The organism is Phycisphaerales bacterium (assembly GCA_029268515.1).
Taxonomy (GTDB): domain Bacteria; phylum Planctomycetota; class Phycisphaerae; order Phycisphaerales; family SM1A02; genus JAQWNP01.
The window spans coordinates 230,686-346,028 of the sequence record JAQWNP010000010.1; the positions used below are offsets into that span (position 1 = coordinate 230,686).

At 49.6% G+C, this 115,343-nt stretch carries 80 protein-coding genes and 1 tRNA gene (1 of these 81 running past the window's edge); 46 read left to right on the forward strand and 35 right to left on the reverse strand.

Features of this window, described 5'->3' with window-relative positions; genetic code table 11:
- The 5 genes from P8J86_07520 to P8J86_07540 all read left to right on the forward strand — a co-directional run.
- Nucleotides 1-1,592, forward strand: partial view of a permease prefix domain 1-containing protein gene (locus P8J86_07520; GenBank protein ID MDG2054540.1) — the 3' portion only. It extends 196 nt beyond the left edge of the window; the window shows 1,592 of its 1,788 coding nt (coding positions 197-1,788); the start codon falls outside the window, past its left edge; its stop codon occupies nt 1,590-1,592.
- Nucleotides 1,593-2,426 carry an arginine deiminase family protein gene (locus tag P8J86_07525; protein MDG2054541.1) on the forward strand — a complete coding sequence of 278 codons (834 nt, stop codon included), beginning with the start codon at nt 1,593-1,595 and terminating at the stop codon, nt 2,424-2,426.
- Nucleotides 2,427-2,587: 161 nt separating this feature from the next.
- Nucleotides 2,588-3,772, forward strand: coding sequence for an AI-2E family transporter (locus tag P8J86_07530; GenBank protein ID MDG2054542.1), 1,185 nt, complete (start codon nt 2,588-2,590; stop codon nt 3,770-3,772).
- Between the two features lie 304 nt (nt 3,773-4,076).
- Nucleotides 4,077-4,760: a hypothetical protein gene (locus P8J86_07535; protein ID MDG2054543.1), complete on the forward strand. Its 684-nt coding sequence runs from the start codon at nt 4,077-4,079 to the stop codon at nt 4,758-4,760.
- A gap of 123 nt (nt 4,761-4,883) precedes the next feature.
- Nucleotides 4,884-6,029 carry a M20/M25/M40 family metallo-hydrolase gene (locus tag P8J86_07540; GenBank protein MDG2054544.1) on the forward strand — a complete coding sequence of 382 codons (1,146 nt, stop codon included), beginning with the start codon at nt 4,884-4,886 and terminating at the stop codon, nt 6,027-6,029.
- 6 nt (nt 6,030-6,035) lie between these two features.
- Here the strand turns inward: P8J86_07540 and cphA are convergent, their stop codons facing one another.
- Together cphA and P8J86_07550 are read right to left on the reverse strand one after the other, a co-directional pair.
- Nucleotides 6,036-8,741, reverse strand: a complete 2,706-nt coding sequence (gene cphA / locus P8J86_07545; protein MDG2054545.1) for a cyanophycin synthetase — start codon at nt 8,739-8,741, stop codon at nt 6,036-6,038.
- A gap of 13 nt (nt 8,742-8,754) precedes the next feature.
- Nucleotides 8,755-9,657: a cyanophycinase gene (locus tag P8J86_07550; GenBank protein MDG2054546.1), complete on the reverse strand. Its 903-nt coding sequence runs from the start codon at nt 9,655-9,657 to the stop codon at nt 8,755-8,757.
- A 357-nt stretch (nt 9,658-10,014) separates the two neighbouring features.
- Between P8J86_07550 and P8J86_07555 the strand changes: the two genes are divergently transcribed.
- Nucleotides 10,015-10,662: a TetR/AcrR family transcriptional regulator gene (locus P8J86_07555; GenBank protein ID MDG2054547.1), complete on the forward strand. Its 648-nt coding sequence runs from the start codon at nt 10,015-10,017 to the stop codon at nt 10,660-10,662.
- A 33-nt stretch (nt 10,663-10,695) separates the two neighbouring features.
- Here the strand turns inward: P8J86_07555 and P8J86_07560 are convergent, their stop codons facing one another.
- The 3 genes from P8J86_07560 to P8J86_07570 all read right to left on the reverse strand — a co-directional run bounded on the left by P8J86_07560 (nt 10,696) and on the right by P8J86_07570 (nt 12,123).
- On the reverse strand, nt 10,696-10,986 hold the full coding sequence (locus P8J86_07560; protein ID MDG2054548.1) for a hypothetical protein: 291 nt from the start codon (nt 10,984-10,986) through the stop codon (nt 10,696-10,698).
- A gap of 61 nt (nt 10,987-11,047) precedes the next feature.
- Nucleotides 11,048-11,527, reverse strand: a complete 480-nt coding sequence (locus tag P8J86_07565) for a response regulator (GenBank protein ID MDG2054549.1) — start codon at nt 11,525-11,527, stop codon at nt 11,048-11,050.
- A gap of 203 nt (nt 11,528-11,730) precedes the next feature.
- Nucleotides 11,731-12,123, reverse strand: a complete 393-nt coding sequence (locus P8J86_07570; protein ID MDG2054550.1) for an NADH-quinone oxidoreductase subunit A — start codon at nt 12,121-12,123, stop codon at nt 11,731-11,733.
- A 96-nt stretch (nt 12,124-12,219) separates the two neighbouring features.
- Here P8J86_07570 and P8J86_07575 point away from each other — a divergent pair, with 96 nt between their 5' ends.
- Entirely contained in the window at nt 12,220-12,519 is a 300-nt protein-coding gene (locus P8J86_07575; GenBank protein MDG2054551.1) for a hypothetical protein, read from the forward strand.
- A gap of 64 nt (nt 12,520-12,583) precedes the next feature.
- Here the strand turns inward: P8J86_07575 and P8J86_07580 are convergent, their stop codons facing one another.
- Nucleotides 12,584-12,901, reverse strand: coding sequence for a hypothetical protein (locus tag P8J86_07580; protein ID MDG2054552.1), 318 nt, complete (start codon nt 12,899-12,901; stop codon nt 12,584-12,586).
- A gap of 131 nt (nt 12,902-13,032) precedes the next feature.
- On the opposite strand from P8J86_07580, the gene P8J86_07585 reads away from it, so the two are divergent.
- The 4 genes from P8J86_07585 to P8J86_07600 all read left to right on the forward strand — a co-directional run bounded on the left by P8J86_07585 (nt 13,033) and on the right by P8J86_07600 (nt 22,158).
- A tRNA-Pro gene (locus tag P8J86_07585) sits at nt 13,033-13,106 on the forward strand.
- A gap of 186 nt (nt 13,107-13,292) precedes the next feature.
- Nucleotides 13,293-16,877: a PSD1 and planctomycete cytochrome C domain-containing protein gene (locus P8J86_07590; protein ID MDG2054553.1), complete on the forward strand. Its 3,585-nt coding sequence runs from the start codon at nt 13,293-13,295 to the stop codon at nt 16,875-16,877.
- 10 nt (nt 16,878-16,887) lie between these two features.
- Nucleotides 16,888-18,402, forward strand: a complete 1,515-nt coding sequence (locus P8J86_07595; GenBank protein MDG2054554.1) for a DUF1501 domain-containing protein — start codon at nt 16,888-16,890, stop codon at nt 18,400-18,402.
- A gap of 18 nt (nt 18,403-18,420) precedes the next feature.
- A complete protein-coding gene (locus P8J86_07600) occupies nt 18,421-22,158 on the forward strand; it encodes a HEAT repeat domain-containing protein (GenBank protein MDG2054555.1) in 3,738 nt (1,245 codons plus the stop codon).
- A gap of 100 nt (nt 22,159-22,258) precedes the next feature.
- Here P8J86_07600 and P8J86_07605 read toward each other — a convergent pair whose 3' ends face one another.
- From P8J86_07605 to dcd, 5 genes are all read right to left on the reverse strand, one after another.
- On the reverse strand, nt 22,259-23,287 hold the full coding sequence (locus tag P8J86_07605) for a hypothetical protein (protein ID MDG2054556.1): 1,029 nt from the start codon (nt 23,285-23,287) through the stop codon (nt 22,259-22,261).
- Nucleotides 23,288-23,497: 210 nt separating this feature from the next.
- On the reverse strand, nt 23,498-24,709 hold the full coding sequence (locus P8J86_07610; GenBank protein MDG2054557.1) for a hypothetical protein: 1,212 nt from the start codon (nt 24,707-24,709) through the stop codon (nt 23,498-23,500).
- Between the two features lie 4 nt (nt 24,710-24,713).
- Nucleotides 24,714-26,570, reverse strand: a complete 1,857-nt coding sequence (locus tag P8J86_07615) for a metallophosphoesterase (protein MDG2054558.1) — start codon at nt 26,568-26,570, stop codon at nt 24,714-24,716.
- A gap of 470 nt (nt 26,571-27,040) precedes the next feature.
- Nucleotides 27,041-30,751 carry an adenosylcobalamin-dependent ribonucleoside-diphosphate reductase gene (locus P8J86_07620; GenBank protein ID MDG2054559.1) on the reverse strand — a complete coding sequence of 1,237 codons (3,711 nt, stop codon included), beginning with the start codon at nt 30,749-30,751 and terminating at the stop codon, nt 27,041-27,043.
- Nucleotides 30,752-30,836: 85 nt separating this feature from the next.
- Nucleotides 30,837-31,568 (reverse strand): dCTP deaminase, encoded by a 732-nt coding sequence (gene dcd, locus P8J86_07625; GenBank protein MDG2054560.1) that lies wholly within the window; start codon nt 31,566-31,568, stop codon nt 30,837-30,839.
- Between the two features lie 512 nt (nt 31,569-32,080).
- On the opposite strand from dcd, the gene P8J86_07630 reads away from it, so the two are divergent.
- Both P8J86_07630 and queG read left to right on the forward strand, forming a co-directional pair.
- Entirely contained in the window at nt 32,081-34,327 is a 2,247-nt protein-coding gene (locus tag P8J86_07630; protein ID MDG2054561.1) for a UvrD-helicase domain-containing protein, read from the forward strand.
- Nucleotides 34,328-34,360: 33 nt separating this feature from the next.
- Complete coding sequence (gene queG / locus P8J86_07635; GenBank protein ID MDG2054562.1) at nt 34,361-35,425, forward strand: tRNA epoxyqueuosine(34) reductase QueG; 1,065 nt, start codon at nt 34,361-34,363, stop codon at nt 35,423-35,425.
- 25 nt (nt 35,426-35,450) lie between these two features.
- On the opposite strand, the gene P8J86_07640 is transcribed toward queG, so the two are convergent.
- The 4 genes from P8J86_07640 to P8J86_07655 all read right to left on the reverse strand — a co-directional run bounded on the left by P8J86_07640 (nt 35,451) and on the right by P8J86_07655 (nt 43,853).
- Nucleotides 35,451-37,493 (reverse strand): hypothetical protein, encoded by a 2,043-nt coding sequence (locus P8J86_07640; protein MDG2054563.1) that lies wholly within the window; start codon nt 37,491-37,493, stop codon nt 35,451-35,453.
- Nucleotides 37,494-37,610: 117 nt separating this feature from the next.
- Nucleotides 37,611-39,014: a hypothetical protein gene (locus P8J86_07645; GenBank protein MDG2054564.1), complete on the reverse strand. Its 1,404-nt coding sequence runs from the start codon at nt 39,012-39,014 to the stop codon at nt 37,611-37,613.
- A gap of 8 nt (nt 39,015-39,022) precedes the next feature.
- Nucleotides 39,023-40,699 carry a mucoidy inhibitor MuiA family protein gene (locus P8J86_07650; protein MDG2054565.1) on the reverse strand — a complete coding sequence of 559 codons (1,677 nt, stop codon included), beginning with the start codon at nt 40,697-40,699 and terminating at the stop codon, nt 39,023-39,025.
- Between the two features lie 211 nt (nt 40,700-40,910).
- Nucleotides 40,911-43,853: an NAD-glutamate dehydrogenase gene (locus P8J86_07655; protein MDG2054566.1), complete on the reverse strand. Its 2,943-nt coding sequence runs from the start codon at nt 43,851-43,853 to the stop codon at nt 40,911-40,913.
- Nucleotides 43,854-43,993: 140 nt separating this feature from the next.
- On the opposite strand from P8J86_07655, the gene ribF reads away from it, so the two are divergent.
- Nucleotides 43,994-44,914: a riboflavin biosynthesis protein RibF gene (ribF, locus tag P8J86_07660; GenBank protein MDG2054567.1), complete on the forward strand. Its 921-nt coding sequence runs from the start codon at nt 43,994-43,996 to the stop codon at nt 44,912-44,914.
- Nucleotides 44,911-46,002, forward strand: a complete 1,092-nt coding sequence (locus P8J86_07665) for a DHH family phosphoesterase (protein MDG2054568.1) — start codon at nt 44,911-44,913, stop codon at nt 46,000-46,002. The genes ribF and P8J86_07665 overlap by 4 nt, the downstream gene beginning before the upstream one ends.
- On the opposite strand, the gene P8J86_07670 is transcribed toward P8J86_07665, so the two are convergent.
- Nucleotides 45,999-47,015, reverse strand: a complete 1,017-nt coding sequence (locus tag P8J86_07670) for a hypothetical protein (protein ID MDG2054569.1) — start codon at nt 47,013-47,015, stop codon at nt 45,999-46,001. The genes P8J86_07665 and P8J86_07670 overlap by 4 nt on opposite strands.
- 264 nt (nt 47,016-47,279) lie before the next feature.
- Between P8J86_07670 and P8J86_07675 the strand changes: the two genes are divergently transcribed.
- The 7 genes from P8J86_07675 (at nt 47,280) to P8J86_07705 (ending at nt 59,693) form a co-directional block, all read left to right on the forward strand.
- Nucleotides 47,280-49,049, forward strand: a complete 1,770-nt coding sequence (locus P8J86_07675) for a hypothetical protein (protein MDG2054570.1) — start codon at nt 47,280-47,282, stop codon at nt 49,047-49,049.
- Nucleotides 49,050-49,128: 79 nt separating this feature from the next.
- Entirely contained in the window at nt 49,129-50,124 is a 996-nt protein-coding gene (locus tag P8J86_07680; GenBank protein MDG2054571.1) for an extracellular solute-binding protein, read from the forward strand.
- Between the two features lie 4 nt (nt 50,125-50,128).
- On the forward strand, nt 50,129-52,768 hold the full coding sequence (locus tag P8J86_07685) for an SMP-30/gluconolactonase/LRE family protein (GenBank protein ID MDG2054572.1): 2,640 nt from the start codon (nt 50,129-50,131) through the stop codon (nt 52,766-52,768).
- Nucleotides 52,765-55,728 carry a VWA domain-containing protein gene (locus P8J86_07690; GenBank protein MDG2054573.1) on the forward strand — a complete coding sequence of 988 codons (2,964 nt, stop codon included), beginning with the start codon at nt 52,765-52,767 and terminating at the stop codon, nt 55,726-55,728. The genes P8J86_07685 and P8J86_07690 overlap by 4 nt, the downstream gene beginning before the upstream one ends.
- Nucleotides 55,725-56,777 (forward strand): MoxR family ATPase, encoded by a 1,053-nt coding sequence (locus P8J86_07695; protein MDG2054574.1) that lies wholly within the window; start codon nt 55,725-55,727, stop codon nt 56,775-56,777. The genes P8J86_07690 and P8J86_07695 overlap by 4 nt, the downstream gene beginning before the upstream one ends.
- Before the next feature lie 4 nt (nt 56,778-56,781).
- Nucleotides 56,782-57,717, forward strand: a complete 936-nt coding sequence (locus tag P8J86_07700) for a DUF58 domain-containing protein (protein ID MDG2054575.1) — start codon at nt 56,782-56,784, stop codon at nt 57,715-57,717.
- A complete protein-coding gene (locus P8J86_07705) occupies nt 57,714-59,693 on the forward strand; it encodes a VWA domain-containing protein (GenBank protein MDG2054576.1) in 1,980 nt (659 codons plus the stop codon). The genes P8J86_07700 and P8J86_07705 overlap by 4 nt, the downstream gene beginning before the upstream one ends.
- A 28-nt stretch (nt 59,694-59,721) precedes the next feature.
- Here the strand turns inward: P8J86_07705 and P8J86_07710 are convergent, their stop codons facing one another.
- Nucleotides 59,722-60,360 (reverse strand): Fe(2+)-trafficking protein, encoded by a 639-nt coding sequence (locus P8J86_07710; GenBank protein ID MDG2054577.1) that lies wholly within the window; start codon nt 60,358-60,360, stop codon nt 59,722-59,724.
- Between the two features lie 99 nt (nt 60,361-60,459).
- Here P8J86_07710 and P8J86_07715 point away from each other — a divergent pair, with 99 nt between their 5' ends.
- Complete coding sequence (locus P8J86_07715; protein MDG2054578.1) at nt 60,460-61,383, forward strand: dihydroorotate dehydrogenase; 924 nt, start codon at nt 60,460-60,462, stop codon at nt 61,381-61,383.
- Here P8J86_07715 and murD read toward each other — a convergent pair.
- Nucleotides 61,344-62,660: a UDP-N-acetylmuramoyl-L-alanine--D-glutamate ligase gene (gene murD, locus P8J86_07720; protein MDG2054579.1), complete on the reverse strand. Its 1,317-nt coding sequence runs from the start codon at nt 62,658-62,660 to the stop codon at nt 61,344-61,346. The two genes, P8J86_07715 and murD, sit on opposite strands and share 40 nt — an antisense overlap.
- A 115-nt stretch (nt 62,661-62,775) precedes the next feature.
- Here murD and P8J86_07725 point away from each other — a divergent pair, with 115 nt between their 5' ends.
- The 5 genes from P8J86_07725 (at nt 62,776) to P8J86_07745 (ending at nt 67,333) form a co-directional block, all read left to right on the forward strand.
- The gene (locus P8J86_07725; protein ID MDG2054580.1) at nt 62,776-63,486 is read left to right on the forward strand and encodes a DUF4190 domain-containing protein; all 711 of its coding nucleotides are present in this window, start codon (nt 62,776-62,778) and stop codon (nt 63,484-63,486) included.
- Nucleotides 63,479-64,162 (forward strand): DUF4190 domain-containing protein, encoded by a 684-nt coding sequence (locus P8J86_07730; protein ID MDG2054581.1) that lies wholly within the window; start codon nt 63,479-63,481, stop codon nt 64,160-64,162. The genes P8J86_07725 and P8J86_07730 overlap by 8 nt, the downstream gene beginning before the upstream one ends.
- Nucleotides 64,152-65,042 (forward strand): ABC transporter ATP-binding protein, encoded by an 891-nt coding sequence (locus tag P8J86_07735; protein ID MDG2054582.1) that lies wholly within the window; start codon nt 64,152-64,154, stop codon nt 65,040-65,042. Before P8J86_07730 ends, P8J86_07735 begins: the two co-directional genes overlap by 11 nt.
- A 144-nt stretch (nt 65,043-65,186) precedes the next feature.
- Nucleotides 65,187-66,467, forward strand: a complete 1,281-nt coding sequence (locus tag P8J86_07740; protein MDG2054583.1) for a hypothetical protein — start codon at nt 65,187-65,189, stop codon at nt 66,465-66,467.
- Between the two features lie 146 nt (nt 66,468-66,613).
- Entirely contained in the window at nt 66,614-67,333 is a 720-nt protein-coding gene (locus P8J86_07745; GenBank protein ID MDG2054584.1) for an RNA methyltransferase, read from the forward strand.
- Here P8J86_07745 and murA read toward each other — a convergent pair.
- Nucleotides 67,320-68,735 carry a UDP-N-acetylglucosamine 1-carboxyvinyltransferase gene (gene murA, locus P8J86_07750; GenBank protein ID MDG2054585.1) on the reverse strand — a complete coding sequence of 472 codons (1,416 nt, stop codon included), beginning with the start codon at nt 68,733-68,735 and terminating at the stop codon, nt 67,320-67,322. The two genes, P8J86_07745 and murA, sit on opposite strands and share 14 nt — an antisense overlap.
- 308 nt (nt 68,736-69,043) lie before the next feature.
- Here murA and P8J86_07755 point away from each other — a divergent pair, with 308 nt between their 5' ends.
- The 7 genes from P8J86_07755 to P8J86_07785 all read left to right on the forward strand — a co-directional run bounded on the left by P8J86_07755 (nt 69,044) and on the right by P8J86_07785 (nt 75,639).
- The gene (locus tag P8J86_07755) at nt 69,044-69,958 is read left to right on the forward strand and encodes a fibro-slime domain-containing protein (GenBank protein MDG2054586.1); all 915 of its coding nucleotides are present in this window, start codon (nt 69,044-69,046) and stop codon (nt 69,956-69,958) included.
- Nucleotides 69,959-70,142: 184 nt separating this feature from the next.
- Nucleotides 70,143-71,150, forward strand: a complete 1,008-nt coding sequence (locus P8J86_07760; GenBank protein ID MDG2054587.1) for a hypothetical protein — start codon at nt 70,143-70,145, stop codon at nt 71,148-71,150.
- A gap of 421 nt (nt 71,151-71,571) precedes the next feature.
- Complete coding sequence (locus P8J86_07765) at nt 71,572-72,339, forward strand: hypothetical protein (GenBank protein ID MDG2054588.1); 768 nt, start codon at nt 71,572-71,574, stop codon at nt 72,337-72,339.
- Nucleotides 72,340-72,465: 126 nt separating this feature from the next.
- Nucleotides 72,466-73,164: a phosphoglycolate phosphatase gene (locus P8J86_07770; protein MDG2054589.1), complete on the forward strand. Its 699-nt coding sequence runs from the start codon at nt 72,466-72,468 to the stop codon at nt 73,162-73,164.
- Between the two features lie 160 nt (nt 73,165-73,324).
- Entirely contained in the window at nt 73,325-73,960 is a 636-nt protein-coding gene (locus P8J86_07775) for a hypothetical protein (protein MDG2054590.1), read from the forward strand.
- A gap of 353 nt (nt 73,961-74,313) precedes the next feature.
- Complete coding sequence (locus P8J86_07780) at nt 74,314-75,087, forward strand: hypothetical protein (GenBank protein MDG2054591.1); 774 nt, start codon at nt 74,314-74,316, stop codon at nt 75,085-75,087.
- A gap of 225 nt (nt 75,088-75,312) precedes the next feature.
- A complete protein-coding gene (locus P8J86_07785) occupies nt 75,313-75,639 on the forward strand; it encodes a hypothetical protein (protein MDG2054592.1) in 327 nt (108 codons plus the stop codon).
- Here the strand turns inward: P8J86_07785 and otsB are convergent.
- The 3 genes from otsB to P8J86_07800 all read right to left on the reverse strand — a co-directional run bounded on the left by otsB (nt 75,636) and on the right by P8J86_07800 (nt 81,265).
- Nucleotides 75,636-78,182 (reverse strand): trehalose-phosphatase, encoded by a 2,547-nt coding sequence (gene otsB, locus P8J86_07790; protein ID MDG2054593.1) that lies wholly within the window; start codon nt 78,180-78,182, stop codon nt 75,636-75,638. The genes P8J86_07785 and otsB overlap by 4 nt on opposite strands.
- Nucleotides 78,179-79,537, reverse strand: a complete 1,359-nt coding sequence (locus tag P8J86_07795; protein MDG2054594.1) for a trehalose-6-phosphate synthase — start codon at nt 79,535-79,537, stop codon at nt 78,179-78,181. Before P8J86_07795 ends, otsB begins: the two co-directional genes overlap by 4 nt.
- A 114-nt stretch (nt 79,538-79,651) precedes the next feature.
- On the reverse strand, nt 79,652-81,265 hold the full coding sequence (locus P8J86_07800; protein MDG2054595.1) for a TlpA disulfide reductase family protein: 1,614 nt from the start codon (nt 81,263-81,265) through the stop codon (nt 79,652-79,654).
- Nucleotides 81,266-81,477: 212 nt separating this feature from the next.
- Here P8J86_07800 and P8J86_07805 point away from each other — a divergent pair, with 212 nt between their 5' ends.
- Nucleotides 81,478-82,167: a DVUA0089 family protein gene (locus tag P8J86_07805; protein ID MDG2054596.1), complete on the forward strand. Its 690-nt coding sequence runs from the start codon at nt 81,478-81,480 to the stop codon at nt 82,165-82,167.
- On the opposite strand, the gene P8J86_07810 is transcribed toward P8J86_07805, so the two are convergent.
- Together P8J86_07810 and P8J86_07815 are read right to left on the reverse strand one after the other, a co-directional pair.
- On the reverse strand, nt 82,141-84,378 hold the full coding sequence (locus P8J86_07810; protein ID MDG2054597.1) for a serine/threonine-protein kinase: 2,238 nt from the start codon (nt 84,376-84,378) through the stop codon (nt 82,141-82,143). The genes P8J86_07805 and P8J86_07810 overlap by 27 nt on opposite strands.
- Before the next feature lie 18 nt (nt 84,379-84,396).
- Nucleotides 84,397-84,933 carry an ECF-type sigma factor gene (locus P8J86_07815; GenBank protein MDG2054598.1) on the reverse strand — a complete coding sequence of 179 codons (537 nt, stop codon included), beginning with the start codon at nt 84,931-84,933 and terminating at the stop codon, nt 84,397-84,399.
- A gap of 253 nt (nt 84,934-85,186) precedes the next feature.
- On the opposite strand from P8J86_07815, the gene P8J86_07820 reads away from it, so the two are divergent.
- Nucleotides 85,187-85,900, forward strand: coding sequence for a hypothetical protein (locus P8J86_07820; protein ID MDG2054599.1), 714 nt, complete (start codon nt 85,187-85,189; stop codon nt 85,898-85,900).
- A 244-nt stretch (nt 85,901-86,144) separates the two neighbouring features.
- Nucleotides 86,145-86,630: a hypothetical protein gene (locus P8J86_07825; GenBank protein ID MDG2054600.1), complete on the forward strand. Its 486-nt coding sequence runs from the start codon at nt 86,145-86,147 to the stop codon at nt 86,628-86,630.
- Nucleotides 86,631-86,646: 16 nt separating this feature from the next.
- Here P8J86_07825 and P8J86_07830 read toward each other — a convergent pair whose 3' ends face one another.
- The 5 genes from P8J86_07830 to P8J86_07850 all read right to left on the reverse strand — a co-directional run bounded on the left by P8J86_07830 (nt 86,647) and on the right by P8J86_07850 (nt 95,844).
- Nucleotides 86,647-88,188 (reverse strand): hypothetical protein, encoded by a 1,542-nt coding sequence (locus P8J86_07830; GenBank protein MDG2054601.1) that lies wholly within the window; start codon nt 88,186-88,188, stop codon nt 86,647-86,649.
- A gap of 195 nt (nt 88,189-88,383) precedes the next feature.
- Nucleotides 88,384-89,889 (reverse strand): hypothetical protein, encoded by a 1,506-nt coding sequence (locus tag P8J86_07835; protein MDG2054602.1) that lies wholly within the window; start codon nt 89,887-89,889, stop codon nt 88,384-88,386.
- 154 nt (nt 89,890-90,043) lie between these two features.
- Nucleotides 90,044-91,513 (reverse strand): carbohydrate porin, encoded by a 1,470-nt coding sequence (locus P8J86_07840; protein MDG2054603.1) that lies wholly within the window; start codon nt 91,511-91,513, stop codon nt 90,044-90,046.
- Nucleotides 91,510-94,671, reverse strand: a complete 3,162-nt coding sequence (locus P8J86_07845; protein MDG2054604.1) for a multidrug efflux RND transporter permease subunit — start codon at nt 94,669-94,671, stop codon at nt 91,510-91,512. Before P8J86_07845 ends, P8J86_07840 begins: the two co-directional genes overlap by 4 nt.
- A 36-nt stretch (nt 94,672-94,707) precedes the next feature.
- The gene (locus P8J86_07850) at nt 94,708-95,844 is read right to left on the reverse strand and encodes an efflux RND transporter periplasmic adaptor subunit (GenBank protein ID MDG2054605.1); all 1,137 of its coding nucleotides are present in this window, start codon (nt 95,842-95,844) and stop codon (nt 94,708-94,710) included.
- Between the two features lie 234 nt (nt 95,845-96,078).
- Between P8J86_07850 and P8J86_07855 the strand changes: the two genes are divergently transcribed.
- Nucleotides 96,079-96,882 (forward strand): hypothetical protein, encoded by an 804-nt coding sequence (locus P8J86_07855; GenBank protein ID MDG2054606.1) that lies wholly within the window; start codon nt 96,079-96,081, stop codon nt 96,880-96,882.
- Between the two features lie 26 nt (nt 96,883-96,908).
- Entirely contained in the window at nt 96,909-97,562 is a 654-nt protein-coding gene (locus P8J86_07860) for a DUF1579 family protein (GenBank protein MDG2054607.1), read from the forward strand.
- 7 nt (nt 97,563-97,569) lie between these two features.
- Here P8J86_07860 and P8J86_07865 read toward each other — a convergent pair whose 3' ends face one another.
- On the reverse strand, nt 97,570-99,036 hold the full coding sequence (locus tag P8J86_07865; GenBank protein MDG2054608.1) for a sulfatase: 1,467 nt from the start codon (nt 99,034-99,036) through the stop codon (nt 97,570-97,572).
- 119 nt (nt 99,037-99,155) lie between these two features.
- Here P8J86_07865 and P8J86_07870 point away from each other — a divergent pair, with 119 nt between their 5' ends.
- The 3 genes from P8J86_07870 to P8J86_07880 are packed head-to-tail and all read left to right on the forward strand — an operon-like array spanning nt 99,156 to nt 104,457.
- Entirely contained in the window at nt 99,156-100,703 is a 1,548-nt protein-coding gene (locus P8J86_07870; protein ID MDG2054609.1) for a sulfatase, read from the forward strand.
- Nucleotides 100,700-103,072, forward strand: coding sequence for a DUF1592 domain-containing protein (locus tag P8J86_07875; GenBank protein MDG2054610.1), 2,373 nt, complete (start codon nt 100,700-100,702; stop codon nt 103,070-103,072). The genes P8J86_07870 and P8J86_07875 overlap by 4 nt, the downstream gene beginning before the upstream one ends.
- Nucleotides 103,069-104,457 carry a DUF1552 domain-containing protein gene (locus P8J86_07880; protein MDG2054611.1) on the forward strand — a complete coding sequence of 463 codons (1,389 nt, stop codon included), beginning with the start codon at nt 103,069-103,071 and terminating at the stop codon, nt 104,455-104,457. The genes P8J86_07875 and P8J86_07880 overlap by 4 nt, the downstream gene beginning before the upstream one ends.
- A gap of 28 nt (nt 104,458-104,485) precedes the next feature.
- Here the strand turns inward: P8J86_07880 and P8J86_07885 are convergent, their stop codons facing one another.
- On the reverse strand, nt 104,486-104,854 hold the full coding sequence (locus P8J86_07885; GenBank protein MDG2054612.1) for a cupin domain-containing protein: 369 nt from the start codon (nt 104,852-104,854) through the stop codon (nt 104,486-104,488).
- A gap of 151 nt (nt 104,855-105,005) precedes the next feature.
- Here P8J86_07885 and P8J86_07890 point away from each other — a divergent pair, with 151 nt between their 5' ends.
- On the forward strand, nt 105,006-107,534 hold the full coding sequence (locus tag P8J86_07890) for an ankyrin repeat domain-containing protein (protein MDG2054613.1): 2,529 nt from the start codon (nt 105,006-105,008) through the stop codon (nt 107,532-107,534).
- A gap of 3 nt (nt 107,535-107,537) precedes the next feature.
- Nucleotides 107,538-108,827 carry a hypothetical protein gene (locus tag P8J86_07895; protein ID MDG2054614.1) on the forward strand — a complete coding sequence of 430 codons (1,290 nt, stop codon included), beginning with the start codon at nt 107,538-107,540 and terminating at the stop codon, nt 108,825-108,827.
- A 6-nt stretch (nt 108,828-108,833) separates the two neighbouring features.
- On the opposite strand, the gene P8J86_07900 is transcribed toward P8J86_07895, so the two are convergent.
- The 3 genes from P8J86_07900 to P8J86_07910 form a co-directional block, all read right to left on the reverse strand.
- On the reverse strand, nt 108,834-110,495 hold the full coding sequence (locus tag P8J86_07900) for a hypothetical protein (GenBank protein ID MDG2054615.1): 1,662 nt from the start codon (nt 110,493-110,495) through the stop codon (nt 108,834-108,836).
- 297 nt (nt 110,496-110,792) lie between these two features.
- The gene (locus P8J86_07905) at nt 110,793-112,226 is read right to left on the reverse strand and encodes a hypothetical protein (GenBank protein ID MDG2054616.1); all 1,434 of its coding nucleotides are present in this window, start codon (nt 112,224-112,226) and stop codon (nt 110,793-110,795) included.
- An 885-nt stretch (nt 112,227-113,111) separates the two neighbouring features.
- Entirely contained in the window at nt 113,112-113,750 is a 639-nt protein-coding gene (locus P8J86_07910) for an RluA family pseudouridine synthase (GenBank protein MDG2054617.1), read from the reverse strand.
- A 144-nt stretch (nt 113,751-113,894) separates the two neighbouring features.
- Between P8J86_07910 and P8J86_07915 the strand changes: the two genes are divergently transcribed.
- Nucleotides 113,895-114,452 carry a hypothetical protein gene (locus P8J86_07915; protein MDG2054618.1) on the forward strand — a complete coding sequence of 186 codons (558 nt, stop codon included), beginning with the start codon at nt 113,895-113,897 and terminating at the stop codon, nt 114,450-114,452.
- A 146-nt stretch (nt 114,453-114,598) separates the two neighbouring features.
- On the opposite strand, the gene P8J86_07920 is transcribed toward P8J86_07915, so the two are convergent.
- Nucleotides 114,599-115,237: an HAD-IA family hydrolase gene (locus P8J86_07920; GenBank protein ID MDG2054619.1), complete on the reverse strand. Its 639-nt coding sequence runs from the start codon at nt 115,235-115,237 to the stop codon at nt 114,599-114,601.
- Nucleotides 115,238-115,343 lie beyond the last annotated feature (106 nt).

Sequence of the window (115,343 nt, forward strand, 5' to 3'; positions counted from 1 at the left end):
ACTGCTTACAACAGGCAAATCGTATGCCGTACAGGAGGATTGCTATGAATACACTGATCATCACTGGAACGGTGGGGGCGCTAACCGCTGCGGGTCTTTTTGTTGTTGATGAACCAATGGGTCCGTCGGACGGCATGTCAGGCGCCGTGGCGCCGGGTTTGAGCGAAAAAATAGAGGAGGATCTGGCTCGCAAGGAGATCGAGTTACCAGTAGATGGAACGGATTTGTTCAACATTGCCGAGTCACTAGCCAGATCAGAAGACCTGACACTTTTTATTCACCCCGACATTGGCGAAGACCGGCTCTATCAGCCTATTTTAGCGCTTCGTGAAGGCTCCGTCTCAGTGCAAGAGGTTGTTGATCGTGCAAGTCTTGACTTATATGGGTCTAGCGAGGTGATCATCTTGGTTGAAAATGAAGGTCGTCTTGAGTTGGGTACCCAAGAGGGGGTTGACCGTCGCTCAACAAGCTTGATTTGTTACTCGATTGACGACACTCTTAGAGGAATGGTTTTAGGTGAGGATGCGACAACGACCGTACATAGTCCTCAAGAGGCGGCGCAGAGCTTGACCAGACTGATTCAGGATTTGGTTTATCCAGATTTGTGGCACGGCAATGGTGGCCATATGGCTTCGATTCATGTGGCAAGCGGCGGGCGTATGTTCATTGATGCGCCGCAACGTGTTCATGATCGTCTCGCATGGGTCATTCGCATGCTGCCCTCGATGACACAGGAAGATGTTAACTTACGTTTGAAACGGGGTGGTCGTGGTTGGGGACACGGCGCCAACGGTGCTGACGGTGGCTTTGGTGGCCAGGGCGGTACTGGTGGCGTCGGCTTTGGTGGTCAGGGCGGCGCTGGCGGTGGCTTTGGTGGCGAGGGCGGCGCTGACGGTGGCTTTGGTGGCGAAGGCGGCGCTGGCGGTGGCTTTGGTGGCGAGGACGGCGCTGACGGTGGCTTTGGTGGCGAAGGCGGCGCTGGCGGTGGCTTTGGTGGGGGTGCCGGCGGAACGCTAAGGCCAGATGATCCGGATCAAGGTGACTGGCAGCGCCACGCAGGCTTGCTCGCCGGGGCTCTGGGTACCATTGAGCCCGAGGGAACCCATGAGGATTATGTGACGGACGAGGACCCGCATGCTCATCACGATGCGATGATTGATTCGCGCAACGCGGCGATAGATGCGAGGCAACGTGAGCTGGAAGAGCAGCTGCGCATGAAGATGGAGCAATTCGAACGTGAGGCTCGTGAGTATGAGAAACAACTTGAGCAGCGGAAGCAAGCGATTGAGAAATACGCGCAGAAGCAAAATGAGGCGATTGAGTTACGCAAAATGGAAGTAGAGCAAGCAATCGATCAACGACGCGGAGAAATAGAACGTTATATCGAAGGAAAGAAACAGCAAGTCGAAGAAATCATGTCTCAACATGAGCAAGCATTTAGAGCTACCGAACAAAAACTAAACGAACGTAGGCAAGAGTTAGAGCAATGGGCCGAGAGGCTTCGTTTACAGGAAGAGAACTTTAAAGAGCAGCGCGAGCCTACGTATGAAGAGCAACACAACTTCGAGAAAGAAGCACGGGGTGCTGAATAGGTGAACTCGATAGGGGGTTGTCAGACCCGTTCCGATGTTGATCTGGTTGCGATCATACGGCCAGTCAGTAACACTATTGATCAGTGCCAACTGACCCATCTTCGTCGTGATAAAATCGATCTTGCACGCGCTGAAAAACAGCACGCTGACTATGTCGAAGTTCTTCGGGCGTGTGGTTGTCACATTATTCAACTACCGCCGGAACATGAGTGCCCAGATGCAGTCTTTGTTGAAGATACAGCTATCGTAGTCAACGAAATTGCAGTCATGACTAGGCCAGGCGCGCCATCCAGAAGAGAAGAAGTAGCGAGTGTTCGAAAGGTACTGGTTGGCTACAGAGATATCCGATCCATTGATGATGGTGCAACGCTTGATGGGGGAGATGTGGTTCGGGCTGAAAACCGGCTTTGGGTCGGTGTCTCAACACGTACAACTGCGCGAGGCGCCGAATCACTGGGTCATTGCTTGTCATCTTTTGGCTATGAGGTGGCGCCAGTACAAGTACATAACTGTCTGCATCTTAAATCGGCGTGTTGTGCACTTGATCAAGAGACCTTGCTTTACAATCCGGCCTGGATTGATGCCAGCCATTTTCAAGATATGAGATGCATAGAGGTCGATCCAACAGAGCCAATGGCAGCGAATGTGGTGGGCGTTGGAGATCGATTGCTTGTTGCGGCGGCGCACCCACGCACCGCAGATCTACTTGATGTCGCTGGATATCAGATTGAGATAATTGAGGCTGATGAACTAGCCAAGGCAGAAGGTGCACTGACTTGCTGTAGTATTATCTTTAGGACACTCAATAGTGTTTCTAGCCAGATGGATTACTGAGATCCCAATCACGTATACTAGTGAGGGCTCGAGTGGCAACGGTTGTTTCTGATGAGCATTGTCGCTTTTACTATCTAACAACTATTTTTCTCATCGCCTGTTAATAGCCGACAATAGTTAGCGGTAGCCTAAGATCTTTATTATCCCAAGTGAGAAGCTCAATGGAATCCTCTACAAAAAGCCAAGCGAGCGTAGGTGTAAATGGGTGGCGTCTGATTATGGCATTGGCGGGGTTGGTGGTTATTGTCGCTGGTCTGCAGCTCGCGTCTAGTTTGCTTGTGCCAATAGCGGCCGCGGTCTTCTTTGCGGTCTTATGTATTCCACCTGTGAATTGGCTGCAGAAACGAAAAGTGCCCCAGTGGTTGGCAGTTATTATCGTTTTTGTGGTCGTCTTAGTCGCCTTTGTGTTTGTTGGTCTCATTGTGAACCAGTCAATCAGTAGCTTTCTGACGCGTCTTCCAGACTACCAAACAGCGCTCCAGGAAAGACTGAAGCCAATTGATCCCTTTATTGAAAAAATTGGACTCGGCGACTACGTCAATCCTTTACTAAGTAAAGCTGACGACACCGTTGATCCGACGACATCGAGCGTCATTGCAACAGATCAGATGGCTCAGGCAGACGAAGCAGAGACAGGTGGTATAGGTGATCCTTCTAATCTGCTTCCATTTATTACGCGTGCTTTAAGAGCACTGAGTAGCATCATGTCAAACACTGTGTTTGTCATGCTTATGGTTGTGTTCATACTGGCTGAAGCAGCAGGTTTGCCGCGGAAGTTCTGTGTGGCGGTAACAAACCCAGAAGCAGATCTTGAAGCGTTTTCAGGGATTGTTGGCGATCTTCAGACGTATATCAAAGTTAAGACCATACTGAGTTTGGCAACCGGCATTCTGGCTGGTGGATTGTGTTGGCTGGTCGGTACTGACTATCCAGTGCTCTGGGGCTTACTTGCATTTCTATTAAATTTCATTCCAACCTTTGGATCAATATTAGCGGCGATTCCACCAGTACTACTGACTTGGGTCATGCTGGATTGGCAATGGGCAGCAGTTATTTTGGCAGGCTACCTGGTTATTAATAACGTGCTTGGCAACATCATTGAGCCACGAATGATGGGTACTCGGTTAGGAATGTCAACACTTGTTGTATTCCTGTCAATGGTATTTTGGGGTTGGGTATGGGGGCCAGTTGGGATGATTCTCTCAGTGCCGCTGACCATGATTCTCAAGATCATGCTGCAGCACACCCCCGATCTTGCCTGGATTGCTGTTCTGCTTGCGTCAGACGCCGAGGTGCGCGATCGAGAAAAGGAAATGCGCAGCGAAAATCCCACGCAGTCATGCTAGCCGGTCATTTTTTCGTTCTGAAAAGGTCGTGCTCATTTTCGAGACCATTGCTCAAAACGATGTGAATTGACCCCGTCTGGCCCTCATTTATTGGGTGAGAGGGCCTGATTTCGACTCTGAGAGCTGGGAACTCATTTTTTCTAAGAAATGTTGCCCGTGTAGCGAAAACTCTACGCGTCTTTCATTGGAGCCAATGTCGTGAAGGCATTGGTCAAAAATCTCAACCGGTTTCCATGACAGGTGGGCTGAGAGTGGGGCGATGGCAACTCCACACACTTCGGTCTGAAACCATGGAGTTGCTTCGATGAAACGCTCAAACCGATTGATTGCTTTAGCTACGCTTTTCCTTTGTTCTGCCCCTGCTCTTTCTCAAACTCAAACCTATTTGGCACACAGTAACTACGACCAAGATCTCGATGGATGGAGAGTGAAGGATACGATCAACAATGTATCCAGCTACTACGCACCAACCTGGTTACCAAATGGTGGTGCACCAGACGGGCACATGGAGTTCCATGATGTGACACCTGGTGGCTATATATTTGAAGCGCCAGACAAATTCCACGGCGACTTTTCAGCAGCCGTAGGTAATGGAGGTGTGTTTTATGATTGGGGTGCAGATTGGATCATGGATGATCGGAGATCTTCAGTGACATTCTGGAGTGGCGACGTCCGTCTGTGGGCGAGTAGCAATCAGGGACTTGCCACGAATGTATGGCACCATTTTGATTATGCATTTGATATGGGTGTGGGCTGGAAAGTCGATTATGGCTTAGGTGCTCAGACAGCAACCATGGCTGATCTCTATACAGTCCTTTCAAATGTGACTGATATGAATATCTCAGGCGAAACGTGGACCGGTATTACTGAAACCACTTGGGTCGATAATCCAACAATTTATATGAACGTACCAGCTCCAGGGGCACTTGCTCTGTTCGGCCTTGCAGGGCTCGTAGGTAGACGTCGTCGATCGAGTCGTCGGGTGTAAAAACCGTAACCAATAGTTCTAATCACGAGTAAAGCGGTAGGTGGCTGGTATATCCAGCCACCTTTCGCTTTGCTTTCGAGTACAGTGCGGCGCCTATTAGAATTCTGCTATATCGGAGTGTGTATGTCAGATACAAATGCCCAGCACCTAAAGTGGCTTCGTGAAATAACAGCTCTGCCTACAGCCGCAGGTCGTGAACAAAGAGTCATTGCCTGGATTCGTGACTGGGTCAGTGAACGAAAAGATCTGGTGTTGGAAGAAGATGAAGCCGGAAATCTCATTATCCATCGTCAGGATATGGTTGATGACCAAGGCGAGCGACCACTCTATGTCACTGCACACTTAGATCATCCAGCATTTGTTGTTGAAGAACGTTTGGACGAAGGGCGAGTCAGGCTCTCCTTCCGCGGTACCGTTCGTGATCCCTACTTCACTGATGGGCGAATCAACCTCTTTCTTGATGATGGTCAGGTCATACCGGCCACCATCATATCGACGCAGAACATTGAGCCACTTCGTCAGTGTGAGGCTCGCCTTGATATGCCTTATGAGGTTCCATTGGGTACGGTTGGTACCTGGGATCTGCCTGACCAACATATTGATGGTGAAGGCGTCCTTCATACCAATGCGTGTGATGATTTGGCCGCAGTTGCAGCAGCACTTTGTGCAATGGACTCACTTCGTGAGCAGACCAAGGGGCAGGGGATTCATGTACTGCTGACCCGTGCGGAGGAAGTTGGTTTCATTGGGGCCACTGCAAGTTGCAAGTTAGGCTGGATCCCCAAAGGTGCGCAGATGCTCACGCTCGAAAACTCTCGGAGCTTTCCAGACTCACCACTTGGAGCAGGGCCGATTGTCCGAGTTGGAGACAAGGTCTCCACCTTTTCCCCAGAACTCACGGCTGCAGTGGCGCAGGTTGCTGCAGACCTGACGAAATCATGTCAGGGCTTTAAGTATCAAAGGAAACTCATGCCAGGGGGTACCTGTGAAGCAACCGTGTTCTTTTCGTATGGCTACGATGCGACCTGCGTCTGTCTACCGCTTGGAAACTATCACAATCAGGGTGACCTGACCCGAGTGGAATTAGAATCACCGCAGCAAGCAGCGGTGGGCTTGGAATATATTTCGATTGCTGACTTTAATAACTTAGTGAAGCTCTTGGTGAGATGCGGAGAGCATCTCAGTGAAGCTTCGCCATATATGAAGACGATCGAGATGTACTATGAGCAGGTTGGGTGGGTAGTTGAAAGGCCCGCCTTCGATTCATAGCGCACTTTACTTTGCAATTTCGTGCTCAGGCTCTGGTGTTGGTTGCAGCGGAGCTTCTCGCACTAGGTTGGGAATATCATCGCGGGTAATTTTGTTGGGTTCAGCATGTTCGCGGAACTTCTCGACCTCTTCTTGGCACATTGAAATATCATCGGCCATGATTGTGACCAAGTCACCAGGATCTGCCATACCAAGTACCTTCTGGACAGCTTCTCGCTCATTGACTTCAATTTCAACATTGGCGGCATCAAAGCCACTATCAATAATTGACTGTTTAAGTAAGTTGGCAATAGTTCCAGCCTCGCGACCACGTCGGTATTTTTCTGACTCACGAATCACAATATGAGTGAACATGCCTGAGGCGAGTTTACCCATCTCTTCAATATCAACATCGCGACGATCGCCTACAGCACTAATTGTGGCGATTTTTCGTTTTGCTGAAATTCTCTCAATGAGACTTCCAAGTGCTCTGTAGCCAGCAGGATTATGCGCAAAGTCGACAAGAATCTCGATGTCGTTTATCTGCATTCGGTTCAAGCGGCCAGGTGTCGTTGCAAAGCCAGGAACAAATGTACGCAGTGCATTTCGAATATCTGCCGGCTTTATTTTTCGTAGGAAAGCAGCCAGTGTCACCGCCAGTACATTCTGAATCATGAATGGAGCTCGGCCCTCCATCGTGAGTGGTACCTCTACAGCTTTGGCAACCCGGATCATCCAATGTCCATTAAGAATCGTAATAAATCCGCTTTCATAAATGCAGCTGACTTCGCCCTTTTGAGATTGCTCACGGATAATCTCGTTATCAGGATCCATGGAGAAGTAGGTGACACGCCCCTTGCTGTAGTCGGCCATCGCAGAAACATATGGATCATCCGCATTCAAAATGGCCCATCCTGAAGGTCTTACCACATCCACAATGACACGTTTGACGCGGGCTAGATCATCAAGCGTATGAATATCGTTCATGCCCAGATGATCTTCAGCCACATTCAGGACAATGCCAATATCACAAGAGTTAAAGCCAAGGCCGCGGCGAATCAGGCCTCCACGGGCACATTCCAGGACAGCAAACTCAACCATTGGATCTTTGAGCACTGCCTGCGCCGAGAATGGGCCAGTCATATCGCCGCTCATCACACATTGATTGTCGATATATACGCCGTCTGAAGTAGTGTAGCCCACGTGATATCCACGAGAGTGAATGACGTGTGACATAAGACGGGTTGTGGTTGTCTTTCCATTCGTACCGGTCAATGCAATGATTGGAATTCGGCCATCATTTCCATCAGGAAACAGCATGTCGATAACAGGCTCAGCGACGTTTCGACCAATGCCATCACTTGGAGCAAGATGCATTCGGAAGCCAGGCGCTGCATTCACTTCAATGACACCACCATTGATGCGATCCATTGGGCTCTCAAGATTGTCTGCAATGATGTCAATTCCGCAGATATCAAGATCAATAATTCGACTAATTCGTTCAAAGATCGCAACATTGTTGGGGTGCACGCGATCTGTAACATCAACGGCGGTTCCACCTGTTGAAAGATTCGCTGTCGATTTTAATACGATCATCTGATCAGGTTCAGGGACCGAATCAAGAGAGAGATCTTGATGAAGCAGAAGTCGCTCAGTCATCGCGTCTACGGTGAGTTCAGTCAGCACCTTTTCGTGACCAAATCCGCGACGTGGATCCTTATTCACTAAATCAACCAGTTCTTGAATGGTGTGCTTGCCGTCGCCAATAACGTGAGCTGGAACGCGTTGAGCTGCAGAGATGAATTGGTGATTAATGACCAAAGCACGGAAGTCGTGTCCCTCTAGTTTCTTCTCAACAATGATGTAGCGTGAATATTCTTTTGCAACATCGAAGGCTCGTTCAAGCGATTCGTCGTCGGTAATACCGATCGTGGCACCTTTGCCATGGTTGCCATTACTTGGTTTGACGACAACGGGGAAGCCAACCTCATGTGCCACAGAAAGAGCGCCGCGTAATGACTGTACTTCCTCGCCAATTGGAACCGGTACGCCAGAGTCACCAAGAAGCTGCTTAGTTGAGTCTTTGTCACAGGCGATTTCCACACCAATCATGGAAGTTTCGTTGGTGGTGGTTGCTTGGATACGTTTTTGCTGAGCACCATGCCCAAGCTGAACTAAAGAACGGTTGTTAAGTCGAATCCATGGGATTCCACGACGTACAGCTTCATCTACAAGACTTCGAGTCGAAGGTCCAAGTTGATATCGTTCACGTAACTCCTTGAGATGTTGTATTACTTCATCAATGTCAAACTCATCTTCACGAGAGTCGGCTAGAAGTTCGATGAGCTCAAACGCCTTTTCGCCGGCGTAGATGCCGCAGTTCTCTTCGATGTATCGGTAAACGACGTTATAGACGCCAGGCGTCTTTGTTTCTCGTGTTCTACCGAATCCTGCATCCATGGAAGCAAGCGTCTGGAGCTCAAGGGCAATGTGCTCCATGATGTGCCCCATCCATGTGCCTTCTTCAACGCGTTGAAGAAAACCGCCTCGCTCTCCAACGCTGCAGCGATGCTCAATGAGTGATGGGATGATCTTCTCAAGTCGATCACGGAATTTGGGCATGGTATCGCTCGGCCGTTGTTCCATATCTTCAAGATCAAGTCGCATGATGATGCATGGCTTGTTGTGATAGATGCTGGGGCCACGAAGTGCGTGAATGTCAAGGATTTTCATAGGGCTCGCTCCGTCAGTTGACTGGGCTTTCAGTTTCTTGCGAATTGGGCTTATTGTGTTTTGGTAGGACCACACGTTGATTGCGAATATTAATTCCCCACCCTTCGGCAAGGATATGTAGCTTGACCCCAGCAAAAGAGATGGGGTCGGATTCTCGGATTTCTGGGATGTTAGAGTGTATAAGATCTGAAGCATCGACTACGGTCAGTGTGCCTTTTCCGACAATATTGACATTGCCTTTTGGATCCACAATGAACGCGGTATTTTCATCAATACCGAATCCCAGCATGTAGGGATTTCTCAACACTGCCGCAATAAGGCGATTAAGTCGATGTCGCTCTTGGAAGTGCTGATCCACGATGACACGATGAAGTATTCCCAAACCAGGGGACAGGCGAACTGAAGAGAGTCGAGGGGTGCGGCTTGAAGTACCGCGAGCAATCATGACCGTGCTCATCGCTGAGGCGCCGGCGCTGGTTCCACCGATATGCGTGCCTAAGCGATGTTGCTCATGAAGAACACGCGTCCAAGCAGTACCACCTAATAGTGTGACAAGCTTGAGTTGATCGCCACCTGTGAAGTAGACGCCGGTTGCATTCTTTAGGATTTCCAGGCCCTTGGGATTTTCGGCATCCACGCGATGTTCGTGATAGACGAGTTCAAGGTCCTTGACACCAAGGGCTGTGAACGCGGAGCTGTACTCTTCAAGCAGCTCTTCAGGAACGGTAGATGCAGTTGCAACGACAGCAATACGTGCGTTGTCCCCACCCGAAGTCTGGACAAACCGATGCAGAATTCGTCGGCTATTTTCCCGATCTTCGGCGCCGCCGACGACAAACAAGGATCCATTACATGATTCACTCAAAGTGATAAGCCCGGCCTTCTTCCTACCAATAGAGCCGCATGTTGAATCCACAGGGATTCATCTCCATGGGGCAGTTTTGCATGTCGCAGTGTAATCCAGACTGACCAGTCAGTGGGGCGGGATAGCCAACTAGACTGGCATGAAGCTCCAGCGGCGTGGGCTGACACCAAAATCGACTCATCGAGTTGCCTATCTAGGTCGTTTAGCTCGCTAAAAACGTCGATATTGGAGTCTTTAGGGCGAGAAACGACAAGTTCGTTCTGGCTGAAGCGAACCCGTCCAAGGAGGCTCCGTATGGAGGGGAGTAATCCAGTCAGATGAAGGGGCCGCCATCATGTCCCCTCCAAACCAAACCGCTTTCAGTGCTGCGCCGCCTGAATCTCCTGTCCTCATATGTGGAGCTATTCAATGACCGCAGTACCGAACTACCGCCAAAAAGAGCATCCTGTAGAGCAGTCCACCAAGGATCGGCTGATCGGGGCCGCCATCGATCTGACCTCTGAGGGGCGGGACCGAAATATCTCAATTCGTGCCATTGCCCGAAAAGCGGGTGTGACCGAGGGGGCGATTTACCGGCATTTTCCTGGCAAAGATGATCTCCTTCAAGAGTCCTATGAGCGGATCGCAGCAAAATTGTTAGAGGAAAAGGCAGACCTTCTTGAACGCGGTGGTTCATTTGAGAGTCTGCTTCGTGGTTGGATACGAATCACGCTGAGCTTCTATGATCGAAACTCGGCGGCGTTTAGCTATTTACTGCTGCGCCCACCTTATCCATACGGTGATGGCACCGGAAACCTCGCAATTCAGCAAGACATGCTGGTCTTTGAACTGATTCGGCGCGGTCAGTGTCAGAGGGTGGTTCGGAATGAGTCGGCTCAGATTCAACGGGTCATGCTTGATGGGCTACTTGTCAACATTCCTCGTCAGATCCAGATGGGACAACTGAAAGGCAGTGCGATGCATTACTACGGTATCGTCGTTGATGCAGCAGAGCGGCTGTTGATGGTAAATAAAGGCAGTCAATCATTGGATGAGAGATACCCGTACCCATTTTAGTACTGATCAGATTCGTTCAGCAAACGAGTTGTCTTACTGATTGTAGGGCTGATTTCCATCGCGACTGTTTGTCATGATGGAGATGGTATTGACCGAACCATTGCTGGTGCAGAAATTACCGTTTTGATCTACAGGTAAGACGTAGAGTGGATTATCAGCTGTTGCGCCACTACCACTCGGCGCCATGCGTGATGCACCTAGTGCGGTCCCTAAAATCAACAAGGCGCCAAGCCCAACTACGCCAAATTTCAGCCGTTGATTACTTACCTTGAGTTGATCTACTTTGCACTCGAGTTGCGTGATTCGTTCGGTGATGTGATCCATTTAGAAGCTCCTCATGTCAGAGCAGTGAATGCTAGCAGACCAATTCACCATGCATGTGAATTTAGCGTTTTGAAGCCGCTCTTGAAACGATGGCTGCTAGCTTACTGAGATGGATCGGCTTGCGAACATAGTGATTACAACCTGCTGCCAGAATTGCCCTTCGCTCCTGATCTTGTGCGAGGCCAGTGAATGCAATGACAGGGATATCTCGCGTGTGTGCTCGACTCTTGAGAATATTGACGACATCAAACCCAGTCATATCACCGAGATTGATGTCGAGGATAATGACATGAATCGGATGCCGGTTGGCTAATTGCAGGCCATCTTCACCGTTGCTGGCCTGCAGCACCGAGTATCCAAGTGGATGGAGATAGTCGTTTATGAGTTGGCGGAGCAGTGGCTCATCATCAATGACAAGCACCTGCCGCCGCGGTGATTGGAATGGCTTATTCGGAGATTCCCGGGGTAGTTGAGGTGCCCGCGGTTGAGGTGAGTCTATATGACGGGAATCGCCCGCACGGCGGTTAGAAAGCTTCGACATGGGGCTGAGCTCCCTTGTTTCGATGCCAACCGCAAGATATGACGAGGGAGAGGGCGGTGTTGACATCTCTGCTAATGGGTACGTGACATTGAGCCAGTTAGCTTCAGGCCTTGTCAAAAGTCATTGTTATTAAAAGACCAAGGTGGTCTTAAGGCCGTGAAAAGCACGCTTCCAGCAGGAAATGCCTGATAGAGGAGAGCTGGCTATTCCCAGCGGAACACACCCTTACGCCATGCATAGATGTATGCAATGACTGACGTTGCGATGAAAAATAGAATTCGCCCCAAGAATAAAGAGGCTTCACCGCTTTGAGGATCGAGCTGGGTATAGCTCACGGCCCATGGGTAAAGGAAGATGATCTCAACATCGAAGACGAGAAAAGTCATCGCAAGAACATAAAAGCGGATATTGAAACGCTTTCGAGCCGTATCGATTGGCGTCATGCCGGACTCGTAGGCAGCTTCTTTCTCTTTTCCACGACGACTGGGACCAAGCAGGCTGGTTCCAATCAGGTTGATGACGGGAAATGCAACAGCCATCAAAAGCAAAATACCAACTGGTATATAGGCATTAATGTCGCTTGCGAGAAATAGCATTGGGGGTATCCGATCCACCAGTGGTGTCTTGATGCAGGGGCAGGGTACCTTTGACGGCCTCTTGTCTCAAGGCCAGCTAGGCACCATAATAGAGCGATGCCTTGTCTGGTCGCACTATTTGCCCTCTTTTTTCCACGCGTGATTCTCTTTATCGCGTGGTTGGTTAAGCCCGTTTGGGTGACAGGCCCATTTGAGAACCTTTTCTCGGGGCAGTTCTATTGGCTCTTGCCGATCCTAGGTTGGATCTTCCTCCCGCTGACGACACTGGCTTACTGCTGGGCATTCAGCTCATTAGAAAATCCTGGAACACCAGTTGGTGTGGTGGTGATCCTTATTGCGTTGCTGCTCGACCTTGGACTCTGGGGTGGCAGTGGCCGCTACGGCTATAGCCGATAGTCCAGCTGAAATCGGTGGCCCCTAACTAAGTGATTGGTTGTCTTGAACGTTGTACGCAACTTGTTCAGTTGACTGACCAGTTGCTTCGACGACTAGGATCCATCCAGATCGCTGCGTTTGTTGGTTGTAGTAGCTGCATGTTTCCAAACTGATCGAATAAAGCGATGGCTCGGGTGCTACCCTCGCGCGAGATTGGGGCTGCTGCGACAAGAAACGGAGTTCCGGCATTGGCGGCTGGTTTCTGGGGTTGGGCCTGCTGCTGATTTTGTTGGGCATGAGCTGCCGCTGGGCCTTGTCCAATCATGAAGCCAAGTGCTCCGATTGCAATACAGGCCACGATCCAGCCTAAATTCTGGGAAATATGGGAGATTTGCTTTGTCACGTGAGGAGCTCCTTTTTGGGGTTCTAATAGCATGCTTCTATCTTTGACAAGTGTGACCGGACTCATGGCAATGAGCAAGTTTTTTGACATCTAGTGGCTCAATACTGATCGCTTGTTAGAATCATCCGCCACGGGGCGTAGCTCAGCTTGGCAGAGCGCCTGCTTTGGGAGCAGGAGGCCGCAGGTTCAAATCCTGTCGCCCCGATTGGTCAAAAGCCCACTCAAAAGAGTGGGCTTTTTTTATCCAGATTTGATCGGTGAGGCATCTGGCTCATCGGCTCTCTCAAAAGAGGCCCTGACAACGTATTTTAGAGCCCGCCAGTGACACAAATGGGTGAAACTAGAAGTTTCTGGCCATCGTTGGGGGGCCCCCGCGCGATATGATCGACATATGAGTGTGTTGCTGTGGAGACGAGATCGACTTTGCGGATGGCTATTGCTTGTATTGCTGTCGGTAAGCAGTGCTGCAGAAAGCTCTACCGATCCCAATGAGGTTCTCTTTGGACGTGATGTCCGACCAATACTCTCGGATCGATGTTATCTCTGTCATGGACCAGATCGCGCCAATCAGCAGGCAGGTTTGAGACTTGACTCGTTTGAATCTGCAACAGCGCAAGGTAAGAACGGCGCGGCCATCGTTCCAGGTGACTCTAATGCATCGCTTATGTTTCACCGGATTCGTTCGAAGGATCCTAACTTCCAAATGCCGCCACAAGAAAGTGGCAAACATGCGCTCACCGACGCGCAGGTCGAGACAATTCGGAGTTGGATAGAACAAGGTGCCACCTATGAATCCCACTGGGCATTTTCACCACCCGAGCATTTGGATCCACCACAAGTAGTAGAACCAGAGTGGTGTTTAAATCCTATCGATCGTTTTATTATTGCGCGACTCGAAGCTCAGGGAATCAGACCCAATCCACCAGCGGATCAGGCAACTTTGATTCGACGTTTATATCTTGATCTAACAGGGCTTCCACCCACGCCTCGGGAAGTGGAGGCGTTCGAGCAGGATGATCGATCTGATGCCTATGAACGCCTTGTAGATCGACTCTTGAACGAAGAGCCTTATCGAAGCCGCTATGCGGAACGTATGGCAACGCCTTGGATGGATCAGGCACGCTATGCAGATACCAGTGGTATTCATATGGATGCAGGGCGATCGATCTGGCTCTGGCGAGACTGGGTACTTGAGGCCTATCGAGATAACCTGCCTTTTGATCAATTCGTCATCGAACAACTTGCGGGAGATCTGCTTCCTCGTGCAACACCATCTCAGAAAGTGGCCAGTGGTTTCAATCGAAATCATGTGACTAGTGATGAAGGGGGCGCCATTAATGAGGAATATCTGTTTGAGTATGCGATTGATCGAACGAACACAACGGGCGAGGTCTTTTTAGGATTGACGGTAGGTTGCGCGCAGTGTCATGATCACAAATTTGATCCAGTAACTTCAGAAGACTACTACGGTCTTCTCTCTTTCTTTAATAACAATGAAGAGCCAGGCGTTTATTCACAAGTGCCTGATCCATATCGAGCCTTAGAGCCGGCGATGACAATTGGTAGTGAGGAGTCTCGCCAGAAAATTTCTTCGATAGACGCGTCGCTTCTGCAGCTCCGACAAGAGCAAACGCAGCCAGTATCTGAAGAAGCAGACCGTATTGCCACCTTCATTGAAGAATTTAAAGATCAAGGCAATTGGAAGTGGCAACGACCTGGTGTTGTATCTGCCTTTAGTAAATCCGGTACCACACTTACCCCACAGTCAGATAGTTCTATTCTGTCTTCTGGCGTCAATCCTGACCAAGACCAGCATGAGATAATTATGCAGACTCAAGCCACAGGATTGCGCGCGATTATGTTGGAGGCAATGGGAGACAAGACATTGCCGCTTGGGCGCGTGGGGCGTGCTGCCAATGGCAACGTTGTCTTGACTGGACTCAGCGCAGAAGTTGTTTCACTGGCAGATCCCACCATGCGGCGTTCCATTGAATTGGCATGGGCATGGTCGGATATCTCACAGGGTAATGGAGACTACCCAGTTGTTAATGCATTGAGACCTGAAGATGGTCGAGGTTGGGCGGTTGCGGCTCACCAGATAGACGGAGGTCGTCAGGCGTTGTTCGTGGCAAGTGAGCCTTTCGGTTATGAGGGTGGTAGCTTGTTGGTAGTTCGTCTTAATTATGATTCAATTTATGCTCAACATAGTTTTGGTCGTGTTCGAATCTGGCTTGGAGAGTTAGATGAGTCAGCTTTAGGCGGACTTCCTGCGGCCAGCTCTAATTGGTACATCGTTGGTCCGTATGCAACAGAAAATGGTGCTACCTCTTACAGCACAGCCTTTGGTCCTGAAGAATCTGGGCCGCTGAACTTTGGGAAGAAGTACAACAAACAATCTTGGCGTTATGCACCTGGTGTGATTGATGAAAGTCTGGTGACTCTGGCGCAAGGGATTGGCGCTGAATATATTGGGCGAGAGATTTTTGTGGCGAGTGCTCGAACACTAAAGGTTTCATTAGGAAGTGATGATGGCCTTCAGGTGTATCTCAATGGCTCTTTGATTCATGAGAACCAGGTCAATCGTGGTGTCACTGCTGATCAAGATCAAGTCACGCTGAACTTGAAGCGAGGGCTTAACACGCTGGTACTTAAGGTCACCAATACTGGTGGCCCGCGTGGTATGTATTACCGCGCTTTGGATAATGAATCAGAAATTCCAGTAGAGATGGTGGCGCTCGCAATACCAGAACAACTTCTCACAGATGCCATGCGGGAAAAAATTGATCATGCTTGGCGATTGAGATACTCGCCCCGCTATAGAGCGTTATCTAAGCAGATAGTAGAATTAGAAAGCGAGAAGACGGGACTCACCAACGCTATTCCTCAGACAATGATTATGAAAGAGCGATCAATGCCACGTGACACCTATGTCATGAAGCGCGGGCGCTATGATGCGCCAGATGAGCAGCGAAAAGTGCAACGCAGTGTGCCTTCCTTTCTTGGATCTCTTGATCAGACCAAGCTGGCAACAAGAATTGATCTAGCGCAATGGCTGGTAGGTGACGAGAATCCACTGACTGCCCGTGTGGCCGTAAACAGATTTTGGGAAATGCTCTTTGGTACCGGCCTGGTTGAAACAACAGAAGACTTTGGTTTGCAAGGGGCATGGCCATCTCATCCTCAGTTACTCGACTATCTGGCGGTGGAGTTTCGCGGAGGAGGTTGGGATGTACGGTCTCTATTGAAGCTGATTGTGATGAGCGCCACTTATCGTCAGTCTTCTGCAAGCAATCAGCAAGCGAGAGCGATTGACCCTGACAACCGATTACTGGGTTGGTATCCCAGGCAGAGGTTATCTGCCGAGCAGATCAGAGATCAGGCACTTTATATTTCTGGGTTGCTGGTTGAGGAATTTGGTGGCCCGAGTGTAAAGCCATATCAACCCACGGGATTGTGGCAAGAAGTTGCCATGCCGCAATCCAATACCCGCACATTTGTACAAGACACTGGTGATGCACTATGGCGGCGATCTTTGTACACCTACTGGAAAAGAGCCTCGCCGCCTCCAACGATGCTCACTTTAGATGCCCCGACACGTGAATATTGTGTCACCCGGCGACTGACAACCAACACGCCTCTGCAGGCCTTAGTTCTTTGGAACGATATTCAATTCGTGGAAGCAGCGCGTGGTCTTGCAGCACGTGTCATAAGCGAGCAAGACCATGACGAGCAAAGACTAGGGTTGCTCTATCGTTGGATCACATCAGGTCAGCTCAGTCCAGAGCTTCAAGAGGTGCTTCAGTCAGCTTTGGATGAGTACCGTGATCGGTTTGCAAGGGCACCGGAAGACGCTGAATTATTGGTTTCAACTGGAGAATCTCCAGTTCCTGATAGCATTTCGCCTGTGGATCTTGCATCATGGACACTCATTGCTAATGCAATCATGTCGAGTGATGCTGCAATTGTTAAGGACTAACAACTAGATCATGTCTTCAAAGCAACGAATTCGACAAGCCTGTGCCGATCCTCTTGAGGAGTACCTTAGGAATATCACACGCCGTCGCTTCTTTGGAAAAGTTGCGTCCACTATGGGCGCCGGTATTGGAACACTGGCATTGGGGTCACTTCTTCCTCGAGCCTCCGCTCAAAGCCCATCGGTTGATCCGACCTCCGCGCCGGGGCAGTTGCTGGCAAATCTTCCACATTATGCGCCCAAAGCCAAGCGGGTTATTTATCTGCATATGGAAGGAGCGCCCAGTCAACTTGATTTGTTTGACTATAAACCGAATTTGCGAGATCAGTTTGATAGCGATTTGCCCGAGTCGATTCGAGATGGTCAGCGTATTACCACGATGACCAGTGGTCAGGACCGACTTCCCGTAGCACCCTCGATGTTTAAATTTAATCGCTACGAAAATAACCAAGATGGGGTGATGCTCTCTGAGCTCATTCCTCATACGGCAAGTATCGCGAAGGATCTTTGTTTTATTAAGTCAATGCACACGCAGGCTATTAATCATGAGCCTGGTATCACGTTCTTTCAGACTGGCGCTGAGCAAGTGGGGCGTCCCTGTTTTGGGTCATGGATGAGTTATGGCCTTGGGAGCATGAATGCTGATCTGCCAACTTTTGTGGTGATGATCACGCAGGGTAAGGGCAACATGCAAGCGCTGAGTGCTCGATTTTGGGGTAGCGGATTTCTTTCGAGTGAGCATCAGGGATGCAAGCTCCGAACTGGGCGCGACAGTGTGCTTTACCTGCGAGATCCTGATGGAGTTTCGAGGGATGATCGTCGACAAATGCTTGATTTGGTTGAACGCATTAATGAAGATGAGTTCCAACACAGCCTTGATCCGGATGTGCAAGCAAGGTTAGCTCAGTATGAGATGGCCTATCGAATGCAAATGTCTGTTCCAGAGTTGACTGATATTTCTAATGAGTCAGAAGCGACCCTTGAAATGTATGGTCCGGATGTCCGAACACCCGGTTCGTTTGCAGCCAACTGTTTACAGGCCAGGCGGCTCGCAGAACGCGGCGTGCGATTCGTTCAGCTTTACATGCGTGGATGGGATCAGCACGGTAACTTGCCGACAGAAATTCGTAGTCAGTGTAATGCGGTTGATCAGGCTCAAGCGGCACTCGTGAAGGATCTTAAGCAACGAGGCTTGCTCGATGACACCCTGGTACTCTGGGCTGGAGAGTTTGGGCGTACGGTTTATTGCCAAGGCGCCCTGTCTGAGACGAACTATGGTCGGGATCACCACCCACGTTGTTTTTCGATCTGGTTAGCAGGCGGTGGTATTAAGCCTGGCATCTCATATGGTAAGACAGACGACTACTCTTACAATATTATTGAGAATCCAGTTGATGTGCACGATCTTCATGCAACGATGCTTCATCTACTTGGGCTTGAACATAAGAAACTGACCTACCGTCATCAAGGACGTGACTATCGACTGACAGATGTTCATGGCAATATAGTGAAACCAATCTTATTGTAAGAATGTGAGGCAGTAGAAGTGTCTAAGAAAATGCTTGTGAGCGTTCTGCTTGTCGCCCTTAGCAATATGTATTCATTATCTGCGATCGGTCAAGAAGATCAGGTGGTAGAGCCGGCCATACAAACAGAATTGCCCCCAGAGCCACTTGCCGGTATTGAAGCGGTAGAAGGCGTGAGCGTTCGGATTTGGGCAAGTACGCCGATGGTGATGGATCCAGTTTCTTTCTGTATTGATGAGAAAGGCCGAGTCCTTGTTGCGGAGTCATTTCGTCAAGAGCACGGTGTTGAGGATAACCGGAGTCAACCATATTGGTTGCTCGACGATCTCGCATCTCAAACAGTTGAAGATCGGCTTGCAAAATATCACAAGTGGGCGCACAAGCGTGAAAACGGTATGAACTGGTATACCGAAAAAGAAGACCGAATTCGGATCGTCGAAGACACGAATCAAGATGGATTCGCAGACAAAGTAACCATCTTCGCGGATCGTTTTGATGAACCGCTGTCTGGGACTGGTGCTGGTTTAATCGCCCGTGATGGAAAGATCTGGTACGCCTGCATTCCTCACTTGTGGCAATTAGAAGATCAGGACAATGATGGTATTGCTGATCAGCGTACAACGGTCCATTCTGGATTTGGTGTTCGTGATGCACTTCGGGGGCATGACATGCATGGTCTGGTGTGGGGCCCCGATGGTCGCCTTTATTGGTCAATCGGTGATCGTGGATACAACGTGATTAGTAAAGAAGGGCGGCGGTTTGCTGACCCACGTGCAGGTGCTGTCTTTCGATGTGAACCAGATGGCTCTGAGTTAGAGGTCTTTTATTACGGACTACGTAACCCTCAAGAGTTGGCTTTTGATCGTTACGGCTATCTCTTCACAGGTGATAATAATTCAGACGCTGGTGACAAAGCGCGCATGACCTATATTGCTGAAGGGGGCCAGACTGGTTGGGAGATGAATTACCAATCAGTCGATGGGGAAAACGTTCGTGGGCCATGGGTTCAAGAGGGGCTATGGGAAACTGACCATCCAGAGCGACCTGCATGGTCACTTCCACCACTTAAGCATGTGAGCAGCGGACCATCTGGCCTGACTACGTATCCGGGGCAAGGTCTACCCGAGCGTTACAAAGACCATCTGTTTATGTGTGACTTTACTGGCAGTCCGACAAATAGCAGTGTGCTTGCGATGCAGATGGTTCCAGATGGGGCTGGATTTCGTGTTGAAGATGTGCATCCTTTTGTGTCAGGGATTCTCTGTACTGATGTTGACTTTAACTGGGATGGATCGATGGTCGTCTCAGATTGGGTTCAAGGTTGGGAGGGTTCGGAAACAGGTAGACTGATTGTCTTATCATCTGATGATCAAGCAGAAGCTCTGGAATTGCAGAAGACGGCTCAGTTAATTGCTCAAGGCATTAAGCACCGCGAGACCTCTGAACTGCTTTCTTTACTTAGTCACCCTGACATGCGCATCCGCCAGCGAGCTCAGTTTGTGCTGGCCGATCGAGGTGAAACCTCTATCCAGCCGCTGGCGGTGATTGCTCAGGATGCCAATGCAGAACAAATGGCGAGGATTCACAGTCTTTGGTGCCTTGGAATGATTGCCCGTTACGGCGATTACCAAGTTGGTGATGCATCCCATCCATTGGGCGCGGTCATGGAGGTCACTGAGGATCCAGATCCGGAAATTCGAAGTCAAGCAGCCCGAGTGTTGGGAGATGAAGCGTATCAGCCAGCCTATGAACAACTGATCAGTCTTATATTTGATGAGGAACCACGTGTGGTCTACCACGCGACAATGGGGCTTGGTCGGATCGGTGATCCACTTGCGGTTGATGCTATTTTGGAAATGCTTTGGGCCAATGACAATGAAGATCGCTGGTTGCGTCATGCAGGTGTCATGGCTCTCGTTCGTATAGACGATCGCGCCGGACTTGTTGAGCTACTCGGTGATCCCATGCCATCAGTTCGAATGGCCGCGCTTCTTGCCTTGCGGCGTCTGGAAGATCCCGCTGTCGCTCGACTGCTTCGAGATTCTGATCCGATGATTGCAGCCGAAGCTGCCAGGGCGATCAATGACAAACCCATTGCCAGTGCAGACATCGCCTTAGCAGATGTGCTTCCATCTTTGGTACGAACCTCGATAGATGCATCGCCGGTGTATGAACGCTCGTCGCAACAAGATCTATATACGGTTCAGCTTGAGCGTTTTGATAATGTGCCTTTTGCAACAAGTCATGAATTGGAAACACTTGTTGCCTTTGATCGTGAGCCTGATGAGATTCTGTCATTGCAGACATTTGTTGCACCTGACAATCAAAGTGATCAATTTGTCAGTCAGATGACCGGCCGATTCGTGGTTTCCGACGCGGGCGAGTACCGGTTTGCATTGTGTAGCGATGATAGCGCCGTATTGTCTATATGGCCTGAGGAACAACCGGATCAAAAGCAGTTCCTATCAAGGGTTGATGATTGGGTAGATAAAAACACGTGGGATCAACAACCCAATCAGATTTCTGAACCGATCGAATTGACCGAAGGCACCGCTTATATTCTTGAAGCTCGCCATTGTGATCGCAGCGGTAAGGATCATCTTGCCATTGCTTGGCAGAAACCAGACGGGCGTTGGCAGCGGCCTATCGGAAACAACATCAGCGACCCAACTGGGACTGCGACAAGAACGGAAATGGCGGTCACACGTCGAGCATTAGCAGCGACATTGCGAACAGGTGATGCCCATCGAATCAAAACGGTTGCGGCATTGGCGCTCGACCCTACCCAGCCAGCAGTGATTCGTCGCGAGGCGATTGATGTGCTCGCTCAATGGCCAAAGCCCAGGCCACGCGATCTTGTGCAAGGAAGATATCGGCCTGTTGTCACTGAGCGAAACACTGAGCAGTGGCGTGAAGCAATGACCCAGATCATGCCAGCGCTGACACAGTCGCATCCGGTGGTTGCAGTACCTGCCCAGCAGATTGCGGCTGCTCATAACATCGCTCTTGATACATCTGTGCTTCAGAAGGCACTGGAGGATACGCAAGCACCATTTGATCAACGTCAAACGATGCTTCGATTACTCTGCAGAGAGGCGAAAACAAGGCAACCGGCGATCGACACAGCCCTTCTAAGCAGTGATCCAAACCTAAAAGCAGAAGCAATACGATTACTTGCCCAATATGATCAAGAAGCAGCGCTGCCAATAGTGCTTGAAGCGATCAATGGTTCGCATTTACAGCAGAAGCGAGCCGCCATCGAAGCTCTTGGCCTGATTGAGAATATTGAAGCGGAGCAAGTGCTGTTGGAGCTGCTTCAGAATATTGAAACAAAACCAAGCTCTTTGCATCTGGACATTCTCATGGCCAGCCAACAAAAGGGTGGGGCAGCGATAGCGCCACACTTAACTCATTGGCAGAAAGTAATACCTTCAGGATTCGCGGCTACCTATGGCCTGGCCAGTGAAGGGGGTGATCCAGTTCGTGGTCGAGAGTTGGTGTTCTATCATGCGGGAGCAAGTTGCCTGCGATGTCATCTCGTTGAGGGTGTCGGCGGAGAATCTGGACCATCATTGGATGGCGTGGCAAGTAGATTGACTCGTGATCAGTTGCTCAGCTCACTACTGATGCCACAAGAGTTGATTGCTGATGGCTATGGCGCGTCGTCAGCGATGCCCGCCATGCACCAATATCTGTCTCCTATCGAGATGCGTGATGTGATGGCATATCTAATGACTTTAGAATCTAACGAAAACTGAGACGAAGATCGCTCAGTGCAGTTACTCATGCTCTCAATTGGTGTGGACTTCTGGAGAAATCTTCTTCGAGAACTAACTTGTTGAGGGAACACAGGCCTATCTAATTTTCGTTTGGCATCTTATGTTCTTCATAGGGCATCCAATCCGAACTCATTGCCGGATAGTGTGGACACGCAGCCTCTTGGGTTGCTGCGCGAGCTGATTCACCCATAAGCTCGACATCCATTCGATAGGTCTGGTCAAAAACAAGAATCGATAAGACCCGGTCGTTGACAACGCGACCGAGCAGCATCAGTAGATCATCCTCAGTGACATCGTTCAGAGCCTCTGCCATGATCAATCGATCATTGATGGCATCTCGTCCCATCATTTGAGCCATGATCTGGAAGTGGACGTTTTGTCTTCTCATCGCCCAGGCTGAGTTGACGACGGCATAAAGACGTGACCATTCTTCTTCACCCATCTCTGCTCGCCACTTCTTGACCACAGCTTCAAAGTGATCAACCTGTAGCTTGCCAGCCAAGGCAACAGTTTTCATGACAGTGGGGAGGAGGTCCCTCGCGTACTTCGAATAGTCTTCAGCAGTAAAGTGACCTTTTGCCAGAGCATTGTCCATAAACGCAATGCCACCCTTGAGAATCGTACGACAGTAGCTCTCAAATTCTGTAGGCATTCCAGCATTGTCTAAAGTCGCTAATGCTTCCTTCATAGATTGGTTGTAATCCGACAAATCTGCTCGCCAGTTTCCAGACTCAGAGTACTCAAAGTACGGTGAGACGATTTCAAAGATGCCGACCAATGTATGTGATACCGATTTGATTTGTTCATAGATCGCAGGTACTGGTTCAACGGCAACCTGCTTTCCATCGCGCCGTAAGATGTATTTGCCGCCATTACCGTTGAACATGGCAAGGATGACAGGTGATTGCATTTGGCCAACTGCATGTTGAGTTTTGGCGTAGTTTGCCTGCATAACCGAGTCGAGTTTGTACAAGCGATCCGAAGCTTCTGATGCTTGATCTACTTGCATTTGTTTGATGATTTGCTCTTGCGCTGGTGATGGCTGGAAAGCATTGGCGACTGATATGCTGAGCACCAAAGTCATCAACGATGACGTGATAAAAAACATGCTATTTATTTTCATTTTAATGCACCCCTCCGAGCATTTTGGTGTGTTGAAAGAAAACACAAATTGATGAAGTCTGTTGTTACCAAGTTCATCACCTATTCAGTATAAAACAATTATTACACCAGCACTAATGCTTTAGTAATGGGCCTATTCACTTAGTAGGTACATTGAAGTAGCGATTTGATGCGAGCGTAATCTCAATTGATGCGACTATTTACCAGCCTCTATTGGTGGTTTTGCAGTTCCCTTAAAGAGCTTGTAGCGAAGTAAACGGCATTCAACGCCACCGTTTTCAAAGGGCACACGGCGAGCTGTCTTAAGGCCGATTGTGCCAGCAAGATCATGCGAGGTAAATACAAATCCATCCCAGCCTGGGCAACTCTGTTTAAGGAAGTCGCCGACGCGTTTATAGACATCCTTGAGCTTCAGTAGATCTCCGAGTCGCTCTCCGTATTCGCCGTGCAAAATGATCGTTCCTGGCGTTTCTGGCATTGGTGTTTCTGCAAAGTCACAAACATGAAACTCAATAAGGTGCTCAACGCCGGCGGTGGCGGCATTTTTCTTGGCGGCCATAACAGCATGAGGATCGATGTCTGTTGCAATAATTGGAGCAGGTGCATTTTTGAGTGTGGCCTTGCGTGCATTGACTCGCTCTTGCTTCCATTGCATTTCATCGAAGGTTAGGAGATGTTGCATGCCAAAATTGCTTCGCAATAGACCTGGCGCCCGCTGCGTTGCCAGTAGTGCGCCCTCGATCGCAAGCGTGCCACTGCCACACATTGGAATGACCAGTGGGCGACTGCCGTCGTAGCCTGTTTCGAGTAAGACGGCAGCAGCAATAGTCTCACGCATTGGTGCAAGAAATGGAATTCGTCGGTAACCACGATCGGAGAGTTTTTGGCCGGCCAAGTCGAGGGAAATCCGTGCCTGGTCATCCTTCCAGTAAAGATGGATGACACTCTGTGTTCGATCAGACCCAGCATTGGGGCGTCGGCCATGGACCTCTTGAATTCGATCGACGATGGCATCTTTGAGTCTCATGTTCGGAAACATTGAGTTATCGATTGTGCTGTTTTGGACCGCCGAAATGACTGACACGTAGCCATCTGGCGAGATAATTCGTTCCCAAGGTAATCGAACCGATTCTTGGTAGAGCATTTCAGCATCAACCGCTTGAATATCAGCAAATCGTTGTAGCACGTGATAGGCCGTACGAAGACGTAGGCACATACGCATTGCATCGGTCCATGTGCCAGTGGTGGTGACGCCAGTGTGGTCGGTGCCAGAAACCTTCAAGCCAAGTGATTCAATTTCACGAGAGAGCCATGGAGAGAGTCCAGGTGCGCAGCTGACACGGTATATCCGTGATGGATCAGGTAATGGTGGGTTTCGTTTTCTTGGGTTTTGATCTGGTCGGGGCACTGGCTTATTCACTAATGGGCATCAGGGTGCGCCCATCCCTTTTGTCTAGGGTCATCACGTCAAAGAGCTGACCATTCTCATCTATTGCTTGAAATTCAAGGATGCCACCATGGATAGCCACATAGACGAGGTGATGTCGTTGTGCTTTTCGGTGCCCGAAAAAAGTATTCGCAGGGTCAAAGTTCTCAAGTGTGCCACCGCCACCGGCACAAGTGACGTAAATCACACCGCCTTCATCCCAGGGCACCACTGATTGTCCAGAAAGTGGGAAAGTACGTTCGTAATCATGAACATGTCCACTAAAGCAAATATCAACACCATATTGATCAAGTAATTTCGTGATGTTTCGCGCATTGAGATCACCACGGTTTGATGTGGTTTCAAAGGTGTCACCATAATCATCGCTGTCGCTGGTCCATGGTGGTTGGTGAAGGACAGCAAACTTCCACTGAGCATCGCTTTCGCGTAGTGCACGATTGAGCCATGCGAGTTGCTCAGATTGATCTGCAAGATCACGATTGCCGTCGATCATAAAGAAATCAGCGTCACCATATGAGAACGTGTACCAACGCTCTGGCTCTGGCAGGCTCATATAGTCGTAATAGTATTGAGCATCTTGTTCATGATTGCCAAGCACCGGCATCATAGGTACACGGGAAATCAGTGGCTGCATATTGGGGAAGAAGTGACCAGTCCAATGGCTCTTATCTGAACCCGTGGTCACAAGATCGCCCGCGTGAATCAGTAAGTTTGGACGGGTTTCATAGGCCAGATCTGAGACGCGCTTAACGACGTTTGGTTGGGCTTGAGTATCACCGATGGCTACAAATGTGAAGGCATCGCCTCTCTGCGCAGCAGTTCGAAAGCTCAATAGGGGACTTTCAATGGTCTGTGTTCCGTGCGCATCAGTCACGTCAGCATAGACCTGGTAGAAGTATTTACTGTGGGGTCTGAGGCCTTGAAGGCGGAACTCATGGAGTTCGGCAGGCTCTTCCTGCGTCATTTGTGACCACGAGCCATCTTCAGGTTTGAACTTCACCCACATCTTGGCAGGCCTGGTGGTCTCTGCGATCACGCTGACTGCGTCAGATGTTGGCCAGGTCAAAAACGGAGAGACCATCCAATCAAGCTTTGTGTCGACTTTGGGGGCAAGCTTGGTGAGCCTGGAGCTCTTTTTGAATTCGCGTTCGATCTGAACTTGGTTGAGGGCGGCGTCTTGTATTTGCACAGACTTGATTCTGCCATCAAGGCCCTGATCTTCATTGCGATCAAGATAGCCACCAATAGCCAATGGTGCTGTCGGGTCGTAAAGTACTGGGCCTGTTTGTTCTTTAGAAACACCAACTAATTGGCCATCCATATACAGACGCATTTCTTGGCCGTCATAGGTGCCGGCTACATGATGCCAACGCCCAATTTCAAATGGTCGATCAGATTTCAGATACGTCATTCTTCCATCACCATCATCAGTGCCTTCGCTGGCCAAACCAAAGGTAAAGGCTGTCTGGTCATACCCTAAGACCCATCCTTTTTCGGCATCGGCATTGTCTTGTACAGCGCCGATAAATCCGCCCCAGGTGGTTGGCATGTCAATAGAAACCCAGGCCTCAACAGTAAGAGCATCTGTCGGTAGGGGTGTGTCTAGGTCAGAGATCTGAGGAGCGATCAAAAAGGGCACAGATCGTCCTGGCAAGATGATTCCGTTTGGATCGGCTTCAACCTTGATGTCGCCTCTTCGTATGACCGAGGGCGTATCAGCAGTTGGTATGAGTTCGGTGCCACTGGCGTGCCAATGCCATTGGTCAATGAGAGTTGAGTGTAGGCAAGTAATCGATAGCAATGCAGTGAGAATTAATGACATGCCCTGTAGTGTAACTACATGGCGGCAAACGAGGCTTTTATAAAGAATCCCCCCGAAGCGGTGGTGGGACCACTTCGGGGGGGAGGGAAGAATGGAAGCTCAGGGTCCAAGCCGGGGTCGAAGGTCCGACGAGGTGAGCTTCCCCAGGTGCCATGGTCTTCCGGTGACCTTTGGCAACCGGAACAAGCGGTGAGATGTGGAGGATGCGAAGTATCCGCCGATCTTTCTCCACTGCCAAGAATGCAGCTTTGTAAGCACTTGAACCCCTCGTGTTAAATTAAGAGAGGATCAGAGAAGATTACGGGTTTCACGCGATTCCCTGTTTCACCCATCCCAACACAAGAGGACTCCTTCCTCTTGTATTGATTGTGCGGTTTCTCCTTCCATCATCCGCTCTCACCCTTGATCCATCTTCTTCGCCAACTCCCGGAGCGAACAGAGTCGACGAAGCTTATAAACAGTAGAAATTCTTAGCTGCAGCCCATTGAGTTGCCGCAGTTCATGCATTTGTAACAACTGCCATTTCTTACAGTGATTGAGCCGCAGCCGTCACATGCGGGTGCATCTCCCATCATTGATGCATTGGAATGATCAATCGCTCGCGAGGCAGGCAGTGTCTCTGCGTAGTCGCTTGTCTGTTCGATTGTTTCTGATCGAACAGCAATGGTCTCGTGTTTCACAACTGTGGTTAGTGACGCTGAGGCTCCGCCGGTCTTCACCTCGCCTGATGGCGTGCCGGATGGTCCAGTGTCGCCAGGAAGAGTCACTCGTGAAGTGGTCCCACCATCGGCGCTGGTCTGAGTCGATAGATTGCTCGGCGTCTGGTTTTCCAATCCAAGTCGATGTGCACCAGCTGTTGTCCCACTGGTCTGACCTGACTCGCTCTGGCATGGTGTGCCCTCCTTGGCATCTCTGGTCGTCATTTGATTTTCTTCTGCCCCTTTGACACCAATGGCTTCCTGCCGTGAGGTCTCAGAACGTGGGGTTTCTTTTTCTGTTCGTTGTGGTGCATTGGCTTCTCGATATCCAGCAATGAACTGCATACCCAGCCACCGGAAAATGTAATCAACCAAGCTTTTTGCAAAGGGAATGTCTCGGTTCGTGGTCATGCCCATTGGTTCAAATCGTTGGTGGGCAAATTTGGTGACCAGGCTTTCGACAGGCACACCATACTGAAGCGCGACACTGATGGCGGTTCCAAGTGAATCCATTAGTCCGCCGATAGTCGAACCTTCTTTAGACATCGTGATAAACAACTCGCCAGGAGATCCGTCTTCGTATTGTCCGACGGTGAGGTATCCCTCGTGTCCAGCCACGTTGAAGTGATGGGTGATGCTATGTCGCGTATCCGGTAAACGGCGACGCATGGGTCTTTCAATAATTCGTTCTACGATTCGTTCTACAAACGCAGGTGATTGAGCTTGATCTTTCGAGGCATCGGTATCATTTTCTTCTGTGATTGAAACCTGTGTGGCGGCCTCAATAACTTCAATGGCAACCTCATTGATGGCCTCGTTGACATCATCTTCGTCCTCTTCATCTTCGAGAGAGACATCGCTTTTGGTATTGAGTGGTTGGCTCAGTTTGCACCCGTCGCGATACAACGCATTTGCCTTGAGCCCGAGTTCCCAGCTCAGCCGATAGGCACTTGAGATGTCTTCGATGCTCGCGTCATTTGGAAGATTGATCGTCTTTGAAATTGCTCCAGAGATGAAAGGCTGAGCGGCAGCCATCATATGAATATGGCCAGTTGGAGCAATAAAGCGTTGCCCGATCTTGCCGCATTTATTAGCACAATCAAATACTGGTAGGTGTTCATCCTGGATATGTGGTGCACCTTCAATAGTCTGGGTGCCGCAGATGGTGACATTGAGTGATTCAATTTGCGCTGCGCTCAGACCAAGTGTCTTGAGGCCATCAAAGGTTGGATTATTTCGAGCATCTTCCAACGAAACATTAAGGTGTTCGAGAACATGGGCTGGCATTGACCAAGCTGAAAATGCGAAGCCAAGTTCAAAGACAGTGGGAAGTGCGTTTTCAACTTCAACGAGATCTTCAGATTTGTATCCAAACTCCAATAGATGCTCGCGAAGCGTCAGTTTAGTTTGTGGAATTGGTGTATCTAGGCTGAGTGTGCCCATTACATAGGTCAGCATTGCATCTACTTGATCAGGGGCATAGCCAAGTGTATTGAGTGCCGGTCGAAGTGACTGATTAGCAATCTTGAAGTAGCCACCGCCAGCAAGTTTCTTGAATTTTGTTAGGGCAAAGTCTGGTTCAACCCCAGTGGTATCGCAATCCATGAGTAGACCGATCGTACCAGTAGGTGCGATGACGGTTGTTTGTGCATTTCGGAATCCAAAACGTTTTCCAAGGGTCAGCGCATCATCCCATGCTTTTGTTGCTCGTACAGATAGCTGTGTTGCATTACCGAGACGACTTTGTTCGGTTGTAAGTAGTTCATGTTCGATTGGAACCGGCGTAATTGTAAGAGATTCATATGCATCTGAACTACGTGGTGTGCCATAAGCGGCACGGCGATGGTTACGCATCACTCTTAGCATCGACTCACGGTTCTCTTCGAAACCAGGGAAGGCGCCTTGTTCAGAAGCCATTGTGGCGCTTGTTGCATAAGAGCGGCCAGTCAGAATTGCTGAGAGAGCGCCGCAAATGGCCCGGCCTTCCTCAGAGTCATATGGAATTCCTGCTTGCATCAGCATGGCGCCAAGATTGGCATATCCCAGACCCAAAGTTCGGTAATGGTAGCTCTGAGAAGCAATAATCTCAGATGGATAAGCGGCCATGAGTACTGAGATCTCAAGGACTATTGTCCATAGGTTGACGGCGTGTTCGAAACCCTCTGTATCAAAGGTGCAGCCATTGATGTCAAAGAGCTGCATGAGGTTGATTGATGCGAGGTTGCATGCGGTGTCATCAAGGAACATGTATTCGCTGCACGGATTGGAAGCGTTGATGCGACCACTGTCAGGACAGGTGTGCCATGAATTAATGGTCGAATCGAACTGAATACCCGGATCAGCACACCGCCATGCTGCGGTGCAGATCTGATCCCATAATTCGATCGCCTCTAGTGTCTTGGTCACTTCGCCGTCAATGCGAGAGGTGAGCGACCAGTCTTTTGATTGATCAACAGCCTCGAAAAACTCATCGCTGATTCGAACAGAGTTATTCGAATTTTGGCCAGAGACAGTGAGATAGGCTTCGCCATTGAAGTCGTAGTCGAGCTGAAGGCCTAGTTTGTCGGCAAGTTCACGCTGATCTTCGGAAAGTACCCGCAGACCTTCAACCATGGCCGCAACTTTTATCTCTTCACGGACCTTCCAGTTTACGAATTCCTCAATATCAGGATGATCGACATCAAGACAGACCATCTTTGCAGCGCGACGTGTTGTTCCGCCAGACTTGATCGCACTTGCGGCACGATCTCCGATCTTGAGGAAACTCATCAATCCAGAGCTCTTGCCGCCTCCAGAGAGCGCTTCACCATCGCCACGAATTGTTGAAAAGTTGGTACCCGTACCAGATCCATACTTAAAAAGACGAGCCTCACGGGTCCAAAGATCCATGATGCCACCATCACCCACCAGATCATCACGAACAGACTGAATGAAACAGGCATGAGGTTGTGGATGTGTGTAAGCATCATTGGCTTGAGTGACTTCACCGGTATCAGGGTTCGGTACAAAGTGACCTTGCGCTGGCCCAGTAATGCCATAGGCCCAGTTCAGTCCGGTATTGAACCACTGGGGGGAGTTTGGAGCTGCAACTTGGTTTAGGAGCATCCAAGCGAGTTCGTCATAGAAGGCATCGGCATCTTCAGTGGTCTCGAAGTATCCATGGGTTTGTCCCCAGGCTCTCCAGCAGCCGCAGAGGCGGTGGACCACTTGTTTTACAGATCGCTCCGGGCCAGTGATCGCCTTGCCTTCACTGTCTGTTTTGGGTGTCCCCTCAGCAGTCATTTGTGGAACGCCTGCTTTTCGGAAGTACTTGCTGACCATGATATCAGTGGCCAGTTGACTCCAATTTGCAGGGACCTCAGCATCATTCATCTCAAAGACGAGTGATCCATCCGTATTACTAATTCGACTTGAGCGGTGGGTCCACTCCACTGTTGAAAAAACGTCCTGTCCCTTAGTCGTAAATCGTCTTTGAATTTTCATGCCAATGGACTCTTCGAGATGAGGTTTTTGATTGGTTGTGTCTTGCGTCTTTTTTTCGGCACGTCGTGCCGAAGCTGGTTGCGGATTAGGAACCATCGTCTCCGTCAACCATGGGCAGCGTTAGGCCTTTTTGGTCTTGATATTTACCACCTTTATCTGCATAGCTTGTTTCGCAGATAGAACTGGCCTTGAGGAAGATGAGTTGAGCAATTCCTTCGTTGGAATAGACTTTGGCTGGAAGTGGTGTCGTATTACTGATTTCTAGTGTGACACGACCTCGCCATTCGGGCTCAAGGGGCGTGACATTCACTATGAGACCACAACGAGCGTAGGTGCTCTTGCCAACGCAGATGGCCAATATGTCACGGGGGATAGAGAACCACTCGACCGTTTCAGCCAATGCAAAGCTATTGGGTGGAATCACAACATGATCACGTTTTGTTTCATCAGTATTGATGGTTATGAATAATTCATCATCGAATTTCTTTGGGTCCACAATGGTGGCACCGCCACAAGTCGCATTGGTAAAGATCTTGAAGCTTGTCCCAACACGAACGTCGTAGCCATAGCTGGAGACGCCCCATGAGACGCGTCCTGCACGGCGAGCTAAATTAGAAAATGGTTCGATCTCGATTTGTTCACGGATTTGTGTGTCACTCAATACGGTCATAGTTGTCTGACATTCCTTCCCGGTCGCCTGCGATACATCAATTCGGCACGCATTTGGTTCTTGGTTGGTGGTCTGGGCTGTACCCAAATCAATTTTGCGGTCAGCTTCCAGGCTGGGGTTCCAGGAAGCGGGTGCGACAGCAATCAACCAATCGCCTGAAGCGGCAAATTCGTACGAGTTACTAACAAAGTCCTAACATAGATCGTGTTTCCCCTCACACGACATTGAGAAATGCAAATGATCGGTTTTCTTTCCATAAAAGACGTATCGTAATACTACATCTTGTACCTTCAAGAAAGCCAACCCCACAATATAGTTTTTTAGATGCAAAATCCACCACTGCAATTCAACCTCTATCAGTGGACATCTTATCGAACCTGCATTGGGAGGCCAAAACCACTACAAATCGAGTGGAGAAGCTGTCATAACCTGTCTGATACCCTACATATTGTGTTTGGAGGTGGATTGGAGCGGACATCACACTTATCCCCCTGGAGCCACGCTCAGTGGGCATTGTTGGTCGGTGGGGCTTTTAGTGAAGGTCTCTTTCTAGGCTGAGGAGAACTTCAAGGGGCCTTTTTGTATGAGGATTGTCGGATTGTGGAGCCCGGATAGACTTCTTCAGCGGTCTCGATTTGAATTGGAGCGTGTTTACAGTCATGGAAGATGTGTTTCTTAAGGGCTTAACTCAGTCACAACAGACTGCTGCGCAGCACGTTGATGGGCCAGCATTGGTTCTGGCGGGGCCAGGCTCGGGAAAGACGATGGTGGTGACACGTCGTGTCGCGCGCCTGGTCAACCTCGGTATTGCGCCTTGGCAAATATTGGCTTTAACATTTACGAATAAAGCAGCCAATGAGATGCGTCAGCGCATTGACACACTGCTTGATCAGTCAAGCCTCAACGGTTCTGGTCTGACTGTTGCAACGTTCCATAGTTTTTGTGCGCGCTTACTGCGTCGTTATGCATCGCATTTGGGTTTGCGCGAAACATTTTCAATCTATGCTTCAACTGATCAGCGGGAAGCGGCAAAGCAAGCCGTCGTACGAGCGGGGCTGGATCTATCTAATTGGACTCCGATGTCAGCGCTCAATGCGATCAGTAACGCTAAAAATGAAATGAAGGATGCGACTGACTATGCGGCCTCAGCTGGCGATTTTTACACACGCACGATTGCTCGTATCTATGCGGGCTATGAAGACATTCTTAAAGCTGCTGGCGCCGTCGACTTTGATGACCTCTTGCTATTGACAGCTAAGTTATTGAAAAGTCATATAGATGTGCGTCAAGAGCTACAAGATCGATTCCAATACGTTCTGATTGACGAGTATCAGGATACAAATCACGCACAGTTTGTGATCGCACAAACACTCGTTGAGAAGCACCGTAATCTCTTTGTTGTTGGTGATCCTGATCAGTCAATTTATGCTTGGCGCGGTGCAGACATCGGCAATATTCTTGAATTTACAGAACATCACTCGGCAGCAGTCACAGTCGAACTTGGTCAGAACTTTCGCAGCACGGGGCACATTGTAGAAGCGGCAGCAGGCCTAATATCTCGCAACAGCAGCCACTTACATAAAGAGCTTTACACTGAACTCGGTCCAGGAGAGCGGCCCCAGTTGATTGCGGCCATCGATGAAGAGTCTGAGGCTCGCCGTGTTGTTGACTTGTTTCGCTCTCGTCACTCAGAGCAGGGCACTCCCTGGAGTGAAATGGCGGTTCTCTACCGTGTCAATGCATTAACTCGTGTTCTCGAGACCGCATTTCGGGAAGCACAGATTCCCTATGTGATTGCCCGTGGAACAGCATTCTATGAGCGCAAGGAAGTGAAAGATGCGCTGGCATATCTACGGATACTGGCGAACCCGGACGATGATCTCGCGTTAAAGAGAATCATCAATACGCCACCTCGAGGAATTGGTGCCACCACCCTTAATCGAGTGGAGCAGTTTTCGCTTGATTCTGGTTGCTCGCTCTTAGAAGGTATGCAACGTGTTGCTGAAGTCACTGACGTATCAGCGCGTAGTCGTGGCGCCGTAAAACGTTTTATAGATCTTTTGGGTAAATGGAGATCGCTACTCGTTGAGGAGGGGCAGTCGTCATTATTAGAAAGTATAGATTTAGCAGATCTTGTCGAGCAGGTTGTTCGTGAAAGTGGTCTCTATGATCTTTTTCGAAGTGCCCGTACCGAGGAAGATGTGCAGCGTTTGGCAAATCTCGAGGAACTGGTGTCTGCAGCAGCTAGTTTCATTCGTCCCCAAGTGGTGGTTTGGTCACCTGATTCTTCAGAAAGTGAAGATGAAGAAGAAGATCACAGTCTTATAGGTATGCTCGGCTCGTTCCTTGAATCAGTCGCTCTGGTGAGTGATCAGGATCTCATTGATCCAGAGCTTGGCGCTGTGACACTGATGACACTCCATGCTGCCAAAGGGCTTGAGTTTGACACGGTTGCGATGGTGGGTGTTGAACAAGGATTACTGCCACACATCAGGGCCAGTGGAGATGACAATGCGATGGAGGAGGAGCGACGGCTGTGTTATGTGGGTATGACGCGTGCCCGAAAACACTTGATCATGACGCGTGCTCAGCAGCGAACGGTACGTGGCATGCGGCAGCAATCCTCGAGCAGTCAATTTCTCGAAGAGATTCCCTCTGGTTCATTAGATCAAGAGGTGATCGATGATCCATGGGCACAAGAGTATGAACCTGATATTGGTCGTTCTTTGAGCCAGTCCAGCCTGTCGGCTGGTCAGCGGGTCGTTCATCCAACCTTCGGGCGTGGTCGAATTCGCAACGTCAATCATCAACATCGTGGTGGTAAGGCAGTTGTTGAGTTTGATACAGGTATCACTCGTACACTCATCTTGGAATATGCGAATCTACGCCCAATTGGAAGCCAATAGGTCGATGATGAATCAGAGACAGAAGGGGTCTTGATGCCGCAGCCCGATCGTGATGAAATCCTCGAATTCATCAGTGACCTCGACTTTGTTGCGGCCGGGATAGCGCCAGCTGCGCCGACAGATTATGAGTCGTCATATCGGAGCTGGGTGGCACAAGGTCAGCATGGTGAGATGGGCTACCTCGAGCGCAACATTGAGGTACGCATGGATCCTCAGCAACTACTTCCAGGCGCCAAATCGATTATCTGTGTAGCGGATCGGCACACGCGCCATGCGCGACCAACCCAGGGCGGGTATGAGGGTCAATCAGGACCGGCAAATGTCGGTCGAATTGCACGTTATGCGCAAGGTCGCGATTACCACAAAGTCATTAAACGTCGTCTCTTCAAGTTGGTGGATTGGTTGAAGAAATACTGCCCAGATGCAGAATTCAAGGTTTGCGTTGATACGGCGCCATTACTAGAACGAGAGCACGCACAGCGAGCGGGCTTGGGAACGGTTGGTAAAAACACACTTCTACTGCGACCAGGTGAGGGGAGCTACCTGCTGCTGGGCGCCGTCGTTACAACGCTCGCAATCAAGCCCACGGAGATTGAGCAGCAGGATCCATGTGGTTCTTGCACAAGGTGTATAGACGCATGTCCAACGACAGCCATCAAGCCATGGTCCGTCGATGCATCTCGGTGCATTAGTTATCTCACAATTGAACACCGTTCCGCCATAGATGAGGCCTTTCATCCATCAATAGGGGCGTGGTTGTTTGGGTGTGATGTTTGCCAGGAAGTGTGTCCACACAATCAGCCGACGCTTCGGAGTGGTCGTCTTGACTGCCATGAAGCTTATGAACCAATCAACACCGAGTTCGACCTGCTGACGGTCTTGGGATGGGATGAATCTGATCGCCGCGCAGCCTTTGAGCGATCGTCGATGAAGCGTGCTCGTCTAGAAATGATGCGTCGAAATGCCGCTATTGTTGCAGGTAATATTGAAGCTCGACCAGAGCTGGTACAGCGTGTCAGCGCTCTGAGCAGCGACTCTCAAGAAGATGACTTAGTTAAAGAGGCTTCGCGTGCAACAGTCAGTCGTGCAAGTTGGTAGGTCAGGCCATCAAAAAAACAGGCTATTATCCGGCACCTAGGATGGTGCCAATTGACTGCATGATCGCCATCTCGGCTTCTTGGGATGTCTGAAATTTGCCTTCGCGAACTTGGTCTTTGATCGCATTTAGGGCGCTAATGAGTTGAGGCGCTTTTTGAATCATTCCCAGCATTTGCTGGGAACCAGCTTTGCCGAATTCAGCATCACCATTGAGCATCCAAGAGCCATTAATGCGAATAAGTTCGGACGTTTCAGGCATGCCAAACGGTCCAGGGTAAGCAAGCTTTGCGTTATCTGCTCCCTGTAGAGTGACGGTTGCATTGTCCAGTGGCGGAATTGGCTCGATTGCTGCCGTCATCATTTCATTGAGGCCCTTGCCCCAGCGTTCCTCCATTGCCTTATTGGTCTCATAGAGGGCAAGAATGATCTCTGAAAATTGACTAATTTGATTGGCAAGCGAGGTATTGTTGAAGTGGGTTACCTTGAGCAGATCGTTGAATTGCTGCGATGGACTTTCAGTCATCTCTATTGATTGAATGTGTGCAATCAGCGCTTCTGGTGTCGGATAGGATGGATCGCTGCCGCCAGTTGTCAACTGTAGTTGCAGGCCGCCACCACCCATGTTTGGTGTTGTCGCTGTGTTTGGTGAGGAGCCCGTATTCGGTGCTGTCAGTGATTGTGTTGAAGGGCCTCCAATCAAGACCATCATGTCATCAATGTTGCGAACAATCGCCTCAGCATCGGGCAGTTGAGTCGCGAGCGTCTTGGCGCGGGTAAGTGCCTCAGAGGCTTGCTTCCGAGCCTCGGCAGCTTGTTGGTCATATTGGATTCCAGAAGTGCTTGCTATATTACTTCCCAATAGTCCAACACGGATCGCCTCTTTGATTGAATCGACCATGATCGCTTGGGATTCAAGGCTGCGAGCACGCGAGGCAGCAAGCTGAGCTTTTCGCTCCTCACAGCCTAATACAACTTGCATTAACAGCGTTCGATCTCGGCCACTTCGCATGCCCATTGCTCGGTTTTCAGTATTGATCGCATCAGAAAGATAGCGATCGGCTTTCTCGTAAGCAGGTGCGAGTGATTGGGTCTCACGTGAATTGATTGAATCAATGGTTGTGCGCAGTTGAGCCGCAGATTTGTTGTAGTCGGCTAATGCTTTTTCAGCATTGGCATCAGCTGTCGCAGCGAATTGTTCAAGATCAATATGAGCTTTACCAAGGTCACTGACGAGCTCAGCGAGTGCTTGTGCCTGGCTATCAAAGAAGTTGTGCTCTGCCTCGAGGTTGTAGCGGAGCTCTAGCTCATTCTCAGTGACCGTTTGGTCAAGTTGGTGAGTTTGCCGGCGAGCGTGCATTGCGCGTTCGAATAGTTCTAGACTTTCTAAGCCTCGCTTCATCGCTGCAGATTGGGCATGTTGGTTAAAGGTCGATTCCAGTTGCGAGATTTTCTCTCTCGTCAATCCGATCGTTTCTTGTCTTCTGGCAATTGGTTCGTTTAAAGAACTCTTACTTGCTTCAAACTGGGATTGGTAACGCGAAGCTTCGTCACGCGCTGTTGCAATTGCTTCTGCGCTTATAGCGTCGTAAAGCAGTTGAGAAGAATCGGCCACCGATTTTAAGAGAATGGTTTTTTCAAGATGCTGTTGTGCAACAAATCGGTCATCTCGTTGTAGTACTTCCAATCGACTTATCTCTGAGCTGGCAAGCTGAAAAAGGTCACGTAGTGTCTGTGATTCGAGTTGTAAGGCTGCTGCTTTCTGGCCTTTGGCGCCAATCGTAGTGAGCGGCTTCACGCGGTTACGAATCGCAATAAGTTTTTGTTCTATTTGCACATCTGCATCAGCGGTGCCACGCTCCATGGTATGGCGAGCCTTCTTGAGTTCTGCTGATGCCTCAATCAGATTCTTGTGCGCGTCAGCTCGTTCACGCGTACTTGCATCTTCACACCCAAAGAAGGGTGCCAGGAGCATGATGATCAAAGCGGTGAATGCCAGCACATCAGCCCGGGACAGGTTCCAATAGCTGAGGGAGGCATTTCGGGATCTAAAAAGGACAAGATTTTTCATCGAGTGGGGTCCAGCATGGCTTCTTGGTTTGTTGCAGCTTGCTCACATTCAACTTAGCGTCGGCTTGCATGCCGATCTGATCGGATTAGTGTAGCAATGCACAGGATGTGCCTGGGGCTATGGCGTGGTTTGGTCTGTAGATTGCGGTTGGCTGGGCTTCGGCGACCGACTTTCAGACGCTTCAGGGGGGTAGGTAATAGGGTAGTTATGCCAGGGGCGTTTTCCCATGGCATCAATCCAATTGAGTGCTGGTGCATAAGTTTGGCGATTGCTGGTATTCAGGCTGGGTTTCCACCCTCGGACAGCTGGATGCTGCTTTTGGCTTTGGTTGCGTGGTAACGCATATTGAAGCAGGAGGGAATTTTCTGGCGTATCTAAATTGAGAATGGGCCATTGTTCATTCGATGCTGCTTGTCTGAGAATGATGTAGTTGGTGTATCGGGCGGCGACATCGTCGGGATTGGTGGGAATCACCAGTCGGAAGTCACCAACACCAGGGCCACCATGGCAGGTTGCGGTTCCACAAGATCGTGTCAGAAATCGCTCATGAATACGCTCTTTAAATAAGAGCATTGATCGGGGATCTTCCTGTACTTGAATGCCATCAATGAGATCAGAGGCTTCGAGTCGCCTCATGAAACGAGCCACTTCAATAGGTTCTGCTTCGAATAATTGTCTCTGTTCAGCCACATCACTAGGCATCAGCGGGTGATCACTATAAGCTTCGATCAAAGCATGGATAATGTTGGGGTCTACTCTGACATTCGGTGGTTTACTGAAGTCAATTTCGTAAATACGAATACGATTGATGTCTTGCTCACTCAGCCGTGGTATTTTTTCCGATTCGGCATTTGTTTGTGGTGAAGTATTGGTAGTTGTTTGTTCGCCATCCATGTTCTCTGTTGGATTGTCGGAAAGCAACAGTCGAGCACGAGCAATTCGAATGAGATTGCGTACCTCCGGTGTGTCGTGGCCTCGCTCAATAACACTCAGTTCTTCTAAGGCTAAAGTTGGCTCGTTTTCCTTAAGAAGCCAGCGTGCAAACAATACATGTCGAGCCCAAGCGCCATCAACTAATGCGTTTTTGTATTGGTTGTACTGGGCTTGAAAGGTGGGCTCTAGTTCAACAAAGTGAACGTCTTCCCTCATCCATGAGATTTCAATGCCCTGTATTTCTATCACAACTCGATGGAAGTCATCGCTTTTGACAATTCCAAGATGGGATTGGCCACTGCGTAAATAAACGCGGCCTCTTTGTCCTTCGACTGGGTCTACAAGTCGAACAATTTCCATGACTTCTTCGGGGCGCAATATTTTGATTTGCCCATCAGTCGTTCTAATTTCAAATTGTTCATCCGAGCGTGAGAGTAGTGTTCCTTGGACTGTATTCTTGCCCCCGAGTCCTAGTATGACCCGAGATGTATTGACCGTCTGCGTTGGCGGTTCTTGAGTGGCATCATCGCTAACAGCAGGTTGGCAGGCGACGAGAAGTAATGCAAGAGAGAGTGCTTGAATAGTCATAATTGCGATCAAGGAAGCGGTGTGGTTTCAATATCTTTGCCGCGGTTAATTGAGTAGCTGTAGTTTACTATTTTTGCTTTGTCGCCAGTTGAATAGGCAGGGATCATGATGTCCCAGCGAAGGAGTCCTTGTTTTTTCTGATTGTTGACGTACTGTACATCAGTAGAGAGTGGGGGACTGACTTCAGACATACTAATCGTGATGTCGCTTGATCTTGAGACGGGCCAGCGATCCCAAAGTTCCAGGTCAATGGGGTGGTCAGCACCATTATCAATATCGATACGAACGTTATAGATTGTTTCACGGCCCCCACTAAACAAGCCAGTGTTATCAGTCCGCTTCTCGAGCACAATTCTTTTGGCGCGGATTGATGGGTCTACGCCAAAGTAAAACTGGTAGGAGGCCGAGGGTGCGACAGAATCAATTTGGGACTGGCCTACATAATCATTTCCAACAAAGATAGAGGCCGTGCCAGGCAGGAACTGGTAATTGCTGGTGTTTTCTATTTTGCCTTTGATGTAAACCTCTTCAGTCAACAACGGAATGGCGATGTTGATGTAAGAGACATTGTTCTGAAACGTTGCTATTCGGGTGCGTTGTTGCTGGTCGTTCCCTGATGCGATGGTCATCGTTCGAGGTAGTGTGAAAGTGACGGCCGAGCCCGAGCCATCGACGGTTGCTTTGCTAGCAAATTGTTCTAAGGCAGCTTCTCGCGTGTCGTAATAAGAGCTTTCTGAATCCGCAGCGACAGCTCGAGAGCGCACGTCCCCACGTGCGGCGGAGGGCATGGGCGGTGGCGGAGTGTAAATGTCTACGAAATATGGGTTGATGGTGGGTGGCTCTGCAGCTTGGCTGGGTTGAGCGGTCGAGAGCACCATATTGACATTGTTCCAGTTCTCGCCCGTCGTTTGCATCACGATTGCATCGTATTCAATGTTGATTGTTGATTCCTGAAAATCGGCTCGGACAGCATATGTTGGAACCCAGGCTGCACGGTTAACCAGATAGGTCAGCTGAAGTGTTGCTTTGGTTGGTTTTGTGGCAACAAAGGTGACCACAACCTGGCTTGTTTGGCCTCTTTGGGAACCAATATTCTTAATCTTTCGCTCCAAGACTTCGGCTTGCTCAGTCAGTTTTCGAAGCAGTTGTTTTTCAAGAAGCTGGTTTTCCAAAAGGGTTGCCAATTGTTTGCCAAGAAAATCGAGCTGGTTTTCAATGACACTCGTGTCCAAAGCTGACGTGCCAATGTCAAGGGCTGCCTCTTCACTTCCACGAGAAGCCATGCTGTTAAGGAAGACTATTTGTGAATTAATAACTTCGACGCTATTTTTTTTGTGACTGATTTGCTCTCTTACATCATCCAATTCAGCAATAAGTTTTTGTGCCTGCTCACTGTTTGATTCGGTGGAAGGAATAACCTGGTATTCAAGATCAACAACTTTTAAATCGCCCAACGACTTTGCTTGTATTGAGTCTTTGAGGATCGTCGATGGCATCTTTGCAAAGGTGAGATTCCAGAGACCGGGCTGGACCTCCAATTCAGCGGATCGTGTCACTGATGCTCGCTCTCTAAAAACAGTCACGTCAGTGATGCTGTCTTTTGCTTTGAGAGGGACTGACACCGGTTGGTCTTGTGCGAAGGTTGGAGCAGTGAGAGTCAATAGGACTAGTAGGTACAAACGCATATGAGGGCTCCAATGATTGATGAGATGAGCAGACTGTCCATAATACGAGTTGGGTTCAATTCCGGTTGTGGCATGGCCTTGAATGACATCTGAAAGTGGCTTTGAACTATTGAATTACGCTCAGGCGATCCATAACAGTCAACGTGGTAAATCGGAACATGTTGCGAGAACATATCCTGATTCTAGTTTTTATGACAAGACGGCTAAGTGGCTATTCGGTCTGCTCGTCACGCTCTGGTTCGACAAAGTCCTGCGAAATGGTGCTGATGATGCCTGCGGAATCAAGGATCTCAGCAATTCTCTGGCGATCAGGAAGGTCAGAGTTGGCGACTTCCGAAGCCAGTTGCTTGCGTTCTAGCTCAAGGCCTAGGTACTGGACGGCAAGGCTGGCAATCTCACTCGCTGGCATTGTTTCCAAGTAATCAATGCCATCACGATAAGCAATGCGTGCAGCAAGACTCTTTGCCATCACCCAGTTGAGATAGGTCTGAGGCAGTCTTGTCCAGATTTCATCACCAACCATGTCAACGAGGACTTCTGGCAGATGTTCTTGCACAAGTTTTTGAAGCAGATGTATCTGTGACACAGGCACCTGCTCGATAGCGGCTTCAATCGCATCAGCAGTTCGAATCATGACTCGGCTTAATCGAATACTGAGATCTGGTACTGGTACCTGAGGTTGCTGCCTATGCAGCCGGGTCAGTAGTTCAACTTCTCTTCTTGCAAGATCACGTAATTTGTCAATGACCTGGGCAACAAATACTGGCTTGATTGATAGGAACTGCTCTTCGGAGAGGAGCATGCATGCCGCGATCTCATAACTGGAACAGATGACGCCACACTTATTGGCAGACGAGTCTTTAAGAATCAGAGTGCCGTGTTCTGAAAGGTATTGACGGGCATCTGGTGTCAGAAACAAATTAGCGCCTTCAACAATAAGTTTGCTGGAAGGTTGTCCATCTGCGTCCAAGAATTCGTGGGCATTCTTTTCATGGATTGAGTTAGGCCGACCACCACAAGGAACAAAGGCATCCGCCTTCACACGATTATGTAATGAGTTACGTAGATGGACACCGTCTGGCTCATCGATTGCAACGGTCCTTCCATTGTCCCCCAATTGGCTTTGATCGAAGCTGGCAATTGGAAGGGCTGCCCGGAAAAGGCGCAATAATTCATGGTGATTAAGGCCATCTGGATCTTCAGCGCAACCACTGCCATCAGCAATGCCGACGATTTTGCAACGATCGCCATAGTTCGTATCAAGAATCTGAATGAGATTGCCAGCAACATCGCCGTCAGGACCACCGGTAATCTTGATGGAGAAGGTGTCTTTTTCAGGATCAATGCCGATGGTCTCAAGTCCAACGCGAAGGAAGACATGAACGCCTTCACTGGTGACACCGTATTCCTTGTGGTTAATGCCAGCGCCTGGCTTTGAACTCATCAGAGCTGTTGGAAGTGGATAACCACGTCGCTCAGCACGATCAACAATCCAGTCAATGTGTGCTGGTGTGATTCCCTCATCAGGCCCGAAGTAGAGTAGCTCGTCTTGTCCGAAGCGATCGTAAACTTGAGACCTTATTTCTGGATCGGGTGTGATGAGATCAAGTATGGAATCAACGAATGCTTTCACCGAACGGGTGATGCGTGACTTGGGTGAAATCAGAAGTGTTGCTTTGGCGCCACCTTCAGGAATGTCCTTGTTCTTGAGTTGTTGGGCACTGGCAAGGTTGAATGCCTCGTCATAGAGGCGTTCTGATTCCCTTGCAAATTGGTCTGCACTTCGAGGGTGCACGGCTCTGACCCCGCCACGAGCAATGTCACGAAAGCGTACATGGAAGCCATTGAAGCCCCGGCCATGAACGAAGAAGACCCCAAACGGGATGACTGGACGGTCGCTTGTGGCGAGAAACTGTGGTTCAACACGCATGGATAAGGCGTATCGATCGGGAAGGTAGATGTTGGTACGAAGAACAGCCCCAACGGCTTCAAGCATTTTTCGCAGGGCCAACCGAGAGTCTTCAAGATCAACATTGCTGCTTAGATGCTGATCGAGTTGGTTTCGCTTTTCTTCAAATTCAGCATCACTCAGAGGATGATCTGGGTGGAAACGATCCAGAAAGAGATTTGCAATAGCCAAAGAAATTTCAAGATTTCGCTCAGCCAACGTCGTGAGGCGAATGGGTGTAAAAGCGTAAGGGTTTTCTTTCACAAGTACCTGGTAAGACAAATCAACCAGCGCAGTAATGATCTCGGCTCGAGTGAGATCGAGCTCTGGATGCCGGTAGGCAAGTGAGAGCGTGCGCAGGTCGAGCCACTTGATTCGCAGGAGGTCGCTATAAACCGTTTTCCACAGTTCGCTCTCAGGGTCAATCGCATTGCCATCAGGGCCTTGCACCACAAAACCCAGCATGCTGATTGATCCATTCGTACCATCGTCAATCGTGTCTAAGTAGGCGCGCCGAATATTGATGCCGGAACGACTCATGCGTTCTGCAATACGTTCAAGCATAGAACGTCGGGTTGAATTACCCACAGTGATGACAATTCTAGAGAGGCATGGATCTGCTTCATCTTCAAGTTGTACAGCAGTTCCATCAGTTCCTGAGACACGCTTGAAAAGAGCCCAGTGGGCGCTCATTCGAAGCGGCGTAACTGTCATGACATAGTCGGCATTGCAGCGTCTGAAGAAGTCAATGACTTCTTGGTCAGGCCATTCAGCTAACTGCTTTTTGGCATAAGCAAGTGTGGACTTAAGTTTGGCCGCTTGCTCTGGGTCATTTTCATCGAAGAGGGGGGTGTCGCCAAATTCAAATGTGTCAAGAACAAGTTGACCATCAGTGGCGGTATGGATCTTGGCGGCGCGAAGGGGGGAGTCGATGGGGAGTTCTTTAGCGAGTTCCGCCAAGACGCCGGGGTAATCGAGTGGGCGCATACTCGTCCATTGGGATCCATCCTCACTGCGCAATGTCAGCTCGATGGGTCGGCCAGATGCTCGTGAAGCGATGATTGCCCGAAGGTGGACCAGCTGGGTTGCATGGTCCGTGTCTTGGAAATACACCTGAGGCATGTTCTTTAGGAACCAAGGGGTGACAGCCTCTGCGGTTTCTCGCAGGCTGGAGGCGACCTCATCCACAAGTCTGGAACCATCCATTCGCTGTCCTCTAGTCTCTATTGCTGGTTTTGGAGCCATGGGTCATTGATAACGCCCCTTCCTCATTCAATCAAGCGGAGATTGAGTGAGTCATGCAGATAACTTGGCGGTCGGACGTTGGGCGCCTATGGTGGTGGCTTATGCGAAAGCCCGTAGCCATCTCCATAGGTAACTTCGACGGGGTGCATGCTGGGCACCAGGCACTGATAGAAAAGGCCCATCAAGCGGTCTCTGGTGGTGGTTCACAGGGTCAGATTGTCTTCCTGGCCTTTGATCCGCACCCGGCAAGTGTTCTCCGTCCAGAGCAGCAACCTGATCTGCTGACTCCATTTAGCCAACGTGCAGATCTTTTGAGGGCGGCTGGCGTAAATGAGGTCCATCGCCTAGTTCCCACACCAGATCTACTCGGAATGAGCCCAAAATCTTTCATTGAGTCGGTGGTAGCGGCTCATCAGCCCTCATTCTTTATTGAGGGGCCTGATTTTCGATTTGGTAAAGGGCGTGCTGGTTCAATAGAGACCTTGGAATTGCTCGGCCAGCAGCATGACTTCGAGGTTGAGGTTGTGAGCACGGCTGAAGTGGTCTTAAGTGACCACAAAATCGTGCCAGCCCGAAGTTCGTTGATCCGCTGGCTGCTATCCCACGGCCGTGTGGCGGATGCGGCACTGGTTTTAGGCCGACCCTACCAGCTCACTGGAACCGTTCAGCCTGGTGAGAAGCAAGGCCGTCTACTGGGATGTCCAACTGCAAATTGTGGCCAAGTCCAGGTGATGCTGCCAGCTGACGGTGTCTACACAGGATTGGCCAATGATCCATCTGGAAACCTACAGCCTGCAGCGATCAGTGTTGGATCGAAACCAACATTTGGCGGGCACGAAAGATTATGCGAAGTACATCTGATTGACTATGAAGGCGATCCCGATGTCTACGACTGGCCGATTCAGGTGCAGTTTAAGAGTTGGATACGTGAGCAACTGGCATTCGGATCAGAACAGCAGCTTATCGAGCAGATGGAACGCGATGTTGATTGTGCACGGTCAAGACTGGAGAGCATGGTATGACAACTGGTTCATTTAAATACGAGACCAATACCTCTGTAAGTGAGATCGCTACACGCCTCAAGAATGCAAAGCGAGTTCTGATCACAACGCACACAAAACCTGATGGCGATGCCATGGGTTGTTCGGTGGCCATGAAAAGAGCACTGGAGCAACTCGGTATTACTGCAGATTTATGGTTAGCAGGACCAGTTGAGCGCGGAATACACGCCTTGTCTTCGGGGACACCCTACCACTTGATTGAAGAGGAACTTCCGACTGAGGAATATGACGTGATTGTGGTGGTGGATACAGGCGCCTGGACACAGTTAGAGCCAATTCGACCATGGCTTGAACCTCAAATTCAACGTGTCATCTGCATCGACCACCATCGCCGTGGTGATGAAATCAGTGCGATGAGATTAATCGATCCCACTGCTGCTGCTTGCAGTGAAGTCCTCGTTCGAGTGCTTGACGCAATGGGTTGCAAGCTGACCGGTGGTGATGCTGGAATTGCTGAAGCGCTCTTTGCTGGACTTGCGACTGACACCGGTTGGTTTAAGTTTTCGAGTGCTGGCGCGTCAACATTTGCGCTTGCCTCACGTCTCATGGAGACAGGCATTGATAAACCTCGCTTGTTCCGAATGCTTGAAGAAAACAGCCGGCCTCAACGCTTAGCGCTGGAGGCTCGGGCATTAAGTTCGGTACGCTACGGTTTTGAGGGAAAAATTGCTGTCATGGTTTTGCGGCCAGAGGACTTTGAAGAGACGGGCGCTGAAACAACGGATCTGACAGGTATGGTCAATGCACCAATGGTGGTGGGTCGCGTGAGTGTTTCTATCATCTTGACTGAAGCGGTACCGGGTAAGACCAAAATTAGTTTCCGTTCCAAGCCACCAGCGGGGGCTGAGCAAGAGATGTGGTTTGTGGATGTCAACAGCCTTGCAGCGCGTTTTGGGGGCGGGGGGCATCGACATGCGGCGGGTTGTCAAATCAATGATTCGATTGACGCATCCATTGGCCAACTGATGGAGGTTCTAGAAATCAGTGAATTCCAAAAGAACCCAGAGCGAGCATCTGTATTGCCGGGTGAGAAGAGCCAGAAATCCTAGTTCGAATCATCAGTGGTCATAGGCAATGATGGGCTTGTTTCACTATTGGGCTCAACCGTGGGTTGCGCCGGCGCGGTTGTCACTGGCGCGGTCGCGGCCGATGGGTAGATTCGAGTCGGCTGAAAGAAGTAATAGAAGCTCGCGTAGGGGCCAATGACAGGTGGTCTTTCTGGATGGATCACTGTTGTTTTGAGTCGGGCAACTTCTGGAAGGACCCGGGTGTCGAACTGAGCAGCTGGAATGAGCGCGCCTTCGATCTGCGCTCGGTCTGTTTTGTTACGAGTCAAGATGGTATTTAAACGGCTATCTTGTGAAGCGCTCAGTCTCGTCCAGAAGGGATGGCCGAGTGGAGCCAGTGTTTCTTTGTCTAGTGATTGAACTTTGATCTCAACATGACGGCCAAGCGTTGTGCGTTGTTCAATACGTACCGTCCAAGTGACATGGGCGCGGTATGCGTGATTCACTTGTCTGAGCCAAAGACGAACCGACCTGAGATAGCTCATGTTTTCTGGGGACCCTGGTTCACCAATTGGGGTTTTGCCCAAAGTCTGTTGGTAATTTTCTTTGAGAGCAAAGAACAGGGCGGTCGGGCTGGCTTCAAAACCAGCAGCGTTCATCACTGATTCATCGCTTATTTCTGGTGCATTGACTTGTTGTGGGATTGTATCGGATGGCGTTTCTTGATCTGTCGGTACTGTTTGAATGTCATCGTTGTCTGAATCATCATTGCGAGTGACTTCTGACTGTGATGCGGCTTCCTGATTCATTTGTTCGATGCGATCAAGCAGTTCGCTCATCTGAGTACTGGCCATTACAAGTTGGGCAGTGAGATCTCGAATTTGATCTTTGAGTCGTTGGTTTTCGATGCGAAGGTCCTGTAGGGTCTGCGCCTGTCCAGTCCCAGGGGTACACAAGATGAGCGCCATGCAGACAGAGAGGAGCTGGCCGATATGGCATGCCAGAGAGACTGGCTGAGACGTTGGTGGTTTGATACTGCAAAACCCAGCATTCATGGTGGTGCCCTTCACTTTTTATATGGAGTGCCAAAGTATTGTTTTTTAGCGCTGCCTTCGATACGGGACCATTAATACAGCTCCTAAGCACTGTATCAAGCCAAACAGGCGTTTTTATACCTGTTTGAGCCGATGTTATGAGATAAGGTTGTCTTCTTGAGGTTGGCGCCGACTTGTCTGATGCAATATGGCGCGTACTATTCAAGAGATGGGCGGCGTATTCTTTACTTGATCGTGCGAGGCCGAAGGGCCTGGAGGCTCATTTTGGAACATATACACGCCATCATTCGACTTGCCAGTCGCCGAATTGCTTTGACCGATTTTCTTCGCTGGCTCCGTGATCTTTTGATCTTGGCACTGGGTGTTATTTGTATCTATCTCGCACTTGAACGATTGGCAATGGTGCCACAGGCGCCCTGGTTTTGGTGGATTCCTCCGGTACTCATTGCGGCCATTCTGGTGGCAGTGATGTTATGGTCGCGCCATCGCCTAAAACAAGTGAATGTCGCTATTGCAGTTGACCAGCAACTGGGTCTTGATGAGAGACTTTCATCGGCAATGATGCTGTCAGACTCTGATGATCCATTCGCCAGAGCAGCGATTGATGATGCGATTCGTACGGCTCGCTTACCACAGACCCGTGAACAAGTTGGAAGGGCTTTTAAAGTAAGAGCACCACGTGGTTGGTGGGTTCCAATTCTGTTGATCGCTCTTGCAGTTGGAATATTTTTTACGCCGACAATAGCGGCAAAGCAGGTTGATCAAACGCAACAGTCCGAGGTATTGATTGTTGACTCAGCTGAGCAAGCTAAAGAAGAAGTAACGGCTTCCGTATCAGCACTTGAAGAGGCTGTTGCAAAGGATGAGTCACTTGCGATTGCGATGCAAGAGACTTTGGACAAAATGAAACCAGAAGCCCTTCAAGTCAGTGAAGATGCTTCTGCGACTGAGATTCGACAGGATGCGATTAAGAAAGTGACCGAGCTCAATCGCCGGCTCGAGGAATTGCTGGATAGTGAACAAGTTCAGGCATCTGAAATGTTAGAGGAGATGCTGAGTAAGATTTCTGCAGACGCTGAGCAATCAAATGCAACGAGTGAACTGATGAAGGCCATGGCCCGTGGTGACTTTAAGGCAGCGCAGGAAGCAATCAAAAACCTTCAGGAAGAGATCAAACAGGCAGGTGAGGGTGGCCAGGCATTGGCGGAAGAGATTGCGGACCTCGCAGCCCAGCTTAACGCTCTTTCTCAGCAGCGCGAACAGTTGGCCGAAGCACTCGAACGCGCAGGTCTCGACGGTCAATTAGCAGAGAATATGGCGGCGCTTGAACAGGCGCTGAAGCAGAATCAGAATCTCACTCAGCAGCAAAAGGATGAGCTGCGTAAGTTGGCAGAATCCCAGATGGGTGCATGTAAGCAATGTAATAACATGGGCCAATCGATGCAGCAGATGGCTCAGGCATGTAAGCAAGGTGGTCAGCAATCCACGAGTAAAGCCGGCAATGAAATGTCCGAGCAATTGTCGCGTATGGAAATGATGCAGCAGATGTTGCAGCAGGCCAAGGTGACTCAGAAAATGTGTGTCAGTGAATGCCAGTCGATGGGGCAGTGCAATGGCAACCAAGGCCAAGGAGGCGGTGGTTCTGGCGATAGCGGAGCAGGCAGTAGTGGAACAGGCGGTTCGGGTCAGGGCAATGGTGGAAAAAACAGCGTCGAGGAGACATCGGTCTCCATGACCGAGGTGAAGGCGAACATTTTCACAGAGCAGGGAGATGTTATTGCACGTGAGTTGTTTGATGGTGAGATTGAAGCAGGGGTGTCATCAGCGTCTGTAAAAGAAGTGATAAGGACAGCGGTAGAAGGTTTTGAGGATGGCGTGAGCGAAGACCCACTGCCGCCCTATTATGATGAAGTCCAAAAGCACTACTTCGGGGAACTTGCGGAGCTGATTAAGGCCCTTGATGCGGCAAATCAGGACAACACATCAGTCGATCAACCCGAGCCATCCCAGGATGAAGATTCGAGCAACCAGTGAGACCAGTAGCGATTGCGTAAGGCCATTGGCAAGGCTTTGTCGCTGTGCTATGCGCGTCCAGGTCGTATGGCTGGCTGTCATGATGATTTCATGCAATGACAGGCCGTCGCCTGAGCGCGTTATACTTTACGTTTCGGCTGATGAGCATGTTGCTCGTCAGGTCATCGAACGTTTCGAAGTTGCCACGGGTATTGAGGTTCAGGTCGTTGGGGACACAGAATTAAAGAAGACCACTGGCCTCGTAGAACGCATTCGTAGAGAAGCTGAGCGGCCAAGAGCTGATGTCTTCTGGAATTCTGAAGCTTTCATGACCGAGGCATTGGCAGCCGAGGGGCTGCTCACCCCACATACCTCTGAGGTCGCCAAGGCGTGGCCAACTGTGCATCGGCACCCAGGCCATCTATGGCATGGATTTGCGGGGCGGGCGAGGGCGCTGGTTTATAACCCAAGCCATCTCATGGCTGAAGACATTCCTGAGCAATGGGCGGATCTGGTATCCGAAAAATACAAGGGTCAGATTGTGATGGCTGATCCGCGTTTTGGAACAACCGGTGGTCACTTGGCGGTCATTCAATGGCTTTTTGATGAAACACTGCCGGGTAGTTATGACCAATTTGTCGATGGTTTAGCGGCCAATGATGTCAGGCTGCTTCCCAGCGGGAATGCTGGTGTTGTTGATGCGGTTGAGCGAGGTGAGGCTGTACTTGGATTAACAGATACGGATGACATATGGGCGGTGCTGGATCGTGGTGGCAAAGTGGATTGGGTATTACCTGGCCACAGTATGGGTGAAGATGCAACGCCTCATGGCCCACTGGTCATACCAAATACAGTGGCGTTAGTTCGTGGTGGGCCTCACCCAAAGCAGGCAGCGTTGTTGGCTGATTTTTTGTTGTCCGCAGAGGTGGAGTCTTTGTTGGCTCAATCCTCATCACGAAACATCCCCTTAGGATCAGATGCCGTCATCAATGCTGACATTATTGTTCACAATCCTGTTGATGTGGATTACGCGGTAGTGGCAGCAGGACGATCAGCGGCTGTTCAAAGTGCGGTCAAACGTCTCGGAGGTCGCTGAACTGATGCGCAGTAGTGGCTGGATCTTAGTTGCCATCGCGACCTGCCTCTGGATTGCTGTGGGCGTATTGCCGCTTGTCAGTGGCTTCATGTCATTTGATAATTCAGAGACCACAAATGTACCTATGATTCGGCCGCTTGGTGAGTTGCTTCTCACAACAGCAGGGTGGTCAGTGGCGGTGGCTGGTGGCGCCATGTTGCTGGGACTTGGTCCAGGCATCTACTTATCAAGAATTGCAAGAAGTCATCAGAATTTCCGACGCTATGGAAGGTCTGTTTGGGCCATTGTGATTCTGTTTTTGCTATTGGTGCCTTTATTTCTGCCGCCTTACCTCATCTTCTTTGCATGGTGGCAACTCTGGCCACCAAATAGCGGTGTGTACGCATGGGCAGTTGACCATGGCATGGTTGGGCAACTTCGATCGGCGACCTTGTATGTTGGTTTCGTAGCATGGTCATGGCCGTTGGTCGCATTATGTGTTGCTGGAATGCAGCGTGGTACACCAGATCGCGATCAGGAACTTGTAGAAATTGATGGAGCGCCACTGCTCATGCGACTGAGGCTCACTGTCAGTCGCAGTATTGGTGGCCTTGCCTTAGGAGGATTGGTTGTATTCCTACTGACATGGAGTAATACAACTTGTTTTGACTTGGCTCAGATCTTTTCGCTGGCCAATGAAGCCAGAGCTTTAGAAGCATTAGGTGCGCCGGCATCTCAGCTCATTTCCGTGAGTGGGCCAGCCGTCCTTATTAGTTGCGTCGGCGCAATCGTGGTGTGGTGGCTTATTACCAGTCGCCATGGAGATCGCCGTTCGGATTCACTTGTGACAGCGCAAGCTGAAGTGGTGAGAGGGCAGTTTGCGAACATCTATAGATGGCTGGGTGTTTTTATGATCGCGGGTCTGTGGATACTGACAGTTGGTATTCCAGTGACAGCATTTGTTTGGTCGCTCACAAATATGTTGCGAGATGGTTCCATCTTGACTGGCCTGGGCGGATTCATGGATGTCTATGGCACTTCAGTGTTCTCTGGAGTCTTCTTGTCATTGCTCACGGCAAGCGCTGGCGGGATTGTGACGCTCGGCCTAGCGCTGATGTGGATCCATCCCTCAAGCTGGGTGCGCCTATTAGCGCATATCCAGGCGGTCCTGTGGTTGATCATTGGCGCGGTTCCCGCTGCGTCCTATGCCGTTGGCTTGCGTGGTGCATGGGATCATCTGATTGGTGACATGCCCCTGGTTCTGGCAGCAGCACACTTGGGACGTTATGGATTTGTTGCAGCATTGGTTGGTTGGTGGATTGCGCGTTCAGAGGGGCGTCAGCAGCGAGATGTTCGTCTCTTAGACGGCGGCCGCTCAGGGCTCCTCGGAGGCATTGGATTAGGAGGTGCATTTACGGCACTCGCACCGGCATTGATTGGGGGTGTTGTTGCAGCCTTCGCCCTTATTGCAATCGCCTCGTTTGGTGAAATTCCGATGACGCAGCAAGTCGCGCCACCGGCGCGATCAGTGCCACTTCAGGTTGCTTTGCTCAATGCAATGCATTACCAGCGCCCAGAGATCGTCATGTTGGCAGGATTGGTTATGCTGCTAGGTGGTGGTTTGGCAGCTTGTATTGCTCTATGCGGTGGTTTGTTTATGCGTCCAATACTAAGACTTCGGCAGCTCAATCGGAATTCAAGCATTGGTTGCTGGTTGACTATTGGATTCTTCTTGCTGATCAGTATTGGGTGTCGTGGGCAATCATCAGAAGAAGATGTTGTTGGCCACTTGGATGTTGAGCGTATGTTTGGATCACCTGGCCTTTCTCTCGGCCAGTTTTCTTATCCTCGGGCCATGGCAATTGATATTCATGGCGATTGCATGTACGTCATCGATAAGACTGCCCGTATTCAGCGAATTGGCCTTGATGGTACGCCGCACCGCCAATGGGCTACGCCTGAGAGTGCGCTGGGTAAGCCCACCGGCGTCTCAGTTGGCCCAGATGGACTGATCTACGTTGCAGACACGCACTATTACCAGATTCTGGTTTATGACGCTGATGGCAATGAGCAACTGAGATTTGGTGAATATGGGACTGGGCCGGGGCAGTTTATTTATCCAACTGATGTTGTGGTTGCGCCAGATGGACGGTTGTATGTAGCAGAGTACGGCGGTAATGATCGAATTCAGATTTTTAGCCCCGAGGGCGTCTACATAGATCAGTTTGGTAGTTTCGGAAGTGAGGCAGGTCAGTTGAATCGGCCGCAGTCCATGGCATTAGCCAATTCTGGGCAGGCAATAATCGTCGCTGATTCCTGTAATCACCGGATTAGTATCTATGATCTCGATGGAAAACTCATTCGTATGTTTGGTGAGCCTGGCGTAGCTTCGGGGCAATTACTCTACCCATATGATCTGGTGCAGCTACCAGATGGAACGTTGCTTGTTTGTGAGTGGGGGAACCACCGGGTTCAGGCATTTACGGTGGATGGCACGCCAAGTGGCATCTTTGGAAACCTGGGATATGCCCCAGGTCAGTTACGGACACCATGGTCAATCGATATTGATGCAAGTGGTGAGAATATCTTTGTACTTGATTCAGGGAATGAGCGGGTTCAGGTCATTCCAACCAACCATCTGGCATTTGATTTAGGTGACTCATGAGTCATTTGGGCCCCATTTATTTTGATCAGCCAGGCTGGCTACTGCTGTTGCTACTTGTGGTACCGGTACTGCTGATGGCTTTGACAAGTCGTGGAGTTCTGTCCCGTAGCAAGCTCTGGTTGAGCACCGCACTGCGAATATTGGTGGTGATTTTGATTACGGTTGCTCTGGCTCAACCATCGTGGCGGCAGCCAGGTCAGGGTGTGACGGCGACGTTAATCATTGATCGCAGTCAGTCGATTCCCATGGCGTTGAAGAAACAAGTATTAGAATCACTTGAGAACGCAACGCAGGCAGGAACAGAAGATCGCTTGCCAGAAGATCGGCTTGCCGTTGTGACTGTTGCACGCGAAGCCATTATTGCTGCTTTGCCGCATCGAAATTCAATGGTGACGGTTGGCCGCGATGTGAGTGATCTCACCGCAACAAATCTCGCTGAAGCGGTTCGAGTCGCGCATGCGCTCATGCCCGACGACACAGCCAACCGGATTGTGATTGCCTCTGATGGTAATGAGACAATTGACTCTGTTGCTGCTGCTGCCCGTCAGGCTTCGGCTTCTCAGGTACCAATTGATGTCTTAATTTTGCCATATGAATACGGTAATGAAGTCGTGTTCGAGTCTCTTGTTGCGGAGCCAATTGCAAGGCAAGGCCAGAACGTGACATTGCGGATGGTGCTTCATAGCACCAGTGATGCCAATGGTATGCTCTCTCTGAAAGTGAATGGTCAGCCTGTTGCTCTCTCCGAAAGTGCGGATAAACAACTCCCTGTCTCACTCAAGGCAGGCACGAACGTGTATCGGGCGACTATTCCAATGATGCGGGCAATGCCGCATCGCTTTGAGGCACGTTTCACGCCGAGCGATCCATCCTTCGATGCAGTCATACAAAACAATAGCCAGCTGGCAGTCACGTTTGTAAAGGGGCGTGGGCAGATCCTTATTATTGATGATGGTCAGGTAGAGACCGAGCATCTCAGCGCCGTGTTAAGGGAAGCAGGTCTGGAAGTAACCTCACGAACGCCAGGTGGCATGGGGGACTTGCTTGACCTGATTGGCTTTGATGCTGTTGTGCTTGCAGGGATGCCGCGCTGGGCCTTTAGCGAAGAACAAGATCGAGCGCTTTATCGCTATGTCCACGATATTGGCGGGGGGCTCATTGCCCTGGGTGGTCCCCAAGCATTCGGCGCTGGAGGCTGGATTGGATCGCATTTGTCCAGGGCGCTGCCAGTGCGGCTTGATCCCCCAGCTGAGCGCCAGATTATGCGTGGTGCATTGGCGCTCATTATGCACTCATGCGAAATGCCTCAGGGTAACTATTGGGGTCAACGTGTCGCTGAAGCGGCTATTTCAGCGCTTTCGCGGCTTGATATGGTTGGCATTATTGAACAAGGTTTTAGAGCTGGTGGTGCCAATAGTATCCAAGGTGCTGTCTGGGCATTACCGATGCAGGAGGTGGGTGATAAGCAGGCCGCAATTGCAGCAACCCGTAAGCTGCAGTTAGGGGATATGCAAAATTTTGCACCAGCAATGCAGCTCGCCCTTCGAGGTTTGATATCTGTTAATGCTGGGCAAAAACATGCGATCATTATTTCTGATGGCGATCCGCAGCCACCACCAGCATCACTTCTTGCAAAGTATCGACAAGCCAACGTCAGTGTTTCAACAGTGCTAGTCGGCGCGCATGGAAACCGGCAGCGTGATCGCAACACAATGCAGTCAGTGGCCAATGGAACTGGTGGTAGTTTTTATCCCGTAACAAATCTTCAAGCCTTGCCTTCTATTTTTATTAAGGAAGCACAACTTGTTTCTCGTTCTCTGATTCAAGAAGGCAGGATTTTTCAGCCTCAGGCCATCAATCTGCCTGGCCCCACAGAGGGCTTTAGCAGCGTGCCTTCAGTGGGGGGTTATGTTCTGACTGCAGAGCGGGTTGGGCTTACCCAGACGCCACTGTTCATAAAAGCCGAAGCAGATGATCCATTGTTGGCATTTTGGAATTTCGGACTGGGCCGGTCACTGGTCTTTACCAGCGACTTATCTGGTCGCTGGGGATCCGCTTGGGCATCATGGCCGGAGTTCAATATCTTTTGGGAGCAGTGTGCACGCTGGGTGATGCGACCTACTGCGGAATCCAACACACTGATTCGAACTCGAATTGAGGGCGAAGAGGCAATTGTTGACTTGCAAGCGCTTGATGACCAGGGGCGTGCAATCAATCATCTTCAACAGCAAGCAATGGTCATTCCACCAGGCAGCGGCGAGCCGATTGCACTCACTATGGATCAGGTTGGACCCGGCCGGTATCAAGGGCAATTTAAGGTCAGTCAAGCTGGCCACTATCTTGTGAATATTGTTCACGCGAATGGCACTATTCCGGCAGCAGTCTGTGTTCCTTATTCAAAAGAGTATCGCGCCATTCGTCATAACGAAAAACTACTTCGGGAATTGGCTGAGCAGACTGGTGGTCGAGTTATGAACTTTAACAAGGATGGAACGCTGCCCGCGATTTTCGAACGCGCCGCATTAGAGATTCCATTTACGCCGACACAGATGTGGGACCTTTTAGCGATCCTCGCTGCAGCGCTGTTTCTTGTTGACGTTGCCATCCGTCGTCTCGCAATTGATTGGGAGCATTTTAGGGCTTGGTGGAGTTCTGCAATTGGGCAACGCACGGAGGGTTCTGCTGAGTCAGTTCTGGCATGGAAACGTGCTCGCTCTCAAGCATCTGGTCAATCGAATAGGAAGGGTGACAAGGCGACATCTCGCACGCGTTTTGTAAAATCTGAATCCATCTCTAAAGATGTTCAGCGGGCAGATCCGAGCGAGCGATCAAAAGCCGGGCTTGAGAAGCCAGGGTCGACCGTTCAAGATGCCAAGGATGATCAGTCAAGCCATACTGCAAGGTTGCTTAGAATTAAACGAAACATGGCACCAGATGATGAGGGGCCTGAGTCATCGTGACAAAACCCGAGCCAACACTCCGAGACACACGTGGTTTAGAACTCACGCTGAGCGATATAGAAGCCATCGCTTGTGCTTGCGCGGAGTTGCAGGATGTGATTAAGGAAGTGCGCTCTGAGATCGGCCGTGTGATTGTCGGTCAAGATGCAGTCGTCGAACAATTATTGTGGGCCCTTTTTGGTGATGGACATGTCTTGCTGGAGGGCGTTCCCGGTTTGGGAAAAACGCTCTTAGTGCAGACTTTAGGCCGTGTGTTAAAACTCGATTACGCTCGTATTCAATTTACGCCGGACCTGATGCCATCTGATATCACCGGTACCAATGTGGTCTATGATGACGCATCTGGTGGCCGCCGATTTGAGTTTGAACCTGGCCCGATCTTTAGCCAAATGGTTTTGGCAGATGAGATTAATCGCGCTACACCAAAGAGCCAAGCGGCGTTGTTAGAAGCAATGCAAGAGAAATCTGTGACCGTCGGTGGTACGACACGGCATCTTGAGCTGCCGTTCTTTGTCATGGCAACACAAAATCCTATTGAGCAAGAGGGGACCTACCCTTTGCCAGAGGCTCAGCTTGATCGCTTTCTGCTCAAAATTACAGTGCCACTTACAAGTCGAAATGAACTAAATCAGATCATTGACCGCACCACCCGCAGTGGTCAGGCACAGGCAAAGCCGGTTCTTGATGCGACTTCCATTATTCGTGCTCAACGGCTTATCGAACGAATTATTGTTGCCGACCATGTGAGTGACTATGCCGTTCGACTGGTGATGAGCACGCATCGCGGTAGCGCATGGATTTCGCCAGAAACAGAATCCTATGTCATTGTTGGGGCCAGTCCGCGAGCCGCTCAGTCGATGGTCAAAGCGGCCAAAGTTCGATGTTTATTGGAGGGTCGTTATGCCGTGAGTTTTCGTGATATCCAAGCGGTTGCCCATCCGGTGCTACGGCATCGTATTCTCAGAAGCTTTGAAGCAGAAGCCGAAGGCATTTCAACAGATCAGATCATTGATACGCTTCTACAGCAGACACCGGTAGAAGGAGATTAATATCGTGGCCACCTTTGGTACAAGTACCGAACCAAAACCGAAGCGAATTGACGAGCTGCTTGATACGGATCTCATGACGCGCTTAGGCCACCTTGATGTGCTCAGCCGGAAGATCTTTCAAGGTAAGGTTCAGGGAGAACGGCGCAGTCGTAAACGTGGCCTGAGTGTCGAGTTTGCGGACTATCGGCAGTATGTCGCAGGTGATGATCTTCGATTTATTGATTGGAATGTATTTGCTCGCCTTGATCGCTTATTTATTAAGCTGTTTATTGAAGAAGAGGACCTGTCATTGATCCTTGTTGTTGATGCAAGTGCATCGATGGATTGGGGCAACCCTAATAAGTTCATTTTTGCTCAGAAGCTCGCCATGGCACTTGGCTATATCGGGTTGGTTAATCACAATCGGGTATCACTGATGTCATTCGGTGAAGAGGGCCTTCAAGTACTGCCTAATTTACGGGGGCGCCGACGTACCCAGGAGATGGGAAACTGGCTGCTTGAAAAAAATCCCGTTGGTAGTGCCGATTTCAATGAGACCATGCGGACCATTGCCACGGGGCGACAAGGGAAAGGTGTGATGGTCTTGCTCTCTGACTTTCTTTATAAAGAGGGCTACGAAAAGGGCCTTCGATTTTTAGCTGGTGGCCGGACGGGCTTCGACACTTTTTGTGTACAAACGCTCGCCCCAGAGGAGATTGATCCTGGTCAGCATGGTCTGACAGGTAATCTGCGTTTGACAGATATCGAGGATTCTGATGCGGCAGAGGTGACAGTCAGTCCGTCGCTTTTACGAAAGTACAAGTCAAATTTAGATCAATACTGTGGTCAGCTGCAAGAATTTTGCGTTCGTCGTGGTATTTCTCAGCTCACGGTTGATACGTCTACAGATATGAATGTGCTCTTAGTTGACTACTTGCGACGTAGGGGACTGCTCAAGTGACCTGGTTGACGCCATTTGCAGGTCTTATCCTTGCTGCATCGGTGATTCCACCTTTGCTGTTGCTCTATTTTCTTCGCCTGCGACGGAGCAAAGTTCAAATTCCGTCGACGTTGTTATGGATGCAGTCGTTTGAAGACCTAAGAGCCAATGCGCCTTTTCAGAGATTGAGATGGAGCATCTTGTTGCTCTTGCAACTTTTGGTTCTGGCACTACTCGTATTGGCAGTCATGCAACCTCAGATTGAAGGTAAGCAAGTAATGGGTGGTCGGCACGTGATGCTGATTGATCACTCAGGATCTATGGCTGCGCAGGACGATGAGGATGGTTTGACACGACTGGAAAAGGCGAAGGATTTAGCACGTACAAAAATTAAATCTCGATACCGATCTGGAATGTTTACAGATGATCCTGGTGAGACCATGATTATCGCGTTTTCGGATCGAGCTGAAGTCATGACGCAGTTCACTGATTCAAGACAGAAACTACTGGACTCTATTGATGCCATTAACCAAACGCATGGCGCCTCTTCACTTGGTGAGGCATTGGAACTTGCTCGCGCCTATACAACCAATGTGAATCCGGATCTCCCAGATCAGTGGCCAGTCACAGCGCCGCCATCAATTCAAGTGATCAGTGATGGCCGAATTACAGATCTCGACACGCAAGTGGTTCGTGGAACTGATGAAGCAGTTTCATTTATCCCAGTTGGTGATCCGGGGGCACGGAATATTGCAGTTGGCACACTTGCTGTGGAACGACCGTATGACCGGCTCAGTGATGTTGAGGTCTTTGCTGGCATTCTTAATTTTATCACTGAACCGCAGGATATTAATGTCCAACTGACGGTCAATGGTGTCATTCAGAGTGTTGAGTCTGTGAGCCTGCCTGCGGCAGCTGTCAGTGATGACACAGGTGTTCTCTCGCCAGGCGCACGAAATATCACTTTCTTGCCATTCAATCAACCAACTGATGCAGTCATCGAGGTCGAGATCCTGAGCAATGATTCACTGGGAGTTGACAATGCTCGTCGAGTGGTGGTTCCGCCCCCAGCACCATTAAGCGTTGCCGTGGTGTCAAAAGGGCAATCAGCGATCAAGACCATTCTTGAGGGTTGGAGTCGTTTACGTGAGTTGAAGACATTTACACCTGAGTCTTATGAGCTTGCCGCGGAACAAGGGCAACTCGATGAATTTGATGTCATTGTTATTGATGACTATGCGCCGACGAACTTCCCGCCAGGTCGGTATCTCACAACTGGTAAGGCGCCACCGTTAGATGGATTCAATGAGTATGGTGTTGCCAAGGCTGATCTTATGCTGAGCTCGACTGCTGAGCATCCAGTCATGCAATTTGTGAATGCCGACCGTCTCTATGTGGCTGAGTTAAACCTTATTCAGCCGGATCAAGATATTGATGTCATTATGGAAGGCAGCAAAGGACCTTTTGCAGCGGTACTTGCACGTGGTGAGCATACTGTTGTCCACGTTACATTTGCACCCCTTGATAGTAATTGGCCAGTCTTGCGAAGCATTCTGCCATTCACACTCAATGCCATAGAGTTCTTAGCTGCTTCTAATCAATCTATCACGGCGCAAGCACTACAGCCGGGGCAGGCTATTACAGCGAGACTTCCAATGGGTGTCACTCAGGTGTTGCTGATTGCACCAGATCAAGAAGAATGGGACCTGTCGATTGGGGATGATCGTGAACTGGTATGGGGGCCAGCCCAACAAGCGGGTCGTTGGAAGCTCAAATACACTGATGACCAGGGTAGCCAGGAGCGAACAGTTGCCGTCAATATGGACACCGCCTCTGAGGGTGACCTACGCGTGCGCAATGAAATGAAGTTTGGTACTGACCGCGTTGCTATAGAAGGGAGCGTGGAAATGTACCGAGCGTTATGGCCTTGGGCATTGCTCGTTTGTTTGGGCTTACTCATGATGGAATGGTGGGTCTTCCATCGAAGAACAATTTAGCTCATTGATTAAGCACGGTTTTAATGGCTCATTCGCTTGCAGCTTTTCGCCGAACTTCATCGGGGTCGATGCCGAGATACTCACACATATGGCGGTCGAATACCTCTTGGTCTTCCTCACGCGAAAAGTCGAGGCGTAGTTCATTAATGACCTTGGTGCCCTGACCAATCCATTCATCCCAAGTTTCCTTAGCAATGTTCTCATAGATCCAAAGTCCAATTGGTCCACGGAATGGTGGTGCATCAAGTTGGTGGCCTGGTCGCCCAGTTCTTTGACATACAAAGCTACCACTGGCATTGAGGGCGTCAGATCGTTCCTGTGACTCTTTCGATATTGTTGGTGCTGAGCGTCCCATTGACTCAAGCAGTTTTTCAATACCGGTCATGACCTTACGTTCGCCCTTGCTGGCAGCAATCTGAAAGCCGCTGATCAGTACTTCACAGGCCTGATCTGTCCAGCCCGCATTGATCATCGCTTGGCCGGACAGCTCATAGGCACGGCTCATTTCGGGGTTAATCTCAATGGCTTTGGTGAGTGACTTAGATGCCTCTGCGGCCCGCCCCTCATCAAGATAGGCGCTGCCGAGGCTAAAATGTGCCATCTCATTGTCCGGATCTGCTGCGGCCATTTTTTCAAATTGAGCAATCCGGTCTGTTGTGTCGGTCATTTGGAGTCCTTGTCTAGGTTGTCTAGGTTGTCTGGCGGGATGGGCACTTGAGGGGGGGACATCATACGCGTTAGAGCGGAGTTGGATACTATGGAGATCATGGCTGGCCTTGAAACGTCACTTGCAGGTGTCTCGCTGGTGACACCATTGGTGGCGGCAGCGGGCACCACCGGAACATTGGCAGAACTGCCAGCGGTGGCTGGCGTGGCCGGCCTGGGTGCACTCACCACTAAATCGATCACACCTGAACCACGGGCTGGTAATCGCCCCATACGGCTGGTTGAGGTTTCGGGCGGCATGCTTAATTCGGTGGGGCTGGCCAACCCTGGCTTAGAGCGTTTTGAAATCGACGCATTGCCCGCCGCTCAATCGCTCAGTATCCGTGTCTTTGGGTCTGTGGCCGGTCACAGTATTGATGACTACATCGCGGTTGCTCATGCCATGGATGGAGCTGATGGTCTCGATTTGATTGAACTGAACCTGTCCTGCCCAAATTCAGCCACAGGTCTGGATTTCGGAGGCCGGCCAGCTGAGCTGAAAACGCTGATGAAAGAAGTACGCCCCTTTGTTAAGAGCAAGCCACTTTCAGTGAAACTTTCTGGTGCCGGACCTGACGTTGTTGGGTTGGCCGTTGCTGCCATTGAGTCTGGTGCCGATGTATTGACACTCATGAATACGATTCCCGGTATGTCAATTGATGTCAAGACGCGCCGTTCAAAAATCGGCGCTGGTCGTGGCGGGGTCAGTGGACCATTAGTGCATCCCGTTGCAGTACGCTGTGTCAGTGATGTTTATCGTGAGGTGGCCCGTGAAGCAGGTGTGCCGATCATCGGTGTTGGCGGCGTCTTGGACTGGACGGATGCAGCGGAGTTTATCCTTGCAGGCGCTACAGCTGTTGGTATTGGTACTGGAATGATGATCAATCCTCGCTTACCCAAACGTATTTCCAAGAGACTATCGCGTTGGGTTGAGCGTCAAGGTTGTCAACGCGTTGATGAGCTTATCGGTGCCTTCGAGCCTTGATCCAGATGATCAATGAAGCACTGTCCGCGTTGTTCGAAGTTATCAAACTGATCCCAGCTAGCGCAGCCCGGGCTCAATAACGCAACATCATCATCACCCATGCGTGATCTGATTTTTGCGACTGCAACTTCAACGCTGTGACAAGATTCGATATAGGCATGGGGGCAGTACTCATTTGCCATCGCCGTCAGCTTTGGTCCAGTTGTACCAATGGTATAGAGGCCAGCGAGGTCGGTTGCCAGCTGTGCAATAGATGAAAGGTCGATGCCTTTGTCATACCCGCCAGCGATCAGGTGCACTTTTTTAGGCTCTGAGAAGGCTGAAACTGCCAGGCAAGTTGCTTGTGGGGTCGTGGACTTGGAGTCGTTGTAGGCACGTTGGTTTTGATTTTTCCAAACCAACTCGAGGCGATGTGGCAGACCTCTAAAGTTCAGCAAACTCGCAGCGCCAAGATCGGGCGCCATGCCGGCAGCAAGATGGCAGGCTTGAAGAGCTGTTGCAGCATTCATTTGATTATGTTCGCCAACCACGCTCAGTGCTATTGCTGAGTGGCTCTGGTCATCGCTTTTGATGTGATGATCGCTTTCTGTTTGAGAGCGCCAGATCACCTGTTTGCTCGCTTGGTAGTGTTCAAAGCTTCCATGCCAATCAAGGTGGTTGGGTGAAACATTTGTGGTGACAGCGATATGCGGGGAGTACCCAGGAGCAGTTTCAAAACCAACACCAGCATCAAGCCAGTAGAGCATGGCACTAGAGAGCTCAAGAACGATCCAGTCAGCATCCCGAAGCGACTCAGAATTCGTCAGCAGTGAGCCCCCATAATTGCCGCCTAATCTAGAATCAAAACCGGCATCCTTGAGCACATGGTGGATCATCGCAGCAGTTGTGGATTTTCCAGCTGAGCCCGTGACACCGATCACGCGTTGCCGATCCAATCGTTCTGTGACGAGACGGATTTCAGTTGTAATTGGAATGCCAGCTTCTTGTGCGGATTTCAGAAAGACATTGTCCCAGGGGCGTGGGACAGCCGGGTTGGCAATGACAAGATCGCATGCGTTGAAGTCACTGAGGTGATGGCCACCCAATCGAAGTGTGACTTTCTTGGCGGTGATGAGGTCTTGGAGCTGCTCTAATTGAGGCTCAAGAGACGCTTCATCGGCGAGATCAGTCACAGTGACGTGGGCACCTTGCTCAGCGAGCCAGCGCGTCACGCCCAATCCGCCGCCAAAGCGACCCAGCCCCATCACGGTTGTTCTTAAATCTCGCATACTGTCCATAACGCAGGTTAGTCTATGGTCACCAAACTCATTTTATCGGGTTAGAATCTCCACGATCCATAGGAAGGTCGGTTTCCCTCATAGCCATAGGTAGAGATGGCATCAAGCAATACTCATGACTTTTGATCAGCCAGCGAATTCCTCAAATCAACAAGTGGTCCTAAGACCCACAGGCGTCTTGTCCGCTCTTGCTGTCGTTGGGTTGATATTGGCGGTCATTCCATGCTGTCCGCCCATTAATGCACTGGGGAGTGTCCTGGGTTTGGTGGCCTTGCGCAGAATCGATGCATCAGCTGGAGGTTTGCGTGGTCGCGGCCTGGCCTTGGGTGCGATCTGGACGGGGTTGGCATTGACGCTCATGGGGATTGCTGCTTGGATTTGGGTGACTGATGAGCTTGAGGCCCAGTATCGAATTCGCATTGAGGAAGCAACCCAATCATTTATACAAATGGCGATGAGTGATGATCCAGCATCAGCCCTGACTCTTTGGGGCGGTGATGGTACGCCACCAAGTTCTGCAGAACTGACCGCTTTTGGCATTGATATCGAGAAGCGTTTTGGCCAGTTACAGAGCTTTACTTTATTGACACAGGAGGTGGGCGGTTGGCCACTTGATCGTTGGCAAGCCGCAGGTGAGTTTCAGTTCGAAAAAGTGCGTTTGACCGGTGGGGTCGAACTGGCAGTTGAGACTGGCGAGCTCATACCCAACTTCCGTATTTCTGCGATTGAAATAGATGATCCATCGCAGGGTTCGCTGCGTCTGCCTCCGCTTCCTGAAAAACCCAGTGATCAACTGGACCCACAAGAGCAAGATGTCAGTGAGTGATGCTCAAGCCAAAACGTTGCAAAGCGGTGCTCCGCGACGGCCCATGAGCCGCTGGGCCGTTGCCTCACTACTTCTGGGTATCGGTATCTGTCCGCCTCTTTCAGTGAGTGCCATATTTTGTGGTATTCGCGCTTTGATGGCCATGCGTTACCGGCCAGAGCTCCGGGGCCGCTCGTTAGCAATTCTGGGAATCATTGCTGGGTTCTTGTCATTGGCGTTGTTTGCCTGGTTAGCAGTTTGGTGGAACGATACCGCTCGCCGGCCCATGATTGATGGTCCAATTGCTGCGATCAAGGCAGGGCAATCGGGCGATGTTGCTCAGTTCAAGGCCTGGTTCACGGAAGCAGGGGCTTCAGCGAGTGATGAAGAGGCGGCCTCATTTCTCAACGCGCTGACCACGAGGTATGGTCAGCTTAGTGGGAGTCAGCAGCGGGTAGATCTCCTTGATCCAGAGGCTATTCGGAGATTCAAGCAACCCGTTGTCTGGTATGAGTTTCTCTTCTCTTCAGGGAGTGTCCCTGCCATGAGTCAGTTCATCTTGTTTGACCCGGTGACAGGCAGTCGCCTGGCTCGATTTGCATTTGTGATGATTCAGGACGCAGACGCGGGGGATCTCGTTTATCCTCTGTCAATGCAGCCCGAGGCCCTTGCGTTGGAACCAGACAATGTCCAGTGAACCAGTCATCAAGATTCGTAATGTTGTCAAGAGATTTGGCAGTCAGACCGTTCTTGATGGGATCAATTTAGATATTCAGCAGGGCGAAACCATGATCATCATGGGTGGCTCTGGTTCTGGCAAATCCACCATGTTGCGGATCATGATTGGTTCGCTCAAACCCGAAGAGGGAACGGTGGAAATGTTCAATGAAACACTTGGTGAACTTGACGAAGAAGGGCTGAATGTTGTGCGTAAACAATTCGGCATTCTTTTTCAGTCGGGCGCTTTGTTTAACTCTATGACAGTTGCTGAGAATGTGGCATTGCCACTGACGGAGCATACAGATCTTGATGCGAATATTATTGATGTCATGGTGAAGATAAAACTGGAACAGGTCGGTTTGCGTGAGGCTGCAGATAAGTACCCATCACAAATTTCTGGCGGCATGAAGAAGCGAGCTGGTCTTGCTCGAGCGCTGGCGTTAGATCCCAAAGTGCTGTTCTATGATGAACCCTCAGCCGGACTTGATCCGGTGACCAGTGCGGAAATCGATCGCTTAATGCTTGACCTGACAAAAAAACTCGGTGTCACCAGTGTGGTCGTGACCCATGAGATGGATTCAGCATTTACGATTGCTGATCGAATGGCGATGCTTGATAAAGGGCGAATGCTTATGGTCGGCACACGACAAGAGTATGAGCACTTGCGTGATCTATCTGTGGAAGAGATTCAGGAACGGACCGAGGCGGAGCAGCTCATAAGGCAGTTTCTGCGCGGCGATGCTGATGGCCCGTTGACTCGTAGGAAGATTGCTTCGAACTATGCGGAGGATCTTCTCGGTGAGCAGGGGCCCAAGATTGGTCACGGACCTGCTATTGAGCCAACCAGGAATGTCTAGTTGATGCTTGATCTAGTAGTCTTGTCGCTAGGTATGCGATCTTAGGTCAGGTACGAATCCAGGAATCGATGAATCAGAGTGAGCGAACATTAATCGCTACGGGTACAAAACAGTGAGTTCCTAAAGCCAATCGGAGCAGGGTCAATGGCCAATCCCAGCGAAAGAAATAAGAATAACTTCAAAGCGGGCGCCTTTATTTTGGCATCACTGATCCTGCTGATTGTTGTCATTGTGATTCTTGCGCCACTGCGAAAGTGGTTTGAAAGTGGTTCGCATTATCAGGTGGAGTTCCCAATTACCTCTGGTGTCAACGGAATGAATGCAGGGTCATCTGTACTGATTGGCGGTGTGTCGTCTGGAGAGATTGAAACTGTTAAGCCAAACGTTTTGAAAGATGGTCAGCTCAAGACAATCACTGTTTCTTTTGAAGTGTATGACACGTCCATCAAAATCTATCGCAACGCCAAGATACAAGTCGCTTCGCCGCTCATTGGAAGCAGCCCCTGGCTTAGTATTACAGACACAGGGTCTGAAACGCCCGAAGACAAAGACCCAAAATTTACTGGGAAACCAATTACAGGTACTGCAACTGGAATGCTCGACAACCTTTTAGGAGCTTCGGGCGCCAGCGCTTTGACAGAATCGCTTGTGAATATTGAGAAGATTACGGCTGAACTTGCAGTTGCTGGCGGTGTCCTTGAATGGGCTCTGGGCCAGCCCGGTAGTGCGGATGTTGAACAAATGCTCAAGTCATTGCGATCAGCCTCGGATGAGGCGGATCAAATGCTCGCTGAATTACTGAGTTCATGGTCAGGCTGGGATGAAGATGTATCAGTGATTCTTTCAGATGCTCGTACGCTTGTCGCAAATCTCAACACGGTATTGGCAGCAAATGAGAGTCGAATCAATAGCCTGATTGCGAATACGGATGACATCACCGCTCAAATCAATGAAGCTGTGCCCGGTATACGCAAGCAACTGACCGACTTGCTTGGCCAGGGCGATGAAGCAATGCACTCAGCCAACGAAGTCTTGATGCAGGTCCAAAACGACTATCAAGGCTGGGCCATTGACATTGGTGAACTCCTGGCCAATCTGTCTTTAGCGGGCCAGCAGTTGAAATTAGCAACAGTGGAGATCCGTAATAATCCATGGAAAATCCTCTATCGTCCGGAAGCCAAGGAGATGCAGCATGAGCTGCTTTACGAGACTGTGAGGCAGTTTGCATTTGCAGCTGCTGACCTGAAAGCATCGGCTCAGTCACTTGAGCGTTTGCAGACAAAAGGTAATGCTGAGGCGATTGGAAATGACCCAACCACGCGCCGGTTGATGGAAAATCTAACAAGAAGTGCATCGCAATATGAGAAGGTTCAAGAGCAACTGCTCAATGTGCTGCTTGTTGATGTTGAGGAAAAGCGAAAGTAAGCGGCGCTGTTTGATTTGCAGATCGTCACGGAGCAGAGCGTCTGTCGATTCTCGAGCCCATATCGGTTACATCAATTGATGATCCTCGTTTAGAGGTTTTTCGTGACGTACGTGATGCAGATCTTCGCGGACGCACGCACTTGTTCATGGGCGAGTCTGAGTTAGTTCTGCGCCGTTTGTTAGCAACGCCAGATCGACTGCATTCCTTATTGATGAGTCCCAATAAACTGGAACGTCTGAGCCCAGCATTGCAGGCAGCTTCTTTGACCTGCCCAGTTTATGTGGCACCTTTAGAGTGGATCTCTCAAATTGCTGGTTTTCATGTCCATCGCGGGGTTCTCGCATGTGGCCATCGCCTAGAGGCAAATGCGCTCTTACCCAAAGTATCACTGCGTGAGGTCGTCGATCGAAAACGCTGTCGACTCCTTCTGGCTGAGGGAATTACCAACGTTGACAATATGGGCGCCCTCTTTCGAAATGCTGCGGCATTTGGTATCGACGGAGTTATGCTGGATCCAAGCTGTTGTGATCCGCTTTATCGCAAAGCTATTCGGGTTTCGATGGGACACGTGCTGAGCCTGCCCTATGGCGTCAGTGAAGACTGGGGAGGTGATCTTGAGTGGCTTGTCACAGCGGGTGGTATGAAATTGGTGGTCGCAGAGACGCATTCTGAGGCCGTTGATGTGCGGTCAATACCAATTCCTGAGCGGATGGCATTGGTCGTTGGATCAGAAGGAAGCGGTGTTGCTGAAAGTACTTGTCAGAAAAGTCACTTTGTAGCCAAGATCCCCATGTCTGATTCCACAACATCCTTGAATGTTGCCACAGCGGCAGCTGTTATGCTTTTTGCGCTTACGAATCATTAGTAGCAGTGCTATCAGGCATCTGCTCGAGAATGGTCCCTGCAGCCACTGGTGTTTGTGGACGGTTCATTGTCTGGGGGAAGCTGGTTACCAGTGGTGACTCGTTCGTGACATTGTCTTGATCGGGGTTAATCCGCTCGATCTTTGCACCAAGCTTATTCAACGATTCTTCCATTGCGATATATCCACGATCAAGATGGTAGACACGGTCCACAATGGTCTCTCCCTCGGCCGCAAGACCCGCCAACACCAGAGAGGCAGAACCACGTAGATCACTGGCCATGACAGGTGCGCCGCGAAGCGGCGTTGGCCCCTGAATGATGGCGGTTGGCCCTTGTCGCACAATTTCAGCACCCATGCGTGTGAGTTCCGCAACATGGTTGAATCGTTCCGGGAAGATTTTCTCTGTAACGATGCTGTTGCCATTTGCTTGGGTCAGCAAAGTCACAAGTTGAGCTTGTAGATCTGTTGGAAAACCAGGATAGGGCTGTGTGGTCATGACCAGTGGCTGTAACACACGGTCTGAACAGACATGCACACTTGTGCGAAGGGGATCATCTGAGGTATCAAGATTTGAGATATGCACACCAATTCGATCAAGATGATCAACGACGCCGAGTAAGCAGTCGTAAGGAAAGTTGTCGAGTGTGATTGTTCCGTTGGTCATTGCGGCAGCCATTGCAAAGGTGCCAGCAACAATCCGGTCAGGCATTGTCTGGTGATCAACACCACCAAGTTGATCGACGCCTTCGATGGTGATGCGTGGTGTTCCAGCGCCAGATATCTTGGCGCCCATAGTGTTAAGCATGCGAGCAAGATCGACGATCTCAGGCTCAGTTGCAGCTGATTCAATGATGGTGCGACCATGAGCTAAGGTTGCAGCCGACATCACATTGGCGGTGCCAAGCACGGTTGAACCAAATGGGCCGCCAAGGAAAACAGTGTTTCCGATAAGGCGGTCGCATTTTGCAAGAATGTCGCCACCCTTCAAGTCGAATGTGACACCGAGCGCTTCGAGGCCACGAAGGTGCAAATCGACTGGCCGTATCCCTAACGCGCAGCCCCCTGGCATGGAGACTGACGCATGCCCACGTTTTGCAACTAAAGGGCCTAAGGCACAGATGCTTGCTCGCATCGTTTTGACAATTTCATATCGCGCATGGCAGGCATTGGAATCAACCGTTTCAATATGCGCTACGCCGTCTACATGATCGCAGCGGCAACCCAATTCGCGGAGCAGCATTCCCATATTGGAAACATCCACGAAGTGGGGCACATCGCGGAGAATCACTGGCTCATCAGCCAGGATGGCTGCGGCCATGAGTGGTAGTGCTGCGTTTTTAGAGCCTTCAACGCGGTGCTTACCTGAGAGGCGAGCACCACCCACAATCCTGAATGCATCCATGCGCTAGGTCATCCTGTTGAAAGGTCAATTGTTTTTAGGGTGTCGTCATGACATCCCACTCGAAGTTCACCTGTGGTCTGAGATGGGCCAACGGCCGTCTATAGCTCATCGGCATATTTCTGCCCACTTCAACATCAGGATACAGCATCCACGGCGGTTGAGGCTAATTGGACCTACCGGCATGGCTCCTACAAAAGGAAGTTTGAGAGTCCGGAAAGACATTTTAGGCTCAAGAACTGCTTGGGTTGGCCGACTGGAATTGTACGGTGATTAGGTATGTTTCCGGGGGGGATCGAAAGGAGTTCACCATGAGACGTATTCATCTGATTCAAGTTGGGTCTGTGGGTAGCATTGCAGCCCTAGTAGGCGTTGCCTGCGTTGTTGAATTTGGATCTGGGCCAGCCACGGCTGGAGCAGAGGATCCGCCAGATACCCTGGAGCTAACGGGCTCAGTGCGGGATTTTCATAGGCGATCAGTGCCAGGCGGTCATCCTGACTTTCAGGCTGTCCCTGACCATGGCTATGGCCTCTACTGCGGCAATGTTGATTCAGATCTTGGTTTTGATGGGAAGCCCGTTTTTACCGGTGATGGATGGAAAGTTCGTAAGCAGGCAAGAGATGCTGCTGGGCGGGATATTTGCTACACGCTCGTGGACTCCAGCCTCGGTGATGAAGCTGGTCGTAAGGGTGCTGATGACAGTGGTGGTATCGAGTCGGCTTCCAGTTTTAATATGTGGTACCGAGATGTGCCAGGTACGAATCTCTCACAGGCCTTGACGTTGACGTTCAATCGCCAGCCTGATGGCAGCTACTTATTCGATGACGAGCTCGATCCTTACTATGACTCGATCGATGGTTTCTTCCCAATTGATGATCAACTGTTTGGGAATTCCGGCCTCTGGCCAGACCATAATTTCCACTTCACATTTGAGTTACACACAGAGTTCACGTACGACGCTGCCGGTAATCCTTACTTCATGTTTACCGGAGATGATGATGTATGGGTCTTTATTGATGGAAAACTTGTCATTGACCTTGGTGGCGTTCACTCTGCAGCGGATCAATACGTCGATCTCACACGATTGGATTTGGAGCATGGTGTGACATATTCCTTGGACTTTTTCTTCGCTGAACGTCATACCACCGAATCCAACTTCAGAATCAATACATCGCTCAAGCTCGATACGGTGGAAATCCCTTCAGTAACCGCCTCATTCGACTGATCTCAGACGATGCTTACCCACGGAGATATACACAATGCAGCCCCGGAAGAAACCGGGGCTGTATTGGTCTTGCGATCTCGGACGCTCTGTATCGCGATGGCTTAATGTGGACAACTGTTCCCCCGGTGGGTCCCAAAACGATAGCTGATTCGCATTAACTGGTGCCATGCTTAAAGTAGGCATCATGCCTTCACCATCTAATCAATTGCCAGGTAGTCCAGTTTTATCGTCGGCTCAGATGCACTGCGTCAAGCCGAATAAACCAGTGATTGGATATGTCACTGAGAGCTGGGTATGCAGCCGTTCGCAATCACCGAATATTGTGAGACATGTCGGAATTGATGTGACGGGAACACCTCTGGCAGGCAAGTTCATTGCCGGCCAGTCCTTTGGTGTGATACCGGTTGGTCTTGATAAAAATGGCAAGCCTCACAAAGTCAGGCTCTATTCAATTGCATGTTCAAGTAAAGGCGAGGATGGGAAGGGAGGCGTTCTTTCGACCACCGTCAAACGTTTGATTGAAGAGCATAAGCCTCAGCACAGTTCGGACCATGAGGATCAACATGATCTCTTCCTTGGTATCTGCAGTAATCAGCTCTGTGACCTGAAAATTGGGGCACCAGTCAATGTCAGTGGCCCGAATGGGCGGCGGTTTGTCCTTCCTGAGAATCGTGAACTCCACGACTATCTCTTTGTCGCCACTGGTACTGGTATTGCACCATTTAGAGGAATGATCCAAGAGCTATTCCCGCAGTCTGGCGATGTCACAGAGAGACAAGTTCATTTGGTCATGGGTGTGCCATACAGCACTGACCTTCTTTACCACGACGAGTTCTGTCGCTATGCAGCGCAGTACGACAACTTTCATTATCACATTGCCGTCAGCCGGGAGCGTCCTGATGGCTGGCAATCTGATGGGCCTGGGCGTGGGATCTATGTTGGCCAGGCGATAGAGTTACGCTGGGATCTAATAGGGCCGATGCTTGAGCAGGAGGGGACCCTCATCTATGTCTGTGGAATAGAGGGTATGCAGCTTGGAATCTTCCAATCCCTCGTCAGGCATGGCCTGGAAGCGAGCTATCTGGATCTTAAAGATGACCTAAGAAGTACGCCTTATCAAGATTGGACGGTTGAGCAGGTCCGACGCATGGCTCGCCCCACATCTCGTTGCATGCTTGAGGTTTATGACTAAAACCTCAGTTTCTACCAGCCAATCTTGGAACCAAGGCCTTGATCTGAGTGAGCTTGTAAGCTGAATGCAGCGAATTATCCGGCAAATCGAGTACCAGGCAGTAGAAGCGATCCATATTTAAGACTATCTGGGATATGCAAAGTGTTCCATAAATGCATGTCCTATTGGGTCTTAGAGGTGATTCTGGCTGTATCTGTCCGATAATCATTATTTAGGCGCAATAATGTCGTGTTTTTGTCTATTAGCCCACTTCATCGCATCTTTGAATGTGTTATCCTATCGGCAACGTTTCGGGGTCCCACTTTCATCACTAGGGTCCCGGGGGAAACCTAAGTTTGGATTCGGTGCAAAAAATGGCGGGGGGCTATTTGCCGAACCAGAAGACTTTGATAGTGATGGATTGAGGGAAGGAAACAAAGAGATGAAAAAATTACTAGTTTTAGCTGGTGCAACCTCGATGATGCTCTCTGGCAGCCTGTTTGCTGGGCAGATCAGTGTGGATGCAATTGACGGTGGATTAACTCTGAATTCTGCCGATTTAGATTCGATCCTGTTTACAGATGCAAGCCCTACATTTGCTGTGGCTGATATGTATAACGTTCAGGAGCACATCTTAAATAACAGCTCGGGTATTAGTTTAGATGGTCAGGTCACTATCTTTGCAGCTGAAACCACGATGGGACTTTCGATCATTTCATTGATCGATGAGCAAGCCGAACCAGATCGCAGTGGAGTAGCAAATACTGCTGTAGGTATGTCATCCACCACAACATCAACATCAGCCCGCATGGTGCGTGATGTAGATGGAACAATTACACAAACCGAGGTTGCTGGTGTTCAGACCGCAGCGGGCTTCTTTGAATGGGATTCTGCTGATCAGGGAAGTGCATTCGCTTGGACCGAGCTCGTCGCCGGCGATTATGGATCTTTCATGTTTACCGCCGGTAATGCTGAAAGTAGCCCTCCATTTCCGCACCCAACATTCCCTGGTTTGAATGAGCCAGATACCTTCCAGTTCTTGACTTGGAACGAAGTGCTAAATGAGTGGGAGGTCGTCAACACCTCGAGCTTCTCAAATATCGACCAGTTCTCCTTTGCATTCAATGTGCTTCCAGTACCCTCTGCAGTTGGCCTAGGAGCCGCTGGGTTACTTGGTCTTGCAGGTATAGGACGTCGCAGACGCGCCTAATCCGAAACGTTGATACATGATTATTCAGACCGCGGCACCCCTCGTGCCGCGGTCTTTTTTTTTGCTACCGTGTAGCCGTTGATGTGATAGAAACAAGCCTCCTCCTCTCAATCATCAGATCGTGCAATGGCAACAACAGAATGTTCCAGTTCGCTTCCGTCATGTGTCCTGTTTGATCTCGACGGAACGCTTGTCGATAGCGCACCAGACCTTCATCTAGCGGCTGCAAAGATGAATGACCAGCTTGGCATAGCCACACGGTCAATAGAAGAGGTGCGCGCCTGGATTGGTGATGGGATGAAGGTCCTTGTCGAGCGCGTACTGAGTGGTTCGCAGAATCCCCAGTCGAATCCGGATCTTGCAGCCCAGGGCCTTGAGATCTTTCGAGGGGCGTACGCTCAAGCCCCATGCCTTGAATCACGCCTTTATCCTGGTGTGCGGCAAACACTTGATGATCTACGCGAGTGGGGGCTTCCCCTCGGTGTGGTCACCAATAAAGAGCATTCCTTTGCGCTACCCATTCTCAGACAACTCAAGATCGAGGCGTATTTCTCCGTGGTTGTTGGGGGCGATACCTTGCCAACGTGCAAGCCTGATGCGGCACCGGTCTTGTATGCCATGTCAGAACTCAATACGCCTGGTCGGGGTGTGCTGGTGGGTGACTCCGAAGTAGATATACGGGCGGCTCAGGCTGCAAAGGTGCCGGTCGTGGCGGTTTCCTACGGCTACAACCGTGGTCGAGAGGTTCAAATGATGGGGGCCGATCTCGTCATTGACTCGATGGACGAACTCCCAGAGGCTCTTACCAGCCTGGTAGCGATGTGAAAGCACCGGCCACGACGTGAGGTATCGCTTCGAACCCCCGAAACCTGAGGAAAAGTGCAAGTGAAGTTCCACCCTGACCCGATGCCAAAGGTAGGGAGTCGTTTGCCAAAGGACGGACAACGGTCCCTTGTCCGATTTTATGCTCTAGGAGGCGATCATTATGTCGCAGGAAGCGATGGCTCAAGAAGCCTGGCACCCACTTGGTACTGCGGCGAATCTACTCCAGGTCAGTGAGCGAACTGTTCATCGTTGGATTCTTTCAGGGCGTCTGCAATCGAAGCGTGATGAGTCTGGTCGCCGTATTGTGAAAGTCGACATCAAAACGACGACAGCGGGACAGATCGAGGCTGCAGTCAATCGTGTTCGCGAAGAGACTGAGCAAAAAGCCAGGCATACAGAAGAGGCATTAGCCAGTGCCTGTGAGGTTAATATTACGGCTCAGGAAATGTTTGAGGAGTCAAAAATAAGAGTCAAGATGGCGCGGCGAGCAGTTTTTACAGCCTGGTCGGTTGCGCTGATGGCTGTTGCGATCGCTATTGGGATGGCGGTCCTTCTCGCGCTGAGTGGTAATCAACGAGCTCAGCAGGTGCTCACACTGGTAGATAACCGGGACGCAGCTCTTTCAGTTGCGCAAATCGCAGAGGCGAAGCTGGCAAAGGCCGACCTTGAGGTGTCATCAATAAGAGCCCAGTTGCGACAGTTGACATTGGAATTGCAGTCAGCTGAAAACCAGCGCGTAAGTCAACAGATCTGGGCAACACCTGCATCAACAATAGAAGTTGATCAGATTCCATAGCCGGCGTTTTAGGCCGTGTTGATTAGCAATCGTGCCAAGGCGTGGAAACAGATTGAACTTATTGTGAAGATAAAAGGGCGCGTATATTGCGCTCTTTTGCATCTCTCTTTATAAATAACAAATGCAAGGCGAATATTATCGTCCCTGGATTTGACATGCGCACTTGTTTGAAAAACGAGTGCTATCTCAATGATGGAATTGGTATACTCGCCCACTTACCGTATCCCCCAACGGTCCGTATAGAAAAACATTACAAAGTATGGACGAGGGGTTTTCTAGACTTTTTCGACGTTACCGGGGCGTCAACTGGAAGGTTCTATTACTGGTGGGTCGGTAGAATTGGGAGTCGATGGATGAACAAATTACTGGTTTTAGCTGGTGCAACCTCGATGATGCTTTCTGGCAGCCTGTTTGCTGGTCAGATCAGTGTGGATGCAATTGACGGCGGATTATCTCTGAATGCTGCGGATTTAAATTCGATCCTGTTTACAGATGCAAGCCCTACATTTGCTGTGACTGATATGTATAACGTTCAGGAGCACATCTTAAATCACAGCTCGGGTATTAGTTTAGATGGTCAGGTCACTATTTTTGCAGCTGAAACCACGATGGGACTTTCGATCATTTCATTGATTGATGAGCAAGAAGACCCATCTCGCGGCGTCGCAGTGACAGACACGGCGCTTGGTTTTTCATCGACGGCATACTCGACAGCAGCCCGTATGGTGCGTGATGTAGATGGCACTATTACACAAACTGAAATCGCCGGTCTTCAGACCGCGGCGGGTTTCTTTGAATGGGATTCAACAAACCAGGGAAGTGCGTTTGCTTGGACAGAGCTCGTTGCGGGTGACTACGGTACATTCAATTTTCATTCCGGTAACGAAGAGAGCGAGCCTCCATATCCGTATCCAACATTCCCTGGATTGGAAGCAGACGGTACTTTTCAATTCTTGACTTGGAATGAAGATTCAAATGAGTGGGAGCTCGTCAACACGTCTAGCTTCTCAGCTAACGACCAGTTTGCGTTCGCATTCAATGTGCTTCCGGTACCTTCAGCACTCGGTATAGGTGCTGCTGGCCTGCTGGGTCTTGTATCAATCAGGCGCCGTCGAAAGCACGCATAGCAAAATAAACAATGTAGAAATAGCAGCCGTCATCCAACTGGGTGACGGCTGTTTTTTTATACGCAGTCGCCAAGCAAAAATGATGCCTATCTGATTAATCTGGTCAAAGCAGGGTGCCAAAGTTGCGAGGCAGACAGCGAAGGCCGATACAACTTGCGGTAGAGTGTTACCAACTTTGGAGAATCTCTCAAAGTACATCGTTTCTCATTGGAGCTAATTGAACTGATGAAAGTCCGCATTCAGACTAATTCGATCCGCTTTCGTCTTGAAGGCCAAGAAGTCGAAGATCTAATCTCGTTAGGTCGGGTGTGTGAACAACTCACCTTACCTTGTGGGACCACATTTAACTTACTTCTCAATACCCAAGAGTCATTGCAGGAAACACGTATATCGGCGGGGGCAAATGCGATTGCGGTGGATCTCGATCGAGAGATCCTGACCAAGTGGAATAATAGTCAGTCACTGAGTTTGAAATTCGATTTGCAATCAGATGTTGAAGGCGATTCGCTCACTATCCTGGTAGAAAAAGATCTTCCTTGTCAGTCTCATTAATCTATGGCTGTATGGCGAAGAGCAGCATCTAAATTCAATGCATTCTCGATGATCCCCAAGTGCGAATATGCTTGAGGAAAGTTACCCAATGCGAGTTTAGAATGAGGATCATATTCTTCGCTCAATAAGCCGGTCGGACCTGCGAGGGCAGCCAGGTCTTTAAAAAGCTGCTGTGCTTCTTTGATTCGACCTACATAGACCAATGCATCGATGAGCCATGAGGTACAAAGATGGAATCCACCTTCTACGCCAGGTAGGCCATCATCGTAGTGATAACGGTATACGGTTGGCCCGGTGCGGAGATACCGCTCAACAAGATCGATCGTCCCTAGAAAGCGTGGATCGTCGGCATCTAACATGCCTGAGAGGCCAACAAGTAATGCTGATGCATCTGGATCACTTCCATCGTATGCAGCAGTAAAGGCATTCACTTGTGGTTTCCAGCCGTGCTCTAGAATATCGTCTTTGATCGCATCTCTTAGCTCATACCAGCCTTCGGGTTCTCTGCGTGCAAGCTCTCTGGCGATCTTAATGCCACGATCAACAGTAAGCCAGCACATCACTTTTGAGTGTACATGGTGTCGCCGAGGCGTACGTAACTCCCAGATTCCATTGTCTGGATCACGCCATCGACGTTCTACGGCGCGGACCATTGCTTCGGTCAGTCGCCAGTGCTCAGATGAGAGTGGCGCATGTCGAATCACAAGCTCGTAGATCAGTTCTACAATTGGGCCAAACACATCAATCTGGATCTGAGAGGATGCAGCATTCCCAACACGTACTGGTCGGCTGCCCGCGTAACCTCTTAGTTCTGCAATTTCACCTTCAGACTGAAGCTCCGTTCCGCGAATCGTATAAAGAGGCGACAATCGCTCCGGATGTTCAACAAGGTCTAAGATGTTCAGCATCCATTCAAGAAAACGGATTGCCTCGCCCTCTCGACCTAAACGGGTGAGGGACTGGGCCGACAGGGCGGCGTCCCGTAGCCAGCAGAATCTGTAGTCCCAGTTACGAATGCCGCCTATGGACTCAGGTAGACTGGTCGTTGCAGCTGCAGCAATGCCACCAGATGGACCGTAGCAAAGGGCACGGAGCGTTAGTGCGCTCCGTAATACCAGCTCGGGAGCAAGATCAGGTAGTTTGAGCTGTGGGATCCAACTCCGCCAGTGAAGATCTGTATCACGTAGTCGTTCCATGACAGTGAGATCGCCATCGGTGATTCGGCTGGTGCCAAAACGCAACTCGATGGCAAGGGGTGTTTCAGAAAGTTCGATCTCTGCTCTGGCAGTATGACTTCCACCCTCTTCAAAAAGTGACCATTGTACGCCTGGAGCAATCAGAACAATTGGATCAAGTGTATCGATAACCTCAAGATGATCTTCATGAACGCGCATTCTCGTGATATCGCGCCCAAAGTCTCGACGTGGCGCGAAGTCAATGACCGCGGTTCCTTTTCCTTTGAGTAAGCGCACAAGATCACTTCGACCCGCTCGCCTTCGCCATCTGTTTTCTGAACAGTCCATAAAGTCTGTGACAACCATGTTGCCCCAGCTTGTTTCAACCACCATCGAGTCTTGCCAATACTTCTGTATAGGTTTTTTGCTCTGGTTCTTGGGTAACACACTGAAGTAACCTGCAGTGGTGCCACCGACGAGTTGAGAAAAAAGTGATGGTGAATCTAGTCTAGGCAGGCATCCCCAAACAACTCGAGCATGAGGCGTGAGAAGAAGGCACGTCCGTTGATCAGATAAAAGAGTATGTTGTTCAATCGGCACAGCGTTGGCATCATGAATCCATTCATCACGAGATTCTGTCAGCTGCGCAAGCGTAATAGCTACTTCATCAGGATCAGAAACGCGGAATTCAGCAAGCGTGTCACCGTCGCCCACCTTGATGCCAATGTCTGGCCCGTAAAGGGTTTTGAACGCATCTTCATCCGTCGTGTCATCGCCTATAAAAAGTACTGCAGAGGCGCCTACTCGCCGACGCATCGTCTCGAGGGCAGCGCCCTTATCAGTAGCGATGACCGTAAGTTCGAGTACCATTTTTCCAGACTTTAGAAAGACACCTGGCAGTTTGGCTGGACCTTTTTCAATTGCTGCGAGTGCCGCCGATGCTGTTTCTGGTTTTACATTTCGATAATGGAACGCGACGCTTGCGGGTTTGACTTCAACTTTAAAAAGTGGATCGCCGGTCGCAATCTTTTTGATCTCAAATTCAAGGCGACGGCGGAGAGAAGTCTGTTGGTCTGTGAGCCGATGGTTAAAATCCGCGTCAAACTCACTTCCATGACTCCCAACTAAATGAATGGCTGGATGAAAATCAGTCAGCGTTGAAAGATCTTGGAGAGACCTTCCTGAGATGATCGCCACATGTGTTTGAGGCATCTGTGCCAGTAGTCGAATTGCAACAGCGCAATCTCGATTTGGTTTCGCATCACCTGGATTATCTACAATTGGTGAAATCGTGCCATCGTAGTCACAGGCCACCAAAATGTTTGGTGATTTGGCTAGGTTGAGCATGCTATCGTCAAGTGAAGTCATCGGTTGACAGCACCTAAGAACGATTTCGCCCAATCATGAACAGTATGCCGACGAATGATATCGCGCATGGATCGCATTCGACGCGTTGTCGCAGTTGGTGACATTGAGAGCGCTTCTTCTATGCTGACCATTAAGCCATCAATATCATGTGGATTAACTTGGATGGCTCCACGTAGCTCTTGGGCAGCGCCTGTGAACTCGCTGAGAACGAGCGTGCCTCTATTATCGACTCGAGATGCAACGAATTCTTTCGCAATCAAGTTCATACCATCTCGTAGTGGTGTGACAAGCATGACATCTGCGCAGCGGTACATGGCGATGAGCTCATCAATTTCTAGATTTCGATAGAGGTAGTCGATAGCCGGCATACCCAGCTGCCCATACTGACCATTTACCTTTCCAACTAATTCATCAATTCTTCTTCGCATCTCAATATACTCGTCAACGTCCTCGCGACTGGGGACAGCAACCTGTACAAGAACACATTCGTGGGGAGCCCATCTTTTGCTGCCAAGTAGTTCTTCGAAGGCACGTATTCGAATATCGATACCCTTGGTGTAATCTAAGCGGTCTACGCCGAGAATGATCTTTCGGTCATGCCCAATTCGTTTTCGAATATTCTGCATGCGTTGTATCACTGACTCAGTCTGGGCGAGATTGTCATACCGGTTATAGTCAATGGAGATAGGAAAGGCGGCGGCGAGAATGGTTCGATCACCTAGTCGCAAGGTCTGTCCGGTACCGCGGGCATCGGTGTAACGACGTGCAACTGCCTGAAAATTCTGAGCGCCAGGGCGCGTTTGGAAGCCAACTACATCCGCGCCGAGAAGCCCCTCAAGAATGGCTCGTCGCCATGGCAATTGCGCAAACAACTCTGATGGTGGAAATGGAATGTGGAGAAAGAAACCAATTCGAACATCAGGTCGGAGCTCTCGAAGCATCTTGGGTACGAGCTGAAGTTGATAATCCTGAATCCAAACGGTTGAATTTTTTGGGGCAACATCTGCAGCATATTCTGCAAAGCGATGGTTTACTTCTTGATATGGATTCCACCATCGTCGACGATAAATTGGTTTTCGAATGGCATCGTGATACAACGGCCAAAGAGTGCCATTGCTGAAGCCATGGTAGAAATCTCTCACATCAGATTTAGAGAGGCTCACGGGTACATTCTGGATGCCGTCGTGGAGAAAGGGCTTCGGACTACGGCCACTGCGACCGGTCCAACCAACCCATTGGCCGCTCGATTCTCGCAAGAGGGGTGAGAGTGCAGAGACAAGTCCACCTGGACTGATTTCCCACTTCATTCCATTCCCACGAGAAATGCGATGGACTGGTAGCCGATTGGCGACGATGACGAGATCTTGTGAGCTCAGAACGATCTGAAAATCTCCAGCCTTCTTGAATGAGGGACTTGTGAATGAGTCTGACGCGGCCCCATACTATCGTCCAGACCTATGCTCGGAGTCCTACTTCGAATGAGACTTATCTAGCTGTTGTAGAAATGACCGGCAGAAATTGTTGTATTGCTCTTCTATGCCCCTTAGTTTCTCAGCATCTTCGCCTGCTTGCTGGAGTTGCTGCTGAAGATCAGTAAGTTCTTGCATACTTGGGTGATGGGCAAGATTCGACCCGTCTTTATTCGCTTCCCACTGAGCTACAAGTTGCTCCAAGCGATCTAATGCTTTAGCGGTTGCGACACGTGCTTGAATATCACTGTATCCACGGTTAGCGAAAGGATTTGTGGGCATCAAATCCTTTGCTTCTGAATCAGTCAATCCAGAATAAACCATGAGGAAACGCTCCACACGATTCCATAGCTCGATACAGCTCTTTTTCAATTGACGCGATAGCCTGGAATCACGGACTGATTTTTTTAGAAGCTCTTGGCAAGCGTTTGTTTGCTGCTCTATCTCCAATAAATCAGCAAGTCTCTGTTTGTCATCACCAATGAGCTTTGAGATGGTCTTGTTGGCTTGCTTGAGTTGAATGGACCACGCTTGGTTTAACAAATTTGTGGCCGTTTCAACCTGTTTACGAGAGGCATCTACTTCTGAGCGAATCTTATTGATATCACCCGACCGGCTTCGTAGTTGCCTTTGTATTTCGATAATCTTTGCTTGTGCAGCATAGACTTCAGTGAGTTGCTGATCGATCGATAACTGTAGCTGTTGGCAAGCTTCTGAAGTGGCACTTATGTCTTGTTCAACTCGCTGTATTGCTTGTAATTGTGCCGCCTGTTGTGGTGTTGGGGGTGGGGGAGGCAGTAAGATGACTGTTTCACTCATGGCGCCATCTCGAAAGATCATCACACGTCCATCGTGAATAATCTCGTAGGCTTTTCCGTAAGGTACAGCGGCCTGTTTTTTACCCGAGGCCGAATCTAATAGTTCAGTGGCTCTCTTGAGATGACTTGTGGATTCTTTTAAGTCTCGATTGAGAGTGGCATAGGGCGCTGAAGCAGACTTGATGAGTTCCTGCTGTTGCGTAAGTTGGTTGAGCAGGTCATTGGCCTCTTTTCGGTCGAGTAAGTTCCCAGGCACACCACCAGATTCTGATGGTTGTGGATTCGTAACGGTTGAGATTGCTTTTTCTACGGCCCTCGAAAGAGCCTCGCCACGAGCAGAGTCACTTACAACTTTTCCATTTGCATCTATGAGATACATCTTAGGTATGCCGCGGACGCCGTATTTCTTGGCCAGTCTTGTATTCCAGCCACCACCTTCCATGATCTGCGGCCAATTCATTTTGTTTTGTCTCAAAAATGATTTGAATTTATTGCGATCACTATCTAGAGAGATGCTAATGACCTCCAGGCCACGGTCTTTGTACTTTTGATAGATCCTTTGGACGTTGGGTAATTCACGGATGCACGGTCCACACCACGTTGCCCAGAAGTCAATCAAGACAACCTTGCCTCGGAAATCGATCAAGTTGACGGGGTTACCAGTGATGGCATCTTTGGCATCAAAGGGAGGAAAGACCCGGCCAACATCAACTGATTGGGCGAGGCTTTGATGAGGCCAGCCAAGATGAAGGAGGAGCAGAAGTAGGCACATCAAGTGGTGAATTGGTGTTTTCATGGCCATATTCTAACCGGCCATCCTCATTTCCTTACCCATCAGGCCCAGGTATGCAGGAAAAGGGCCCGAGCCTCGGATTTATTCTTTCACTATTGATCCTCTGGGTTTAGGATTGGAGGTTGGAAAGGGGCCCTATGGTCCCAAATCCAGCTCAGGGCGGTAGGTTTCCAGTGGACCTTAAATGGCTTGCTACTGGACAGGAGGAGTTTGAGATGTTGCATCGAAAGCAGTTAAGTGTCATGACTTGGGCAATCGGCTTGTCGAGTTCTTTGATTATTGTGGCAGGGTCGGCTGTTGCCGGTCCAGGCGTCAATGAGGACGATGGTGGTGATGCTGGTGGGTCCCTTGGTACCGCATTGGACTTAACTGGATCGGGGCAGTTGTTACAAATCACTGGCAGCCTTGGATCAGCAGATCGCCAAGATATCTTTAAGCTCAAACTCGAAAGTGGTGCTAATTGGGGCTTTGGCCTAACACTTAATGGTTCTCCCTTGGCGTCTAGTACTTTTCAAAGTGCTTTATGGCTTTTTAATTCCGATGGTGAGGGCGTACTCGCAAATACCATCAGCCCCAATCCAGAGTATCTATCGCTTCTAGCGCCTTCATTAGTGGAGGGTGGTTCTACGAGTTTGGCTGCGGGAGATTACTACCTTGCGATTACAGAGCAAGGTGACGAGCCCTTTTCAACCGAATCATTGTCAATGTTTGATTTCGGAGGGTTTCCCGAAGATGCAGTGGTGGGACCAGTTGATCCAAGCCTTCGATTTGAAGATTCCTGGGCAGGTACAACAGGTACTGGCGGTAGCTACTCGATCAATATTCAGCCGTATCCAATCCCGGCGCCAGCAACACTGGCATTACTTGGGCTAGCCGGATTAATTGGTGGGCGTCGACGGCGCTGAGCCAGCCTCGTTTATTTGGGCATGGATCTTTTCCATTAGAGAAATGGCTTCCTGTCTTACATTGGCTTTCGTTCCTTGTGAATGATAGATATCGATCGCTTTTTGGCAGTGCTCCCGTGCTTTCGTAAGTTGATTCGTTTTCAAAAACAGCTCAGCTAATCTTCTATAAGTCATTGCTGCAGTCAGCGACTCTGGGCCGCGCTGAGCAATCTTTAGATCTAGTGATTGTTTAAAAAGTGACTCGGCTTCTTGTGCCTGGTCGAGCACCATTAAAGTGTATGCAAGATTGTGTGAAACACTTGACTCAATCCACAACTGTCTTTCTGGAAGACCTTGGAGTATCTCAAGAGATTCTCGAAAGTGTGGCTCTGCTTCAGCATACTTCTTTTGAAGCATGAGTTGCCAGCCAATATTATTTGTAGTGGCAGCGACCTGCTCACTTTGTGCTCCGTATAAGTCGATCTTCATCTTGCGAGATCGTTCCGCGAGGGCTCTTGCTTCGTCAAAATCACCGAGCATCTGGTAAGTGCTACCGAGATAGTCAATGGTATCAGCAAGGTCCCCAGGTTCTACATTTGGATCTGAGTCTCTAATGCGAAGTGCTTGATTATACAAATCCAAAGCCACTTCATAGTCTTTGAGATACCATAGTGCGCTCGCGAGATTGTGCTGGCTTAGCGCAGTGAGAGGGTGATCAGCCCCACATACTTCAAGTGACAGATCAAGTGCGAGCTGAAATTGCTTCTTCGCTTCCTCGTACGCCTCCCAATCTTTTAGATTTAGGCCGATTTCATTTCGATTGGTGATGACAAGAAGGGGTTCAGTGCCAGTTGCTTTATCGAGTTGTGATGCAGCTTGTAAAAGGCGAGTAACCGCATCTTCTTGTTGAGTCGATTGCAAGCTCAGCTCTGCCGAACGTCGTGTTGATTCGATCATTGTCATGAAGTTCTGTTGCGCTTCTGCTGCGCGATCATGTTGCAAGTTAATTTCGCTGATTAGTAAGATTGCCACGGCCATTCCGACAATTAATAAAGCGATAACTAAAGCAGAGCCGAATGCGAGCAGGCGGTTGCGACGAACAAACATTGTTGTGTAATAAACGAGTGTCGGAGGTCTTGCAGTGATGGGCTCACGTTTTAGAAAGCGTCTTAAGTCATCGCCGAGGGCCGCCGCTGATTGGTATCGTCGATTGGGATCTAGATCCATTGTCTTCATCACAATGGTATTGATGTCTTCAGGCAATCCAGGAACCAATTGCTCAGGTGGCGCAGGTTTTGAATGTTCTATGATACGAAGTGATTCACCGAGTCCTTTGCCATCAAGATCTCGTGGGGGTTTTCTTGTAATGAGTTGGTATAAGATAGCGCCCAGCGCATAGATATCAGTGCGGGCGTCAACAAGATCTGCGTTCCCAATACATTGTTCAGGGCTCATGTACTGAAGCGTGCCAAGAACTTGTCCTGAATGCGTTTGTGCAATCGTGCTTGAGGCATCAAGATCGACCATGCGAGCGATACCGAAGTCTAAAATTTTCGGTTGTATTTCTTGGTCGATAAGAATGTTGCTTGGCTTGAGATCGCGGTGTATCACACCTCTCAGATGTGCATGTTGGACGGCGTCACATATCTTTATGAGCACTTCAATCTGATCTTCTAGTCCGCAGTCCATTGTTTGAGACCAGTCAAGTAAAGGTTGCCCTTCGACTAACTCCATGGCAAAAAACGGCTGTGATCCGGCCGAAGTGTCTGCTGTTCCAGATTCATAAATCTGAGCAATACCAATGTGCTGCAGACGGCCGAGCATTTCGGCTTCTAACTCAAATCGTTTCGTGAGGCGTTGTCGCATGAGTCCGGGGCGAACAACTTTAAGAGCAACCGTTCGGTTTGGACTCGCCTGTTGGGCTCGAAAAACGACGCCCATTCCGCCCTCGCCAAGGATTTCAATGACTTGATAGGCGCCAAGTTTGAGCCCAACGAGCGTATTGACATCCCACGTCGACAAAATCTCCTTGGCACGCTCGACTCCAAGTTGTGGATTAAGAAAATTCTCGTCTTCAGCGGTCTCATAAGCCTTTATGAGAGCATGAACGTCGCGAAGTATCTTGGCATTGTCACCGCATGAAGCGACCAGAAAAGCTTCCCGCTTTTCTTCAGGCATATCTATTGCTTCACCAAAGATCTCTGCGGGAGTGGGATAACTCTCATTACTCACAGTTGATTAGTCCCGTCATCATGACTGTTCTCTTGTTAATTCCTGAAACAGCCAGGTGCGTCCGTAAGCCCATCTTCGCTTGATCGTTCGTTCAGAGGTATCTAATGTATCTGCAGCAGCTTCGACTGACAGGCCGGCAAAGAAACGGAGCATGACAACTTCGTGGGCTTCGTGGTCGTGCTTGGCAAGTTGGTCTAGAACACGATCGAGTGTTTCGATATCAGCGTCACTTCCTTCCGGTATCAATACAGGATCAATAACCAAATGTCCGGGACGATCCGCTGGTTGGCGACGTGCATGTTCAATAAGAATTCGCCGCATCGCCTGGGCTGCCGCAGCAAAAAAATATGACCGTCCTCGTTGGTGAATCTGTTCAGAACCGAGAAGTCGGGCATATGCTTCATGCACCAGTGCGGTTGCCTGGAGCGTATGATTGCCGCGTTCTCTGGCCATATAGCCACGTGCCATGCCATGAAGCTCTTCATAGACCACAGCCCAGAGCTCTGCCTTAGCAACCTCATCACCATCCTTAACCGAGTCTAGAAGTTGCGTCACAGGTCCGTGCTGAGGGTTTGTCATAGTGAAAGAACCGATCGGCAGCTCTCTGGAAGCTGCATTTTTTTAAAAATCTAACTCTGTTGGCCTGGGCTCTCTAAAAGTATCGCAGGCACTGTTGTAGTGGGCAAGATGAGGTGCCCCTATTGCAGCTGAAACAGCTTCAAACCTACCTATAAGCGTGTTGCTGATGGGGGAGCTGTTCCTGGTGAGTGAGAGCAGCTGTATGGGTCTGAAAAATAGGAGATACGAAATGAGGTTCAATCTGGTATTGGTCTATTGTGCAATTGCGCTGGGGTCTTTGTTATATCTGGTTTCTGCATCAGAAGTTTCTGCTGAAGAAGTGATCCAGGTTCCATATAGCTGGTCAGTTGAGAGGACTGGTGATCCCTTCGCAAGCGTCTTTGTTGAAAACACTGGTGGTATTGGTAATTCCATTTCCGATACGGATGCTTTAGCGGGTAGTTTTAAAATAACTTTAAATCATACGCCTCCAGAGTCGTTCATTGAGCGCCTCGATGATCTACCAACGGAAGTAACGTTGAAGATTAGTAGCTTATGGACAGGGACCCTATCTAATAGCACACTCGCATTAGATCCATTTGGGTTGACCATAGATACGCATATTCGTGCGTCAGCGAACATGACAGTGGCTGGTGGATTTCCTGCCTTTAACGATGTGGAAATTGGTGGTGCTTCAACCGCCGACATTAATCAACTTCGCACGCTTGCGTTGACGGTTGGTGAGGGCTCAGTTGCATTCGCTGGTAGCCTTGATCTTGATACGCTGTTCGGTTTTGGATCAGGGTTTCTGGGGGACTTCGCTATCGGAGCGACCAGCCTTGAGGTGAGTGGTTCGCTGCTGAACTCAACTGGAACAATCGGTTACGTCATTCCAGCACCAGGCTCTCTGGCACTTCTTGGCGTGGCAGGGCTCATCGGGCGTCGGCGCCGTCTCATTCACTGACAGTAAAGACCCGCCAGTTCTCAATGGCTGGTTCAGAGCATTTGAGGGCAGTCCCTTGGTATTGGTCGTCGCCCGCCCGCGATTTCAACCATTTCCAGTTGTTCTGGGAAAACCAATATACGGCCCTTAAGACGCACCCGGCATCAATAAGCCGGGTGCGTTTCTCTGCGCAGAATCGCTGCATGGATTATCATGCACAGATCATAGATACAGAGCAGGGCTAGTGTGCAACAAGGAGTCTTTGATGGCTTATGAGAACAGTCTGAGTATTCAAAACGATCCCGCAAATGACATGATGGGCTGTGGCTGCGTTGCAGTAGCATTCCTAGTCATCATCTTTGGATGTGGCGGTGGGTGGTGGTATTGGTTAGGACCTTCAGCATCTGACCTTTGTGATCCAGCATCGATCAACTGCGACGGATCATCAGGCGCCGTTCAAGAACTTGTCCAAGAGAATCTTCTTACGAAGGCTCGTGCAGCTGATGATGGTTCTGGTGATCTTCATCTTGATGTTTGGGTCACAGCTTCATTCTGGGACCTGCCAGTACAAAACCGGACAGAAGCACTGGAGCGTGTTCGCGATGAGCTGCTCTGTGGTCAGCAGGGAGGAACATGGAGTGGTTGGGCCCTGGTTCTCTTTGATGCAGACTCGGGCCAACAGTTAGATCGGATCGAATGTGCGGAGTATGGTAATTGGATGCCAGTTGATTCGCTTATACCCTCTAATTGATAGAAGTATCGATTACTCAGTCGCAGATCTCATTGGTAAATGTATCGAGGTAATCACCCACAATATTGATGCCCACATTATTGCAAATGTAGGTATCACTAATGACTGCGAAACCGCTGCGAAGATGGAATCCTCCGACGAAAGAGTTCCCGTCTTCAAGCCCAGCGGCTCCCCAAGAAACGACGCAGTCCCGCACGATTCCATGGGCGTCGTCACCAAATAGATTTCCGCCCTTGGCGCCTGCGGTGTTGTATTTCAGGCGTACGTCGTCCAACGTGAATTCACTATCTTCGAGCCGAATACCACCACCATGCTTCGATGCGGAGTTTTCTGTGATCGTCACATCTTTGATGCTGCCTACGGTGCTGTTGGCACTTATTCCGCCTCCGAATAGGCCGCTGTTCATATGAAATTCGCAATCGGAAATGGTAAAGGCAGCATCGAATACGCTGAGACCACCACCAGCAGCGGCAGACGCATTTCGTAGCAGACGACTATCTTTTAACGAAAAAGCACCGCGCTTAACTGACATGGCGCCGCCGTCACCTTGAGCAACATTTTTTTCGAATGAGCTTCTTTTAACAGCTGGAGCACTATTCTGTATAAAGAGTGCGCCGCCGTCATGGTCAGCAATATTTTTCTTGAATTTACATTTGTTGATCTCTGATGCAACGAGATTTTTAAGATAGACAGCACCGCCATCATAGGCTGCTTGATTGTTTTTGAAATTACAGTCGTCGAGATCATAGACTGCCGTATCAAGCGAAAGGGCACCCGCATTATTGGCAGTGTTTTTTATAAATTTAGAATCTAATATTTTCCCAGATCCTGCATGAATCCAACAGCTTCCACCATCTTGAACAGCGGTGTTCTTCTTGAACAGGGTAGATTGAATAACAAAGCTGCTCAGGTGGCTTTCCAAAGCGCCGCCATCATGAGTAGATGTATTCTTTTGGAATTCACATCTTTTGACTAAGACATCACTGGTCATGGCATACATTCCACCACCATGATCGGCTTGGTTATTTTTCAACAGGCAGTCTTTTAAGACGAGTCCATCTGCTGCAATGGCACAAATGCCACCACCTAAATCGGCGCTATTATTGTGTACATAGCAATCTGAAAGAGTGGGACTGCTATTAAGTATCAGGATGCCGCCACCAAGTGACTCTAAGGAAAGTGGATCGAATCCTCGACCATTTTCGACAGTAAATCCCTTTAGTTCAGAGTCTGTCCCCTCGCCAGAAAGAAAGAGAACGGCGCTGCTACTGCCACCAGCATTGATAATCGTTTTGCTGCGCCCCTCAATAGATGAAATCTTGATGGCCTTACCCTTGAAATCGATCGATTCAAAATAAGTACCCGCATGAACCTGGATGAGATCGCCATGACTTGAGGTATTAATGGCGGCTTGGATATTCGAAAAATCACCGGTTCCATCAACTGCTACTGAATAGGTATCAGCGAGCAGATGGAAGTTGATCGCTACAATCGGAATAAAAGAGGTGCGCCAAATTGATCTGCATTTCTCTCGTTGAGTCAACATCGTTGAATGCATGAAGAATCTCCCCGCCTCCAGCAACATGTCGGCAGGGTAATGCTCACACCTAAGTCAACTTTGTCACTTCGCTTCTGTTGCGGCAAGTAAGTAGTTGATCTGGCGCAATGATCAGTTAGATATCGGCCTTAGGTGGATGGACTTGGGCCGTCTTGCTCGATGCATTGGATTAGAGGATCTGTAGGGGGCAAACAATCAGTTGCAAATATCATTGTTATTGCCGTTGATATAACTACCCTTGATGTTGTCAGGACTGTTATTACAAATAGTTGATCCTGAAATTAGGACATAGGCGTTCTTGACTCGAATAGCACCGCCGTTTTTTGCGGTATTGTCCTTGATACTACCTTCAGTGATGGTGCCATTTGATGACTGCATATAAATCCCGCCGCCGTCATCGGTGCTGTCATTTTTGACAACTTTTAATGACAGAAGGGCAAAGCCTGAATTCGCCAAGAAGAGGCCACCACCCTGGTCAGTCGCATTATTTTTTTGAACTGATCCGAATCTAATATCAATGGTCGAATTGCTTGATCCAATTCCGCCACCGAGGAGAGCCTCATTCTGTTTGAACTGGGTGTCCACGATTAAACAGGATGCGTTGTTGAGGTCTAGGCCTCCGCCACTGAGAAGGGCTACGTTCTTTTCAATCTTAGACTTGTTTGAATACACTGATCCATTATTAACAGCAATACCACCGCCATAGTTGTTTGCTTCATTGCTTTTCAATTTGCATTTCTCAAGATCCGCGTCTGCATCGCCGCGAATATAGATGCCTCCGCCATCATCCTGAGCATCATTTTTAATGAAATCACATTTTGAAATAGTTGTCTTACTAGATTGAGTTATCTGAGCACCAGCGCCACTTTTTCTCGCGGCGTTCTTTTTGAAATCAGAGTCATTGAGATCGACCGTGCTGTTTTCTAAAGAGATGCCTCCACCATATTGGCCCTCATTTTTTGTAAATGTACAATCATCGAAGTAGCCAGTGGATTGGAGGGCCATGGCGCCACCACCCGATTTGTCTGCCGCATTTTGTTCAAAGGTACACTTTGTGAAGTAGAGATTTGCCCGAAAGGCTTTCAGGCCTCCGCCTTCTGCGCCTGAAATATTGGAACTGATTTCGGTCTTTGTCATTTCCACTTGGCCTGATTCAATATAGATGCCGCCGCCGCCACCATCACTGGTGGCATAGTTCTTCTCAATCGTGCACTTCTCTATATAGGGTTCCGCTGCGTCATACACACAGATACCGCCGCCATAATCGGCCTCATTATCTTTGACTACACAATCCAAAATTTCTGGGCTGCTTCCAATGATGAGAATACCTCCGCCGAGGTGATCACTATTTAGCAATGAATCTCCGCTACCATTTTGAATCGTAAAACCTTCAAGCTGTGCGTTTCTATTTTCACCCGAGTCAAATGTGACGACACTGCCGGTATTTTGGCCGTCGATAATTGTGTTGCTACTTCCATCCTTCGAAAAGACCTTAATAGACTTGCCTAAGAAGTTAATGTTCTCGTTATAGCTTCCAGGATAGACCTTGATCTTATCGCCGTTAAATGCAGCATTAATTCCACTCTGAATACGAGTGTAGTCAAAGCCGCCACCCTGGCCGACCGTAATCGTGTCTGCAAGAACGCTAGAGCTCAGAGCGAGTGTGAGGGCTAAAGTGGTCAGGGATCTTTGGTGAAGCATGTTCATTCATCCGGCTGAAAGTGTGTTTCAGAAATAGATTCAGATCCTGTATTAGACCAGCTTGTCGGTCTAAAATCCATAAAACACAAGAAAACACAGCATGCATTGGGTTGCGATGCTGAGCGTGTCAGGAATGAGGTCATTTTGTGTCTATTTAGAATTCAGACGCAATGCGTAGGTAGAAAACGAGGGCATTTGAGAGTGATGCCGGATCTCCGCCTGATGGTGTGGAATACCACTCGATACCAGGTTGGACCTGGAGCCAGGGTGTGGCCTGATACAGGTAGTAAGCCTCAAGAAAGCCTTCTCCGCCACCCGGGCTGCCGTTGGTATCGCTGGTCGAAGGAGAAAGGTAGATATCAGGGTTCTCTGAAAATGAAGAGTATCCTCCCATCAATCCCAGGGAGTCAGCTGGGCGTCCGGGTACGACGCCGGTTGCAGAAATTCCTGCATTGGCTGACCAGTTGACGGGGTTCTTATCAGGGTCACTCCAGCCCAGTTGGCCGAATACAACAACGCCGCCGCCTTGCTTTGCGATTTCTTCGCTTGGTGCCCAGATTGTCTGGCCTCCGTAGAGCAGCCAACCTGGAACATCTTGCACACCATCAGGTGCATTACCACTGGTTCCAGTCTTTCCAGTTTGGAGCCATCCTGTGGCAGAAATTGAACCACTTAATTGGCCGCCCAGCATCCATTGATAGGTACATTCAGTAATAAAGAACCAATGGCCGTCATTATCGAAGAAGTTGCCAGGGCCTCGGCTTCCAGATGAATAGATAAAGCCACCTGTTTCAGAGTCAAAGGCGCCATTACTTCCATCAAACCAACCGAATCGTCCCACAATGGTGTCATCGAGTTCCCACGATGCAATAAGGCCGACGGCTTGTTCTGGGTAAGAAGGAAAATAAGGGTTCAGTGTTGTTGCATACCCTGCTGCGCCATTAACAAAAGCGGCGCTTCCTGGAATCGCTGAAAAGAGAAGGTTGGCATCTTGCTTTCCGAAACGAATAGACAGGCCAGTGGACCCGAGTTGCTGGTCATACCAGAGTTGAGACAGTTGATTGAGAGGTAGTCTTGCTGGCAGCTGAGATAGGGAGGTATTTGAGGCGCCAGTGGCATCAAAGGATTGTCCATTACCGAAGGGGCCACCAAATGAAGTCCATTGCTGATAGTTGGTGAAGAGGGTGCCGCCATCAAGTCCAAGAAGCTTATCTGTCTGAAAGGTGAGCCCTATAGAAAGTAGATTGCCGCCATAAAAGTCGGTGGCAAGCCCACCCTCTGTATTCCACCCTAGCATTGTAATGACCCCGCCATTAACAAAGATGCCATCTTTTTCTAAAGCACCTCGTAAGCCAAATGGATTACCCAAAAGACCGTCGGAACCCAGTGGCCATGACCCTTGCCTCGTCCTTGTTGTTGTTGCATTAAGGCTAGGATTATCTGTGTAGGGGTTCGGTTGCACCATACGGCTTGAAGGCTCGGACCCAATGTCAATCGCCTCTCGGCGATCGACTGGTTCAGGAGCATCTTCTGGTAATGGGTCTTGTTCCTGCGCCGTAATGCCACCAGCTAATCCAAGAACGATCAGAGACAAAGCAAGAGAGTATTTGAATGTATGAATCATTTATCTGATGCAGGCAACGTAGTCGCATTTGAATCGGCAGGAGAGTCGTCACGCCTGCCACCACCCAACTTTTCGCTGATCCACTGGACGATTGCATAGAGCATCGGTACTGCAACAAGACTAATAATCGTAGCCAGTAGCATGCCTCCAAAGACCGTTGTGCCCATGGCTTGGCGACTCATCGCTCCTGCGCCTGAGGCAATCAGTAGGGGAATCACGCCGAGGATGAAAGAAAGGGCTGTCATGAGTACTGCTCTAAATCGCAGCGATGCAGCTTCAGTAGCAGCTTGCAAAATAGGAACGCCACTATCTCTTCTTTCCTTCGCAAACTCCACAATGAGAATAGCACTTTTGGCAGAGAGTCCAATGAGCAGCACAATTCCGATTTGCGTATAAAGGTTATTGTCAATGTCTCTAATCATCAGCGCCGCTACTGCACCCAGTAGGGCAGTTGGAACCGCAAAGCAAACAGATAAAGGTAGTGACCAACTCTCATATTGAGCAGCAAGAACGAGATAGACGAGTAGGATCGATAGTAAAAAGATGAATATGGGTGATCCAGCAGATTGTTGCTGGAAAGCAATTTCAGTCCATTCATAGTCCATCGATCGAGGCAATGTTCGGTTGGCCATTTGCTCCATTAAGACCATAGCATCGCCAGAAGTGAAACCAGGCGATGGACGGGCGACAAATTTTGCGGCTGGATAGCCGTTATGACGGTAGATCGTCTGTGCGCCCAGCGATTTTTTCACATCAATAAATGAACCAATCGGAATCAGAGCGCCTGATTGACCTCTGACATCAAGCCTGCCGATGTCAGCGGGCTTGTTTCTAAAGCGTCCCTCTGCTTGCGCCTTTACTTGATAGGTACGGCCGAAGAGCGTGATGTCATTGACATAGACCGAGCCTAGATTGGTCTGAAGAACGCGAAAGACGGAGTCCATACTGACGCCGCGGGCCAAAACCTGATCACGTTGTACATCAACAAAGAGTTGTGGAATATTTGCTTCGAAGCCATTGTAAGAGCCCATCAGTGCCGATTGACTATCAGCATCGTCAACGAGCACATTGACCGTTTTTTCTAAAGCAACGAGTCCAGCGCCGCCTCGATCTTCAACCTGCATCGCAAGTCCACCTGATGTGCCAAGGCCGGGCAGACTGGGCATGCCTAAGGCCATCACAACGGCTTCTTGTATGTCCCTGAACTCGGTATTGAGGTTCTTGAGGATTGCGTTTTGTGATTTTTCCGGATCTTCTCTCAATGACCAGTCATCAAACAGCACAATAAGTGTTGCACTATTGGATGACGCGGCACCGTTTCGAAGTGAATAGCCCGCAATGGTAATGGTTTCTTTAACGCCAGGCGTCTTGAGAATGATCTCTTCCACTTGGTTGGCGACAGTATTCGTGCGTTCGAGGGCGGCTGCTTCTGGTAATTGCACATTGACAACGCACCATCCCTCATCTTCTTGCGGAACAAAGCCTGTCGGTAACTGTCCAAACCCATAAATGGCGATCAGAATAAGGCCGATGAAACAGATTAATCCGACAACAGCAATACGAAGGAAGAATTGCACAATACGCGTATAGGCCTTGGTCGTATGAGTCATGCCTTTGTTAAATATTCGCCAGATAAAGAAAGGTTTTTCTGGGCTTGGTCGCATCAGAACGCCAGCAAGTGCTGGACTCATGGTCAGTGCATTAATGCTACTGAACACAGTCGCAATACAGATTGTCAGCGCAAATTGCTGGAAGAGCTGCCCCGCAATACCCGGCATGAATGCAGTTGGTAGAAAGACGGCCAGCAAGACTAAAGTGGTTGCGATGATGGGGCCAGAAACTTCACTCATAGCAAGTGTTGCAGCTTCACGAGCCGAACATCTCTTTTCATCGAGGTGACGTGTCACATTTTCAACGACCACGATGGCGTCATCAACAACAATACCAATCGCAAGCACTAATCCGAAGAGTGATAACTGATTAATAGAAAACCCTAATAACAACATGATGGCAAAAGTGCCGATCAGTGAAACAGGTATGGTGATTGCTGGAATTAATGTTGCACGTACATTCTGTAGAAAGACGTAAACGGTAAGAACAACGAGCAAGATAGTGATCAAGAGTGTGATCACTACTTCTTTAATGGATGCCTTAATTACATCTGTCGAGTCATAACTGACAACATAACTCATGTCGTCAGGAAATCGCTCAGAGAGGCGTTCCAGCGTTTTTTTGACACCATTGGCCACGTCGATGGCATTGGCACCAGGCAGTTGGTTGACACCGAGAACTGCGGCCGGCCGACTATTGTACTCGGCAGACATTTTGTAGTTGTGTGAGCCGAGTTCTACCCGAGCGACATCAGAGAGTCTGACAATTCGTCCATTCGAGTCAGATTTGATAACAATCTGCGAAAACTCTTCTGGTGAGAGGAGCCTGCCCTTGGTGGTCACTCCGAATTGGAAGACCTGCCCTTTAGGAACAGGTGGTTGGCCGATCTGCCCAGCTGCAACAACTGCATTTTGCTCTCTTACAGCCTGGAGAACCTCATCACTTGTCAGATTCAGTGCATGCATAAGTTCTGGATTGAGCCAGATACGCATGCCATATTCGCCCGCTCCAAAGACAGATATTCCACCAACACCATCAACGCGTTTAATGGGATCGACTAATTGTAAGACGGCATAGTTATTGAGAAAAAGAGCGTCATGCGTGGTTTCTGGTGAATACAGACAGATGAATAGGGTTGTTTCGCTTGATTGCTTATTGATGCTGATGCCCTGGCGTTTGACATCTTCGGGAAGGCCAGGTTCGGCAGCAGCAACACGGTTCTGGACCATCACACTGGCGAGGTCAAGATCTGTGCCAATCTCAAATGTAATATTGAGATTCATGGTGCCGTCATCAGTGCTGGTGCTGGTCATGTACATCATGCCCTCAACACCGTTGATTTCTTGTTCTATGGGGGCCGCTACGGTTTCTGCAATGGTGGCGGCGTCTGCTCCTGGATAAACAGCTTCAACATTAATAGTTGGGGGAGCAATTTGGGGATAACGTGCAATTGGTAAGACGGCTAAGCAAATGCCACCAATCAACACCACCACGATCGATATGACCGATGCAAAGATAGGGCGATATATAAAGAAGCGGCTGAACATATTCTCAATCTTGCCACCAAAAAAGCGTGGCGTTACTTATTCAGTATTGCTATCGACAGTGGCTTTCATTCCCGGCTGAACCTTCTGAACGCCAAGGACGATGACCCGATCATCTTTAGTAATTCCCTCAGTAACAACTTGCAATGGGCCATCCACTTGGCCCATTTTGACATCTTTTCTTTGCACTTGATCATTCTTATCAAGTGTCAGTAAAAAGGAGCCAACGACGTCTTGTTGAAGAGCCGTGCGTGGCACTAAAAGTGATTGTTCTGTTGTGAGTGGTATTAAGACTCGTACGAATAAGCCAGGCACCAGTACTCCTTCTGGATTGGGTAGGGTGCCTCGTAACTCAATTGTCCCCGTATCTCTGTCGAGTCGATTGCTAAAATAATCGACGGTGCCTTTTGTCGCATATGGAGCCCCATCAGCCAACTCAATAGTGAATTGAGAGTTACTCCTCTGATCTTCTTCTGTTTTACTTGCTTGGCCCGGATTTTTGCGAAGGTGTTCGATCAGCATGCGTTCGTTTGCATCAAAGTAAACAAACATTGGATCAACAGTCACGATTGTTGTTAACAATGTGGGTTCGCCTGTGCCAACAAGATTGCCTTCAGTCACTAAAGTGCGGTCAATCCGACCACTGATTGGAGCGCGAATAATGGTGTAGTCCAGATCAATTTGGGCAGCCATCACTGCTGCCTCGGCAGAACTGATGCCAGCAGCAGCAGTGTCCCGATTTGCGGTTGCCTCGATCAGTTCTTTTTCGCTGACAACGCGGTTGCCATCTTGAGAGAGCGCTGAAACCCGAGTAAAAATCTCATTGCTCAGCGTAAACTGAGCTTTCGCGGCACTTAGATCTGCCTGTGCAGCAGAGAGCTTGGCTTGATAAGGACCTTTCTCAATAACGAAGAGAATCTGATCTTTCTCAACCAATGAGGCGGGTGAGAATTTTATTGACTCTAAAAAACCAGGCACGCGAGCTCGAATCTCGACGAGCTCAACGGCATCTGTACGGCCGGTAAAGATATTGTGCGTGGTGACATCCTTCTCTACAGGGGTCTGCACAGTGACTGTTGGCGGCGGTGGAGCAATGAACTCATTACTTGACCCACACCCACAGGTCAACAGAAAAGCTGAGATGGCGAGCGTGTGAGAATTGATGTGTTTTAGCATGGGCAGTTAGCTCATTTATATCGAGGATTAAAGCGGTGCACATCATAGCAAACCTTTCCTCTAGAGCAGGGTCTCAGTATTATCTATCCGTACGCTACAATGGGCTTGATTGAACTCAGAAACCAGTAGCGTCGCGGTTTCGATGTCTGGGTTCAATGGCATGCAGATAAACAAGTGGAGCCTATTTCAGTAATGGCCAGAATCTCACGAGTAATGTGGCTTTTCGTGCTGTGCATGAGTGTGGTATTTGTCAGCCATGCGATGGGGGATGATGCCTCTTCATATGTGGGACAGCCTGGAACTACTGATTTAGAAGTTAAATTGCTTAGCGGTTTCGGTGGCGTAACCAATGCACCTGAAACATCTAAACATGGCGACGGTTTTCAGCAGTTAACGCGGCAGTGGGAATATATCACTGATTGGCAGCTTCTTGCTTCGATCATCATTGGTCTGGTTGTTGCAGCACTGTGTGCAGCCATGATTGCATGGCAGCCTGGGACAGGTGCTGCCTCGCGTGACCCCAGCTACCTTGAGGAACGCAAGGCGCTTATTGCTCTTGGTGTACTTGGCGCAATGGTTGCCAATATTGTGGAAGTAAGCCCGCCAATGGCCTTGGTGATTTTCGGAATTGGTGGCCTCATTCGTTTTCGTACAGTCTTTGAACGCCCGAAGGTGACGGCAAGAGCAATTGGTGTTGTTGTAATTGGCCTGGCTTGTGGTTTGAACCTGATTGCGATGGCGATCATTCTTGCTCTCTTCTTCTGGATCTTACTGTTGTTGTTGGAAGCCAAGTCAACCGTTGAAGTGAAACTTCAGGTGGATCCATCTCGAGATATACAAGAAGTCATTGAACGTGCGCAATCCTGTTTGAATGATGCGGGATTGCAAGTGTATCGCACTACTGCAAACCGCTCTGGTACACAAGTCACTGTAACCGTACAGTTGGATTCTTCAGTCACTGCATCAGAGCTTGCAAAAACAATACAGCAATCAATTCCTCCAGGGCCACCGGTCGTTATTCACTGGTCTATGAAATAGCAGACAATAAAATGATGGTATTGAACATGATCAAGATTCTGCGTTCGAGCTGCGTAACAAGCATCCCCTTATACGCGGCAGTGTTTGTATTGAGTGGTTGCGTAAGTTCTCATGGCTTGTCTCTTCCCTCAAACAAAGAGGAGTCACAAAAATGGCAAGAGGCGAGATCGCAACTTGCATTGCCTGATCCAATTGCAATGGCAAGATTGGAGCCATTTGTTGGAGAGTGGGATTGGGATGTTGCAGTCTGGCCCTTTCCTGGAGCAGAGCCACAAGAGGCCAAGGGCAAAGCAGTCATGGACATGGTTGCAGGCGGTCGTTTTCTCAAGATTGACTATGAGGAATCTTTGGGAGGAAGCAACTGGGGGACAATGTTTTTAGGTTTCGACCGTGGAACATCTTTATACCAACTGGTTTCTTTTGGTACCACGAGTAGTGCAATGACAGTTGGGTGGGGTGTGTTTGATCGTACTGCTTGGAACTGGAAATTTGATGTGGCTTTTACAGATCCAATAACGCGTCGAGAGGCTCAGATCAATCTGACGATCCGGCGTCCAAGACTAAACACGCAAATCTGGACTGCTTGGCGACGTAATACTGAAGGCGAGATGGTGCGGTGGTCAGAAACCACGTTTACTAAACGTCCTGAATCAGATACGGCCGCCTCTATCAATAAATAAGATTGCGTCATTCGTCTTGCGAAGATTCTGATGTACTTTCGGGAACGCGACCCGGGGCACGATTCTCTTGTCCCTGCGTTTTGGTGAGTCGGTCTCCCAGTGCCTGGCGTTTTTTGTCTGCAAGGGCGACTAATTGGGCGACAACTTCAGGATGCTCATGAGCAACATTGTGTGCTTCACTTGGATCGGCTTCTAAGTCGTAAAGAGCAAGGTCAATTTTTGCCGAGTAGTCATATCTTCCTGGTTTCCCATCAATGCCAGCGACTTGATTATTCATAGTTCGATAGCGATGTGGAAAATGAAGTTTCCACTTGTTGTGTCGCATCGCTTCTAGGTCATTGTCGTGGTAATAAAAGTAGTATGTTTCTTGAGGTGATTTAGCGCCAGGTTTGCCGAGCAGTAGATCTTTATAACTGCGGCCATCAATGGGGCGTTCGCTCTCAGCGTTTGGCACAGGTGCATCTATTAAATCTGCAATGGTCGGTAGGACATCAATAGTCATCACAGGGGCGCTTGTGACTTGGTTTGCTGGAATACGGCCTGGCCAACGGGCTATTGAAGGGACGCGGACGCCACCTTCAAATGTCGTGCCTTTTCCCTCTCGCAAATGACCTGTTTGCCCGGCATGATTGCCATAGCTGAGCCAAGGTCCGTTATCTGACATGAAGAGCACAATGGTTTGGCTGTCAAGATCAAGTTCATCAAGCGTATTGAGTATCTGCCCAACGGACCAGTCGATCTCACCAATCACATCAGCATACGTGCCCATGCCTGTTGCATTTTCTCGGGTGTTGTGCACAGCTAGCGGTACATGAGGCATCGGATGAGCAAGGTAGACAAAAAACGGTTCGTCCTTGTGAGTTTTTATAAAGTCAATAGCACGTTGCGTAAATTCGGTGGTAAAACGGCCTTGGTCTGGACTTGTTTCTATGACTTGGTCATCTTCAATAAGTGGTAGTGGTGGATAGGTGCCTTTGCGGGCTTCGGGATGTTGGGGCCACATGTCGTTCGAGTAGGGGATGCCAAAGTAATCATCGAAGCCATGGTTGACTGGTAAAAACTGAGCATGATGCCCCAGATGCCACTTCCCATATGCTGCGGTTGCGTAGCCTTGCGTTTTGCAAATTTCAGCCAGGGTAATCTCGTCGTCGTGAATGCCATGGCGTGCATTGGGGTTGAGTGCGCCCGCAATGCCAATTCGGTTTGGATAGCAGCCTGTGAGTAGCGCAGCTCGTGAAGCTGAACAGACTGGTTGGGCCACATAAAAGTCAGTAAATCGAAGGCCTTCTGTCGCCATGCGATCAAGGTTTGGTGTTGCAACATGTGTTCCGCCATTGGCGCCCATGTCAGCCCAGCCCTGATCATCTGTAAAGATGATGACCACATTCGGTGAGCGATTGGTATCGACCGTGGGCGTAGGTGTGTTGTTTGCACTGAAAATGGACGCCAGGATTAGTAATAAATGAGGGCTCATCGAAAACTCCATCTTTTTGATAACGCAATTCTAACACTCGCTGGAGGGTCTTCGCTATTTGAATGCTGCGATCAGTAAAAACACTTTAGTTGATGGCATTCTCTAGGTAGACTGGTGCTGTGATTGAGTGGACTTTTACTCTGATATTGTGCTTTGCAGAGAGTCGCAGTGCGGCAGATACGCCTACTGCGCGGCAGCCAAATATTGTATTTGTGATGACCGATGATCATGCTTCAGCAGCGGTCAGTGCTTACGGATCACATCTTAACCAGACACCACACATTGATGCACTCGCAGATCAGGGGACGCTATTTGAGAATGCATTTTGTACCAATGGAATCTGTGCTCCTAGCCGCGCCGTGTTTCTCACGGGCACGCACAGTCACATCAATGGAGTGGAAGATAACGGCGATATATTTGACGGTTCACAAGCAACGTTTCCGAGCTTATTGCAGGATGCGGGTTACCAAACAGCATTATTTGGGAAGTGGCATCTCAAAACCGATCCCACCGGTTTCGATCATTGGGAAGTGTTGCCGGGGCAGGGGCACTACTACGCCCCTGAATTTGTCACGGCTGATGGAAAACATAATGTCAGTGGGTATTGCACAGATATAACCACAGACAAAGCAATCGACTGGCTTGCTGGCCGTGAAGATAAAGATCGCCCCTTCTTGTTAATGGTGCAACACAAGGCGCCTCATCGCAGCTGGATGCCTGGTCCAGATCATCTCAATTTGTATGAAGATGTGAAGATTGCTGAGCCGGCGACGCTCTTCGATGATTATGCAACGCGTAGTGATGCGGCAAGAAATCAAGAAATGTCGATTGCGAATCACATGTGGATGAATTATGACTTGAAAGTGCCACCAATAGATAAAGAGGGTGTACTTGATGGTCCTGATCGTTGGGCAGATGGCCTGCTAGAGCGAATGACGACGAGTGAGAGATCCAATTGGAACGCTGCCTTTGAGCCGCGCAATCAGTCCTTCCGAGAAGAAGGGCTTGAGGGTCAAGATCTCGTTCGATGGAAGTACCAGCGTTATATAAAGAACTACCTGCGTTGCATCGCATCGGTTGATGACAACGTGGGCCGACTCAACGAAGCGCTCGAAGCGGCAGGATTGAGTGGCAATACCATTTTTATCTACGTTTCAGACCAGGGGTTCTACCTGGGTGAGCACGGTTGGTATGACAAGCGCTTCATGTACGAACCTTCACTCCGTTTACCTATGATTATTCGTTGGCCTGGCCAGGCTATCGCAGGGCAGCGTCGTCAGGAGCTGGTTCAGAATCTTGATATGGCGCAGACGCTGCTGGATGCTGCCGGTGTTGCAGCGCCTGATCGTATGCAAGGCCAGAGCATGCTGCCGCTCATACGTGGAGACAGTGTGGATCCATGGCGGTCGAGTATTTACTACGAGTACTCAGAGCAAGGTATTCATAATGTGGAGCCACATTACGGTGTCCGTACAAGCCGATATAAGCTGATTTACTTTCCAGGATTAGACGCATGGGAGCTCTATGATTTGAAAGTGGATCCCAATGAAATCGATAATCGTATTGATGATCAGAAATATGCTGACATCGCAGCAAACTTGCGATCGGAACTCACTCGGCTCCGCCATCATTACCAAGTTGAGGAATCAAAGGGGCAAGACCAATGATGTCAAAGTCATTAAGGCGAACATGCTTTGTCTCTCTGGCGAAATTCCGGATTCGTATTGCATTGGCCTTTGCTCTTTGTTTTGTTGGTACGGTCGATCATACGTTTTCTCAAAATCAGGATGAATTACTTGGCACATTCATTAATCAGTGGTGTCTTGATTGTCATAGTTCGCCGCGTCCCAAAGCTGATCTTGATTTAGGGGCCGCTCTTGATGCACTCAAGAATGATGACATGTGGCCAGTTTGGCGCGATGTTCAAGCGAGGCTGATTGCAAAAGACATGCCTCCAAAGGGGGAGAAGCCCAGTGACGCTGAATATCAAGAACTAGTGGCACAACTCAAGCCAATAGTTGCAGCTTTGCCAATAACGGATGATGGTCGTGTTCGCACAACCATGCGACGACTTAACCGCGCAGAGTACGCAAATACAATTGCGGATCTATTTTTTGTTGACTTCAATCGAGACGATCTCCCTGTTGATGAGATCGGCCATGGATTTGATAATAATGGTGATGTGCTTTCTATTTCACCTTTGCTTTTTGAGAAGTACATGAATGCAGCAGAGCGAATTGCTCAAGCCGCATTTGTAGATTTGCAAAGCGCTGAGCCGGCACTTATTCAGCAAACGGCTTCAGAGCTTCATGCCGAGCGTGGCGCACACCTCAATAAAGAGGGTTGGGTGTTATTTACGAATAGTGTGGTTGAGGGCGAAATTGATGCGGTCCATTCCGGTCGCTATCGATTTGAGGCCGAAGTAGCGGGTAAACAAGCAGGTCCCGATCTGGTCGAAATGGCTTTGTTTCTTAATGGAGTTCAAATCAAGAAGTTTGAAGTATCTGGTGACATGCGTCTCCAAAAAATAGGTTCAGAAATAGACTTAAAGTCTGGCGTCTCCACATTTGGCGTCGGCTTTCTAAACGACTACTACGAACCTAAAAATCCCAAGCCTCGAGAGCGGGATCGCAATGCTCATCTCTCATCGATTTCTTTGGAAGGTCCACTTGATATTCCCAGTCCAACAAAGCTACAGGTTCTGTTGAATGCGAAAACTGAGCATCTTCCAGAGTCAGAACGTTTGAATGAGCAGGTGCGAATATTGGCATCGATGGCTTGGCGTCGGCCAGTTGACGATACTGAGGTAGAAGCACTTCTCAATATCGTGACAGAATTGGTTAGAGAAGATCAAAGTGATGCGCAGAGGCTCCGGATTGCATTGACAGCGCTCCTGGTGCATCCACGCTTCTTGTTCCGTATAGAAGCTGATCCACGCTCAGGCGAAGCACAACGAACAATTGATGCGTGGGAGTGGGCGACACGAGTGAGCTACTTTCTTTGGTCGAGTGCGCCGGATGCAATTCTGACTGAGGCAGCTGCATCAGGAGCGCTCAATGATTCAGCTGGAAGAAAGATGCAGCTTGATCGTATGATTGAAGATCCACGTGCTGCGGCCCTGGCAGAGCGATTTGGCGCGCAGTGGTTGCAGATTGACGGACTCGATCAGCTGCGTCCAGATCCTTCACAGTTTGGTGATTTTACTGATGAGCTTCTTTCAGCAATGAGAGCAGAGACAGTTCTCGTCTTCGATGCAATCTTGAAGGAGGGGCGGCCAATGAGTGACTTACTCGAAGCTGATTGGACCTTCATGAATGAGGTGCTTGCAAGACATTATGGAATTCCAGGTGTGCAGGGTTCACATATGCGGCGCGTCTCGCTGGATCCCGAACTGCCCGGTGTTCCTGATCGAATGGGCGTCTTTCGGCATGCGAGCGTACTACTTGCCACGAGTAATCCCACCCGTACCAGCCCAGTGAAACGGGGCAAGTGGGTTTTGGAAGTGCTTTTCGATGATCCAACACCGCCACCACCAGCCAATGTTGATGGCTTGCCTGAGGATGGGAGAGTCACTGGTAAGACTTCGCTACGAGCTTTGCTTGAAGCTCATCGAAGTGATCCTGCCTGTGCTTCTTGCCACAAGCGTCTTGATCCACTGGGTTTTGCATTGGAGCCATTCGATGCGGTGGGCAGGTGGCGCGAGCACGAAAACAACTTACCTATTGATGACGCTGCGAGATTGCCAGATGGAACACTGCTTGATGGACCGCAGGGTCTACGTGATCTACTGCTGGCCAGACCAGATTTTATAAGATCATGTTGCCGTCATTTGTTGACGTATGCGCTGGGCCGTGGCCTTTCAAAAGATGATGAAAATCAAGTCGATGAGATTCTCAATGGCATTGGTTCAAATCCGAGTCTACGAGCGCTCGTCTTCGCGGTCATTGAATGTGAGTCCTTTCGAACGCGACGCGCAGAGATATCTGACCCAAGCGAAAGCAGTTCAAGTAGTAACGCCAGGAGGAATAGCTCATGAGTGGCCATTTATCGCGTCGGACTGTGTTAAGAGGCATGGGCACTGCGCTCGCTTTGCCTTGGCTTGAAGCAATGCTGCCAAGTTCTTTGGCATCAGTTGCAAGAAGCGCTCAGCAATTAGGCAGCCAAGCAGGTTCACCGCCAATCAGGGCGGCATTCTTGTTTATTCCCAATGGTGTGGATCCTCCTGCCTGGATGCCTAAAAAAACAGGCCATGACTACGTATTGCCTCCATCATTGCAGCCATTGGCTGGGGTACGTGATCGATTTTCTATCGTCAGTGGGTTGGCTCATCGCAATGCGCAGGCACTCGGAGATGGGCCTGGAGACCATGCCCGATCAGCGGCCTGCTTTCTTACAGGCGCTCACCCCGTAAAGACGGCTGGTACTGATATCAATGTCGGCATGTCAGTCGACCAAGTGTTGGCCAATGCCATTGGTCATCAGACGCCATTGCCAAGTCTTGAGCTTGGATGTGAACCAGCTATGCGCAGTGGTGCCTGCGACTCTGGCTATGCGTGTGCTTATAGTGGAAATATCTCATGGCGTACCGCACAGCAGCCAAATCTCAAAGAGATTCGGCCGCGTGAAGTCTTTGAGCGACTCTTTAGTATGGGGATGGGCCGAGAGAATGCAGCAGCACGAGCCCATCGACTTAAGTCTCGACGTTCGATACTCGATTTTGTGAGCCAAGATTCCCAACAGTTAAACAATCGTTTAGGGCGGGCAGATCAAAATCGAATGGATGAGTACTTCGACGGAGTACGAGCACTCGAACGCCGTCTTGAGATGATTGAACGTGTCACGGTCGATCCTGAGGCAGCCAGAGAATTGGGCGGTATTACCCCAGAAGACCTTCCAAGGGGGACACCAGCGGACTATCGCGAGCATGTAGGCATTATGAGTGACTTGATGGTGTTGGCGTTTAAGCTTGATCAGACGCGTGTCACCAGTTTCATGCTTGCCAATGAGGGCTCTAATCGCAGTTTTCCGTATATCGAAGTTTCTGAAGGGCATCATCATCTTTCGCATCATCGTGGTGACCAAGCGATGGTCGAAAAGATCCGTCGTATCAATCACTTTCAAAGTGGCTTATTAGCGAATGTCATTAAGAAGCTTGACGCTGTCCAGGAAGGTGATGGCACGTTGCTTGATCACACCATGCTGATCTGGGGAAGTGCTATCTCGGATGGAAATCGCCACAACCATGATCACCTTCCTGTGATTGTTGCAGGTGGTTCAGCCGCGGGCGTCAATCTGGGGCAGCATATCCAAGTTGAAGAGGGGACACCGATGTGCAACCTCTATACAGGAATGCTTGGGAAGCTGACCGAAGGTCAAGTGACAGAGAAATTTGGTGACGCGACCGGCACGCTTCTAATCTAAGGAGCGGATCGCTTTGGCATTATTGTCGCTAGCTGCCTGGCGTTGGCTTATCGCCTTCATAGGTTGTGGGTACGAGACATAGAAATCGCAGTGGTTTGTCTTTGCTGTTGCAGAACTGATGCACGGTATTCGCCGGGATGTAAAAAGTATCCCCAACTTTGATTTCTTGAATGTCTCCGTCACATTCGATCGTCCCAGAGCCTTCAATAATGTAATTTTCGTGTTCGTAGTTGTGTTGATGTCGAGGGGTGTGTCCGCCAGGTTCGACCACAAAGTGACGAAGTGAAAAATGAGGCGCGTTGTCTTGGCGTCCGACCATGACTTGCATTGATACCTTTTCGGCACCATCCATATCGACTGGTGTTGTGTTTGTTGGATCTGCAGAGCGAATAAGCATCAGTGGAACCTCTTCTACATAGTCATTTGGTGTGTTCTGCCAGGAAGAATCTTCAGAAGATATACTATGGATTACTCGGGCATCGTTCACTTGTAAGCAAGGCGTAGTGAGTGCCAGGGGTATCCATGTCTATTAAGGAGTGTAAAAAGTGATGATGCGGTTTTTTATAACAAGCATTATAGCAATCTCACTAGCTCATCCATTAACGGTTTGGAGTCAGACCGCCAGCGAAGCGCCAGCAGTGGATGTATTACAGAACCCATCCCTACATCGTGTCTTTGAATATGTGCCTCAGGATTCCATAGGAATTCTAGTGATACAGACGCCGGAGAGTCTTGATAAGGCCATTATGGAAGTGGCCCAGTCGCTTCCCGATGATGCCCGTCCACCGGTAGGTTCGCATCCCAGCCTAGAGCTCATTGGGACGATGCTTTTAGCTGACCCCAATGTCATTGATCGTTCGAGTCCCGTCATTCTGGCATTTGTTCCGCATCCCAAGCCACAGGGGCAACCACAAACTTTTGTGTCACATCACATGATGCTCATCGCTAAAGCAGCAAAGGGCATCACTCAAACGCCAGCTGCTGGCACACCTGATTCGACTTTGATGCCTTCGCCGAAAGTTCATTTGGTCGATGGCCTGATTATTGTGACAAACTCAATTGCTGCACCTGAGAAACAAAAAGAGATTAATAAGCTGACGGACATGCTGCCCAATGGGCAGATTCGTATTGCGGTTGATTTTCAAACGCTTTGGAAACATTATGGTTTCCCTTTAGGACTATTTGTCACCGGTGCTTTGCAATCCAGTGAAGATTCACAAGGAGCAAACGTGAATCTGGCAGTTCAGTCGTTAAGTGAACAGGCCAAGGACATCACAACAGTCGGCCTGGGCATTGATGTGGGGACCACATCTTCTATCACTCTAGATATGTCGACAACGGTTCATGAACCTGACGTAGAACCCAATAGGAAAATGGCAATGATGGCCAGTCGACTGAGGCATGGCACGGTTTTCGTTGCAGCTGATCAAACGATTTTGAATTGGGCCAAAGCATTAACGTTAACGGCAGCAAAAGAAGCTGAAGAGAAAGATGCTTCTCCGCAAGCAAAGGACCGTATAGCGCGACTCGCAGAGATCGATGCTGCATTGGCTTCCCAGAGCGAGACTGGAGCTGTCATGAGTGTGGAGCTCTATGATCAGGGCATGGGATTTGGTGCCTTTGCCGGTACAAATGCGCCCGAGAAATATATTTCTGAAACGCGTGAGATGCTTCGTCTCTTACAAGATATCCCTGGAATAGAAACAGTAAAAGCAGAAATAGGTGATGGCGACACCATGCGTATGGAGTTTGTATCACAGCCTAATATGCAATCAAAAATGGCTCGTTGGTTTGATACGTATGGAAAACTAGAAGGATCCATACAGCCAGAGGGTGATGATATGGTTGCGATGCGACTCAAATCAGGGCAAGTGCCTGACTTTCAAACAACTCAAATTAATCAATTAGCAGAGATGTTGGGAGGTGCTGACGCTGAGGTTCGACTGGCTTGGGCAGTCAATACACGATCGCTGTTTCAGTGGTCTTTTGGTGTGATGGGAATAGAAACAGATCCAGGTGCGATGGGCGTCGATAGTCATTGGATGCTGGGTACACTTGAGCGGAAGCCATTGATGTGGCAACTCAAAATGCGCTTGCCTGTGCAACAGATCACAGAGGCATTGGTGCAATCAAGAGCGTCAAGGTCGTCTACTGCATCGCCAAAATCAGAAGCAAAAATAAAAACGCCACCGATCCATGAGTCAGTGGAGCAACGTGTCATTCAGCCTCAGGATGCCGATGGCTTGCAACGCGATCTTCTCCAAGCGATTCGCAAATGTGATCAATCGAAAATGAAGCAATTGCTGGCCGCAGGCGCCTCAGCGACCTTGCCTGAACAAAATGGTGCGACGCCATTGATGATTGCAGCAGGTCAGGGCTGTACAGATGCAATTGAATTATTCATTGCAAATGGCGCTCATGTTGATGCCGTTGATTCAGCTGGAATGCCAGCCATGGCATGGGCAGTCAAAAAAGAGGAAGTAGATTCAATTACGGCACTCATCGCAGCCGGCTTTAATGTCAATACTTGTATGGGTACTGAAAATCCGGTGACGCCGTTGGGTCTCGCCACAATCAAGAACAGAGCCTCGGCAGTCAATGCGCTTATAAAATCTGGGGCAGAGATTGATAAGCGCTGTGGTGATGGGCCGACACCACTTCAGCTCTCGACACTACATGCAAAATTTCCTGTGACCTATAGTCTTGTTGAGGCTGGCGCTGATGTATCAGAAAAGTCATCGCGATTTGGACCACCACTCGTACTGGCGGCTCAATCAGGGAGGCAGAAATTAGTGATCACCTGTTTGCTGGCCAATGGTGCGAACGTCAACGCCACTGGGCCGAATGGCCAGACCGCTCTTTTTGAAGCAGCGAAGCGAGGTGATCTTCTTCAAGTCAAGGAATTGCTCAGCCATGGGGCAGATCCATTAATAAAAGATAATGCGGGTCATACCGCATTGTTTGCTGCTGAAAATGAAGGCTGGGGCGCGACATCCACAGTGAAAGCTCGGCATGAGCAAGTGATTGAAGCATTAGAGACCGCTATCAAGCGTCAGTCTGCGACACCAACCGAGTAATCCATGATGTATTTGATTCAATATTTTCTTTTATTCTTTGTTGCCAGTGCCAGTGCCAGTGTTGATGTATCGCCCCCTGCTCGTGAGGGAGCGTTTGCGCCAGGTCTCTTTAGAGATGACGCTGGGGTTGTGCTTGTATGGGCCGAGCCTGGGCATACAACTCAAGAGGTCAACGTAGGAAGCAGTAGTGAGATTTGGGCAATCCGAGGTGCTCGATTTGAAAACAATGTCTGGAGTGAGCCATTTACGGTCAAACAGGCAACCCGCGAATCTCTGTTTTTGAATTGGGCTGATGTCCCTGCCGTGGCTCGCAATAAAGAGAAACAAATTATTGTGACCTGGTTACCGATGGTTGGACAGGGCACGTATGCCTATCACATATTTGCTGCATCTTCGAAAGACGATGGAAAGACATGGCAGCTCTTGGGCCCAATTCATGATGATCATTCTCTCACAGAGCATGGCTTTGTTTCGCTGGTGGCTCAGTCCAATGATCGAGTTCGTGGTTTCTGGCTCGATGGTCGAGAGATGGCTCATAGCAAAGCCACAGACCATGCAGGCGAGCATGATCATGGCGCCGGTGATATGACTTTACGCACGGCGCTTCTTCCAGAAGAAGGGCAGGGCTCCTCAGAATCCATCTTGCTAGATGAACGGGTTTGTGAATGTTGTGGGACTGATGCGGTATCAACGCCGGCAGGATCAGTCGTGGTCTACCGCGATCGAAGCCAAGGGGAAATTCGTGATATTTGTTTCGTGTACCAAGACGAGAAAACCCAAAGTGGTTGGAGCCAACCGGCGCCAGTGCATGTTGATGGTTGGGAGATAGCTGCATGCCCAGTCAATGGACCTGCCATCGACGCTGCCGCTGATGATCTGGTGGTCGCTTGGTACAGCGGTGCTGAGCATCGCCCCGGTGTCCATATATCGTTTGGCACGACCTCATCTTTTAAAGAGCCAATTTCGGTTGATACAGGCTCACTCGGTCGCGTCGATGTGGTCATGCTCGATGGTGGAGACGAGGCGATCGTCAGTAGCATTGTGCAGGTCATAGGTAGCGGGCAATTGCAGCTGCATCGTGTTGGAGTAGACGGTGCTGTCGGAAAACCGTATCACGTGGCCCAAGTTGATGGTGGGCGGCCCAGTGGCTTTCCGAAGATTTGTCGCCTTGGCGACAAGGAGCTGTTTGTTGTTTGGACCAAACCAGCCAAGAAAAAAGGCGGCCCCTTGGGTTTAGGAGCCGCCCGCATTCCGCTGGCTGATATACCTCCAGTCAGCAGCGGTCAGTCATAGAAACCTCTACGAACCTGCCTGTGAAATTGGACGCTGCGTCGGTCCCTTCGGACACACATGTTCACAAGGGCCATACACGTCGTCTTCATCGCCAACCGGACTTTGAATGATCGGTGTTTGTTGGAAGGGGCCTTCGGAGCGTCGCCCTTCGGTAGGCTCAGTGTTTGTGCAGCTCACTTCATCGCATGAATCAAATAGATCTTGTGGGACGCCATTCATGGCAAAGCAGTGCGCCTTACGAACCATCATGCACTGACCATTGGGCAGACAACAAGGCGCATTGACATAAAAGTAATTGCAGTAGAGCGGATCATTCTCGCTTGGATCGGTAATAGCGCAGTCAAGGGCTGCCAGAATAGCGCAGACATCACGAGTGGCGCTGCATCGCACATTCGGGGTGCCAGGAATCACTTCGCAAGGATCGCCAGATTGGCAGGGGAATTGACCATCTTCTGATCCGACTTTATTTCCATTGATCTGTTCATTGATCGGTCCATTGAAAACGCCGCTGACGAACGAATCGACACTTGGTATCAGTGGAAAGATGGTCGTGCCAGCAAAGGTGCCATTAATACGAAGCTCTTTGCCAGTTGGATCCAATTGAATGGGCAGTGCGATAGCGACATTGTGTAATGGTCCGACGCCAAAGCTGACACCATCAAAAGTGATGTCGATTGCGACGACAGCAGCCATATAGCCTTGGCCAGCTTGGTTGATCGTGACCTGATTGCCCTCGCTGGGTTGGAGTGTGATGGCGGTTGATAAGCCGGCGATCGGGCTGCTGAGTGTGATATGAAGTTTGGTTAACGTGGCGGTTTGCACATCGATCAGATCTTTGAAGTTGGCCACTTCAATCACACCGCTGATGTCAAAGTCGAAGGCGCCGAAAGCCTCGCTTGCAGTGAGCCAGCTTGTAGGTTCAATCACATAACCTGTCACAGTCTCAATCCACAGCTGCTTAATCTGCGCTGTTTGGGTGCGGTCTTGGCTCTGCTCGAAGCTATTGCCCAGCTGGTTCAATGGGATCGATGCGTCGTTGACAAGAGCAAGAGGGATCGACTTGATGTAGGAGGCGGTCGCAGTGGTATGAAGGTCAACTTGACCTTGGGGGTCCATGATCAAAATGGGATTCATTGGTACCTGCGGCACGCCAGCAGGGAGTTCGAGTGGAAACACCTCGGGGAGAATCTCCTCAGGTAGATGGCGATCGATCAGCAATGGTCCAAGTAAGGGGAAAAAGTCTTTCCAGAGCTGATCAAAGAGGCCCGTGATGCGCCGCCATTCTTCGTGCTCACAGAGGCAGGTGGTGCATTCAAGCAAGCCAATGACCGCTTGTTGAAATGCGACCAACTGATCACAGGGACTCGTGCCTTCACTGTCACCAGACACCTCAAATCGCTCTCGAAATGCTTCGTCACAGCAGTTGTTCTGTAATGTCCAGAATCGTAGCGCCACCATTTGCACGCTGGTGCAGAGCCCTTGGCTTCCCTTCTTGCACTGACAACCACTTGTCAGTGACAGCACTGCGGCAAAGACGGTCAGCACCAACCACCAGATCACCATTGATCTGGTGGTACGTCGGGTACGGGATCTGGCAAGAGCATTTTGCCTGATCCCATCAATAGCCTGTGAGCCACCAGCGCATTGTTTCTTGAAATGGACGTCCATGGTGATTCCTTTCAACCATTGTTGTGGCACCCAAACCGGCAAGGCGGTGTCGGTCAACCGTGAGACGATGTCTCTTGCAGCTAATCTAGGGCGGTTGTGTTTGTTGGTTGAAAGTCTGATGTAGAAAAAGCGTATTGCTCATTCACACCAGGCGGCGTTCTGGCTGGTTCGCGGCGCAAAGGCAACCAAGGGGGCAGTTCGCAAGAATGAGCGCATAGAAACACCGCCGGTTGCAAGTGATGAACATTTGCAGGTCCGGCGGTGTGTGGGGGGATCAAATGAGAAAGAATATGTTTGCTAGTAGTCGATTACCCCGTAGCAAGCTTCTATCGCGTCAATTGTACCGGCACTTAATACCGCCACTATCGTTAGTCTGCAATCGCTTGCGCAGGGGCCCATACAGGCGTAAGCTTTACAAGCGAAAAGAATCCCAGTGCAAATGAGCGCACATGCGACGCCGCCCCACCAGGTCCATACGAGCGCCAGGCAAAGACCATAGCAAACGCGAGCAGCAACGCCACACGCGAGACACGCAAGCTTGCAGGCGGCTCTACATAACGCGTATGCAACAAGAGCCATAAGAATGCTCCAACCAAAACCTCCGACTGCTGCCCAAACACATTCAATGAACGCCTCCCAGGCTCCATCATCTTCTGATGATCTGAATTCTCCGCCGCTTTCAGAGCCCTTTGAGCCCTCCCAGATTATGAAGTTACCGAGACCATTTTCATTTACATTTACAAGAGGCGAATCACTATCAAAATGAATAGTGCGGCCATTTGTGTCGACGCTGTTTTGTCCGGTGATTGCTGCATTGAACAGTGGCATATAGAGAGCATCGCCAGGCTTGACAAGCTTGCCACCATGAGGCTCCAACACATCATTGAAGATCTCAGTCATATCGATGTTCATCATCGCTTGACGGAAGTCACCGCATCCATCACTTCCAGCAAGGGTCTCATCGAGTGCTTGCACGAAGAGTTGATACTGAAGTGGACTCAGTTGGTTAGGCGTTGATAAGAGGTCTGGGAGTAGCGGAGTAAATTGGCCTGGCCTTTTTTTACTCAAGACGGGTTTTGGCCCTCCTCCCAGAGCATCGATAAGTGTTAAGTCATTAACAATCTCCGTCATTTGGTAATGGAAGTCTAATGAAGCGTCCCCAGGCGAACCGTCTGTAGATAAGCCAGCTAATGTATAGTAGTTGTTGATCATGCTGAAACAGTTGATATAGGCGCCTGTTTCTTCATTGTGAATGGTAACCAAAGCGACAAACATCTCACCCCACCAACTTGGATGATCGGGGATTGGTTCACGTTCACCGACTTCCTCTAAGTAGTGAACGACAAATCTTGTATCGACACGTGCTTCAGGTTCGGTCATATCCTCAACTGCAGTACCTAATGGAATGTGATGTGAGGGTCCGTAGTAGGTTCCACAGGAGTTGATTTCCTCCTGAGGGAAGTACCATGGGTGAGCATGCTCGTCTGCAACAGGACCAAAGAGATGGGTGTGAATTTTCTTGTTAAAGGCAGTGAACTCTTCTACCTCTGAGTCATCTTCTTCCATCAGACTCAGTGCGCTCGCTGACATTGATGACATTATTGTTGTTGTCCCAGGCAATGAAGCCTCCGCACTGGGCAAAAACCAATCTTGCTCAGGCATGACGAGGTTCATGGTCAACATTGCTAACAGAGCAATGTTTCCTTTTTTGACGATTGAATGTGTTTGCATTGCAATATCCCCTTTCTTCGAGGTGGTTGATTTTTCTCAAAAAGAGATATGTCAATCGCTGCTTGACATTGCGCGTAATTCCAGAGATTTCATGAAGTTGGCGTTTGTGGGAGATGCTGCTCAGGTGGGTTGCCTTGATCGCTCGCATCTGAAAAGGGCGGTGGCTTGATTCCGAGGGCTGATATGAACCAGGCAAAAAAAAGCCCGGCGGGCCCAGAGCCGAAGCTCCGGGACCCACCGGTATGGGGGGGGCATATAAATGGCAGGATCGATACGCAGAGGTATCGTTCCTTGTTCAAAATGGGCCATCACACCTGAGCACCTGGCTAGGCAATGGCTCAATAACCATTAGATTTGAATCGTATTGCTGGTTCCTGGGGGCTGGGGAGGAGTGTGGTATTCACCCTCCGGACTCTTCTGTGACTCGATCCTTGTGGAGCCCCCCTCAGCTAAATCCTAAACCAATCTTCGGCCAAGGCAAATCGAATCAGCCAGTCAAAATAGAGATGTTCTTCTGCATGCTCTTAGGACTTGGAGAATGAGCCAGAAAACATCGATCAATGAAGCGCGCAGAGCGATCGAACTCCCATTTTTGGTGCTCTATGGAGGTTTTTGAAGTTGCGATCCTCAAACAGGGGCAATCTGTTGATTTGTGAGGGAGGTGGGCTGTTCGATGCTTTTTTTGGCAAGTAGAGTGATTGTTTGGTTGGTCTTCTAGGAACTCAGTCATCTTTAGGTCATAAGCGACAGTATGAAGACGCCTGTTTGAGGACGTGATTAATCGCCGAAGAAGATTCTTCGAGCCACAGGGGACCAGAATGGCACTCGCTTCCTTCACGGATTGAGCTGAGGGCGTCACCTCAAAACAGGACCCACTCTATGTTTCTAGAAGGGGGAAGGGCTATTGAATTGCAGCCAGGAATTGGTTTTGGGTTCTGAAAAAGCCAAGTGGCTCGCATGGAGCAGTAGTCGCGGCGCAAGCTTTGAATTGCCGTACAGGGAGTCCCCCAGAATGGGGCAACCGAGGCCACCTAATTCTCGAGGCGTTGCAGCATGGACGCGTAGTTGGTGAGAACGCCCCGTAATGGGTTGGAACTCAACGAGCGTATTATTCTCATTACGCTGAAGCACGCGATAGCGGGTTTGGGCTGGACGACCTTCTTCATAGCAAACCTTTTGGCGTGGGCGTTTGGGCCAGTCCACAATCAATGGTAAATCAATCTCCCCACCTTCCTCAGCGATCACTCCCTCGACACGAGCAAGATAGGTTTTTTCAACTTTCCGATCTTGGAACTGCGTCGCGAAGTGCCGATGAGCCAGCGGATTCAATGCCGCAATGATGAGTCCGCTGGTGTCTTGATCGAGACGATGTGGTGAAATAGGGCCGGTGGACTTTGGAAAAGCCTGCTTCACTCGGTACTGAATCGAGTCGATCTTTTCTGGGCCGCGTCCAGGTACAGACAGAAGGCCAGACACCTTCTCGAGAACAGCATATCCAGGCCCAATGTGATGAATACATAACAAAGGTCCTTCCCGTACTGTCGGCGGGGAAAAATCCAAGCTGTTATGGCCTTCAGTCACTGTTTGATACTACCTTTTATGAACTCGATATGCTAAACAAGGCAGCGTAGGTGGATGATCAATCTAAAAGGCATAAGGGGAATCTCGATGCGACTTGTTTGTCAAATAGCAGTGCTGTTTTCATTGGCTTTGGTACTTGGATGTGAGACAACCCCAAAAAATGAAAAAGAGAAAGAAGCACTCGATTCTAGTGTGACGGCCACCATTAAGGAGATGAGCGACAAAGACCCACGGGTTGCTCAGTTCATGGGGACAGCCTATGGCTATGTCTGTTTTCCGACAGTGTCTTACGGTGGGTTAATCGCTGCTGCGGGATCTGGTCAGGGTGAGGTGTACGTTCAAGGCAACTTGGTTGGGTATGCAAGAATATTTCAGGCGTCTGTTGGCGGAAATGTCGGTGGACGCTGGTATTCAGAGATGATCTTCTTTAAGAATGAACAAGCCTTTCAAGATTTTAAGGACGGCAATATTAAATTTCAGGCACATACTGCAGCGGTCGCTGTGACAGCTGGCGGTGGAACGCAAGTTGACTACCAAAAAGGTGTTGCTGTCTTCACGCATGACAAGTTTGGCTTGTCGGCACAAGCATCTATTGGTGGTCAAGAGTTCAAGTTTGAACCCGCCAAGGCAATGCCTGATGCTTAAAGCAGTTTCATGTCACAATCATGTACTCGAGATGAACGACATTCGCGCCGAAGCTCTTAGTGATTTTATGACCCCGAGTCTGCACAGCGACTTAATGAAATGAGCAAAGGGCATTAAGCTGATGGATGGAGTGTCCCTTTTAGGGATTAGTTTGGATTGAGTAAAACGCCATGCTGTTTTAGGCCTCGGCGAATTTGTTCACAGGTTGGCTTTTTGGGATCAATTTGTACGGCCTCCCAGCCAGCAACATGAGCAGCAACAATATTGTTGCGATCATCATCGAAAAAAAGGATGTCATTGGCACGTCGACCTAGTTTTCGTTGCATTGTTTCGTAGATAGAAGGTTGAGGCTTCGCCAGACCTAAGAGATGCGATGCTTCACATCGATCAAGTAAAGAGACGTTGGGATAGTTGATAAGTAAGTTCCAATGCGCGTCATTCGTATTTGATAAGCAGCACGTCTCATAGCCTGCCTCCTTTATTTCTTGTATCAGCTCAGTGGTGCCTTGATAGGGGCCTCGAAGCCAAGCGGCATGTGCTAGCTCAATTTCCGATGGGCGGTATGCTCCCTCAAGGAGAAGGCTCAAACGATCGTAATACTCTATTGAGGAGAGTTGGCCTGTTTGGTGTTCATTGATAAGTTGTGCGTGTGCCGTATGGAACTCGTTGGTGATCGCAATGTCACGCGCTGGCAGGCCTGCATAGGCAATCGCTTCTTCAATAGATGCACTCAGTCTTACGAGCACACCGCCGAGATCAAAACAGATAAGAGGTGAGTGAGCCATTGTCTTGTTTCTTCAGTTGGCCATCGATGGCAACAGTTAAGGAAAATAGGTTGGTGGCGGCAGCCATGGGCTGGCTTTGATCGCCTCGGTGTACTGAAATCTAGGT

Bases quoted from the DNA above. Each gene is read 5' to 3' on its own strand.
- P8J86_07620 (MDG2054559.1), bottom strand. From the start codon at position 30,751: ATGAAAATTCAAAGACGATTTACGACTAAGGGACAGGACGTTTTTTCA.
- P8J86_07590 (MDG2054553.1), top strand. From the start codon at position 13,293: ATGAGTGTGTTGCTGTGGAGACGAGATCGACTTTGCGGATGGCTATTG.
- P8J86_07840 (MDG2054603.1), bottom strand. From the start codon at position 91,513: ATGATTCATACATTCAAATACTCTCTTGCTTTGTCTCTGATCGTTCTT.
- P8J86_07535 (MDG2054543.1), top strand. From the start codon at position 4,077: ATGAAACGCTCAAACCGATTGATTGCTTTAGCTACGCTTTTCCTTTGT.
- P8J86_07630 (MDG2054561.1), top strand. From the start codon at position 32,081: ATGGAAGATGTGTTTCTTAAGGGCTTAACTCAGTCACAACAGACTGCT.
- P8J86_07830 (MDG2054601.1), bottom strand. From the start codon at position 88,188: ATGCATTCAACGATGTTGACTCAACGAGAGAAATGCAGATCAATTTGG.
- P8J86_07715 (MDG2054578.1), top strand. From the start codon at position 60,460: ATGGCTGGCCTTGAAACGTCACTTGCAGGTGTCTCGCTGGTGACACCA.
- P8J86_07800 (MDG2054595.1), bottom strand. From the start codon at position 81,265: ATGAAAACACCAATTCACCACTTGATGTGCCTACTTCTGCTCCTCCTT.
- P8J86_07735 (MDG2054582.1), top strand. From the start codon at position 64,152: ATGTCCAGTGAACCAGTCATCAAGATTCGTAATGTTGTCAAGAGATTT.
- P8J86_07555 (MDG2054547.1), top strand. From the start codon at position 10,015: ATGACCGCAGTACCGAACTACCGCCAAAAAGAGCATCCTGTAGAGCAG.
- P8J86_07560 (MDG2054548.1), bottom strand. From the start codon at position 10,986: ATGGATCACATCACCGAACGAATCACGCAACTCGAGTGCAAAGTAGAT.
- P8J86_07575 (MDG2054551.1), top strand. From the start codon at position 12,220: ATGCCTTGTCTGGTCGCACTATTTGCCCTCTTTTTTCCACGCGTGATT.
- P8J86_07780 (MDG2054591.1), top strand. From the start codon at position 74,314: ATGAACAAATTACTGGTTTTAGCTGGTGCAACCTCGATGATGCTTTCT.
- P8J86_07885 (MDG2054612.1), bottom strand. From the start codon at position 104,854: ATGCTTATTCGCTCTGCAGATCCAACAAACACAACACCAGTCGATATG.
- P8J86_07770 (MDG2054589.1), top strand. From the start codon at position 72,466: ATGGCAACAACAGAATGTTCCAGTTCGCTTCCGTCATGTGTCCTGTTT.
- P8J86_07825 (MDG2054600.1), top strand. From the start codon at position 86,145: ATGGCTTATGAGAACAGTCTGAGTATTCAAAACGATCCCGCAAATGAC.
- P8J86_07570 (MDG2054550.1), bottom strand. From the start codon at position 12,123: ATGCTATTTCTCGCAAGCGACATTAATGCCTATATACCAGTTGGTATT.
- P8J86_07665 (MDG2054568.1), top strand. From the start codon at position 44,911: ATGACAACTGGTTCATTTAAATACGAGACCAATACCTCTGTAAGTGAG.
- P8J86_07880 (MDG2054611.1), top strand. From the start codon at position 103,069: ATGAGTGGCCATTTATCGCGTCGGACTGTGTTAAGAGGCATGGGCACT.
- P8J86_07765 (MDG2054588.1), top strand. From the start codon at position 71,572: ATGAAAAAATTACTAGTTTTAGCTGGTGCAACCTCGATGATGCTCTCT.
- P8J86_07900 (MDG2054615.1), bottom strand. From the start codon at position 110,495: ATGGACGTCCATTTCAAGAAACAATGCGCTGGTGGCTCACAGGCTATT.
- P8J86_07905 (MDG2054616.1), bottom strand. From the start codon at position 112,226: ATGCAAACACATTCAATCGTCAAAAAAGGAAACATTGCTCTGTTAGCA.
- P8J86_07760 (MDG2054587.1), top strand. From the start codon at position 70,143: ATGCCTTCACCATCTAATCAATTGCCAGGTAGTCCAGTTTTATCGTCG.
- P8J86_07920 (MDG2054619.1), bottom strand. From the start codon at position 115,237: ATGGCTCACTCACCTCTTATCTGTTTTGATCTCGGCGGTGTGCTCGTA.
- cphA (MDG2054545.1), bottom strand. From the start codon at position 8,741: ATGAAAATCCTTGACATTCACGCACTTCGTGGCCCCAGCATCTATCAC.
- P8J86_07860 (MDG2054607.1), top strand. From the start codon at position 96,909: ATGATCAAGATTCTGCGTTCGAGCTGCGTAACAAGCATCCCCTTATAC.
- P8J86_07890 (MDG2054613.1), top strand. From the start codon at position 105,006: ATGATGCGGTTTTTTATAACAAGCATTATAGCAATCTCACTAGCTCAT.
- P8J86_07915 (MDG2054618.1), top strand. From the start codon at position 113,895: ATGCGACTTGTTTGTCAAATAGCAGTGCTGTTTTCATTGGCTTTGGTA.
- P8J86_07835 (MDG2054602.1), bottom strand. From the start codon at position 89,889: ATGCTTCACCAAAGATCCCTGACCACTTTAGCCCTCACACTCGCTCTG.
- P8J86_07775 (MDG2054590.1), top strand. From the start codon at position 73,325: ATGTCGCAGGAAGCGATGGCTCAAGAAGCCTGGCACCCACTTGGTACT.
- P8J86_07725 (MDG2054580.1), top strand. From the start codon at position 62,776: ATGACTTTTGATCAGCCAGCGAATTCCTCAAATCAACAAGTGGTCCTA.
- P8J86_07655 (MDG2054566.1), bottom strand. From the start codon at position 43,853: ATGGATGGTTCCAGACTTGTGGATGAGGTCGCCTCCAGCCTGCGAGAA.
- P8J86_07640 (MDG2054563.1), bottom strand. From the start codon at position 37,493: ATGAAAAATCTTGTCCTTTTTAGATCCCGAAATGCCTCCCTCAGCTAT.
- P8J86_07565 (MDG2054549.1), bottom strand. From the start codon at position 11,527: ATGTCGAAGCTTTCTAACCGCCGTGCGGGCGATTCCCGTCATATAGAC.
- P8J86_07820 (MDG2054599.1), top strand. From the start codon at position 85,187: ATGAGGTTCAATCTGGTATTGGTCTATTGTGCAATTGCGCTGGGGTCT.
- P8J86_07875 (MDG2054610.1), top strand. From the start codon at position 100,700: ATGATGTCAAAGTCATTAAGGCGAACATGCTTTGTCTCTCTGGCGAAA.
- murA (MDG2054585.1), bottom strand. From the start codon at position 68,735: ATGGATGCATTCAGGATTGTGGGTGGTGCTCGCCTCTCAGGTAAGCAC.
- P8J86_07680 (MDG2054571.1), top strand. From the start codon at position 49,129: ATGATGATTTCATGCAATGACAGGCCGTCGCCTGAGCGCGTTATACTT.
- P8J86_07850 (MDG2054605.1), bottom strand. From the start codon at position 95,844: ATGCTAAAACACATCAATTCTCACACGCTCGCCATCTCAGCTTTTCTG.
- P8J86_07895 (MDG2054614.1), top strand. From the start codon at position 107,538: ATGATGTATTTGATTCAATATTTTCTTTTATTCTTTGTTGCCAGTGCC.
- P8J86_07685 (MDG2054572.1), top strand. From the start codon at position 50,129: ATGCGCAGTAGTGGCTGGATCTTAGTTGCCATCGCGACCTGCCTCTGG.
- P8J86_07805 (MDG2054596.1), top strand. From the start codon at position 81,478: ATGTTGCATCGAAAGCAGTTAAGTGTCATGACTTGGGCAATCGGCTTG.
- P8J86_07710 (MDG2054577.1), bottom strand. From the start codon at position 60,360: ATGACCGACACAACAGACCGGATTGCTCAATTTGAAAAAATGGCCGCA.
- ribF (MDG2054567.1), top strand. From the start codon at position 43,994: ATGCGAAAGCCCGTAGCCATCTCCATAGGTAACTTCGACGGGGTGCAT.
- P8J86_07740 (MDG2054583.1), top strand. From the start codon at position 65,187: ATGGCCAATCCCAGCGAAAGAAATAAGAATAACTTCAAAGCGGGCGCC.
- P8J86_07540 (MDG2054544.1), top strand. From the start codon at position 4,884: ATGTCAGATACAAATGCCCAGCACCTAAAGTGGCTTCGTGAAATAACA.
- P8J86_07595 (MDG2054554.1), top strand. From the start codon at position 16,888: ATGTCTTCAAAGCAACGAATTCGACAAGCCTGTGCCGATCCTCTTGAG.
- P8J86_07650 (MDG2054565.1), bottom strand. From the start codon at position 40,699: ATGCGTTTGTACCTACTAGTCCTATTGACTCTCACTGCTCCAACCTTC.
- P8J86_07745 (MDG2054584.1), top strand. From the start codon at position 66,614: ATGGGCGAGTCTGAGTTAGTTCTGCGCCGTTTGTTAGCAACGCCAGAT.
- P8J86_07785 (MDG2054592.1), top strand. From the start codon at position 75,313: ATGAAAGTCCGCATTCAGACTAATTCGATCCGCTTTCGTCTTGAAGGC.
- P8J86_07670 (MDG2054569.1), bottom strand. From the start codon at position 47,015: ATGAATGCTGGGTTTTGCAGTATCAAACCACCAACGTCTCAGCCAGTC.
- P8J86_07865 (MDG2054608.1), bottom strand. From the start codon at position 99,036: ATGAGCCCTCATTTATTACTAATCCTGGCGTCCATTTTCAGTGCAAAC.
- P8J86_07845 (MDG2054604.1), bottom strand. From the start codon at position 94,671: ATGTTCAGCCGCTTCTTTATATATCGCCCTATCTTTGCATCGGTCATA.
- murD (MDG2054579.1), bottom strand. From the start codon at position 62,660: ATGGACAGTATGCGAGATTTAAGAACAACCGTGATGGGGCTGGGTCGC.
- P8J86_07530 (MDG2054542.1), top strand. From the start codon at position 2,588: ATGGAATCCTCTACAAAAAGCCAAGCGAGCGTAGGTGTAAATGGGTGG.
- otsB (MDG2054593.1), bottom strand. From the start codon at position 78,182: ATGACTTCACTTGACGATAGCATGCTCAACCTAGCCAAATCACCAAAC.
- P8J86_07855 (MDG2054606.1), top strand. From the start codon at position 96,079: ATGAGTGTGGTATTTGTCAGCCATGCGATGGGGGATGATGCCTCTTCA.
- P8J86_07605 (MDG2054556.1), bottom strand. From the start codon at position 23,287: ATGTTTTTTATCACGTCATCGTTGATGACTTTGGTGCTCAGCATATCA.
- P8J86_07615 (MDG2054558.1), bottom strand. From the start codon at position 26,570: ATGTCATTAATTCTCACTGCATTGCTATCGATTACTTGCCTACACTCA.
- P8J86_07645 (MDG2054564.1), bottom strand. From the start codon at position 39,014: ATGACTATTCAAGCACTCTCTCTTGCATTACTTCTCGTCGCCTGCCAA.
- queG (MDG2054562.1), top strand. From the start codon at position 34,361: ATGCCGCAGCCCGATCGTGATGAAATCCTCGAATTCATCAGTGACCTC.
- P8J86_07690 (MDG2054573.1), top strand. From the start codon at position 52,765: ATGAGTCATTTGGGCCCCATTTATTTTGATCAGCCAGGCTGGCTACTG.
- P8J86_07755 (MDG2054586.1), top strand. From the start codon at position 69,044: ATGAGACGTATTCATCTGATTCAAGTTGGGTCTGTGGGTAGCATTGCA.